Raw genomic sequence first — 111,205 nt, forward strand, 5'->3', positions numbered from 1 at the left:
AACCTCGGTGCGATCAGCGGCATGGTCCCGGCCGACGGCGTGTACGCGGGCTGGCTGCGTCGTCCCCAGCTCCTCGCGGCGGACCCGGGGAACGGCGACGGCGTGCTGCCCGCGGCCATCTCGATCGGCACCAACCCCACGTTCGACGGCGTCGAGCGCCGCGTCGAGGCCTACGTCCTGGACCGCACCGACCTCGACCTGTACGACGAGGAGGTCGTCCTGGAGTTCGTCGAGCACCTGCGCCCCACGTTGCGCTTCGACGGGATCGACGCGCTCGTGAGGACCATGCACGACGACGTCGCGCGAGCCCGCGTGATCCTCGCCTCGGGCGCGGGGACGCCTGCGGGTACGTCCGTTGGGCCCAGCGGGCCCGAAGCGTCCGCGACCGGGTCGGGGGAGTAGTCGTGTCGGTCAAGAAGCAACCCGTGCTCGAGACCCGGGCCCTGCGCGTCGGGTACGCCGAGGCGCCCGTGTGCGCGCCCGTCGACCTGGCCGTCCGGCCGGGCGAGCTGTGGGCGATCATCGGGCCCAACGGCAGCGGCAAGTCGACGCTCCTGCGTGCGCTCCTGGGGGTGCTCGCACCCCTGTCCGGCAAGGTGCTGGCGTTCGGGCGGGACGTCGACGAGCGCGAGCGCGACTTCCGCGCCAAGGTCGTCGGGATCCTCGACGACGACGCCTACTTCCCGGGGCTCACGGCGCGCGAGCACCTGGTGCTGACCGCGCGCGGTCACGGCGTGGCGGGTGCGGGGGAGGTCGTGGACCAGCTCCTCGACCGGTTCGGCCTCGCGGCGCAGTCCGGGGCGATGCCGACCGAGCTGTCCTCGGGGCAGCGGCGGCGCCTCCTGCTCGCGGCCGGGTTCGCCCGCCCCCGCGAGGTCGTCGTGCTCGACGAGCCCGAGCAGCGCCTCGACCCGGGCATGCGCGCCGACCTGGCCCGGATCCTGGTCGAGGAGGCCGGGCGCGGGGCTGCCGTCGTGTTCGCGACGCACGACCCCGAGCTGGTCGAACGGACCGGTGCGCGCGGACTCCTGGTCGGCGACGACGAGTGCCTGCGCCTGGGGCACCAGGCCGCGCTCGACGCGCTCGCCCGGGTCCGTTGAGGAGCGGGCGATGAACGCGGCCCAGGGCCGGGGCAAGAAGCGCCCGCACGGCCCGAGGAAGGGACCCCACGACGTGGCGGCTGTGGCGCCCGTGGCGGCCGCGGCCGCCGCCCCGGGGGGCCCAGCGGCGCCCGAGCCCGTGACGCCTGAGCCTGAGGTCGAGCGGGCTCCGTTGCCGCTGCTCGTCGCGGACCCGGACGAGGAGTTCTCGGGGCGGGAGATCCGGCGCCTGACCGCACGCGTCACGGCCTCGCGGGCCGACGCGGGTCCCGGTGAGCTGCTCGGGAACATCGCCTACGTCGTGGTGTCGATCGTGATCTCGATCGGCTTCGTGATCGGCGCGGCGAACGTGCTCCGCGAGACGATCTTCGTCGAGCCCGCGGGCGGCCGGGACGCGGTCCTGACGGCCGCCACGATCCAGGCGCTCGGCTCGGTCGCTCTCCTGGCGCTCATGACGGGCATGGCCGTGCGGCTCGGACCGCTGGGGACGGGCAGCGCGGGCGTGCGGTGGTGGGTGCCGATGCCCGTCGACCGGCGTGGTCTGCTCACCCCGTCGTACTGGCGCGGCGTCGCGGTGGCGCTCGTCGTGGGAGCTGGCGGGTTCGCGGTCGTGGCGCTGGCCTCGGGCGCGGACCCGGCCGTGGCAGGGCGCAGCGCGGCCCTGGGGGCAGCGGCGGGGCTGCTGCTCGTGGGGCTCGCAGGACTGATCCAGCCACGGACACCCGTCGCGGCCAGGGTCGCTCGCGTGAGCGACGTGGTGCTCGCGGCGGTCCCTGTCGCGGGTGTCGTGCTCGTCGCGGCCGGTTGGTCCGACCTGCGCGAGCTCACGATCCCCGCCTGGGTGATCGGTGCGCTCGGGCTGGGCGCGCTCGCCCTCGTGGTCGTGTGGTGGCGCCGGCTCGAGGTGCTCGGCGCCCAGGTGCTGCGTGCGCAGAGCGCGGTGGCCGACCAGGCGGGCGGCGCGATCCTCTCTCTCGACACCCGCGAGCTGGGGCGCGCCCTGAGCCGGGCCGGGTCGACGCGCGGCGGCAGGGTCCGCAGGCCCTCGCGCTTCGCGCTCGTCAGGGGGCCGGTCTCGGCGCTCGTCGCGGCCGACCTCACGCTCCTGCGCCGCAGCCCGTCGGCCCTCGCTCAGCTCGTCGGCCTCACGGCCCTGGTGATCGTCGCCCAGCAGGTGCCCGCGTTCACGGGCGGGTTCGGGCTGTTCGTGCTGCTGGTCGTCGCGGGCTTCCGCGCCGCGCAGCTCGGCGCGGAGGGCGCGCGCACCGCGGAGATGGTGCCCGTGCTCGACGCGATGATCCCGTTGTCCGCGCGCGACGCCCGGCTGGCACGGACCGTCGCGCCCTCCCTCACCGCGCTCGTGGCCCTCGTGGTCGGGACCGTACCGCTCGTGCTGACCACGCGTGAACCGCTCTGGTTCGCGCTCGTGGCCGTGGTCGCGGTCGGCATGGGCGCAGCCGCGATCCGCAGCGCCTACCGCAAGCCGCCCAACTGGTCCGGCCCGCTCATGGCCACCCCTGCCGGAGCGCTCCCGACGGGTGCGGCCTCGATGTTCGCGCAAGGACCCGACGCGGCCGTCCTCGGCGCGATCCCGCTCGGCATCTGCCTGCTCGTGGGCACGCCCACGCCGGCGCTCATCGCGTTCCAGGGGATCGCGGTGTGGATCGCCTTGGCCGTGGCGTCGCACGTGCGGGCGACGGGGGCCAAGCCGCTGCTCGGCTGACCGCGTCGGCCCGAGTCGGACGGGGTCTGACCGCGTCCCGAACCGGGTCCAAGGACCCCTGCCGTCCGGACCAAAGGTCCTGGCGGCGGTGGTGCTCCGCAGGCAGCCTGGAACTGACGACAGGAGTCGGAGCCATGGAAGCAGTCGTGATCTACGAGTCGATGTTCGGGAACACCGCCGAGATCGCGCGGGCGGTGGCGGGAGGCCTGTCCGAGCAGCTGGACGTGCGGACTGTCGAGGTCTCCTCGAGGACACCGGGCGACGACGTCCTGGGGGCTGACCTGATCGTCATCGGTGGTCCCACGCACGCGTTCGGCATGTCGCGGCTCGCCTCGCGCGAGGAGGCTGCCGGTCGACGGCCCGGGAACCCGACGGTCGAACGGGGAATCCGCGAGTGGCTCGACGCGCTCGCGGACGATACCTCCGGACGGTTCGGCGCGACGTTCGACACGCGTGTGAAGGCCGTCAAGCACCTACCGGGCAGCGCTGCCCGCGCGGCCGACCGGGTGGCCCGCCGACACGGTCTGTCGCCTGCCGACTCGCCGCACTCGTTCTACGTCGAGGGCATGGAGGGGCCGCTGTGCCCGGGCGAGGTCGAGCGCGCTCGCGAGTGGGGGCGCGAGCTCGGTCGGACGGCGTTGCTCGCGCGGCAGAGCACTTCCTGACACGCCTCTCCCGGGCGGCGGGACGCTGCGTCCCTCAGGCCCGCGCCACCGCAGCCTCGCCCGCCCCCACGAGCCGCCCGTCCGCCAGGTGCACGCGCGCGTCGACCGTGTCGAGCGTCGCCTCGTCGTGGGTCACGACGATGGTCGCGGCACCGGTCTCGCGGGTCAGCCGCGTGACGAGCTCGATGATCTGGACGCCGCGCGCGTGGTCGAGCGCCGACGTGGGCTCGTCGACCAGCAGGACCTCGGGGTGGTTCATGAGGGCGCGGGCGATCGCGACGCGCTGACGCTGACCACCCGAGAGCTGGCCGGGCCGCTTGGCGGCCACGTCGCGGAGCCCGACGGCGTCGAGCAGCTCGAGCGCCCGGTCGCGGTGCGCCGAGGGCCGCTCGCCGCGCAGGTGGCTCATGAGCTCGAGGTTCTCGAGCGCCGTGAGCGACGCGATGAGCTGCGGCTGCTGGAACACGATCCCGATCCGGTCGCGCCGCAGCCGCGCCGCGTCCGAGGACACGGCCGAACCGGCCGCGGCCCCGCCGGCGGGGGCGTTGACGACGTCGTCGCCGATGCGCACCTGGCCCGCGGTCGGGGTCGTGAGCGTCGCGGCCACGGCGAGCAGGCTCGACTTGCCCGAGCCCGACGGGCCGAGCACCGCGGTCGTGGTCCCGGCGGGGACGGTCAGGGAGACGTCGTCGACCGCGGTGACGGTCGACTCGCCGTCGGGGTAGACGAGCGTGACGTGGTCGAGGGTGAGGTCCATGGTGTGCCTTTCAGGAGCGAGCTTTCAGGAACGAGGCGCGGGGGGGAGTCGTCGCGAGCTGCCGCAGGAGCGGCCAGCGGGCAGGCGCCTCAGCGGGCCGCGAGCGCCGCGTGCGGGTCGATGCGCGTGATCCGGATGATCGCCGCGACGGCACCGACCGTCCCGAGGACCACGAGGATGAGCGCGGGCAGGAGCGTCGTGGCGGGGGAGACGACGACGGGCATGACCTGGGCGGCGAGCGCCCCTGCCCCGGCCGCGAGCGCGGTCCCGACACCGACGCCGAGCACGAGCAGGACGAGCGCCTGGCCGATCGCGTCGCGCAGCAGGTAGGAGGTCGAGGCGCCGAGCGCCTTGAGCACCGCGACGTCGCCGGCCCGGTTGATGGTCCAGACCGTGAAGAACGCGCCCACGACGAGGGCCGAGATCGCGAGCAGGAAGCCCTGCATCATGGTGAGCGACATGTTCTCGGCCGAGAACGAGCTGACCGCGGCGCGTGCGCCCATCGGGGTCAGGGTCGCGGTGCCGGTCTCGGTCTCGCCCGCGGTGAGCGCGGAGCCGCTCGGGTCCCCGGTGATCGCGACGACCGTCGCGACCTCGTCACCGGAGGCTCCGCCGCCGCGCGCCCCGACGGTCTGCCAGTCGGACAGGTCCATCCAGACGACGGGAGTGTGCGAGAAGTCGGCCTGGGTGTCGAGCACGCCCGCGACCGTCAGGGTCAGCGAGCCCAGGGCGAGCTGGTCGCCCTCCTGGGCTCCCAGGTCGTCTGCCGCGCCGCTCGACAGCAGCACGGTCCCGGGGGCGGCCTCGGCGTCGTCGGGCACGAGGCCCGAGCCCGCGCGCGAGCCGAACGCGGTGACGGCCGCGGTGGTGCCGGCCTCGCCGTCCGCGCCCGCGGTGACCGACGCGCGCGTCGTGGCGATGCCCAGGGGCTCGGCCGAGTCGACGCCGTCGACCGCGGCCCAGGCGTCCCACTGCGTGGCGTCGACCTGGGACTCGGTGAAGGACGGCTTCGCATCCCCGGTCACGGTGAACGCGAGCTGGTCGACCGGGAGGTCGGTGATGCCCGACGTGCTCGCGCGGGCCAGGCCCGCGGTCAGCGAGGCCAGGAAGCCCACGAGGAACGTGATGAGGACGATGACGGTGGACATGAGGACGAAGCGTCCCCGGGCGAAGCGCAGGTCGCGCAGCGCGACGAACATCAAGAGCCTCCGGTGGTCGGCGTGGATTCGATCTGCGTCCAGCCTCCCGCCGTCGGGCCCCGCGCGGATCGGGCCCGTGGACGGTCTCCGGTGGCCGCAGGGTGGGTCCGAGGATCAACCTTTCGATGGATCGCCCGCGGCACGTCGCACCCGCCACGTCGCTAGGGTGGCGATGTGAAGCCTCGCGCCGTGATCTCCGCAGCCCTCGGGCTCCAGATCGCGCTCGACGTGCTCCTCGTGGCCCTCGTGGGGCTCGCGGTCGGGTCCCGCTGGGCCGAGGCCCTGAGCACCGGGGGGCTGGACGCCGGGGCGTGGTGCGCGCTCGCGTGCGGTCTGGCGCTCCTGGCCGTGTACGGCGTCGGGCGCTCGCGGATCAACGTGCGCGATACCGCGGTCGACGCACCGCGCGGCGCCTGGTGGCCGACGGGAGCGTGGGTCGCGGCCCTGATCGTGGGGTGGGCCCTCCTGCTGCTCCTGACCCCGGTCGCGCTGTGGATCGCGTTCCCCCTCATGTTCCTCGAGATGCACGTGCTCGGTCCGCGTCGAGGGATCCTGGCCGTGGCCGCGACGACGGCGTGCGCGATCGGCGGTGCGATCCTGGGCGGGCAGCAGCTCGTGGGCTCGATCCTGGGCCCGACGTTCGGTGGCCTCGTCGCGATCGCCGTCGTGCTCGGCTTCGAGACGATCGTGCGCGAGTCGCAGGGACGCCAGGAGCTCATCGACGACCTGGTCCGCACGCGCGCGGACCTCGCGGCGTCCGAGCGCGAGGCCGCGGTCGCGACCGAGCGCGAACGCCTCGCGCGCGAGATCCACGACACGCTCGCGCAGGGCTTCTCGTCGATCGAGCTGCTGCTGCGCGCCGCGGACGCGTCGCTCGAGGAGGTCGTGGCGCCGGGGGCGTTCGTCCCAGGAGCCCCCGGCCCGACGGCGGCCCGCGCCGCCCGCGGGTACGTCACCCAGTCCCGGCTCGCCGCGCAGCAGAACCTGGCCGAGGCGAGGCGCTTCGTGCGTGACCTGGCGCCCGCCGACCTGGAGTCCGCGACGCTCGTGGGTGCGCTCGAGCGGGTCGCCGACCGCACGGCGCTCGCAGCCGGGGGAGGGCTGACCATCACGGTCGAGTCCTCGGGGCAGGCCCGCCCGCTGCCCGTGCCGGTCGAGACCGCGCTGCTGCGCATCGCGCAGTCCGCGCTCGCGAACGTCGTCCAGCACGCGGGGGCCTCGCGGGCCGCGGTCACGCTGAGCTTCCTCGGCGACGCCGTGGCGCTCGACGTGGTCGACGACGGTCACGGGTTCGACCCGCGCCGGGTCGCGGCCGCCCGACGGGCCACCGCCGCGCCGGACCCGACCCGGGACGCGCGCTCCGCCGTCGGGCAGGAGGGCAGCGAACCGGGCGCGGCTGCCGGAGGTGTCCCCGCGACCCGCTCGGGCTTCGGCCTGACGGCGATGCGCTCGCGCGTCGCCGAGCTCGGCGGGGCCTTCTCGCTCGAGACCTCGCCCGGCGAGGGGACCGCGCTCGCGGTCCACCTCCCGCTCGACCCCCAGGAGCCTCGGTGACGACCGGACCAGAAGGATCGGCGACCATCCGCGTCGTTCTGACCGACGACCACCCCGTGGTCCGGGCGGGCCTGCGGGCCGTCGTCGACGCCGAGGGCGACATGGAGGTCGTCGACGAGCTGGCCACGGCCGAGGAGCTCGTGCGCCGCGTGGGGGCGGGGCTCGAGGCCGACGTCGTGCTGCTCGACCTGCGGTTCGGCGACGGGCGCATGGGCGGCGCGCAGGCCGCGCGCGAGGTCGTCCGCCTGGGCGGTCCGCCCGTGCTGATCCTCACGACCTACGACTCCGACCAGGAGATCCTCGCCGCGATCGAGGCCGGGGCCACGGGCTACCTGCTCAAGGACGCCCCGACCGACGAGCTGACCGCCGCGATCCGCGCGGCCGCGGCTGGGCAGGTCGCGCTCGGGCCCAGCGTGCAGCGGCGTCTGCTCGGGCGCATGCGCGCCCCCGGCGTCTCGCTCTCGCTGCGCGAGCTCGAGGTGCTCGGGCTCGTGTCCCAGGGCCTGTCCAACGACGAGGTGGCGCGTGAGCTGTTCCTGTCGAAGGCGACCGTCAAGTCGCACCTGGTGCACGTGTACGAGAAGCTGGGCGTCGACTCGCGCACGGCTGCCGTGGCCGAGGCGCGGCGGCAAGGGCTGCTGCGCGACTGAGGTCGGGACCGTCCCCGAGCCAACCCTGCTAGACTATGGGCGCCGTCAGAACGGCCGCGGAGGCTGGTCAGCCTGCCGAAGAGCCCAGGGATCTAGCCCTGAGGCGCCGCGCAACGAACACTACAAGGAGAGCCGTGCCCCTCGACACTGCCACCAAGCAGCGCATCATGACCGAGTTCGCCACGAGCGAGGGCGACACCGGTTCGCCCGAGGTCCAGGTCGCGATGCTGACGCAGCGCATCAAGGACCTCACCGAGCACCTCAAGGAGCACAAGCACGACCACCACAGCCGTCGTGGCCTGCTTCTCCTCGTCGGCCAGCGTCGCCGTCTCCTCGGCTACCTGCAGAAGGTCGACATCAACCGCTACCGCAGCCTCATCGAGCGCCTCGGTCTGCGTCGCTGACACTCCCTGACTCAGCCCGGTCCCACCTGGGACCGGGCTGGTCCGGTGTGATGTACCCGTAAGAAACCCACGCCGCCAGCCTTTCGTTCGGTCCTCGGTAGTGGCCCCCGGAACCCGCCTCGAGTGGGAAGACCGTGAGCCTCGATCGAAGACCGCCGAGCGTCGAGTGGATGCACCCTCGACAGGCACCGAAGGCGGCACTTCGAGAGTGAGGAGGGCACCCGTGGAGGGTCCCGAGATCGAATTCACCGAAGCAACGATCGACAACGGTCGCTTCGGAACCCGTACCGTCCGGTTCGAGACCGGACGCCTCGCGCGTCAGGCCGGTGGCTCTGCAGCCGCCTACCTGGACGGCGAGACCATGCTGCTGTCGACCACGACGGCCGGCAAGCACCCCAAGGACCAGTTCGACTTCTTCCCCCTGACGGTGGACGTCGAGGAGCGGCAGTACGCCGCCGGCAAGATCCCCGGTTCGTTCTTCCGTCGTGAGGGTCGCCCCTCGACCGAGGCGATCCTGGCCTGCCGCCTGATCGATCGCCCGCTGCGCCCCCTGTTCGTCAAGGGCCTGCGCAACGAGGTCCAGGTCGTCATCACCGTGCTCGCGATCCACCCGGACGACGCGTACGACACCCTGGCCATCAACGCCGCGTCGATCTCGACGCAGCTGTCCGGCCTGCCGTTCTCCGGCCCGATCGGCGCCGTCCGCGTCGCCCTGATCGACGGCCAGTGGGTCGCGTTCCCCAAGTACTCCGACAAGGAGCGCGCCGTCTTCGACATGGTCGTCGCCGGCCGTGTCGTGGGTGACGACGTCGCGATCACCATGGTCGAGGCCGAGGCCACCGAGGGTTCCTGGAACCTCATCAAGAACGAGGGCGTCGGCGCCCCGACCGAAGAGGTCGTCGCCGAGGGCCTCGAGGCCGCCAAGCCCTTCATCCGCGTGCTCGTCGAGGCGCAGCAGGAGCTCGCGGCCAAGGCCGCCAAGCCCGTGCAGGACTTCCCGACGTTCCCGGACTACCAGGACGACACCTACGCCGCGGTCGAGGCCGCCGCGTCGGCGCGCCTGGGCGAGGCTCTGAGCATCGCCGACAAGCAGGACCGCGAGAACCGTCTCGACGAGATCAAGGCCGAGGTCCAGGCCGAGCTCGCCGGTGACTTCGCGGGCCGCGAGAAGGAGATCTCCGCCGCGTACCGCGCGGTGCAGAAGAAGCTCATCCGCGCGCGCATCCTCACGGACGGCTTCCGCATCGACGGCCGTGGGCTCGCGGACATCCGCACCCTGTCCGCCGAGGTCGAGGTCCTGCCCCGCGTCCACGGCTCGGCGATCTTCGAGCGCGGCGAGACCCAGATCCTGGGTGTCACCACGCTGAACATGCTCCGCATGGAGCAGCAGCTCGACACGCTCTCCCCGGAGACGCGCAAGCGCTACATGCACAACTACAACTTCCCGCCCTACTCGACCGGCGAGACCGGCCGCGTGGGCAGCCCGAAGCGTCGCGAGATCGGGCACGGCGCCCTCGCCGAGCGCGCGATCGTCCCGGTGCTCCCGAGCCGCGAGGAGTTCCCTTACGCGATCCGTCAGGTCTCCGAGGCCCTCGGGTCCAACGGCTCGACCTCGATGGGCTCCGTGTGCGCCTCGACCCTCTCGCTCCTCAACGCCGGTGTGCCGCTGCGCGCAGCGGTCGCGGGCATCGCGATGGGCCTCGTCTCCGACACCGTCGACGGTGAGACCCGCTACGCGGCGCTCACCGACATCCTCGGCGCCGAGGACGCGTTCGGCGACATGGACTTCAAGGTCGCCGGTACGCGTGAGTTCATCACGGCCATCCAGCTCGACACCAAGCTCGACGGCATCCCCGCCTCGGTCCTGGCCGGCGCGCTGACCCAGGCCCGCGACGCGCGCCTGACCATCCTCGAGGTCCTCAACGAGGCCATCGACGTGCCCGACGAGATGAGCCCCAACGCTCCTCGCGTCATCGCGGTCAAGGTCCCCGTGGACAAGATCGGCGAGGTCATCGGCCCCAAGGGCAAGATGATCAACCAGATCCAGGAGGAGACGGGCGCGGACATCTCCATCGAGGACGACGGCACCGTGTACATCGGTGCCACCGACGGCCCCTCTGCAGAGGCCGCCCGCGCGGCGATCAACGCGATCGCCAACCCGCACGTCCCCGAGATCGGCGAGCGCTTCGTCGGCACGGTCGTCAAGACCACGTCGTTCGGCGCCTTCATCTCGCTGTCCCCGGGCAAGGACGGTCTGCTGCACATCAGCCAGATCCGCAAGCTCGTCGGTGGCAAGCGCGTGGAGAACGTCGAGGACGTGCTGTCCATCGGCCAGAAGGTCCAGGTCGAGATCGGCGAGATCGACCCGCGCGGCAAGCTGTCGCTGCACGCGGTCGTCGAGGAGACCGACGCGCCCGCCGACGCCGAGGCACCTGCCGGGGACGACGCCTGACGTGCCCTGGAACCTTCCGCTCGTCCCCTCGGGCTCGCCCGAGGGTGAGCTGACCGCCGGGCAGGACGGGGCGACCATCCGTCGCTCCGTCCTGCCCGGCGGGGTTCGGGTCCTCACCGAGTCGATGCCGGGCCTGCGCTCGGCGACCGTCGGAGCATGGGTCGGCGTCGGCTCGCGCGACGAGACCGACGGTCACTTCGGCTCCACGCACTTCCTCGAGCACCTGCTCTTCAAGGGAACTGCACGCCGGTCCGCGATGGACATCGCCGAGGCGTTCGACGCCGTCGGCGGTGAGGCCAACGCCGCGACGGGCAAGGAGCACACCTGCTACTACGCTCGCGTGCTCGACTCCGACCTGCCGATGGCCGTGGACGTCATCACCGACATGGTGACCTCCGCACGCCTCGACGAGGACGAGCTCGAGACCGAGCGAGGCGTGATCCTCGAAGAGCTCGCGATGAACGACGACGACCCCTCGGACGTCGTGCACGAGGAGTTCGCGCAGGCCGTCCTGGCCGGGCACCCCCTGGGGCGCCCGATCGGCGGCACGCCGGACACCATCAACGCCGTGCCGCGCAGCGCCGTCTGGGAGCACTACCAGTGGCACTACCGCCCGGAGACGCTCGTCGTCGCCGCGGCCGGTGGCGTCGACCACGACACGCTGTGCGAGCAGGTCGCGACCGCGCTCACGACCGGTGGCTGGGACCTCGACCCTGCCGGCACCCCGCGCGCGCGCCGCGACAACGCGGACGTGCAGGGCGTGGGGACGGAGGCCGTCGAGCTCACGATCCGCCGGACCGTCGAGCAGGCCAACGTCATCATCGGTGGCACGGGCCTGTCCGCGACCGACGACCGCCGCTTCACGCTCTCGGTGCTCAGCGCCGTGCTCGGTGGCGGCATGAGCTCGCGGCTCTTCCAGGAGATCCGCGAGAAGCGTGGGCTCGCGTACTCGACGTACTCGTTCGCGTCGGGTCACGGCGGGATCGGCACGTTCGGCCTGTACGCAGGCTGCGCGCCCTCCAAGGTCGACCAGGTCACCGAGCTCATGACGAGCGAGCTCGAGAAGCTCGCCGAGTCGGGTATCACGGCGGCCGAGCTCGACCGGAGCATCGGTCAGCTCTCGGGCGGACTGGTGCTGGGGCTCGAGGACTCGGGCTCGCGCATGAGCCGCCTGGGCAAGTCGGAGCTCGTGTTCGGCGAGCTGCTGAGCGTGGCCGAGTCGCTCGAACGGATCCGTTCCGTGACGTCCGACGACGTGCGCAAGCTCGCGGAGGAGCTCGCCTCCCGCCCGCGCTCGACCGTGCGCGTGGGTCCCTTCGGAGACTGAGTCTCGACAGGTGACGTCAGGAGGGCCGGTGCGCATCACGCGCACCGGCCCTCCTCGCGTTGCGGCTAGGGTTGTCGGGTGACTTCGAACGACGTGACCCCAGGCCAGAGCGCTCCCCAGTCCACCCCGCAGCCCGCAGGCTCGACGCTCCTCAAGGTCGCCGTCCTGGGCGCGGCCGGGCGCATGGGGGCCACGGTGTGCGCGGCGGTCGAGGCCGCACCGGACATGGAGCTGGTCGCGCGCATCGACGCCGGGGACGACCTGGCACAGGTCGCGGCGGCCGGGGCCCAGGTCGCGGTCGACTTCACGGTTCCCTCAGTCACCGAGGACAACGTGCACGCGCTGATCGACCTCGGGGTCCACGCGGTCGTGGGCACCACTGGCTGGACCGACGAGAGCCGGGGTCGGCTCATCGCGCACCTGGGACGCCGGGCCGCCGAGGGCACGAGCGTGGGCGTGCTCATCGCCCCGAACTTCGGCCTGTCCGCGGTCCTGGCCATGACGTTCGCGGCCAAGGCCGCGCGCTACTTCGAGTCGGCCGAGGTCATCGAGCTGCACCACCCGAACAAGGTCGACGCACCCAGCGGTACGGCCACGCACACGGCCCACGCGATCGCCCGCTCGCGCGCGGCAGCGGGCCTGGGGGCGAGCCCCGACGCGACCGAGTCGGGCTGGGAGGCGCGCGGTGCCGACGTCGACGGGGTCCGGGTGCACGCGGTGCGCCTGCGCGGCCTGGTCGCGCACGAGGAGATCCTCTTCGGCAACGAGGGCGAGCAGCTGATCATCCGCCAGGACTCGTTCGACCGGGTGTCGTTCATGCCGGGCGTCCTGCTCGGCATCCGCGAGGTCGTCTCGCGCCCGGGCCTGACCGTCGGGCTCGAGAACGTCATGGACCTCTCGTGAGGAACCGCAAGGGCCTGATCGGTGCCGTGGTCGTCACGGCCCTGCTCGCGATCTACGTGTGGGCGATCCTGGGCCGTGCCCGGGGGCTCGTGAGCACAGGCGAGCCGGTGGGGATCGCGATCGGGATCGGCGTCCTGCTCATCCCGCTGCTCGTGATCGGCCTCATCGCGTGGGAGTTCTGGCTCGCCGTCACGGTCCAGAAGATGGCCGACGAGCTGGCGGCCGCGGACGAGCTGCCCGTCGACGACCTGCCGCGTTCGCCGGGCGGCCGCATCGACCGTGCCGCGGCGGACGCCGCGTTCGAGGAGCACCGCGCCCGCGCCGAGGAGCACCCCGACGACTGGCGCTCCTGGTACCACGTGGCCTTCGCGTACGACGCGTCGGGGGACCGCAAGCGGGCCCGCGCCATGCTGCGCAAGGCCGCGGGCATGTACCGCGCCGAGCGCAAGGCCCCGCGCTAGCGCGAGGCGCGCCTCAGATCGACGCGCTCCACCGGTGCTCGACGACGTCGCGCAGGCCCGTGGCCAGCGTGCGGGTGCGGCGGTCGGGTCCCAGGCCCGCTCCACCGAGGAACTGCTCGCGCGCGGAGTCGCCGTCGAGGATCCAGGCCACGACCTCTTCCGAGCCGTCCTGACGCAACCTGTCGACGGCCGCGGACAGGAGCCGCGACCCGTGCCCGGACCGCTGGTGGGACGGCTGTACCTCGAGCGCGACGAGCTGGCCGGGGGAGACGGCCGCGAAGCCGACGATCCGGTCCGCGGCGAGGGCGACGAGCACCGCGAAGCCCGGACCGGGCGGGGCTGAGACCGCCCCTGCCCACTGCTCCTGCATCCGGGGGACGTCGAGCGCGTCGATCACCGCCGCGCCCAGCACGTCGCCGTGCGCGGACCGCCAGGACTCGATCTGGATCGCGGTGACCGCGACCTCGTCACCGGGGACCGCCGGACGGACCGAGACGTCTGCCGCCTCGCTGAAGAGAGCCATTCGCCAGACCCTACCGGAGCGGGGCGCCCGGTCGCGGCGAGCGGCCCGGCGGGCTCGTCGACGCGCCTCGCCGTCAGGGGAACCCGAGCGCCCGCAGCCCAGCGGCGGTCGCGGCCGCGAGCACCACGACGAGCAGGAACGGGGCCCTCAGGGCGAGCGCGACGGCCGCGACGCCGAGCGCCGGCAGCCGGGCGTCGATCGCGATGCCCTGCCCGTCCCCGACGGTCTGGACCGCGACGAGCGCCGCGAGCAGGGACGCCGTGACCAGGGCCGCGGTGCGAGAGACGCGGTCGGACGCGAGCCAGTGCTCGGGGATGAGGTGCCCGGCGAGCTTGAGGCCCAGGCACACGAGCGAGGCGGCGACCACGGTGGCCCACAGGGCGGCGTCGGACATCAGGGCTCCTCGGTGCGGTCGGACGGGCCACCCGGGCGACCCACGTCACCCGGTTCATCTGGGTCGGACGAGCCGGGCGTCTGCTCGCCGCCGCCGTCCTGCGGGACGTTCGCTGCGCCGTCGGGCACGTACTCCGTGACGGTGACGGGCTGGCGGGGCTGACGCGCGACCTGGCCGATCACGATCGCCACGGCCCCCGCGGCCAGGACGGGGATGCCCGGCGGGACGAACGGGAGCAGCGCGACCGCGACGACCACGGCCAGTGCCGCGGTGAGCTGCATGACGCGGCTCGCGAGGCGGGGCCACAGGAGCGCGAGGAAGGCCGCCCCGGCCGCGGCGTCGAGCCCCCAGGCCTTGGGGTCGCCCATGGCGTCGCCCGCGAGCGCCCCGACCAGCGTGAGCAGGTTCCAGACGACGAAGATGCCGATCCCGGTCCACCAGAACCCCGCGCGCAACGCGGCGCGGCTCTTCTGGGCCGTGGCCACGGCGGTCGACTCGTCGATCGTGAGATGGGCCGCGAGCACCCGTCGCCAGCCGTGCAGCGCGAGCAGCGGCGAGAGCTGGGCGCCGTAGAGGGTGTTGCGCAGGCCGAGCAGCCCCGCCGTGGTGATCGCCGCGCCCGAGGTGCCGCCCGAGGCCACGACCCCGATGAGCGCGAACTGCGAGCCGCCCGAGAACAGGAGCAGGCTCAGCACCATGGTCTGCGCGAGGTCCAGTCCCGCGACGACCGAGAGGGCCCCGAACGAGATGCCGTAGAGCCCGGTGGCGATCGAGACGGACACGGCCTGCCGGACGGCGGCGCGTACCTCGAAGCGGTCCTCAGGGGTCACAGCGCGACGTACACGGTCTCGAGGTACTCCTCGAGGCCCGCCTCGCCGCCCTCGCGGCCCAGACCGGACTGCTTCATGCCGCCGAACGGCGCGCTCGCGTCGGACACGAGCCCCCTGTTGATCCCGATCATCCCGGCCTCGACCTCCTCGCCGACCCGCATCGCGCGCGCCAGGTCGCGCGTGTAGGCGTAGGCCGCGAGGCCGTACTCGGTGTCGTTGGCCAGCGCGATGCCCTCGTCGTCGTCGGCGAAAGCGACGATCGGCGCGACCGGACCGAAGATCTCCTCGGCGACCACGCGCGAGCCCGCGTCGACCCCGGTGAGGACCGTGGGGGAGTAGAAGTGGCCGGGCGAACGAGGCCGGTCCCCGCCCGTGAGCACCTGGGCACCCTCGTCGGACGCGACCGCCACCAACTCGTCCACGTGCTCGACCGCCTTGCGCTCGATGAGCGGCCCGACCTGGACGCCCTCCTCGCTGCCCGGCCCGACGCGCAGCTCCCCGAACGCCCGGGCGAGGCGCTGGCCGAAGTCGCGTGCGACGGCGTCGTGCACCAGGAAGCGGTTGGCCGCCACGCAGCTCTGGCCCGTGTTGCGGAGCTTGGCGACCAGGGCGCCCTCGACCGCGGCGTCGAGGTCGGCGTCCTCGAAGACGAGGAACGGTGCGTTGCCGCCGAGCTCCATCGAGGTCCGCAGGACCTGGTCGGCGGCGCCCTTCAGGAGGGTGCGGCCCACGCCCGTGGATCCCGTGAAGGAGAGCTTGCGCAGGCGGGGGTCCGCGAGCAGGGGCGTGGTCACCTCGGCGGCCGACGACGTCGGCACGACGTTGACCACGCCCGTCGGCAGTCCGCGGTCCTCCAAGTGCCCGCGGATGATCTCGGCGACCAGCGAGGTCGTGAGCGGGGTCAGGTGCGCGGGCTTGATCACGACCGTGCAGCCCGCGGCGAGCGCCGGGCCGATCTTGCGCGTGGCCATGGCGATGGGGAAGTTCCACGGCGTGATGAGCAGCGCGGGGCCCACCGGGCGCCGCGAAACGAGCTGCCGGTTGGCCCCGCTCGGGGCCGTGCGGACCAGGCCGTCGGTGCGCACGGCCTGCTCGGCGTACCAGCGCAGGAACTCGGCGCCGTACACGACCTCGGCCCGGGCCTCGGCGAGCGGCTTACCGCACTCGGCCGTGATGAGCGCCGCGATGTCGTCGGCGCGAGCCGTGAGCGTCGCGAAGACGGCCCGGAGCAGCTCGGAGCGCTCGCGCGGCGCGACGGCGCGCCAGGCCGGGGCCGCGGCGTGCGCGGCCTCCAGGGCGCGCAGGCCGTCGGCGGGGCTCGCGTCCGAGACGTCGAACAGGACCTCCTCGGTCGCCGGGTCCGCGACCTCGAACGTCCGTCCGGCCTCGGCCGGCCCCCACTGGCCACCGATCAGCAGCCCGGTCGGCAGGTGCGAGACCAGGGCGGGGGACAGGGCGTTCGTGGCGGGCGACATGCTTCGAGTATCACGCGACCGGCGCGGGTTCGCATCGACTCCTCACGACCGCGCGGTCGGGCACCCCCGCTCGGTCGGTCGGCCGGGCCGTGCAACGTCGAGGCGACCGACGCTCGGCGACGCGGCGCACCGAGTCCGCACGCGTGGACCGACACGCCGTTTCGGCCTCGCGCGCGGTAGTTTGTGCACATGGCACTTCCCCCCACGCAGGCGCGACCGTTCGGCGCCGTCCTGACCGCGATGGTCACCCCGATGACCCTCGCCGGAGAGATCGATCTCGACGCAGCGGTCAAGGTCGCCAAGCACCTCGTGGACAACGGGAACGACGGGATCGTCCTGAGCGGGACCACGGGGGAGTCTCCCACGACGCACGCACCGGAGAAGGCCGAGCTCATCCGCGCGGTCGTCGACGCGGTCGGGGACCGCGCGCACGTCGTGGCCGGGGCCGGCTCGAACGACACCCAGCACGCCGTCCGCATGGCCGAGCAGGCCGCGGAGGCCGGTGCGCACGGGCTCCTCGTCGTGAGCCCCTATTACTCCCGCCCCTCCCAGGAAGGGCTGTACCGCCACATCACGGCCGTCGCCGACGCGACGCCGCTGCCCGTCATGGTCTACGACGTCCCGGGCCGCTCGGGCGTTCGCATCGCCCCGGCCACGATCGAGCGCCTCGCGGCGCACGAGCGCATCGTCGCGAACAAGGACGCGACGGGCGACGTCTACACCGCGGCCAAGCTCATCGAGTCGACCGGCCTCGCCTGGTACTGCGGGGACGACGCCATGCTGCTGCCGTTCCTCGCGCACGGCGCGTCCGGCATCGTCTCCGTGGCGGCGCACGTGGTCGGCTCGCGCTTCGCCCAGGTCGTCGCGGCGTTCGACGCCGGTGACAACGCGGCGGCCCTCGCGGCCTTCCGTTCCGTCACCCCCACGATCGACGCCATCAACGGAGCGGGCTTCCAGGCCGTCATGGCCAAGGCTGCGCTCCAGCTCCTCGGAGTCACCGAGAACCGATACCTCAGGCTGCCGTACGTCGCAGCCACGGACGACGAGGTCGCCGTCGTCCGCGCCGGTCTGGAGGCCTCCGGCCTGCTGGACCCGGTGACCCCGCGGCCACGCTGAACAAGCTGAACAACAAGCCAGGAGGCCCCGTGAGCCACCCTCACCCCGAACTGTCCCTACCCCCCGCTCTGCAGACCGGCGCTCTGCGCATCGTCGCCCTCGGCGGACTGGGCGAGATCGGGCGCAACATGGCCGTCCTCGAGTACGACGGACGTCTGCTCGTCATCGACTGCGGCGTCCTCTTCCCTGAGGACAACCAGCCCGGCGTGGACCTCATCCTGCCGGACTTCGACTACATCAAGGACCGCCTCGACGACATCGAGGCGATCATCCTGACCCATGGGCACGAGGATCACATCGGTGCCGTGCCCTACCTGCTGCGCCTGCGCCGCGACATCCCCCTCGTGGGTTCGCAGCTCACGCTCGCGTTCATCTCGGCCAAGCTCAAGGAGCACCGCATCGCCCCCGTGACCCGCGTGGTCAAGGAGGACGAGACGGTCGCGTTCGGTCCGTTCAGCTGCGAGTTCGTCGCGGTCAACCACTCGATCCCGGACGCGCTCGCGGTCGCGGTCACCACGGGCGCGGGCACGGTCCTGCACACGGGTGACTTCAAGATGGACCAGCTCCCGCTCGACGGCCGCGTCACGGACCTGCGCGCGTTCGCGCGCCTGGGCGAGAAGGGCGTCGACCTGTTCATGGTCGACTCGACCAACGCCGAGGTCCCGGGCTTCGTGACCCCCGAGGTCGAGATCGGCCCCGTCCTGGACAGCGTGTTCGGTGCGTCCGACAAGCGGATCATCGTCGCGTCGTTCTCCTCGCACGTGCACCGCGTCCAGCAGGTCCTCAACGCTGCGCACAACCACGGTCGCCGCGTCGCGCTCGTCGGACGCTCGATGGTCCGCAACATGGGCATCGCGGCCGAGCTCGGCTACCTCAAGGTGCCGGACGGCGTCCTGATCGACCTCAAGAAGGTCGACTCGCTGCGGGACGACGAGGTCGTGCTCATGTGCACCGGCTCGCAGGGCGAGCCCATGGCCGCGCTGTCGCGCATGGCGAACGGCGACCACAAGGTCTCGGTCGGCCACGGCGACACCGTGATCCTCGCCTCGTCGCTCATCCCGGGCAACGAGAACGCTGTCTTCCGCATCATCAACGGCCTGACGCGCCTCGGTGCGCGCGTCGTGCACGGCGGCAACGCCAAGGTGCACGTCTCGGGCCACGCGAGCGCGGGCGAGCTCATCTACTGCTACAACATCCTGCGGCCCAAGAACGTCATGCCGGTGCACGGCGAGGTCCGTCACCTCGTGGCCAACGGTGCGCTCGCGGTCAAGACGGGCGTGCCCGCCGACCGCGTGATCCTCGCGGAGGACGGCGTGGTCGTCGACCTCGTCGACGGAAAGGCCTCGGTCGTGGGCGCCGTCCCGTGCGGCTACGTGTACGTCGACGGGTCGAGCGTCGGGGAGCTCACGGACGCCGAGCTCAAGGACCGTCAGATCCTCGGCGAGGAGGGCTTCATCTCCTTGTTCGCCGTGGTCGACTCCGCGACGGGCAAGGTCATCGCGGGCCCGCACATCCTGGCGCGCGGCTTCGCCGAGGACGACGCGGTGTTCGAGGACGTCCGTCCCCAGGTCGTGCAGGCCCTCGAGGACTCGATCGCGGGAGGTGCCACGGACGTGCACCAGCTCCAGCAGGTCATGCGCCGTGTGGTCGGGCGCTGGGTCTCCAACCGCCTGCGTCGCCGTCCGATGATCGTCCCGGTCGTCGTCGAGGCGTAGTCGCCTGATCGTCCGAGGGGCCCGTCCTCCCGCTCTGCGGGAGGGCGGGCCCCTCGTCGTCAGGGGGCAGAGAGGGAGGGAGCGGCCCGCAGCAACGGTGGCCCGACGGCGAGGATCGCCTGCTCGTAGCGCCTCGCCGACGTCTCGGGACCCCCGGGCAGCAGACCACCGAGCTCGAGGCTCACGAGTCCGTGGACGAGGCCCCACAGGACCAACGAGGCCTCCTCGACGGCAGCCTGCAGGGCCTGCCGGGGCGGCGGGGTGCTGCTGCCCTCCCGTGAGGCGGCCTCGAGCACCCGCGCCACCGCCTGCCGCAGGACGTCGAACGTCGGCTCGGCGACGGCTGGGATCGCGCCTCCGGCGGTTGCGGGGCCCTCGAACATCACGCGGTAGAAGTGGGGGTCGGCCAGCGCGCTGGTCCGGTAGGCGAGGCCCAGGGTCAGGAGGTCGTCGGTCGGCGAGCCGGTCGTCGGTGCGGAACCCAGGTGCACCGCGAAGCGCCGGAAGCCCTCGACGCTCACCGCGGCGACCAGCTCCTCGCGGCTGCCGAAGAGGGCGTAGACCGCGGACGCGCTGGTCCCCGCGGCCTGTGCGACCCCACGGACCGTGACCGCCGACTCGCCGTGCTCGGAGATCTGCTGCGAGGCGACGTCGAGCAGGGACGCGCGCAGGGAGTCGTCGTGAAGTCGGGGTCTGGCCACGGACAGGAGTCTAGAACTCTTGACGCGGGTTTGCGAACGGTGTTCTATAACAGTGTTCGTAAATTCCGCCGAGCCCGCTCGGCCGACCAGGGGAGGCCCTCGTGCTCGAGCTCACCGACGCCGTCCGCATCACTGCCGGGATCGTGCTCCTGACGATCGTCGGGATCGAGTCCGGCGGGTACTTCCTCGTCAAGGTCGTCACGGGCAAGGTTCCGGCCACGCCCTTCCAGACCTCGTTCTTCCGGGCGGGGCACGCGCACGCGGGGGTGCTCGTGATCCTGGGACTGCTCTGCCTGCTCCTCAGCCAGGCGACCGCGCTCACTGGTTTCTGGAACTGGGTCGCGGGGGTGGGTGTCCTCGTCGGGGCGATCCTGCTGCCCGGCGGGTTCTTCCTGTCCGCGACCGGTGCGGGGCGTCAGGCGCCCAACCGGTGGGTCGTGCTGCTGCCTGCCGGGGCGATCGCCGTCGCCGCAGGGGTCGTGACGCTCGGGGTGGGTCTGCTGGTCGCGTAGGTCCTCGGGTCGGTGCTCGTGTCGGTGCGGGTCGCTAGCATCGCGGCCATGGCAACCTCAGCAGACTTCTCCGGCCTCGCTCCCGTCCTCCTGGTGACCCACGACTCGAGCTCGAGCATCATCTACTCGCCCGGCGGTCCCGAGTACCTCCAGCACAAGGACGCGCTCGAGCGGCACGGCGTCGAGGGGTCGGGGTACGACTTCTCGGGGGCGCTCCAGGCCGTGCTCACGGACGAGTCTCCCGAGACCCTCGAGGCGGTCGGGTTCGACCCGGAGGGCGGCATGGTGAGCGTCTACGGCACCGACCTGGACGCGCTCCTGGTCGCGGCCCGGCACCTGTCGCGGATCATCGCCGACGACGCGGCGCTGGATGCGGCCCTCACCCGGTCGGTCGCGCTCGGCCTCGACGACTGACGGGCCGTCGTCGTGGCCGACCAGCTCTCCCTGACCGGGGTGCCGGCCCTCGGCGCGGTGTCGGTCGACCTGCTCGACGCGTACCGCTTCGAGGACGGCGAGGGGTTCCCGCCCTCCTACCGTCGGCTCGTGAGCCGTGCCGGGTTCTGCCGCCTGTTCGGCCTCTGGCTCGTGTACCCGCCGGCGCGTGACGGGTACGCCGACGGGTGGCAGCACCGCGCCGCGCACCTCACCGACCGCTTCCGTGCGACCTACCAGGACGGTCAGGCCGAGGGGTTCGACTGGATGGTCGAGCCCGACGGGGACTGGCCGGTCGCCCGGCGGCTCGTCGTCTTCGCGTTCAGCGAGAACGGCGACGCGCTGCTCTGGGACCCGTCGACGCGGACGGACGGCGAGCTCGCGGTCTGGTGCAGCACCGGTCTCGACGCGCTCACCCTCCTGGGGTCCTCGCTGACCGACGCGCTGCCGCGGGTGAGGGAGCTCAGCGGGCCGTTCGCCGAGCGGGCGCCGGCCGACCTCGAGTGCCTGACCCCGGCGCGGACGGACGGCTGACCGGCGTCGCGGGAGTCGCAGGCGTGGTGCCCGGCCGTGCTCGGGTGGGTCCTGGGAGCACTACGCCGACCGCGCCCGGCGCAGGTGGGCGAGCTGCCTGCGGTGCTCGCCCACGACCCACTCGCCCGTGACGCGGGGGTCGTCCGAGGCGCCGGCGTCGTCCGTGTCATCGGCGGCGGCCGCCTCCAGGTCGTCGAGGTAGGCCCGGTCCGCCCCGAACCGCTCCCAGATCGCGTCGCTGCCCGTGCACACGTGCCCGTGACCCGGGACGAGGGTGTGCACGCCGTGCTCGGAGATCGCGTGCTCGAGCGCATCGAGGCCCGCGCGGTAGTCGCCCACGGGGTCGGGCGACTCGAGGTCCAGGAGCGGGACCTCGAGGTCCGAGAGCATGTCACCCACGACGATCACGCCCGCGCCCGGCAGGACCAGGGCGCCGTGTCCGGGTGCGTGCGCCTGGTGCTCGACCACGAGCACGTCCGGCTCGCCCGCCCCCGGACCGCCGTGGGCAGTCGTCGTCGCGCCCGACGCCGTCACGCCCCGTGGCGCGGCGGGCCACGGCAGGCGGACCGTGCCGGACGAGGCGCCCACGGTCGAGGAGTCCGCTGCGGTCGAGGGGAGGGGCGTGAGCCGGCCGAACAGCGCGAGGTCGTGCCCGGGCGCATCCCGCTCGACCTTCGTCAGGTCCTCGGCGAGGCTGCGCTCCTGGGCGCGGACCGCCGTCGGGCAGGCCCACCGCGGGACGTCGCCCAGCGAGCGGGACCACAGCATGTGGTCCCAGTGCGGGTGCGTCGAGAAGCCTGCGGTGACCCGCCAGCCCCGGCGCGAGAGCGCGGTCGCGAGCGACTCGACCTCCTCGACCGTGATGCCCGGGTCCACGACGAGGGCGCGCCCGTCCTGGGACACGACGACCGTCGTGATGCTCGTCCAGATCTCGGCGGTCGCGACGTGGACGCCGTCGGCGATCTCGTGCAGCTCGCGGGGGGCCAGGGGAGTGGAGGTCATGCTCCGATCCTGCCCCCGGTGCGCGGCGGACGGCGAGCGCGGGGCGGGTGAGCCTGCCAGGGAACGTGCACGTCACATGACACGCACGCCCCAGGTGCGCGCTCGAACACCCGTGCGCAGGTACCGTGGTGCCTACTATGGCGACCCGGACGTCCACCTCGGCGAAACGGCCCGCGACCTCCCGCAAGAAGACCACGGCACGTGGTTCGACGGCCAGGAGATCGGGGGGCCCTACGAGCGCGTCACGCGCTCCGACGGGTTCGCAGGCGGGTCGTCGACCCGCCCCCTGGCCGGTCCGCGCGGTGCGCGGGCTGTGGCTGGGATGTGCGCACGCGGTCGGCGCGGTCGCACGCAGTATCGGTAAGGGAGCAAGAGAGCTGGACCCCTCACATCGGCGCGACGGCGTCGCGTTCCTCCTCCTGGCGCTCGCCGTGATCGTCGCGGCCCGTGAGTGGTGGGGGATCTCCGGCGCGTTCGGCACCGCGGTGCACGCGGTCGCCGCAGGAGTCTTCGGCGTGGCCGCGGTCGCCCTGCCGGTCCTCCTCGTGTGGCTCGCGGTCCGGATCATGCGTCATCCCGAGCGCTCCCAGGCGAACTCGCGCGTCGCGATCGGCCTGACCTTCATCGTGGTCTCGGTCTGCTCGCTCGTGCACATCGCCGAGGACCTGCCCGCCCCCCGTGACGGCTTCGCGGCCGTCCAGGACGCGGGCGGCGTGATCGGCTACCTCTTCGCGACGCCGGTGCAGACCGGGCTCACGCACTGGTTCGCGGTGCCGCTCTTCCTGCTCTTCGGGTTCTTCGGGATCCTCGTGGTCACCGCGACCCCGGTGCACGCGATCCCCAGCCGCCTGCGCGGCATCTACGACCGCCTGACGGGCAACCACCACGAGGGCGAGGACGGCACCGACCCGGACGGCCTCCAGCTGGCCGACGGCGTCTCGCGCCATGACGGGACCGACGAGACCGCGCCGCGCAAGAAGCGCACCGGGCGCACCCGCAAGACCAAGGCCGAGCGGGACGCGGACACCGCCGAGCGCGAGCGGCTCGACGGCGGCTACGTCGGCGACGAGGCGTTCGAGCGTGCGGCGATGCTCGAGGCCGAGGAGGAGGCCGCGCGCAAGACGGCCCGCTCCCGCCGGGCCGCGGCCGCGGCCGCCGCGCCCCCCGACGCTCACGAGGACTTCGGCGACCTGCCCACCCAGGTGATCCCCGCCGTCGGGCGGACCGCCGCGTCGCCCACCGCCCCGCCCCCGCCTCCTCCCAACAACCCGGTCCCGCGCGGGGTCCAGCCCATGCTCGACGGCGACACGGTCTACGTGCTGCCCTCCGAGGACGACCTGGTCAAGGGCGCGCCCCACAAGGTGCGCTCGGCCGCCAACGACCGCGTGGTCGAGTCCCTCACGCGCGTGTTCGACCAGTTCGAGATCGACGCCAAGGTCACCGGTTTCACGCGTGGCCCGACCGTGACCCGGTACGAGGTCGAGGTCGGGCCTGCGGTCAAGGTCGAGCGCATCACGAACCTCTCCAAGAACATCGCCTACGCGGTGGCCTCGGCCGACGTCCGCATCCTCTCGCCCATCCCGGGCAAGTCCGCGATCGGCATCGAGATCCCCAACACGGACCGCGAGACGGTCGTGCTGGGTGACGTGCTGCGCTCCTCGGTCGCGCGCCGCACCGAGCACCCCATGGTCATGGGCGTCGGCAAGGACGTCGAGGGCGGCTACGTCGTCGCGAACCTCGCGAAGATGCCGCACATCCTCGTCGCGGGCGCCACGGGCGCGGGCAAGTCGAGCTTCATCAACTCCATGATCGTCTCGATCCTCATGCGGGCCACGCCCGAGGAGGTGCGCATGGTCCTCGTGGACCCCAAGCGCGTCGAGCTCACGATCTACGAGGGCATCCCCCACCTCATCACGCCCATCATCACGAGCCCCAAGAAGGCCGCCGAGGCCCTCGAGTGGGTCGTGCGCGAGATGGACGCCCGGTACGACGACCTCGCGACGTTCGGCTACAAGCACGTCGACGACTTCAACACCGCGGTGCGCGCGGGCAAGGTCAAGCCGCTGCCGGGCTCGGAGCGCAAGATCGCGACCTACCCGTACCTGCTCGTGGTCGTCGACGAGCTCGCCGACCTCATGATGGTCGCCCCGCGCGACGTCGAGGCCTCGATCCAGCGCATCACCCAGCTCGCCCGGGCCGCCGGCATCCACCTGGTCCTGGCGACGCAGCGCCCGTCGGTCGACGTCGTCACGGGTCTCATCAAGGCCAACGTGCCCTCACGCCTCGCGTTCGCGACGTCCTCGCTCGCCGACTCCCGCGTCGTCCTGGACCAGCCGGGCGCCGAGAAGCTCATCGGGCAGGGCGACGCGCTCTTCCTGCCCATGGGGGCCGCCAAGCCCATCCGCGTCCAGGGCGCGTGGGTCGGCGAGAGCGAGGTCCACGCGGTCGTCGAGCACGTCAAGGCGCAGCTCAAGCCCTCCTACCGCACCGACGTCGCGGCCGCGGCGGCGACCAAGAAGCAGGTCGACGAGGACATCGGCGACGACCTCGACCTGCTCCTGCAGGCCGCCGAGCTCGTCATCACGACCCAGTTCGGCTCGACCTCGATGCTCCAGCGCAAGCTGCGCGTCGGGTTCGCCAAGGCAGGGCGGCTCATGGACCTGCTCGAGTCGCGAGAGATCGTCGGCCCCTCCGAGGGGTCCAAGGCACGCGAGGTCATGCTCACGGCCGAGGACCTGCCCGCGACGCTCGCCATGCTGCGTGGCGAGCCGGACCCGGGGGTCTACGACGGCCAGGGCGGCGGCGGCGGTGGCGCGCCGGCGGGCAACGGCCGCGACTACTCGGACGGCGCCGACGGGCACATGCCGCCCGTCGCGCAGGAGTACCACGACGACGCGGGCGACGAGGCGGACTGGCGCGAGCGCTGAGCCTGCGGCCCCCTGGTGTCAGCCTCGGTAGGTGGGCAGATCGTCCGGGGGGACGGCCTCGGCGGTTGCTCCTGCAAGGGCCTCGGTTCCCAGGCGCGGAGCCGCTCCCGTCGCGACCGGGGGCGTGAGCCGCTCGGCCGCGGCAGCGCCTGCGGCCGCCCTGACCCGGTCGTAGCGAGCACCGAGCTCGCCCGGCGCCAGGGTCGCGGTGCCCTGGGGGAGGATCTCCGGCAGGACGTGCACCGCGTGCTTGCCCAACCGGTCGACGGTCGTCGCGGTCCACTCGAACCCCGTGACGCGGGCGGCGCCATCAGCAGGCTGTGTCACGGTCGCCGTGACCAGGAGCCCCGACTCGGTCCCCGGGACGCAGCACGCGGAGTCCTGGTTGGACACGTAGTTGCCCAGGCCGTAGGCGACCCACATCCCCTGACCGTCCGGTCCGCCCGGGAGCAGCTCGACCGGCTGCGGGACGTGGGCGTGGTGGCCGAGCACCAGGTCGACCTGGCCCGACGCGGCGAGGGCCGTCGCGAGCTCGACCTGCTCCGTGGTCGGTGCCGTCGCGTACTCGACGCCTGCGTGCATGCTCACGACCACGAGGTCCGCGCCCGCCGCCCGAGCAGCCGTCGCACGGGCGACCATGTCGTCGGCGGCGAGCAGGGTCACCGACCAGGGGGCCGACGAGGGGACGGGCATGCCGTTGGTCCCGTAGGTCGCGGACAGGTGGGCGACGACGAGCTCTCGTCCTGCACGCTCGAGGACGTAGAGCGCGGGGCCGGCCGCCTCGGCGGCCGACCGGGCCGTCCCGACGTGCCCCAGGCCCGCGGCGTCCAGCGCATCGAGCGTGGCGACGACCCCGGGCAGCCCCTGGTCCACGGAGTGGTTCGACGCGGTCGAGCACCCGTCCCAGCCCTGCTCGCGAAGATCGGTCGCCAGGTGGGAGTCCGCGACGAACCTCGGATAGCCCGCGGGGTGCTCGCCCGGTGCCGTGAGCGGCACCTCGAGGTGGCACAGGGCCAGGTCTGCCCCCGAGACCCAGGCGTCGGTCCCTGCCAGGAGCGTGCTGAAGTCGTACCTGCCGGGCCCCGTACGGGCGGACGCGTGCACGGGGAGGTGGGGCAGCACGTCGCCTGCGGCGACGATCGTGAAGACGGCGTCCGGCTCGGGCGTGGGGCTCGGTTCGGCGGGAGCCGGCGCGGGGGTCGCCGACGCCTGAGCCGGGGGCACCGCACCGGGGTCGAGAAGGAGGGCTCCCGAGGCCGCGACGATGCCGGCGACGAGCCCGGCGGCAAGGAGCTGGCCGAGCCGACGGCGGCGTCGGACTGCGCGTACGTGACGTGTCACGCTGCGACCCTAGCCGTTCGGCGTGCGCAACTGAAGATTGCGTGATAACGGCGGCCCGTTGTGTGTGATCTTGTCCGAAGGGTCGGTTTCTGGGCGTGGTCGGTCGACCGCTCCCGGAGCGCCTAGGCTTGTCCCGTGGTCACAGCCGTCCCGTCTCCCTGGAACTCCGCGAACGCGGTCACTATCGCCCGGATCGCCGTGGTGCCGTTCTTCGCGTGGGCTCTGCTCGCCGACGGCGGGCACACGGTCACCTGGCGCCTGGTCGCGACGGGGTTGTTCGTCCTCGCGGCCGCGACGGACCGGGTGGACGGCTACCTGGCCAGGAAGTACAACCTGGTCACGGACCTCGGCAAGCTGCTCGACCCCATCGCGGACAAGCTCCTGATCGGGGCCGCGCTCGTCCTGCTGTCGGCCCTCGGGGACCTCCCGTGGTGGGTCACGATCGTCATCCTGGCCCGTGAGCTGGGCATCACGCTCATGCGGTTCGCGGTGCTCAAGTACACCGTCATGCCGGCGTCGCGTGGCGGCAAGCTCAAGACGGTCCTGCAGTCCGTGGCGATCTCGATCTTCCTGCTCCCTCTCGACCACCTGCCGTCGTGGATCTCCGTGATCGGCTGGATCGTCATGGTGGCGGCTCTGGTCGTCACGGTCGTCACGGGCGTCGAGTATGCGTTCCAGGGCTGGCGCCTGCGCCGGGACGCGCTGCGCGCGGCCCGCACGTCCGGGCAGGACTGAGCGGCTCGTCATGAGCACCCCGGGCGAGTCCGATCTCCGCGAAGCGGCAGACCTGCTCGAGGCCGCGACGGCACGGGGTTGGACCCTGGCGGTCGCGGAGTCGCTGACGGGCGGTCTCGTGAGCGCCCGCCTGGTCGCCGTGCCCGGAGCGTCCGCGGTGCTCCGCGGTGGGGTCGTCGCGTACGCGACGGACCTGAAGGAGAGCGTGCTGGGGGTCGACGGCGCACTGCTCGCCGAGCGGGGTGCGGTGGACCCCGCCGTCGCACGCCAGATGGCCCAGGGGGTCGCCCGGGTGCTGGGGGCCGACGTCGGCCTCGCCACGACCGGGGTGGCCGGTCCTGATCCCCAGGACGGCAAGGCCCCGGGACTCGTCTACGTGGCGGTCGCGACGCCCGAACGCACCGAGGTCCGCGAGCTCCGGCTCGAGGGCGACCGCGCGACGGTCCGCGACGCCGCGGGCCGGAACGTCCTCACCCTGGCACGGGTGACGATCAGCGGGTGAACTTGCCGTCCGGTGGGACGAGCAAGGCCGAGCGCGGGCGAACGCGTGGAGAGTTCGTGAACACCAGGCAACCGTGTGGACTTCGGCGTGGTGCGGGAACAACCTGGGTGGGAGCGACGTTGAACAGCACGTGATCGCCAAGAGGCCATTCAACAGATCAGCACATGAGACTGCCCCGGGTGCGGGGTACGGTAGGACGATCCCCACGCGAGGGGCGCGGGGAACGACAGGTCAGCGAACCACCACCGGAGCCAGGCAGGCTCCGACGGTCGCACGGGACACGGAAGGGGGCCGCCAGATGATTGTTCTTCGTCGAGAGATCGGGGACGTGCTGCGAGACGCTCGCCAGCGACAGGGCCGCACCCTGCGAGAGGTGTCCTCGGCCGCACGCGTCTCCCTGGGGTACCTCAGCGAGGTCGAGCGCGGTCAGAAGGAAGCGTCGTCCGAGCTCCTGGGCTCCATCTGCGAGGCCCTCGACATCCCCATGTCGCTGGTGCTGCGCGAGGTCAGCGACCGGGTCGCCGTGGCCGAGGGTCTGATGATCCCGGACACGATCCCCGCAGACTTCGCCGTCACGCTCATGGGTCGGGGAGCGGCTGCAGAGAGCGCGCGGCGCATGCGCGAGGACCTTCAGCCGGTCGGCTGACGGAGCCTCAGGGCTTCTGACAGCTCGGACAGTAGAAGATCGGTCGCTCGAACGGCGCTTCGTTCGCCCGGGCGACAGCGACGGGCGTGCCACATCGGTGGCACGCCCGTCGTGCTCTGCCGTGGACGTGCCGCCGGACCGTGCCCACCCCCTCCGCGACGCTGCGGAGCATCTGGCCGCGCGCGGTCCGCAGCAGCGCCTCCAGGTCGCGGTCGGAGACGTCGGACACCTGGGTCCACGGCCACAGGCCCTGGGCGAACAGGCTCTCGGCCGTGTAGATGGTGCCGAGCCCGGCGACCCCGCGCTGGTCGAGCAGGGCGTCGGCCAGGGGAAGCCCTCGGGACCCGGTGCCCGTCGGGCCTCCCGCGGTCGCCTGCGCCGGGAAGCCGCCTGCTGCTGCCGCGCCGCGCAGGCGTGCGAGCGCGAGCAGGACGCCGGAGTCCGGGGAGCTGAGGAAGTCGTCCGCGAGGACGTCGGGGCCCAGGTGCCCGAGCAGGACGTGCTCGTCGCGGGTGCGGACCACGTCGAGCATGCCGAGCCGTTCAGCGACGCAGGTCCACACCTCGTTCGCGAGGACCGCCCGGACGTCGGTGCCGCGCGCGCCGGCTCCGACCGTGCCCGTGCGGGCGACGCGCCACTGTCCCTCCATCCGCAGGTGCGTGTGCAGGGTCGTGCCGTCGTCGAACCGGGTCAGGAGGTGCTTGGCGTACGGCCGGACCTCGACGACGGTCCGGCCCGTGAGGTCGATGCTCGCCGCGCTTGGCCACCTCAGCTCGGCACGTTCCACGGCCCGTCCGCGCAGCGCCGCGTCGAGGCGCTGCGCCGTGATCTTGACGACGTCGCCCTCAGGCACCAGGAGCCCCTCGGCCGGTCATGCGCGCAGCCCCCGCGGGGTGGGACGGAAGCCCGCCTCCATGAGCGCAGCAGTCACGCCGAACGCGCGCGACGCGGTGCTGCCCGCTCCGGCGAGGGCGTCGATCCCGTCGATCCGCCCGATGACCATCTTGCCGAGCAGCCCGGCACGCGACGCGCGCGCGAGCTCGGCGCACGCCAGCGCGAGGCGGCGCGCCGAGGTCTCGGAGTCGTCGCCGAACGAGATCAAGGAGCGACCGCCACGCTCGACGTACAGGACCAGGTCGCCGCCCGCGAGCACGACGACGGAGCCCACCTTGCGTCCCGGCCGGTGGGTCGCGCGCGCTACGGCACGGGTGGGTTCGGTGCCCGGTGCGACGGCGAGGGCGGTCGCGGCCCCCACGGTCGCGGTCGCCGACGTGCGTGCCTCCGACAGGCCGCCCACCGCGGCCCCGCCCCGCGCCCCGAGGCCGACGGGCGCCCCGCCACCCGGCTCGTGAGGGACCCGGGGCTCGGGCCACGGCAGGGCCGCACCGTAGGGGTTGGCCGGGTCGGTCGCGGCGAGCAGCAGCGCCGAGAGCTCGCGACGGCCCGCCGACTCCGCGGCGTGCTCGCGGTCCTGGGCGTCGGTGCGGAGCTGGTCGACGGCCCCCGGCAGCGCGAACTGCGAGCCGCCCAGGTGCTCGACGAAGTAGCCGCGCCGGACGGTGCCCGTGGTCTCGAGCTCCGACAGGACGCGGTAGACGCCTCGGAAGTAGTTCGTCACGCCCTCGGAGGGCGCCGCGCCGCGGGTCAGCACACCGTGACGGTCGAGCAGGACCCGGGTCAGGGCGTGCGTGCGCCGCGTGGGGTCGGGCTCGCGCGCGGGGAGCGCCGACCACCGGCCCGAGCCACCGCGCAGGTCGGACTCACCGCGCGCTGCGCCCGGTGAGCCGGCCCCGAGCGAGGCGAACCGGCCGCGCGACAGGGGGCGGGCGCGGACGGGGGCGCGCGGTGCGCGGTGCGCGCCGCCTCCCGGGCCGAGGCGGCTGCGCAGGGCCCCGAGCCCGTCGTTGGTGACCCAGCCCGCCCACACGAGGTCCCACAGCACCTCCAGCGTCGCCGCCTGGGACGCGCCCGCGAGCTCGGCGATACGGGGCAGGAAGAATCCCCCCGAGCCGGTGAGCAGGTCGACGACCGCCCGGTGCAGGTCGCTGTCGAGCGGGCCGTCCTCCTCGAGGGGCGTCACCTCGGGAAGGGTGAGCGGTGCGGCGTCGGCGAGGTGCAGGCTCACGAGCCCGTCCTTGCCGCCGGGCAGCGACGAGTGCCCGCACCACAGGACCTCGCCCGTGGTGGTCAGCTCGTCGAGCAGAGCGGGCGAGTAGTCGATCACGCGTGCGGGCAGCACGAGGGTCTCGAGCGCCGAGGCGGGGACCGCGGCCCCCGAGAGCTGCTCGACGACCCGCAGCAGCCCGTCGGTGCCCCGCAGCGTGCCGATCCCGTGCCAGCGCGGGAGGAACACGCCCAGGGCCTCGGGGGCGACGGGCTCGACCTCGGCCCGCAGCGCGGCGAGCGACCGACGGCGCAGGGTGCGCAGGACCTCGGCGTCGCACCACTCCTCACCTGTCCCGCCGAGGGACTCGGGGCGCAGGCGGCCGCACACGAGCACCCGGGCGGCCTCGAGCCGCCGCAGGACCCCCGTGGCGACCGCGACGCCGATCCCGAAGCGCGACGCGACCTCGTGCGCCCCGAACGGTCCGTGCGTGCGGGCGTGGCGCCGCACGAGGTCGCCCAGCGGGTCGGGGACCGGCTCGGTGAAGACCTCGGGGATGCCGGTGGGCAGGGCGACCCCCAGCGCGTCCCGCAGCCGCCCGGCGTCCTCGACCACGGCCCACTGCTGCGCGACGGCGTCGGGCACGCCGGCCACACGCACCTGGATCACCCGGCGCGCCCCTTCGAGGCCCGTGAGCCAGGCGGGCACCTCCTCGCGCACCTCCTCGCGCGTGCGGCGCGCGACCTCCGCGGCCGGGAGCGGGCCGAGCCTGCGCAGCAGGTCCCACACGTCCTCCGCGTGCCGCGCCTGGCGGCTCGGCACCAGGGCGCCGAGCTCGGCCTCGGTCCGCTCGACCGACTCCGGGTCCAGCAGGTCCGCGAGCTGCGAGGCCCCGCCCTCGGTGCCGAGCAGCTCGGCCAGGAGCGTGGGGTCGAGCGAGAGCGCGGCCGCGCGGCGCTCGGCGAGGGGAGCGTCGCCGTCGTACAGGAACTGGGCCGTGTACCCGAACAGGAGCGACTGGGCGAAGGGGGACGGGGTCGGGGTCGTGACGTCGACCAGCCGGACCCTGCCCGCGGCCAGGTCCCGCATGAGCTCGGTCAGCGCGGCGACGTCGAAGTCGTCCTGGAGGCACTCGCGCGCGGCCTCCAGGACGATCGGGAACTCGGGGTACTCGCTCGCGACCGAGAGCAGCTGGGCCGAGCGCTGCCGCTGCTGCCACAGGGGCTGGCGCTTGTCAGGGCGGCGCCGGGGGAGCAGCAGGGCCCGGGCCGCCGCCTCGCGGAAGCGCGCGGCGAACATGATGGAGCCGCCGAGCTCGGCACGGACCTCGTCGAGGACCTCCTCGGGGGCGAGGAGCAGGTCCTCGGCCGTCACGACGGGCGAGCCCGCGCCCCCCGGTCCGGCCGTGCCGCCGGGCTCGTCGCCCCAGCCGCCGTCGCCCAGGTCCGGCAGCCGCAGCACGATCCCGTCGTCCGAGTGCATGGCCGCGGCGTCCAGGCCGTAGCGGTCGCGCAGCCGAGCGCCCAGGACGAGCGCCCACGGCGCGTGGACCTTGGCCCCGTAGGGCGAGTGGATGACGACGCGCCAGTCGCCCAGCTCGTCGCGGAAGCGTTCGACGACGACGGTCCGGTCGTCCGGCACGCGGCCCGTGGCCTCCCGCTGGTCCGCGAGGTAGGCGACGAGGTTGTCGGTCGCCCAGGCGTCGAGCCCGGCGTCGCGCAGGCGTTCGGAGAGCGGCCCGCCGGTCGCGGCCAGCGACTCGAGCTCGCGCACCCAGGAACCCACGGCCCGGCCGAGCTCGGCGGGCCGACCGGGCGAGTCGCCCTTCCAGAACGGCAGGCGCCCGGGCGCGCCCGGCGCGGGAGTCACCAGCACGCGGTCCGGGGTGATGTCCTCGATGCGCCACGTGCTCGACCCGAGCGTGAACGTGTCGCCCACGCGCGACTCGTAGACCATCTCCTCGTCGAGCTCGCCCACCCGCCGACCACCCCGCGCCCGCGCTCCGGTCGCGGCGCCGCCGGGCGCGTCGCCGAGCACCCCGGCGGTGTCCTCGGGGCCCGCGGTCGTGGAGGGGTCCGTCGCGAGGAACACGCCGTACAGACCCCGGTCAGGGATGGTCCCGCCGCTCGTGACGGCGAGCCGCAGCGCGCCGGGGCGCCCGCTGAGCAGGCCCGACGTCCGGTCCCACACGATCCGCGCGCGCAGCTCGCCGAAGTCCTCGCTGGGGTAGCGGCCCGCGAGCATGTCCAGCACGGCGTGCAGCGTCGCGTCGCCCAGGGCGCCGTACGGCGCGCTGCGCCGCACGAGGGCCGCGAGGTCCGCGACGGTCCAGTCGTCGAGCGCGACCATGGCCACGACCTGCTGCGCGAGGACGTCGAGCGGGTTCGAGAGCACGTGCAGGTGCTCGATCTGCCCGGTGCGCATGCGGTCCGCGATCACCGCCGAGGGCACCAGGTCGCCCCGGAAGGTCGGGAACACCACACCGTGGGACACCGCACCCACCTGGTGGCCCGCGCGCCCGATGCGCTGGAGCCCGCTCGCGACCGAGGGCGGCGCCCCGACCTGGACCACGAGGTCCACCGCGCCCATGTCGATGCCCAGCTCGAGCGAGGACGTCGCGACGACCGCGGGCAGGCGCCCGTCCTTGAGCTCGGTCTCGGTGCGGGTGCGCTCGGCCCGGCTCATGGAGCCGTGGTGGGCCCGGGCGATCACGGGCTCGGTGCCCGCGCTCGCGCCCGACTGGGCCAGGACCTGCGCGGGCTGGAGCGTCCCGACGTCCGGCACGTCCTCGCCCTGCCGCTCGGCCCAGACCTCGTTCATGCGGGCCGTGAGCCGCTCGGCCCCGCGCCGGGAGTTGGTGAAGACGAGCGTCGAGCGGTGCTCGGCCACGAGGTCCACGACGCGCTCCTCGACGTGCGGCCACACCGACGGACGCGGCGGGCGAGCCGTGGCCGGGCCCGAGAGGTCGGGTTCGCCGTCGGGTAGGGGCGCAAGGTCCTCGGCCCCGGTGGCCCTGCTGGGGCCTGGCGCGCTGCGCAGGTCGGAGAGGTCGGGGACCGGGACGACGATGTCGACCTCGATCTTCTTCTCCGAGGGAGGCTGCACGACGACGACCTCGCGTCCCTGGTCGTCCGGCCGGCGGTGCCCCGCGAGGAAGGTCGCGACCGCCTCGACCGGTCGGACCGTGGCCGAGAGGCCCACCCGCTGCGCGGGCACCGGGAGCAGGGCGTCGAGCCGCTCGAGCGAGACCGCGAGGTGCGCCCCACGCTTGGTCCCGGCCACGGCGTGGATCTCGTCGATGATGACGGTCTGCACGCCGGCCAGCCCCGCACGCGCCTGCGAGGTCAGGACGAGGAACAGCGACTCGGGGGTCGTGATGAGGATGTCCGGGGGAGCGACGCCGAAGCGCCGCCGCTCGCTCGCGGGCGTGTCGCCCGTGCGGGTGCCGACCACGACGTCCGGGACCGTGGTCCCGAGCCGCACGGCGGCCTGCCGGATGCCCGCGAGCGGCGAGCGCAGGTTGCGCTCGACGTCCGCGGCCAGCGCCTTGAGGGGCGAGACGTAGAGGACCTTGCAGCGCTGCGCACGGTCGTCGTCCGGCCCTGACGCGAGGCCACCCGGTGGCTGCTCGTCGGGACGCGTGAGCAGCCGGTCGAGCGACCACAGGAAGGCCGCGAGGGTCTTGCCCGAGCCGGTCGGTGCCACGACCAGCGCGTGCCGGTCGCTGCCGATCGCCTCCCAGGCGCCCGCCTGCGCTGCCGTGGGGCGCTCGAACGCACCCTCGAACCATGCGCGGGTCGGAGCGCTGAAGCCGGCGAGCGGGTCGGGGGACGTCACCTCGCCATTGTGGGCGCTGCCACCGACAACCGCTCCCTGCCGGTGGAGCCGCGTCGGACGTGCCCCCTGAGACGTGGCAGGCTGTCCCCGTGCGGTATCGAGAGTTCTGGCAGCTGGTGGACGAGGTCTTCGGATCGGCCTACGGTCGCGCCCTGACCCGGGACCAGGTGCTCAACGCCCTGGACGACCGCACCGCGGTCCAGGCCCTCGAGGACGGCGTCGAGCCGCGCTACGTGTGGCACGCGTTGTGCGACGCGTTGGAGGTGCCGGACGCGCAGCGGTGGGGCAAGGACGCGAACCGCCAGGCGCCGCCCGCGCGGTAGGCGCTCGTCGCCGGGCGGGCGGGTGTGCAGCCGCGAACCGCCAGGCGCCGCCCGCGCGGTAGGCGCTCGTCGCCGGGTGGGCGGGTGTGCAGCCGCGAACCGCCAGGCGCCGCCCGCGCGCGCTCGTCCGGGACGACAGGTCAGGGCGCGTGTCAGCGAGCCCGACGATTCCGGACGGTCGCGACGAGGTGGATCGTCGCGATGACGCCGAAGGTCCCGAGCGCGATCACCCAGAAGCCCGGTATCGGGACGTCGAGCAGCAGGAGGACCGCGAGGGTCGCCGCACCCCAGAGCGCCGGTACGACGAGCGAGGACCAGTAGCCCACGGTGGCCCCGCCGTCACCGCGGACGACATCGGGGTCGACGGGTGACAGCGGCTTCGGCGCCTCGTGGGTCATGTCTGGGCTCCTGGTGGGCGTCGCGTCGTCGGGCGGGGCTGGGCGGCATGCTCTGGCCTGCGGGCCCTGGCCGCCCAACGTACCGCGTCGACGTCGTGGCGCGTCGCCCCTTGTCGCGACATGCCGCCGGGACCACGGCCATGCCCGGTCTCGACCCAGGCGCCGCCCGCGCGCCCGCCCGTCGTGCGCGGCATCATGGCCGCATGAGGCATCGGCTCCCGTTCTCGCTGCACGACCTGACGGGAGCCCTCTGGTCCCTCGTGTCGACGACCGCCGGGCTGGGGCTCGCGATCTGGATCGTCCCGGGCGTGCGGATCACGTCGTGGTGGTCGGTCTTCCTCGCGGCGCTCGTCGTCGGGGTCGGTGACGCGGTCCTGCGGCCCCTGTGGCGTGTCGTCGCCGGGCGCGCGGGCGTCGTCGGGGCGCTGGTCTCGGGGCTCGCGGGCCAGGTGCTCGTGGCATGGCTCGCGCTCACGTACCTGCCGGGGTTCGAGACCGACGACTGGGGCAGCGTCGTGGCTGTGCTCGTCCTGGCGGCGTTCTTCATGGCGATCGGCCGCTGGGCGATCGGCGCGAGCGACAACGACTACGTGATCGACAACCTGCTGCGGCGTGCCCGCCGGGCGCAGCGCACGGCCGCCCGCCGGGCCGCGCGGGCGTCGTCGGGCGGGGGAGGGAGCAAGGCCGGCGGCCCGACCGGGCCGCCGGGCGCTGCCGACCTGTCGGACAGCCCGCCGGCCCCCGTCCCCGGCTCCCGTCCCGCGGGCCTCCTGGTCGTCCAGCTCGACGGCGTCGCGCGCTCGACGTTCGACCACGCCGTCCAGGCCGGACTGGCGCCGAACCTCGCACGCTGGATCAGCGCCGGGACGCACGACCTCGAGACGTGGTGGGCGCGCGTCCCGTCGACCACGCCCGCGAGCCAGGCCGGGCTCCTGCACGGCACGAGCGAGCACGTGCCCGCGTTCCGCTGGTGGGACCGCGAGCAGTGTCGGCTCGTGGTGACCAACCACCCGGCCGACGCGGCACGGGTCGAGGCCCTCATGAGCGACGGCCGCGGGCTGCTCGCGGGCGGCGGGGTCGCGGTCTCGACGATGTTCTCGGGGGATGCCGGGACGAACCTGCTCGTCATGAGCCGAGCCCGCGCGGGCCTGGGGCCGGGGCAGGTGTTCGTCCACTTCTTCTCGAGCCCGTTCGTGCTGGTCCGGGCGCTCGTGGGCACCGTGGGCGAGTTCTTCAAGGAGCTCTACCAGGGGTGGCAGCAGGCGGTACGGGACGTGGAGCCCCGCGTCTCGCGCCTGGGGGCCTACCCCGTGCTGCGTGCGGTCTCCAACGTGGTGCTGCGCGACCTCAACACCTCGCTCGTCGCCGAGCAGCTCGTGCGCGGGGCACCCGTGGTGTTCGTGGACCTCGTCGACTACGACGAGATCGCGCACCACGCGGGCCCGCTGCGGCCCGAGGCGATGCGGGCGCTCGAGGGGCTGGACCGGGTGGTCGGGCTGCTCGAGCAGGTCGCCGAGCTCGCGCCCCGCCGCTACGAGGTCGTGGTGCTGTCCGACCACGGGCAGTCGCTCGGCGCGACGTTCGAGCAGGTCGTGGGCCGCTCGTTCCTGGACGAGGTGCGTCGCCTCATGGCGGTCCGGACCGCACCGGGCGAGCGGCGCCGTCGGGCCTCCGGGGTGCGGTCCGCCGCGGGGGCCGACTCCGAGGCGTGGGGCGCGGTCAACACCGCGCTCAACGCGCTCGGCCGCGACCGGGGAGGGCGGGGCGGGGCGGGAGAGCACGACGAGCGGAGCGAGCGGGGCGGGCGCGTGCTGGTCGGTCCGGACCGGGACGCCGCGCCGGCGGACGCGGGCGAGCTGCCCGAGGTCGCCGTCGTCGGGTCGGGGAACCTCGGCCTCGTGTGGTTCCCGCGCTCCCCGGAGCGGCTCGTGGGCGACGAGATCCGGGCGCGCTGGCCCGCGCTCGTGCCAGGCCTGGTCGCGAACCAGGCCGTGGGGGCCGTGGTCGTGCAGGAGAGCAGGCCCCCGGAGGGCGAGGTGCCCGACGTCGTCGCGTACGGCCCGGCGGGCAGCCGACACCTGGTCTCGGGTCAGGTCCATGGCGAGGACCCGCTCGCGGCGTACGGGCCGCGCGCGGCGCCCGACCTCCTGCGGGCGGCCTCGCTCGAGCACGCGAGCGACCTGCTCCTGGTCTCGAGCGTCGACGACGCGGGTCTGGTCCACGCGTTCGAGGGGCTCGTGGGCTCGCACGGCGGGCTGGGCGGTGCCCAGAACGAGGCGATCCTGCTGCACCCCGCGAGCCTGCGGGTGTTTGACGGAGCGCGCGAGGACGTGGGCGGGACGCGCATGCTGGTGGGAGCCGAGGCGGTGCACCGCGAGCTCGTGCGCTGGCTCGAGGAGCTGGGGGTCCGGACATGACCGAGGAGCAGGTGGCCCCCGGGCTGAGGGTCACGTGGCTCGGCCACTCGAGCGCGGTGCTCGACGTCGCGACGCCCGACGGCCGCGTGCGGATCGTCACCGACCCCCTGCTGAAGCGGCACGCCGGGCTGCTGCGGCGACGCGGAGTGCGGCCCGCCGAGGTCTGGCGGGACGCCGACGCGGTCCTGCTCTCGCACCTGCACCACGACCACGCCGAGCTGGGGTCCCTGCGGCTGCTGGGGGACGTGCCGGTCCTGACCGCCCCCGCCAACGCGCGCTGGCTGCGTTCCAAGGGGCTCCGCGGGGTGGGGCTCGGTACCGGCCCCGAGCACGACGAGCACCCGCTCGCGGGTGCTGTGCCGGGGCGTCCCCGGGTCCCCGGGACGGCTGGGGAGCACGGCTCCTGGCACGACGTCGGAGCGCACGTCCGCGTCCACCTCACCCCGGCGGTGCACGGGCACCGGCCCATGCCGCACCGACCCAACGCCGCGGTGGGGCACCTCGTGCAGTCGGGCGGCTGGACCCTCTGGGCGCTCGGCGACACCGAGGCCTACCCCGGCATGGTGCACCTGCCGGCGCTCGCGGGCGGGCCGGTCGACGTCGCCCTGGTGCCCGTGGCGGGCTGGGGGCCGCGGTTGTCGGGCGGGCACCTGGGACCGGCCGAGGCGGCGCGCGTGTGCGCGGCGGTCGGGGTGCGGCTCGCGATCCCGGTCCACTGGGGGACGCTGCACGCGCCGGGCGGGCAGAACCTGCCGCGCGGCTGGATGGACCACGCGGGGGACGCGTTCGCGGCCGCGGTGCACCGCTGGGCCCCCGAGACCCGGGCGGTCGTGCTGCGGCCGGGGGAGTCGTGGGAGGGCTGAGGGCGTGGGTGGGGCCCGCGACGGGCGCGTGGCGGGCGCGCGGGGCGTGCTCGACGACACGCCGCGCAGGACGGCCTCTCGAACAGGTGTTCGGGTAGAGTTGTGCACAGCACTCGCCGACAGCCCGTCATCCACAGGCAGGGCACGGGGGGCGACGAGTGTCAGTGGCGGCACGTACCGTCGGGACACGACACAGGCTTCCTGAGGTCTTCGGCCTCGAACATACTTCGGCACGGTTCCGTGCCCCGCACGCAAAGGTGACCGACATGCCCGCACCCGCAGACCGCGAGAAGGCGCTCGAAGCCGCCCTCGCACAGATCGACCGCAACTTCGGCAAGGGATCGGTGATGCGCCTCGGCGACGAGGGTCGCGCGCCGGTCGAGGTCATCCCCACCGGGTCGATCGCCCTGGACATCGCGCTCGGCATCGGCGGCCTCCCGCGCGGCCGTGTCGTGGAGATCTACGGCCCCGAGTCCAGCGGCAAGACGACCGTCGCGCTCCACGCCGTGGCCAGCGCCCAGCGCGCGGGCGGCATCGCGGCGTTCATCGACGCCGAGCACGCGCTGGACCCCGAGTACGCGAAGAAGCTGGGCGTCGACACCGACGCGCTGCTCGTCTCGCAGCCGGACACGGGCGAGCAGGCCCTCGAGATCACGGACATGCTGATCCGCTCGGGCGCCATCGACATCATCGTCATCGACTCGGTCGCGGCGCTCGTGCCCAAGGCCGAGATCGAGGGCGAGATGGGTGACAGCCACGTCGGCCTCCAGGCCCGCCTCATGTCCCAGGCGCTGCGCAAGCTCACGGGTGCCCTGAGCCAGTCAGGCACCACCGCGATCTTCATCAACCAGCTCCGCGAGAAGATCGGCGTCTTCTTCGGGACCCCCGAGACCACGACCGGTGGCAAGGCCCTGAAGTTCTACGCCTCGATCCGCCTGGACATCCGCCGCATCGAGACCCTCAAGGAGGGCACGGACGCGGTCGGCAACCGCACGCGCGTCAAGGTCGTCAAGAACAAGATGGCCCCGCCCTTCAAGCAGGCCGAGTTCGACATCCTGTACGGCGTCGGCATCTCGCGCGAGGGCGGCCTGATCGACATGGGCGTCGAGCACGGCTTCGTGCGCAAGTCCGGGTCCTGGTTCACCTACGGCGGCGACCAGCTCGGACAGGGCAAGGAGAACGCACGCAGCTTCCTGCGCGACAACCCGGACCTCGCCAACGAGCTCGAGAAGCGCATCAAGGAGAAGCTCGGCGTCGGGGCCAAGGTCGACGCCCCCGCGGACGAGGTACCCGCGGTCGCTCCGGTCACCCCTGCGGCGGCCCCGGCCGGTAAGGGCAAGAAGGCCGTCCTCTGATCGTCGACGACCCGCTGGACCAGATGCCCGAGTGGGCGCGTCCCCTTCCCGGTGAGGAGGGGGACGCGCCCATCGGCGCCTCCGGCACGGCGGGCGACGTCTCCGGGGCAGCGGGCGGCACCCCGGACCGGAGGGGGTCCGTGGCCCGCAGCGGCAGCGCTCCGAGCCGAGGGAAGCCGACGCGGGGGGTGTCCGGGTTCGGCTCGTCCGGGCTCGGCGGTGGTAGGTCCAGCGGCAAGAGCAGCAGCTTCGGCAGCAGCGGGTTCGGTGAGCGGTCTGCGAGCCGAGGATCGAGCGCGACCCGGCGCCGCGACCACTCGGGGGAACGCAAGGAACGCAAGCCGCGTCCCACGATCGCCGACCGCGTGGAGTCGGGAGCCCTGGCCGGGGCCGAGCTCACCGAGCACGCCCGCGAAGCGATCCTCCGGACGCTCACGGCGGCCCCCAAGAGCCGCCGTCAGCTCATGGACGCCATGACCCGCAAGGGATACCCGTCCGAGGTCCTCGAACCGATCCTCGACCGTTTCGAGGAGGTCGGGCTGGTCGACGACGCCGAGTACGCCGGGATGATCGTCCGCACCCGCCACGGCGAGCGAGGCCTGTCCCGTCGGGCCATCGCACAGGAGCTGCGGCGCAAGGGCATCGACGACGAGACCGCGACGGGCGCCCTCGACCAGGTCGACGACGACGACGAGCACGACGCGGCTCGTGAGCTCGTCCAGCGGCGCCTGGCCAGGACCACCGGCCTCGACCGTGAGGTCCGCACCCGACGCGTCGTCGGGATGCTCGCCCGCAAGGGCTACAGCCCGGGGCTCGCGCTCACCCTGGTCCGCGAAGAGCTCGCCCGTGAGGGCGAGGAGGCGGACGACGAGCCCCACGGCGGGTTCGACGACCTCTGACGGCGAGCTCCGCCGTCGGGCCGCGGACCACTCCGCTCGCGCGGGACGTCGAGGTCGACGGACACGCAGCGGCCGTCCAGGGTCGTGGGACCCGGGACGGCCGCAGCGAGCCGATCACCTACGTGCCGGTCACTTCGGTGCAGGAGGTGCGGCCGGCGCAGTACCGACCGGAGCCGCCCCGCGCGCCCCGACCGCGAGACCGGGCGTCGCCGCCCGGACCGGGCCGGCGGTCCGACCTCGCAGGCGCCGCGCCAGGATCTCGGCGACCTTCGAGAGCACGTAGTTGATCGTGATGAACAGGATCGCCGCGATCAGCAGCGACTGCAGGATGTTGCCGTATGCGGATCCGAGACGACGCGACTCCTGGAGGAGCTCGGTGTACGTGATGATGTAGCCGAGCGCGGTGTCCTTGAGGACCACGACGAGCTGGGAAACCAGCGCCGGGAGCATCGCGATGAGCGCCTGCGGCACCTCGACCGACCGGAGCGACTGGCCCCGGGTGAGCCCGACCGCCAGAGCCGCCTCGCCCTGCCCCTTGGGCAGCCCGTAGACCCCCGAGCGGACCAGCTCGGCGACCACGGACCCGTTGTAGAGGATCAGGGCGATCACGACCGCCATGAACGGTGCGTCGGGCACCTTGAGCTGGGCCAGGAAGAGCCAGAAGAAGATCATCATGAGCAGGACCGGGACGGCCCGGAAGAACTCGACGACCAGGCCCGAGAGCCAGCGCACGGCCTTGACCGCCGACAGGCGCCCGATGCCGAAGAGCAGACCGAACACGATCGCCCCGACGATCGCGACGCCTGCCGCGCGCAGGGTGTCGAGCAGGCCCGGGAGGTAGAAGTTCTCCCAGGCGTCGGCCGTGAAGATCGGCTGCCACTTCTCCGCGGTGAGCTGGCCCTCGCGGCCCAGCAGCACCAGTGCGTAGGCCGCGATGCCCGCGACCACGATCGCCCCCACGACGTTGCCGATCAGGATGGTGCGCCGGCCCCGGGGCCCGGGGGCGTCGAACAGGACCGTCTGCTGCTGGGCGGTCATCGCTTCACCGCCAGACGGCGCGAGAGCGCGGTCGTCGCGAGCCCGACCGGGATCACGAGGATCACGTAGCCGATCGCGAACGTCAGGAAGATCGCGATGATGACGTCGGAGTCGAACTCGATCATGGTCTTCATGAGGCTGGAGGTCTCCGTCGCGACGCCGGCCGCGGCGGCGACGGTCGAATTCTTGATGAGGGCGATGAGCACGTTGCCGAGCGGGGCCACCGAGCCACGGAAGGCCTGGGGGAGGATCACGATCCGTGCCGCCGGCAGGAACGAGAGGCCTATTGCGCGGGCCGCCTCGGCCTGTCCGATCGGCACGGTGTTGACCCCGGAGCGGATCGCCTCGCACACGAACGCCGCGTGGTAGACCGCGAGGCCCAGCACCGCGAAGCGGAAGAAGTTGGACGGGAAGTCGTCGGCGAGCTGGATCTTGAGCTGGCCCCAGACCCCGAGCGTCAGGAACACCATGATGATCGTCAACGGCGTGTTGCGGAACAGCGTGACGTACGTGGCACCGGCCCACTGCAGGCTCGGGATCGGGGAGATCCGCATGAGCGCGAGCACCGTGCCGATGACGAGCGCCAGGATCGCCGCCCAGAACGTGAGCTGGATGTTGACCCAGAACGCGCCCAGGACGTCGTACGACTCGAAGAGCCGCAAGAACTGAGAGAGGTAGTCACCCACGACGGGTCACCCTTCACGAGGTGCGGCGCGGACGCCGCACGAGACCGGACCGGACGGGTGCTGCGCCGGGCGGGCGCGGCCCCAGGGGGCACGCGCTCACCCGGCGCAGCAGCGGACCTGTCAGGCGCAGGCGTCCGGCGTCGGCGGGTTCTCCGAGGCGTTCGGGGTGTACCCGGTGCCCTCGGTGTTGGTCGTGATGGCCTCCTCCCACGACCCGTCCTCGATCATCTCGGTGATCGCGGCGTTGATGTCCTCGCACTTGTCGCTGCTCTGCGGGATCCCGACGCCGTAGCGCTCGGTCGAGAACGGCGCCCCGACGACCTTGACCTTGCCCTTGTTCGCGGGCTGGGCCGCGAGGCCGGCCAGGATGATGTCGTCGGTGGTGACCGCGTCGACCTGACCCGAGAGCAGTGCCGTGACGCACTCGGCGTAGCCGGGCTGCTCGAGGAGCTGGACCCCGGCCGCGTACTCGTCCTTGATGCGCTGCGCGGAGGTGGACCCGGTGACCGAGCAGAGGTTCTTGCCCTCGAGGTCCTCGGGCCCCTTGATGTCGGTGTTGTCCTCGGCGACGAGCAGGTCCTGCCCGGCGACGAAGTACGGACCGGCGAACGCGACGGTCTCCTTGCGCTTGTCGGTGATCGAGTAGGTCGCGAAGATCATGTCGACCTGGTCGGTGCTCAGCAGCGTCTCGCGCTGGGCCGACGGAGCTTCCTTCCACTCGATCTGGTCCTCCGAGTAGCCGAGCTTCTCGGCGACGTAGCGGGCGACGTCCGTGTCGAACCCCGTGTACGTGTCGCCCTCCTTGAAGCCGAGACCCGGCTGGTCGAACTTGATGCCGATGGTGATCTTCTCGCCGCCGCCGTCGGACGTCGCGGCGTCGGTCTCGCCGCCCGAGTCGTCGGTGCCGCCGCTGCAGGCGCCGAGGATCAGGGCGGTGGCCGCGGTGAGGGCGAGGAGCCCTCCGGTTCGGGTACGTGCTCGCATGGTGTCTTCCCCTTCGTCGTGCCGAGCCGTCACGGGGGACCTGGTGGTCACCCGCTCCGTCCGGCTGGTTCGTGGCCGGTCGAGCTGTCGGTTCTTGCAGGTGGTCGCCGGACTCTTCGTCGAGGCCGGGATCCGTGGGGCGTGCTGTGCTGCGTGGGGAGGTGCTGGTCGGGGGCGGTGGGTCGGTGCTGGTGCTGTCGCTGCGGTGCGGTCAGTGGGTCAGGATCTTGGACAGGAAGTCCTGGGCGCGATGGCTCTGGGGGTTCGTGAAGAACTCCTCGGGCGGTGCCTCCTCGACGATCTGCCCGTCCGCCATGAAGACGACGCGGTGCGCCGCCTTGCGCGCGAAGCCCATCTCGTGGGTCACGACGATCATGGTCATGCCCTCCTTGGCCAGCGCGACCATGACGTCGAGGACCTCGTTGATCATCTCGGGGTCCAGCGCCGAGGTGGGCTCGTCGAAGAGCATGACCTTGGGGTGCATGGCCAGCGCCCGGGCGATCGCCACGCGCTGCTGCTGCCCGCCCGAGAGCTGGGCCGGCATCTTGTCGGCCTGGTTCCCGATCCCGACGCGGTCCAGCAGGGCCAGCGCCTCCTTCTTGGCGTCCGCGGACTTCATGCGACGGACCTTGAGCGGGCCGAGCGTCACGTTGTCGAGGATCGTCTTGTGGGCGAAGAGGTTGAACGACTGGAAGACCATCCCGACGTCCGACCGGAGACGGGCGAGCGCCTTGCCCTCCTCGGGGAGAGGCTCGCCGTCGATCACGATGGTGCCCGTGTCGATCGTCTCGAGCCGGTTGATGGCCCGGCACAGCGTCGACTTCCCCGAGCCCGAGGGGCCGATCACGACGAGCACCTCTCCGCGTCGCACCGTGAGGTCCACGTCCTTGAGGACGTGGAGGTCGCCGAAGTGCTTGTTCACCCCGCGGAGCTCGACGAGCGGTGCGCCGAGCTCGTCGTCACGGGACGCCCCGGCGGGCGCGGACAGGGGCGTGGTGGGCGACGCGTCGGCAGCGTCGCTCGGGGTGTTCGGTTGCGCGTCCATTTCATGAACCTAGGGGGGATTTGTTGCGCACGCCACTGTTTCCGGCAACAGTTCGGCAACAGAAGGGCAACAGATGCCCGGCGGCCGGAGAACCAGCGTTTCGGCCGGGTGCTCGCGGCGCCGTACCCTTGACGGTGATGTTCTCCACCGCCCTGCGCCCCGATGACAGCCCCGTAGCGGGTCCCTCCGACGCGCCCGAGGCGGCCGCGCCGCGGACCTACATGGTCCGCACCCTGGGTTGCCAGATGAACGTGCACGACTCCGAGCACATGGCCGGCATGCTCGAGCAGGCCGGCTACACCCGCGCGGAGGCCGCCGACGAGGCCGCGCACCGCGCGGACGTCGTCGTCATCAACACGTGCGCGGTCCGTGAGAACGCGGCCACGCGCCTGTACGGGAACCTCGGGCAGCTCGCGTCGATCAAGGCCAAGCGGCCCGGCATGCAGATCGCGGTCGGGGGCTGCCTCGCGCAGAAGGACCGGTCTGGCATCGTCGAGAAGGCCCCCTGGGTCGACGTCGTGTTCGGCACGCACAACCTCGACGCCCTGCCCGTCCTGCTCGAGCGTGCCCGGCACAACGAGGCCGCGCAGGTCGAGATCGCCGAGTCCCTCCAGGTCTTCCCCTCGACGCTGCCCACCAAGCGAGAGTCGGTCTACGCCGGCTGGGTGTCGATCAGCGTCGGGTGCAACAACACGTGCACGTTCTGCATCGTGCCGCACCTGCGCGGCAAGGAGCGCGACCGGCGCCCGGGGCAGGTCCTGGCCGAGGTCCAGGCGCTCGTCGACCAGGGTGCGATCGAGGTGACCCTGCTGGGCCAGAACGTCAACAGCTACGGCGTCGAGTTCGGCGACCGTGGGGCGTTCGCCAAGCTGCTGCGTGCGTGCGGGGAGATCGAGGGCCTCGAGCGCGTGCGCTTCACGTCCCCCCACCCCGCGGCCTTCACGGACGACGTGATCGCGGCCATGGCCGAGACCCCCAACGTCATGCCGCAGCTGCACATGCCCCTCCAGGCCGGGTCGGACCGCATCCTGCGGGCCATGCGCCGCTCCTACCGGTCGGAGAAGTTCCTGGGGATCCTCGACCGCGTGCGCGAGGCCATGCCCGACGCGTCGATCACGGCCGACCTCATCGTGGGCTTCCCGGGCGAGACCGAGGAGGACTTCGCCGAGACGCTGCGCGTCGTCGAGGCCTCCCGGTTCTCGTCGGCCTTCACGTTCCAGTACTCCCAGCGACCGGGGACCCCGGCCGCGACGTTGCCGGACCAGCTGCCCAAGGAGGTCGTCCAGGAGCGCTACGAACGGCTCCAGGCGCTCCAGGACCGGGTCAGCGCCGAGGAGTCCGCACGCCAGGTCGGGCGCACGGTCGAGGTGCTCGTGACCGAGGGGTCGGGCCGCAAGGACGGCGCGACGCACCGCCTGACGGGCCGTGCGGCGGACAACCGTCTGGTGCACCTGGCCGTGCCCGACGACGTCGTGACCCTCATGGCCGGTCGTGCGGACGGCGACGCCCTGGCCGACGACCCGCGCCTGGCCGACGACCTGGACCCGCGCCTGCCCCGACCCGGGGACATGGTGACCGTCGAGGTCACCCGGTCGGCTCCGTACCACCTGGTCGCCGACTCGGCCGTCGCCGGGGCCACGGGCATCGGTGGGACCGGCACGTACTCGGTGCGCCGCACGCGCTCGGGCGACGCCTGGGTCGCGCGCGAGAAGACGCGGCTGGGGGGCGGCGACGACCACGAGCACTCGCACGGGGCGCCTGCCGCCGGTGGCCCGGTCAGCCTGGGACTGCCGACCCTGCGACGTCCCTGAGCAGGTGTGCGGGCTCGTCGTCGGACGGGCCCGCACGCGAAGGTCCACGCCTCAGGACCCCGCGCCCCGCCGGAGATCGCCTCAGACCGGCGGAAGCTGGCCGCCGATCGTGTTGAACAGCTGGACCGCGGTCCCGAGCCCGCACGAGACGACCTGACCGAGCTGGTCGTCGGTCGCTCCTCGTTCGAGGTCGACCGAGACCTCGGCGTACAGCGCCAGCCCCTGGCTCTCCTCGCGGACGTAGACCTTGGGCCAGATGCGTTCGCGGTTCCAGTCGTTGACGGCCTGGAGAACGGCGAGGCGTGAGGTGACGGGCAGGGTCGTCGACCAGCGCCCGCGGACCTGGAGGATCTCCTGGTGCTCGCCGAGCAGCAGGAACCAGAACCGGTTGCCGTCCCAGGTCCCGGTGACGTCGCCGTCGTCGTCGATGCGGAAGTGGTAGCCGCGCCGCGAGAGGTAGTCGCCGATGCGTCGTGTCGACAGGGGGGTGGGGAGCTCGACGTCGATCGGCACGTCGTCCACCGGCTTGGGCCGGTGGTTGCCGAACAGGCGCGCGAGCCAGCTGGTGCGGGGGGTGGGGCTCATGGTGCCGACCTCGCAGGGTCCGGATAGAACTCGTCGAGCGCGTCGAAGAACATGGACCCGGTCGACAGGCCGCACTGGAGCAGCTGGTCGAGCTGGTCGTCGTTGACGCCGTGCTCGAGGTCCACCGTGACCTCGGTGAAGACGTGGACCATGCCGTTGTCGCGCACGCGCGTGTAGGCCTTGGGCCAGATGCGGTCGGCGTTCCACTCGTTGCAGAACTCGAGGATCTCCTCGAGCCGCTCGATCGTGATGTCCCTGTTCCACTGGCCGCGCACCTGCAGGATCTCCTGATGCGTGCCGAAGAGCAGGAAGTAGAAGAGCCGCCCGTGCCACAGCCCGCCGACGTCGTCCTCGGCGTCGATGAAGTAGCTGTACCCGGAGTCGGCGATCCACTCGAGCACGCGCCCGCGGCGCAGGGGCGTGGGGATCTGGTCGTGGTCGATGTCGGCGATCATGGTCCCACCGAGCTCACGGAGCAGGAGGCTCTCGACCGAGGCGTGGAGCGCCGCGTCGTCGAGCGACGGTGCGGCCGTGCCGTCAGGTCCTGCGGGGGCGCCCTCGTCCGGGCCGCTGTCGCCGCCCTGTCCGTCCGCGTCGCCCTGTCCCGACCGGTCGCCCGGCTCGGGACGGTCCCCTCGTTCGGAATGGTGTCCCCGTCTGCCGCCGAAGAACCTCATGGGCCCACCCTACCTGCGCCCGGCGCGGATCGTCCTGCCCGCGGGGTAGCGTGGCGCGCGTGATCGTCCGTGCCGTCGCCCTGCCTGGAACCCCCCTCCTCGTCCCCGGTGTCGCCGGGAGCGCCGTGGTGCTCGCGGACACGCGTGGCCACGTGCTCGGTGCGCTCCGGGACCTCGCCGCGCACGTGGACCGGGTGGTCGTGGTGGTCGTCGCGGCCCGCGGGACGGCAGGTCGTCGCGGCGTCCTGCGTCCGGCGCTCGAGGCGGTCGGCGTCGAGCCGCGCTGGTGGGGTTGGGCGCCCGCCCCGGGCACGCAGGGGCTGCCCGCCGCCGGGCTCGCCGGGTCGGTCGGGCTGCTGGCGCTCGCGGCTGCGGGATGTGACGGGCCGGTCGAGGTCGTCGAGCTCGATGCCGGCCGCCCTGCGGGCGAGGCCGGCCGCCTGGTGCGTGCGCTCGCGCAGGAGCCCGGTGCCGGCCTCGTGGTGGTGACGAGCACCTCGCCCGACGCCGCCGCTCGCGCGGGGGGACCGGCGGCGGACGCTCCCGGCACGGCCCGAGAGATCGAGCGCGAGGTGCTCGGCGCCCTGGGCGACGCGTTCGAGGAGGTCGTCGAGCGGTCGGTGGGGGAGTACGAGCACCGCACGTACGAGGTCGTGAGGTTCGTCGGCGCCCCGGCCGGTCGGTGAGTCGCCGACCGGCCGGGAGCGCTTGCTAGCGCTCGCTCAACGTCGCCGCGACCTGCGCGGCGGCGTCCTCGCGGCCCAGTCGGTGCAGGATCGCGACGAGCTCGTTGCCCACGCTCGCCCGCGACCGCTGGTCGCGCGCGAGCCGGAACCCGTCGACCGCCGACTCGAGCACGTCGACGGCGCCCTCCGGGTCGCCCGCCTCCGCGCGCGTGGTCCCGGCGAGCCAGAACGCGTGCGCGGCCCCCGGGAGGTCACCGGCCCGGGCGTACTCCTCGGCGACGGCCTCGGCTGCTGCCGACGCCTGCTCGTGCTCGCCCGTCGAGGCGAGCAGCCGGGCCCGGGTGTCCGAGAGCTCACGGCGCTCGCGGGACCTGGCGTCCGCGCGAGACGACGGCTCGTCGCCCGTTCCGTCGAGGCCACCGGGCTCGTGGCCGGCCGCACCCGCACCTCCGGCCGCGGCGCCGAAGGGGCCGCCCAGGTCCCCGAGCTCCTTCTCGACCGCGACCAGACCCGCGAGCGGGTCTCCCGCGCGGGCCGACGACCGGGCGAAGGCCCGCGCGACCTGGCCCCTGAACTCCGGCCCGACCCCGCCCGCGCGCAGCAGGGCCACGGCGCGCGGGAACGCGGTCAGCGCCCCGTCGAGGTCCTGCTCGAGAGCGGCGATCTGCGCGGCCTCCGCCAGGGCGAAGCCGGCGTCGGCCAGCAGCCCCTGGGCCTCGAACGTCGCCGCTGCCTGCTGGTACAGCAGCGCCGCAGACGCCGGGTCCGTCGCTGCTGCCTCGCTCGCGCGGGCGACGAGCTCGGGGCCCGTGGCGCCTCCGCCCGTGCGCGCCGTAGCGGCCGAGGCGGTGCTCGCGGTCGGTGCGCCGCCCGGCCCGGGCTCCCCGACGCCCACGGGCGCGGCGTCGTCGGGCACTGCCCGGCCCGTCACGGGGGCCGGTGATGCCGCGCCCGAAGGAGCAGTCAGCACGCTCAGGCTCACGGGCAGGACGGTCGGGATGCTCGCCCACACCGTCTCGGTCCGCCGCGTCGCGGTGTCCGTGCCGTTGCGCGCGTCGAAGGCCGCCGCGAGCTCGAGCGCCTGCGAACGGATCCAGGCGTCGAGCCCCGCGACCGTCGATGCCGGGACCTCGCGCAGCGCGAGGCTCCGGTCCCCGTGCTCGCGCGCCAGCAGCGCGGTCGCGGTCCCGACGCTGAGCAGGAACGACCACCGGTCCCGCGGGGAGTCGGCGGACAGCAGGTTGTCCTGCTGCTCCACGAGGCGACCGATCGCCCGCTCGGCGTTGCCCGTCCGCGCCAGGAACTCGATGTGCCGTCCCTGGGGGCCGGTCATCGCCACGCCGTTGTCGAGGTGCCGCAGACCTCGGCGGTGGGTGGTCGCGGCCTTGTCCGCTCGCCCCTGCTCGAGGTAGGCGAGCTGGAGGTGGGAGAGCATGTCGCCCGGCTCGGTGGCGCACTCGGGCGACCCGGCCAGCACGGTCTCGAGGAGGCGGACCCCCTCGTCGGTGCGACCGACGTCGAACAGGTAGGCGGCACGGTCCCCGGGCTCGCAGGCCTCGCACTGGGAGAAGTCGTCGCGCGGCGTGGCGACCCACGCCTCGTACGCGGCCGCGACGGCCTGCGTCCCGCGCGAACGCTCCCACTGGAAGCGGGACATGGTCACGGCGTTCATGCCGTTGCCCGCGACCGCGTACCGGCGCTCCATGTCGTCGAGCGTGCGGTCGATCTGCGCGGCCGGGACGGCCGGGAAGTCCATGAGGTTGCCGACCATCCACTTGAACGACCAGAACAGCGAGTGCGCGTCCTGCTCGTCGAAGTGCTCGGGGTGCTCGTCCCACCACCGCAGGAGCTGGGTGAACGGCAGGTAGGCCTTGGTGACCTCGTTGCCCCACACGTAGGACTCGACGAGGACGAACAGCGCGTAGGCACGAGCCTCGACCGGGCCGTTCGCCGTGATCTCGTCGAGCTCGCCGGCCGCCGCGGTGCTCCGGGCGATCCCGTAGGGCAGTTCGCGGATGCGGGACAGGGCTGCGTTGGCCTCGTGGACCGAGCGGGTCATCGGTTCTCCTCCAGGGGGGTGGTGCCGGGGCGCAGCGCGCGGTCGAGCAGGACCGCGAGCGAACCGTTCATGAGGGTCGCCTCGGAGGACCGCAGGGGTCGTCCGGACAGGAGCAGGGCCGTGACGTAGAGCGACTGGGCCCCCGCCTCACGGACCTGCGGGTCCGTGGTCGCGAGGAGGGAACGGACCGTGTCGTTGGTGTCGTTGAGCACGAGCTGGCGCGAGCGCGCAGGCCCCGAGAGCTCGGCGAGCACCTGGCCCCAGAGGTCGTCGGCGGCCTCGACCGTCGCCCGGGCCTCGCGCTCGTGGTCGCCGTCGCGGTCGTGCAGGAGCATCGCGGGCAGCACCGAGGGCTCGTAGGCCCGGACGATCACCTCGCAGTCCTGGGGCGCGAGCGCGGCGTCGATCGCCTGCACCGTGCCGGCGATCTCGAGCTCGCGCAGCGGGTCGACCTCCAGCAGCGCCTGGGACACGTCGCTCGAGGTCACGGGCGACAGTCGCCACCGGGGGAAGCGGTTCGAGATGCGCTCGAGCAGGTCCGCGTCGTAGACGTACCCGCCGTTGACGAGCCCGAGCCCCTGGGCCGCGGCGACCGGCGCGACCCGCCGGAACTCCTCGACGCTGGGGGTCCACAGCAGGCGCGCGCCCTCGGGGAGCGCCGCCTGCAGGTCCGTGAGCGTGCCCGTGCCCTCGGTCGTCTCGAACGGGAGCACCCGGGCCGCGAGGTCCAGCATGTCGTCGTCCTGGAGCGCGAGGGCGCGGACCGCGAGGTGGTGCACCCGCAGGAACGCGCGGCCCGCGGGGGAGTCCTCGGCGAGCGTGGCCAGCGCCCACGCCCGGACCTGGGCTCCGAGGGCCTCTCGCGTCGCGAGCAGGACCTCGTCCTCGTAGAGCCCCTCGCGCGACGCGGTGGGGCGCAGCGCCGAGGCGTCGAGCACGCAGCGCACGAAGAACGCCCAGGGCGGCAGCAGGTCGTCGACCTTGGTGCCCAGGAGCATGCGCTTGAGATACACGCGATGGCTCGAGGGGGTAGTCGGTGACACCGCGGCGGGCAGGACGTACGCGACCCCGCTCAGACCCGCGACGGGGATGTCGAGGTCGATCCGGGCGAGAGGGGTGAACCCGAGCGTCTGCTCGGCGTAGCGCGTGAGGGCCGCGTCGCGCTCGGCAGGGGTGGCGTGCCGCTCCTTCCATGGCAGCTCGCGGCCGCTGAGGCGCCGCCAGACCGTGCGCGCGTCCCCGTCGACGGCTGACGGGCCCCGCGGACCCGGCGTGCCGTCGTCGAGGTCGAGGCGGACCTCGACCTGGAGGTCCACGGGCAGCAGCGACCCGAAGTCCTGGGCGAGGGCCGTGACGGTCGCCGGGGCGAGCCAGTGCTCCATGTCGCGGCGTGGGCGCAGGCGGACGATGCTCCCGGGCTCGGCAGGGACCGTGGGGTCGTCCGCCGCGACCTCGGTCAGCTCGTAGCTGCCGTCCGCGAACCCGCGCCAGCGCACCGGGGCCGGAGCCTCGCCGTCGGGCAGGGAGCGCGCCGAGCGCGACGTGAGCTCGATCTCGTCGGCGACCATGAACGCGGACAGGAGTCCGATCCCGAACTGGCCCAGGAACTCCTCGCGGCCCGTGCCGAGCTCGACGTCGCGCTTGGAGCTGCGACCGATCGTGGCCAGCAGCTCACCGGCCTCGGCGAGCGTCAGCCCCACCCCGGAGTCGGCGACCTCGAGCCCGCCGTCGGGCAGCGGCCGGAGCCGGATCGTCGCGGGCGCGTCCTCGCCCGCGAGCCCGCGCCGCGCGGTGATGGCGTCCACGCCGTTCTGCAGGAGCTCGCGGAGGTAGACGCGGGGGCTCGAGTACAGGTGACGTGCCAGGAGGTCGACGACCCCGTGCAGGTCGACCTGGAACGTGCTCGTCAAAGCGGGCGGTCCTCGACGTAGACGTTCGCGTCCGCGGGCCCGGCGTCCGGGGCAGGGAAGCGCTCGTCGAGCTGCTCGAAGAACTGGAGGCCGGAGAACAGACCGCACTCGACGAGCTGCCCGAGCTGGTCGTCCGCGACACCGAACTCGAGGTCCGTCGAGACCTCGGCGTAGACGCCGAGCTGGTCCCCCTCGACGCGCGAGTAGACCTTGGGCCAGATCTTGCTCTGGTTGACCTCGTTGGCGAGCAGCGCCACCTGCGCCTGGTCGGCGGCCGAGAGCGTGCGGCTCCACCGGCCGCGGACCTGCAGGATCTCGTCCTTGGTCCCCATCACGAAGAAGTAGAAGACGTTGCCGTCCCAGCTGCCGCCCAGGTCGCCGTCGTCGTCGATGCCGTAGTTCCAGCCCTTGCTCGTGAGGATCGCCTCGATGCGGTCCCGCGAGAGCGGTGCGTTCGCGGGCGGAAGGGTCTCGTCCGGCTTGGAGAAGAAGCTCATGTCTCGATTCCTCGTCGTCTCGTGGGGCGCGCAGGGCAGCGCGGGGCGGAGCGTGACGTACCGGTCTGCCGGTGGCCACCCGAGGAGCCTACGCAGGTCCACCCACACAGGGACAGGGGCGACACAAGGGGCAGCCCGCCTGCGCGGAGCCCTGCCCCGAGCCGGGGCGGGGCACCGGGGCTCGCCCGCCGGGTACGGTTCTCAGATGCTCATCGTCGCCGTCGTCGGCCCCACCGCGACCGGGAAGTCGGACCTCGCCCTCGACCTCGCCCAGGCCCTCACCCCTGCCGAGGTCGTCAACGCCGACGCCTACCAGCTCTACCGCGGCATGGACGTGGGGACCGCGAAGGTCCCGGTCGCCGAGCGTCGCGGGATCGTCCACCACCAGCTCGACGTGCTGGACCCCCGCGAGGACGCCTCGGTCGCCGACTACCAGGCCTCGGCCCGCGCGGACCTCGACGCGATCGACGCCCGGGGCGCTCGCGCGGTCGTCGTCGGCGGCTCGGGCCTCTACGTACGGGCACTGCTCGACGAGATGAACTTCCCGGGCACCGACCCGGACGTCCGCGCGCGCCTCGAGGAGCGCGCCGAGCGCGAGGGAGCACGGGCCCTGCACGCCGAGCTCGCGCGGCTCGACCCCGGCGCCGCGACGTCGATCGGCCCTGCGAACACGCGCCGCATCGTGCGGGCGCTCGAGGTCATCGAGATCACGGGCGAACCGTTCACCGCGAACCTCCCGCGCCAGGAGTACGTGCGCCCCGCGGTCCAGATCGGTCTCGACTGCGACCGCGAGACGCTCGACGCCCGCGTGGCCGGTCGGGTCGAGCGCATGTGGGAGCAGGGACTGCTCGACGAGGTCCGTGCGCTCGCGCCGCACCTGGGCCGCACCGCAGAGCGCGCGGTCGGCTACGCCGAGGTCCTGGCTCACCTGCGCGGGGAGTTCACGGCCGACGAGGCCCGCGAGCAGATCACCGCGAACACGCGCCGGCTGGCCCGCAAGCAGATGGGCTGGTTCGGTCGTGACCCGCGCGTGCACTGGCTCGACGCGCAGTCGCCCACGCTCCTGGCCGACGCCCTGGAGATCGTCCGCGCGGGCGACGACGGCACCCTGGACACGCGCACGGACGAGCGTCCGACGCGCCGTAGTCTGGGCTCATGAGCCTGCCGCCGCCCCGTCCGACGACCCGCTTCGCCAAGGGCCACGGGACCCGCAACGACTTCGTCCTGCTCGCAGACCTCGAGGGGAGCCGAGACCTCGATGCCGAGCAGGTCCGGGCGCTCGCGGACCGCCGCGCGGGCATCGGCGGTGACGGGGTGATCCGGCTGGTCCCCACGGCCTACGTGCCGGAGTCCGCGGCGGTCCTCGCCGAGGACCCCGAGGCGATCTGGTTCATGGACTACCGCAACGCGGACGGCTCGATCGCCGAGATGTGCGGCAACGGGGTGCGCGTCTTCGCGGCCTTCGCCGAGCGCCTGGGGCTCGTGGACCTCACGCCCGCGCCGACCGCGACCGACGACGCGGGGTCCACCGACGGCTCGGCGACCTCCACGGCTCCGCGGGTGCTCGCCGTGGGCACGCGCGCCGGGGTCAAGTACGTGCGCAAGGAGGCCGGCGGGTGGTACGCGGTCGACATGGGCCCCTGGTTCCTGCCGGGCGGGCGCACGGCCCTCGACGAGGGCTTCGACGCCGAGGTCGCGGTCAAGGGCTGGGAGGTCGCCCGGCCCGCGCTGAGCGTCGACCTGGGCAACCCGCAAACGGTGCTCGCGCTGCCGCACGAGGCCGAGCTCGAGGCCGCCGACCTGTCCGAGGTCCCCGTGGTCTCGCCGCTGCCCCCGCACGGTACGAACGTCGAGCTCGTCGTGCCCCTCGGCGAGGAGGTCTCGGTCGACGGGACCGTCGTCGGGCGCCTGCGCATGCGCGTGCACGAGCGCGGCGTGGGCGAGACCGAGTCCTGCGGCACGGGCGCGTGCGCCGCGGCGCTCGCGGTCCGGGCATGGGGAGGCCCGCAGTCTCCCGACGTGTGGCTGGTCGACGTGCCGGGGGGCACGGTGCGCGTGACGGCCCTCGAGGGCGGCCGCGTCGAGCTGGCCGGTCCTGCGGAGATCGTGTTCGGGGGAGAGATCGACCTGGCGGCGTTCGGGCGCTGACCGCACCCAGGGGCCCGACGGCGGAGCGCCCCCGCGCGCTCGGCGCGCGTCGGGCGCGGGACCCGTCGGCAGGGCGGACGGCGGCGTGCAGGCTCAGCCCGCGCGCGTGACCTCGAGGACGCGGAACCCCTTGGCGCTCGCGAGCTTGCTCACCGACAGGTCGTCGTCGAGGTGCTCGTCCAGCCACGCCATGAGGGAGTCGGCGCCCAGGTTGCGCTGCACCACGAGGTAGGCCTCGGTGCCGGGCTCGAGGCGCGGCAGCCAGTGCAGCAGCATGTCGTGCAGCACCTCCTTGCCGACCCGGATGGGCGGGTTGGACCAGATCGCGGCGAACCGGACGTCCTCGGGGACGTCCTCGGGGCGGACCGCGCGCACGTTCTCCAGGCCCAGGCGGGCGGCGTTGCGCCGCACCAGGTCGAGCGCCCGCTCGTTGACGTCGACCGCCCACACGGTCGCGCCGGGCGACTCGATCGCCATGCTCAGGGCGACCGGGCCCCAGCCGCAGCCCAGGTCGAGGAGGTGCGCGGCGCCGTCGGGCCCGGACGCAGCGGGCGGGAGGTCCGGGACGGACCGCAGGAGGACCTGGGTCCCCAGGTCCAGGCGGCCCGGGGAGAAGATGCCCGACGCGACCTCGACCGTGACCTCGCGTCCCGCGAGCCGGACCGTGAGCTCCCGACGTTCCTCGGCGGACGCGGGCTGCGCCGTGAAGTAGTGGTCCGGGGAGGGCTCGGGCGTCGCGTCAGGGGTGGTCGTCACGAGGGTCGATCCTATCGGGAGACCCGCCCGGGACCGTCCCGTGCGGACGGTTCACCCCGCTGCGCAGGGCGTGAGAGGCTGCGCTCGCGGCGAATAGGTTCGCGTCGGGACGATCCGACGTGCCACGCTTGTTGTACGACATGCCGACCGGAACGTCTTCCGGACGACGTCGACCGGCCCAGGTCACACGGACCCGGGGCCCGGACCCTCAGCTGAAAGGCGGCCCATGACCCAGACCCCTGCGAACCCCACCCCCGAGACCTCACCGGAGACCGTGGAGCGCCCCGTGCGCGACATCGCCGGAGACGTCGTGGCACGGGTGCTCGCTCGGGCGGGGACCGCGCGCGCCGAGGGGGGCACCCAGCACTCCGTCTACGACGGCGAGCAGCTCGAGCTCGCCGAGCGCACCGCGCTGCGACGGGTCGCGAACCTCTCGACCGAGCTCGAGGACGTCACCGAGGTCGAGTACCGCCAGCTGCGCCTCGAGAAGGTCGTGCTCGTGGGCCTCTACACGGGCAGCGGCGACGCCGCGGCGGCCGAGGCCGAGGTCTCGCTGCGCGAGCTCGCGGCGCTCGCCGAGACGGCGGGCTCCCAGGTGCTCGACGGCGTGCTCCAGCGTCGCCAGAAGCCGGACCCCGGGACGTACCTGGGCTCGGGCAAGGCCGCCGAGCTGGCCGCGGTCGTCGCGGCCACGGGAGCGGACACGGTCGTGATCGACGGCGAGCTCGCCCCCTCGCAGCGGCGTGCGCTCGAGGACATCGTCAAGGTCAAGGTCGTCGACCGGACCGCGCTGATCCTCGACATCTTCGCCCAGCACGCCAAGTCCCGAGAGGGCAAGGCGCAGGTCGAGCTCGCCCAGCTCGAGTACCTGCTCCCGCGCCTGCGCGGCTGGGGCGAGTCGATGTCCCGCCAGGCCGGTGGCCAGGTCGGTGGCGCGGGAGCCGGCATGGGCTCGCGCGGACCCGGTGAGACCAAGATCGAGCTCGACCGCCGTCGTATCCGCGACCGCATGACCAAGCTGCGGCGCGAGATCGCGGCGATGGCCCCCGCGCGCGAGACCAAGCGGTCCTCGCGCAAGCGCCACGCCATCCCGTCGGTCGCGATCGCCGGGTACACCAACGCCGGCAAGTCGAGCCTGCTCAACGCGCTGACCGGCGCCGGCGTGCTCGTCGAGAACGCGCTGTTCGCGACGCTCGACCCCACGGTGCGTCGCGCGCAGACCGAGGACGGGCGCGTCTACACGCTCGCGGACACGGTCGGGTTCGTCCGCGCGCTGCCGCACCAGCTCGTCGAGGCGTTCCGCTCGACGCTCGAGGAGGTCGGCCAGGCCGACCTGCTGCTGCACGTGGTCGACGCGTCGCACCCCGACCCCGAGGGACAGATCGCCGCGGTCCGGCACGTCCTCGCGGACATCCCCGGCATCGACCAGGTGCTCGAGGTCGTCGTGCTCAACAAGGTCGACATCGCCGACCCCGACGTCGTGGCGCGCATCCGCGGCCGCGAACGGCGCACGATCGTGGTCTCGGCGCACACCGGGCAGGGGATCGACGACCTGCTCCAGCTCATCTCCGACGAGCTGCCGCGGCCCGACGTCTCGGTCGACCTCGTGGTGCCCTACCACCGCGGCGACCTGGTCAACCGCGTGCACCTCACGGGCGAGATCGACCTCGAGGAGCACGTCGAGACGGGCACGCGCCTGCTCGCCCGGGTCGACGAGGGGCTCGCGCTCGAGCTCCACGCCGTCGCAGTCCGCGCCTGAGCGCGCAGGGGCCCGGGCTCAGAGGAGCCGGGCCCCAGCGCGTGCCAGGGGGCTGCGGTCCGGCGCTCTTCCGGGCGCCTCGCGGGCGGCTCGTGCGGCCCGCCCCTCGCCGGTCGCGGGCCCGTCGTGTCGGAGGGTCGCCGTAGACTTCCGGGGTGCCCGAGGAGACCACCACCACCCTGACCACGGGCTCTGCGACCCCTGACGTCGAGGAGCTGCTCGACCTCGCGGTCGGTGCCCTCGGTGGCGGGCGACGCGCGGGCCAGCACCAGATGGCCGTGAGCGTCGCGACCGCGATCGACGGCTCGGGCGGACCCGACCACCTGCTGGTCCAGGCGGGCACCGGCACCGGGAAGTCGCTCGGCTACCTCGTGCCCGCGGTGCGCCACGCGGTGTGCGAGGACGAGCGGGTCATCGTCTCGACCGCGACCCTCGCGCTCCAGCGCCAGATCATCACGCGCGACCTCCCGCTGGTCGCCCAGGCCGTCGCGGACAGGCTCCCGCGCGAGCCCCGGATCGCTCTCCTCAAGGGCTGGCACAACTACCTGTGCCAGCACAAGATCGAGGGGGGCTACCCGGCCGACGAGCCCACGCTGTTCGACCTGCCCACGGGGGGTGAGCGCGCGGGCGTCGCGGAGCACCCGGCCCCGGGTGCGGCCTCGGGGGCCGCTGCGCTGGGCGAGCAGGTCGTGCGGTTGCGCGAATGGGCCCAGGAGACCACGACGGGGGACCGCGACGACCTGGTGCCCGGTGTCTCGGACAAGGCGTGGCGGCAGGTCTCGGTCACGGCCCTCGAGTGCCTGGGGGCCAAGTGCCCGCTCATCGACGACTGCTTCCCCGACCAGGCCCGCACGAGCGCGCGCGAGGCAGACGTCGTGGTGACCAACCACGCGATGCTCGGTATCGCCGCGTCGGGCTCGCCCGGCGTCCTGCCCGAGCACGGGGTGGTCGTCGTCGACGAGGCCCACGAGCTGAGCGACCGCGTCACGGCCGCTGCGACCGCGGACCTCTCGGTGCCCATCATCGAGCACGCCGCGCGGCTCGCACGTCGCCACGGGGGAGTGCAGACGACCGACCTGGACCTCGCGATCGGCGCGTTCGGGACCGTGGTCGCCGCGCTGCCCGCGGAGCGCTTCCCGGACGGCCTGCCCGACGACGCGCGCTCGGCCGTCGCGGCGGTCCGCGACGCGGCGCGCACGGTGCTCAGCGCGCTCAAGCCGGACACCTCGGGCGGGCCTCAGGCGCAGCCGGACACCGGGATGAAGATGGCCCAGGCCACCATGCTCCAGGTCTTCGAGATCGCCGAGCGCATGGCGCAGGACCCCACGGGGCACGACGTCCTGTGGTGCTCGCGCGCCGGCGAGGACGGTCGCTGGAGCGGGGACGGCGTGAGCAAGCTGCACGCCGCGCCGCTCGCGGTGGCCGGGCTCATCCGGACCAACCTCCTGACCGAGCGCACGGGCGTCTTCACGTCGGCGACGCTCGCGCTCGGGGGGACGTTCGATCCCGTTGCCCGCTCGCTCGGGCTCGACGACGACGGGGCCACCTGGAGCGGCCTGGACGTCGGCAGCCCGTTCGACTACCCCCAGCAGGGCATCCTCTACATCGCCAAGCACCTGCCCCAGCCCGGCCGCGAGGCGGCCACCGACGGGCAGCTCGACGAGATCGCCGACCTCATCACCGCGGCGGGCGGGCGGACGCTGGGCCTGTTCTCGTCGCGGCGCGCGGCGCTCGCGGTCGCCGAGGCCATGCGCGAACGGCTCGACGTCCCGGTCCTGTGCCAGGGCGACGACCAGCTGCCCACGCTCGTCAAGGAGTTCGCCGCAGACCCGCAGACGTGCCTGTTCGGCACGCTCTCGTTGTGGCAGGGCGTGGACGTGCCGGGCCCCAGCTGTCAGCTCGTGCTCATCGACCGGATCCCGTTCCCCCGGCCCGACGACCCGGTGAAGTCGGCCCGCGCCCGCGCAGTGGAGGCCGCGGGGGGCAACGGCTTCATGCAGGTCTCGGCCAACCATGCGGCGCTGCTGCTCGCCCAGGGTGCGGGGCGGCTCATCCGGTCGACCGCGGACCGCGGTGTCGTCGCCGTCCTCGACCCGCGCCTCGCGACGGCTCGCTACGGTTCCTACCTGACCAAGTCGATGCCGGACTTCTGGACCACGACCGACCGACGTGTCGTCCTCTCTGCGCTCGAGCGCCTCTCCGCCCTAGGCTGAGACCCGGCAGTCCACGCGGTGGACGCGGTCTCCGTCCGGCGGAGGCTCGAGGTCCGTCGCACAACGTCCAGGAGGCACAGTGCCCGCCCGTACCACCAAGCTCGCGATCGTCGGCGCAGGTTCCGTCGGATCGACCCTCGCCTACGCGGCGCTCATGCGAGGGGCCGCTCACACCGTGAGCCTCCTCGACATCAACAAGACCAAGGTGGAGGCCGAGGTCCTCGACCTCCAGCACGGCATCCAGTTCATGCCCATGGCCAAGGTCGAGGGCTCCGACGACGTCGCGGTGTGCGCCGACGCCGACGTCGTCGTCTTCACCGCGGGCGCCAAGCAGAAGCCCGGGCAGACGCGCCTGGACCTCGCGGGGGCGACCATCTCCCTGGTCCGCAACATCCTGCCGGGGCTCGTCGAGGTCGCGCCCAACGCGATCTACATCATGGTGACCAACCCGGTCGACGTCGTGACGTACGCGGCGCTCAAGTACTCGGGACTGCCGTCGAACCAGCTCTTCGGCAGCGGGACGGTCCTGGACTCCTCCCGCCTGCGCTTCCTGGTCGCGCAGCACTGCGGTGTCGCGGTGCAGAACGTCCACGCCTACATCGCGGGCGAGCACGGCGACAGCGAGATCCCGCTCTGGAGCTCGGCGACCATCAGCGGTGTGCCGCTGCTCGACTGGCAGGGGCTCACGGGCCGCGGGCCGCTCACCGCCGAGGTGCGCGAGGACATCGCGCACGAGGTCGTGCAGTCGGCCTACCGCATCATCGAGGGCAAGGGCGCGACCAACTACGCGGTCGCGCTCGCCGCCACCCGTATCATCGAGGCGATCCTCGACGACGAGCACCGCGTCCTGCCCGTCTCCTCGCTCCTCGACGACTTCCACGGGATCAGCGACGTGTGCCTGTCCGTGCCGTCGCTGCTGGAGCGGCGAGGGTGCGGGGAGCGGATCGAGGTCCCGCTGTCCGACATCGAGCTCGCCGGGCTGCGCTCGTCCGCGGACTCGGTGCGCGCGGTCGCGAAGAGCTTCGGGCTGTGACTCGCCAGGGCTGACTCCCGCGAGGGGGCCGAGGACCGCCGACAGGCGGTGCCCGGGGCACGACGAAGGGGACGGCCGGTGCGGCCGTCCCCTTCGTCGTGCGGGAACAGGAACGTCTCGAGGCGAGCGGGTCAGAGGCTGCGCAGGACCGAGACGACGCGGCCGAGGACCTGCGCGTCGTCGCCGGACAGCGGGCGGTACGCCTCGTTGTGCGGCATGAGCCACACGTGCCCGTCGATGCGCTTGAAGGTCTTGACGGTCGCCTCGCCGTCGATCATCGCGGCCACGATCTCACCGTTCTCCGCGACGGGCTGGCGACGGACGACGACCCAGTCGCCGTCGCAGATCGCTGCGTCGATCATGGAGTCTCCCGACACGCGCAGCAGGAAGAGCTCACCGTCGCCCACGAGCTGGCGGGGCAGCGGGAACACGTCCTCGACGACCTGCTCCGCGAGGATGGGGCCACCGGCCGCGATGCGCCCCACGACGGGGACGTACGACGGGGTGGGGCGCTCGGGGGACTCCTCGGCGGGATCCACGCCCTCCACGCGCGGGAAGCCGCTGCCTGGCAGAGCCCTGATCCCGCGCGAGTCGTCGGTCTGGACGACCTCGATGGCCCGAGGACGGTTCGGGTCGCGGCGCAGGTAGCCCTTGCGCTCGAGCGTCGTCAGCTGGTGCTTGACGCTCGACGGGCTGGTCAGGCCGACGGCCTCGCCGATCTCGCGCATGCTCGGCGGGTAGCCGCGCTGCTCGACCGACGACCGGATCGTCTCGAGGACCAGGCGCTGACGCGCCGTGAGCCCGTCCCCGCCCGTCGCAGGGTCGGGGAGCTCGTGCACCTTCGCGAGCCTGCCCGTGGTGTCGGCCACCCGTCCCGCCATCGTCGTCTCCGCCCTGCTCGGCCGTTCCGGTCCTTGTCCTGCGGAGTGTGCGCCGAGAGCGGCGCCGCCTCCTGGTAGAGCTCCCGGCCGCCTGCGCGCGCCCCGAAGGGGCCCGACATATCGGACGACCGGTACAGGTCCAGGGTAGGTCACCACGCGACACGAATCAAACACATGTTCGAGCATGTCTCGACAACGCGTGCAGTCGGTGATAGAAATCGTACAGATGTTCGACGTACAGGTGTTCGAACCGACCGGGGAAGGCGGTTCGGGCACCCCTGGCGAAGGAGTGGACATGAGCGCAGTGGTGTCGATGGACGAGTGGCGCACGGCGAGGCGTCGGGCGTCCGTGCCGGTGCCGGCGTCGGAGGGCCCCCTCCGTCTCACGCGTCGCGGTCGGGTCGTCCTGACGGTGCTCGCCCTCGGGCTTGTGGTGCTCGCCGTGCTGTGGGGCGGCAAGGCCTTCGCCTCGGGCGCCGGCGAGCCGCGCGAGGTCACGGTGCACGCGGTCCAGGCCGGCGAGACGCTCTGGCAGCACGCCGCAGCGCTGGCCGGGGGTGACCGGGACGTGCGTGACGTCGTCGACGAGCTGATGGCCCTCAACGGGCTCTCGTCGGCCAGTCTCGACGTCGGACAGCAGCTGTTGCTCCCGGTGGGCGAGGGGTGACGGGCCGCTCCGGCGGTTCGTGCTGGCGCTCGCCGGGGCTCTGGTGCCGCGTCTCGGCAGGTTGCGTGTGAGACAGGGGTTGCGCACTGCCCTTAGGTTCCCCTAAGTTAGTACTGCCTCACCAACCCGGCTGGGGGGTCGGTCGGTGGGGAGGAGACGCGCACTGCCGCGTCTCCGCAGTTGCGTCGACGTCTGCGAGGCGAGTCGCGGACGTGAGATGGGGACGGGGGCGTCCCGACGGAGGTGGCCGGTTCACGGCCACCTCCGTTCTCCGTTTGTGACCGATGCCCGGGGCGGGGCGCCTTGCATGTCGCCGAGCGGGCGACGTACGTTCGGGGCGCACCTCCGGAGCGGCCGCTCCGGAGCCAGGCCGACCAGCACAGGAGACCTTTCCCATGCACTGTCCGTTCTGCCGGCACGCGGACTCTCGGGTCGTCGACTCACGGACCTCCGACGACGGCGCATCGATCCGCCGTCGCCGCCAGTGCCCTGCGTGCAACCGGCGCTTCACCACGATCGAGACCGCGAGCCTGTCCGTGGTCAAGCGTTCGGGGGTGACCGAGCCGTTCAGCCGGGAGAAGATCGTGACCGGCGTGCGCAAGGCCTGCCAGGGGCGACCGGTCAACGAGGACGACCTCGCGGTGCTGGCCCAGCGCGTCGAGGAGTCGCTGCGGGCCGGCGGCAGCGCCGAGCTCGACGCCTACGAGATCGGCCTGGCTATCCTCGGCCCGCTGCGCGAGCTCGACGAGGTCGCCTACCTGCGGTTCGCGAGCGTCTACCAGGCCTTCGACTCGCTGGAGGACTTCGAGACCGCGATCAACTCCCTGCGCGCCGAGCGCGAGGCTCGGGAAGACGCGGTGCGCGGACTCGACGGCTCCGAGGGGATCGACGTCGGGCAGGACCCCGCGCCCGCGGGGGAGGCCCCGCACCTGGCCTGAGCCGGGCGTGGCGCCGTGCTCGCGCGCCACGCGTGCCGCGCTCGGTCGGCGCGGGCGATGCGTCCCATGCTCCGTCGGCGCGGACCGGGACGGGACGGAGTGTGCTCAGAGCCTGCTCGACCGGTCGGCCCAGATGTTGATGCCGGTGTCGAGCGGACGCGACGTGCCGTCCGGGGCCGTCTCGAGCGACACCGCGTCGATCGCCGCGAGCTCCGCGGGGGAGAACGGGGCCGCGTCGAGCGCTCGCAGGTTCTCGTCGAGCTGGGCGGTCGTGCGCGCCCCCACGAGGACCGAGGTCACTCGCGGGTCCCGGAGCGTCCAGGCGAGCGCCATCCGTGGCAGCGACTCTCCGCGGCCCGACGCGATCTCCCGCAGCGTGCGGACCCGGGCGAGGTTCTCCGGCGAGAGGAGCTCGGTGCGCAGCGACACTCCGCGCGCGGCGCGAGACCCCTCCGGCACGCCGTCGAGGTAGCGGTCGGTCAGCATGCCCTGGGCCAGTGGCGAGAAGACGATGAGGCCGGTTCCCGCGTCGCCGGCGACGTCGAGCAGCGTCCGTCCGTCGGGCCCTGGCTCCTCGATCCAGCGGTTGAGGATCGAGTAGGACGGCTGGTGCAGGACCAGGGGCAGGCCCAGGTCCCCGGCGATCTCGAGGGCCTGCGCGGTGCGACGGGCCGAGTAGGACGAGATCGCGGCGTACCGGGCGCGTCCCGAGGCCACGGCAGTGGCGAGGGCGCCGACCGTCTCGCGCAGCGGTGTCGTGGGGTCGAACCGGTGGGAGTAGAAGACGTCCACGTGGTCGAGTCCCAGTCGACGCAGCGAGGCGTCGAGCGAGGACAGCAGGTACTTGCGCGAGCCGCCCTCGCCGTAGGGGCCAGGGCCCATGCGGTAGCCGGCCTTGGTCGAGAGGAGGAGCTCGTCACGGTGTCCCCGCAGGTCCGTCGCGAGCAGGCGGCCGAACCCGGCCTCGGCCGACCCGGGTGGCGGGCCGTAGTTGTTCGCGAGGTCGAAGTGGACGACACCCCGCTCGTAGGCGTGCAGCACGAGCTCGCGCTGAGCGGCGAACGGCGTGGAGTCCCCGAAGTTCTGCCACAGACCCAGAGACAGGGCGGGCAGGGTCAGGCCGGAGCTCCCGGCGCGCCGGTACGTCATGTCGGCGGTGCTCGCTGGTGTTTTGTGCGACATGTCTCGACCGTACCCGGTCGTATTCGCTGGCGTTACCGATCGGCGTACGCCAGGCTGGGGGCAGGGGAGCGCCCCCAGGCGTACCCGTTCCACCGAGAGCAAGGAGGCCCGCCGATGACGACGTCGAAGGACGAGACACCAGCGACCACGCCCAGCGAGGACGCGAAGGCGAAGTTCCGCGAGGCGCTGGACCGCAAGAACGCCGCGAGCCACCGCACCGCGGACGGGGGCTCGAACACGGGCACCGTGCACGGTTCGGAGACCGTCGGACCTGTGCAGCGCACGTTCCGCCGCAAGTCCGGCTGAGCGGCTGCCGGGCACTGCCCGGCCCGCCCGTGACGACGAAGGGACCGCACCCACGGGTGCGGTCCCTTCGTCGTCACGGTTCGAGCTAGCGGGTCAGGACAGCACCCGCAGCTTGACGGTCGCGTCCATCGCGCGCAGCGCCTCGATCGCGGCCGGCTCGAGCTCCGAGCCGACGTCGGTCACCACGTAGCCGAGCTCGCCGCGGGTCGCGAGCATCTGACCCTCGATGTTGGTGCCGTGCTCCGCGAGCACGGCGTTGACGGCTGCCAGCACACCCGGGGTGTTGCGGTGGAGGTGCGCGATCCGGCTCACGCCCGTGCTCTGCTCGAGGGCCAGACCGGGCATGTTGACGCTGAGCGTGGTCGAGCCCGTGGCGAGGTAGTCACGGAGCTTGCCGGCGACGAACTGGCCGATCGACTCCTGCGCCTCTTCCGTGGACCCGCCGATGTGCGGGGTCAGGATCACGTTCGGCAGGCCACGGAGGTCCGACTCGAAGTGGTCGCCGCGCTTCTTGGGCTCCTCGGGGAAGACGTCGATCGCCGCGCCGGACAGGTGCCCGGACAGGATGGCCTCCCGCAGAGCCCCCGTGTCGACGACGAAGCCGCGCGAGAGGTTGAGCAGGATCGAGCCCGGGCGCATGCGCGAGAGCTGCTTCTCGCCGAACAGGCCGGCGTTGCCGCCGCGCCCGTCCACGTGCAGGGTCACGACGTCGGCGGTCTCCAGGAGCTCGTCGAGGGTGTCCATGCGACGGGCGTTGCCCAGCGCGAGCTTCTCGGCCGTGTCGTAGAAGATGACCGACATGCCGAGTGCCTCGGCCACGACCGAGAGCTGGGTCCCGATGTTGCCGTAGCCGATGATGCCCAGGGTGCGGCCGCGGACCTCGTGCGCACCCTCGGCCGACTTGTCCCAGATGCCGTCGTGGAGCGCGCGGTCGCGCTCGGTCAGGCGCCGGGTCAGCGCGATGATCTCGGCCAGGGCGATCTCCACGACCGACCGGGTGTTCGAGAACGGGGCGTTGAACGTCGCGACACCGTGCGAGGCGGCGGCCTTGAGGTCGATCTGGTTGGTGCCGATGCAGAACGCGCCGATCGCGACGAGGTCCGGTGCGGACTCGATGACGCGGGCGGTCACGTTGGTCTTGGACCGGATGCCGAGGATGTTGACGCCCTGGAGCGCCTCGATCAGCTCGGCCTCGTCCATGGCCCCGGATCGCACGGTCACGTCGATGCCGGCGGACTCGAAGATCGAGGTGGCGAGTGGGTGCAGGTTTTCGAGGAAGAGGGCGCGTAGCACCTCCCTATGGTGCTCCGAGTTGCCATGAGCACCAAACGAGTCTTGTCCTTCGGACGCCCGGCACGGCTGGCCGGACGCCGTCCGGGCGCACCCCGCGACAGGTCCGGCGCCGCCGGCCGGGCACCGCGCCCGGCCGGCGCCGCGCGCGCCCCCTCAGTCGGCGAACCCTCCGGGCAGGGGCTGGGCGTGCACGACGACGAGCCGCTGGGTGGGTCGCGTCATGGCCACGTACAGGTCCGAGGCGCCCGAGGGACCGGCGAGGATCTCGGCCGGTTCGACCAGGACGACGGCGTCGAACTCGAGGCCCTTGCTCTGCGTGGGGCTCAGGACCGTCAGCGCCGCGGCGAGCGCGCCGGGGAGGGCCGCGGCCGGACCGGCGAGCAGCGGCGTCGAGCCGTGCGCCTCGACCAGCTGCTCGCGCACCTCGCCCACGCGCCCGGCCGGGACGACCACGGCGACCCGGCCTGCGCCGTCGGGCCCGACGAACTCCGCCAGCGCCGCGCGGACCCGTGCGACGACCTCCGGTCCCACGGCCCCGGCAACGGGGACCGGGGCCAGCACGAGGGCTCCCGGGACGTCGCGCGCCGAGGTGAGCGACGACGTCGGGAGGCCCGACGCGGCCGCGAACCGCTGCGCGGTGTCCGCGATCTGGGTGGGCGTGCGGTAGTTGACGGTCAGGGTCGCCTGCCGCCACGCGTCGCGCAGCAGCGGGTCGAGCATGCTCGCCCACGACCGCGCACCCGCGAGCGAGGACGTCTGGGCGACGTCGCCGACGATCGTCATGGACCGTGTGGGGCAGCGGCGCACCAGGGCGCGCCACGCCATCGCGGAGAGCTCCTGGGCCTCGTCGACCACGACGTGCGCGTACGTCCACGTGCGGTCCTGGGCAGCGCGCTCGGCCGTGGTCAGGCGCGAGCCGCCGCCGCCGAAGCGGTCCGCGAGGATCTCCGCCCCCACGATCCCGCCGCCTGCTCCCGAGGACTCGAGCACCTGGCGCGCGTACTCGAGGTTCGCCGCGCGGTCCGCGGCCTCGGCCTTGGCCTGGGCGCGGGCAGCCTGGTCGTCCTCGCCCAGGAGCTCGGCGGCCTCGTCGAGGAGCGGCACGTCCGCGGGCGTCCAGGGTGAGCCCTGGGGGCGTGCGAGGGACGCACGGTCCGCGCGTGACATGTCGGGTGCCGCCTCGGCGAGGCGGTGCGGCTTGATGAACAGGTCCTCGATCAGGCGCTCGGGCGTGAGCGGCATCCAGGCGAGGTTGAGCGCGATACGGATCTCGCGCTGCCGACGCAGGTCGTCGATCACCTCGGCCCGCTCCTCGGGAGCGACCGGCCCGCCGAGCTCGGCGAGGTACTGGTCGGCGAGCCGGCCCAGCATCTCGCGCACGAACGGCACGCGGGCGAGGTTGTGCGGCTTGTGGGTGCGGTGGGCCTTGGCGATCGCGTCGCGCACGTCGGAGCGGCGGACCACCAGGTCGTGCCCGTCGATGCGCAGGTGCTGGTCCGCGGCGGGCACGCGCTGGCGCGCGCGGACGGCCCGCTGGACGATCCTGGCCCAGGACGCGCGGCCCTTGATGCGGGCCACCTCGGGGGACTCCTCACCGTCGGCGACGAGTCCCGGGAGCAGCTCGGCGATCGTGGTGCTCACGACGCCGGTCTCGCCGAGCGAGGGCAGGACCTGGTCGATGTAGTGCAGGAAGGACAGGCTGGGACCGACCAGCAGGACGCCCGAGCGCTCGAGCAGGCGCCGGTGGGCGTACAGGAGGTAGGCCGCGCGGTGCAGCGCGACGGCCGTCTTGCCGGTGCCCGGCCCGCCCTGGACCACCAGGGCGCCCGCGAGCTCCGAGCGGATGATCGCGTCCTGCTCGGCCTGGATCGTCGCGACGATGTCGCCCATGCGGCTCGTCCGGCCGGCCGCCATGGCGGCGAGCAGAGCCCCCTCGCCCGAGAGCGAGGACTGCGAGGCGGCGTCCGAGGACAGGTCGAGGACCTCGTCCTCGAGCCCGGTCACGCTGCGTCCCCTGGTCACGAGGTGCCGACGGCGCCGCACCCCGTCGGGGTGGGCCGCGGTCGCCCGGTAGAACGCCTGGGCGGCGGGAGCCCGCCAGTCGGTGAGGATCGAGGCGTGGTCCTCGTCGGACAGGCCGATCCGGCCGACGTAGCGCGTGGTGTCGTCGTCGAGGTCGAGCCGCCCGAAGGTCAGGCGCTCCTCGACGGACTCGAGCTGCGCGAGCCGGTCCTCGTAGAGGGTCGCGAACGCGTCGCGCTCGCTGCGGTTCTGGGGGGACCCGGACGGACCGCCACGGCGGACGCCCGCCAGGCGGGCCCGGGTCGCGGCGCGCAGCTCGTCGAGGCGAGCGTAGAGCGTGTCGACGACGAGCTGTTCCTTGCCGATCTCCTCCTGTCGTCCGGAGGGCTGGTGGTCCGGCGTGGCCGTGACCTGTCCGTCCGGAGCCCGTGTCCCGCTCGTCCGGTCGCTCGTCTCGCGCACCCTGATCCGTCCTGTCCTCTGGTCCCACGTGGCCCGCTCGCGCACCCCCGCGATGCAGCCGTCCATTATTGCCGATCCGGGCGGTCCCGGGGGCCATCCGACCGAGGCGCGGACCGGGGACAGGCGGCAGGTCGGACAGGGGGGAGTACGGGGCAGGTCCGGGGCCACCGGTCCGCTCGTCCGGGCGTGCCCACCCCCGGGGCGGCGCAGGAGGCGCGCCCGCATCCCACCGCGAGGCTCCGCTGTCCTCTACGATCGGGAACCATGGCGAGAGTCGGGAGTGCACGTCGTGGTGACTGACCCCGTGCCGCCCCGTGCTCAGGACGGTGCCCCCGCGGTCCTCTCGCCCGAGGACCTGCTGCGGGTCCTGCTCGTCGAGGACGACGACGGGGACGCGATCCTCGTCGAGGAGCTGCTCGAGGACGCGAGCGTCAACGTCGAGCTGCACCGGGCGACCGCGCTCGACGAGGCGCTGGAGAAGCTCGGCCAGCACGACGTGCACTGCATCCTGCTGGACCTCGGTCTGCCCGACGCCGTGGGTCTGTCCGCGGTCGAACGGCTGCAGTCTCGACCCAACCCGCCGGCCCTCGTGGTCCTGACCGGGCACACCGGGATCGACCTCGGGGTCCAGGCCGTGGCGGCAGGCGCCGACGACTACCTGGTCAAGGGAGAGGTCGACGGTGATCTCCTCGGTCGATCGGTCCGGTACGCGGTGCAGCGCCGTCGCTCCAAGGAGCAGCAGCGTGCGCTGTACCGCAGCGAGGTCCGGGCCGCGGAGACCGCTCGCCTCGAGCGCGCGCTCCTGCCCAAGGCGCTCGTGTCGGACGAGCGGATCGCCGTGATGGTCGGCTACATCCCCGGAGGCAACGGGCTGCTCGGTGGCGACTTCTACGACGCGGTCGAGCGCAGCGACGGGAGCGTCCTGTGCCTGATCGGTGACGTCGCGGGGCACGGACCCGACGAGGCGGCCCTCGGTGCGACGCTGCGCACGGCGTGGCGCACGCTCGTCCTGTCGGACGTCGCCCCCGACCAGATCCTGCCGCTGGTCGAGCGGGTCCTGGTGCCCGAGCGTGCCCGCCCCGAGGTGTTCGTCACGCTGTGCCAGGTCGTCATCTCCGCCGACCGGTCCGGGGTCGACCTCTATCTCGCGGGGCACATGCCACCGCTGCTCCTGCAGGACTCCTGCTCGGAGCTCCCGACGACGTCGCGCGGGCGGGCGCTCGGCATCCCCGTGGGCGGGGGCTGGCGCGCCGAGCACGTGGAGCTCGAGGCACCCTGGGCGCTCATGCTCTACACCGACGGACTCATCGAGGCGACGCTGGCGGAGGATCCGGCGGTCCCCGGGACGGGGTTCGTCGCCGGTGCTCCGGGACGCAGGGAGCGGCTGGGGGTCGCGGGGCTCCTCGCTGCGGTCGACACGGAGATCACGCACGGGGGCGAGGGGCTCGTCGAGCGGGTCTTCCGCCGTGTCCGCGACCTGCACGGCGGTCCTCTGGCCGACGACGCGGCGGTCCTCGTGGTCGGCTGGGGCGGGCCCGACCAGGCGGCCCGCGGCGAGCGGACCGCGACCCTCGCGGACTCCGACGAGTGGTCGCAGTGACGGCAGGGCAGCCGACGGCAAGGAGCACGGACACCGAGGAGGAGCCCGAGATCCTCGCGGGGACGGCGCCGCAGGGCGCGTCCTTGCGGCGCCGCCTCGGTGTCCTCCTGGTGGTCGCCGCGGCGATCCTGCTCGCGGTCCTCGTGACCTCGGTCGTCGCTCTCCTCAACGTCGTGCGCATCCAGGACGAGGTGACCAACCCCTACTTCACGGCCATCACCCAGGCGGACACGGCGTACATCTCGCTCGTGGACGCTGAGTCGTCCGTGCGGGCCTTCCTCGCGACGGGTGTCGAGGTCAACCTCGAGCCGTTCGAGCGATCGGTCGGCTCGGACGGGTCGGTGTCCCTCCACGACGAGGCGACGTCGGAGGTGCTCGCGGTCTCACCTCCGGTGGCGGCCGCCCTCGACAGGGCGTCGACGGCGATCCACGAGTGGGCTCTCGGGTACGCCGTGCCGTCCGTCCAGAAGGTGCAGGACGGCGGCCCGGAGGCCGTGACGACCGACGACAAGCTCGAGGGCGCTCGTCTGTTCGACGACGCCCGGGTCGCGACGGGCGACTACATCACGGTCCTGCGGTCCGTCCGGGCGGAGAAGGTCGAGGAGCTCGAGAGCTGGACGCAGGTGCTCTTCGGGTCGGTCCTCGTCCTCGTCCTGGCCGCGCTGCTGGTGGGCGCGGTCCTGTGGAGCGTGCTCAAGCGGTGGATCACCGAGCCCGTGACCTCGCTCGCGCACCAGGTGCGCGTCGTCAGCGGCGGTCGGCTGCGGCAGCCGGTCGCGGTCAGCGCGCCGGGCGAGATCGGGGCGCTCGCGATCGACATCGAGCACATGCGCCAGGAGCTCGTGAGCCAGGTGGCCGAGATTCGTGCGTCGCACGAGGAGGTCGAGCTCTCCCACGAGCTGCTCGCTGCTCAGGCCCAGGAGCTCGAACGCTCGAACCGCGACCTGGAGCAGTTCGCCTACGTCGCCTCGCACGACCTCCAGGAGCCGTTGCGCAAGGTCGCGTCGTTCACCCAGCTGCTGCAGAAGCGGTACGGCGGACAGCTCGACGACCGTGCGGACCAGTACATCGAGTTCGCGGTCGACGGGGCCAAGCGGATGCAGCGGCTCATCCAGGACCTGCTCGGGTTCTCGCGCGTCGGACGGACCGGGACCGAACGGGTCCAGGTCGACCTCGAGAAGTCGCTCGCGGTGGCCCTGTCCGACCTCGAGGACAAGATCGCCACGACGGGCGCGGTCGTGACGCACGACCCGCTCCCCACGGTCCGCGGCGAGAAGGCCCTGCTCGAACAGCTCTTCGTCAACCTCGTGGGCAACGCGATCAAGTTCCGCGACCCGGAGCGTCCGCCGGTCGTCCACGTCGGGGTCCGGGCGAGCGAGCGCGCGTGGGAGCTCAGCGTGGTCGACAACGGGATCGGGATCGACGCGCAGTACGCCGAACGGGTCTTCGTCATCTTCCAGCGGCTGCACCCCAAGGACGTCTACGAGGGGACGGGGATCGGCCTCGCGCTGTGCAAGCGCATCGTGGAGTACCACGGCGGACGCATCTGGCTCGAGCCCACCGAGGGCGGCGGGACGACGGTCCGGTTCACGATCGCGCACGCCTACGACCCCTCCGCCGCGGCCCCCAGACCTTCGCACGACGCGCCGTAGCCGACGGAGCCCTGCGACGTGCCGCCACGTGCTGCGACGTGTGCGGCAGCGCGTCGACTAGGCTCGCGGCGTGGCCCCGGAGGACCGGGGCGACCTGGGGACGACGGACTGCGGGGCACACGGCATGAGCAACGGGCACAAGGTGATCGACGTCCTGCTGGTCGAGGACGACCCGGGGGACGTCCTGATGACGCGCGAGGCGTTCGAGGACCACAAGCTCACGAACCGGCTCTCGGTCGTCAGCGACGGCGTCAGCGCGATGGCCTTCCTGCGCAAGGAGGGGGAGTACGCGGACGCGCCGACCCCGGACCTGATCCTGCTGGACCTGAACCTTCCGCGCATGGACGGTCGTGAGGTCCTGGGCGAGCTCAAGTCGGACCCGGCCCTCCGCCAGATCCCCGTCGTCGTGCTCACGACGTCGGAGGCCGAGGAGGACGTCGTGCGTTCCTACTCGCTGCACGCGAACGCCTACGTGACCAAGCCGGTCGACTTCGACCGCTTCATCGACGTGGTCCGTCAGATCGACGACTTCTTCGTCACCGTGGTGCGTCTCCCCGGGCGTTGACCGACCCGGGGCCCGGCCCCGGCCGGTACGGCCTCGGTGTGCCTGTGCCCCGTGCCGGCACGGCTCGCCCGCCGTCGGGACCGAGGTCCCGGCCCGGGAAGGTTCCGACGGTGCGTGGTGTTGTCCTGATCGAACCGCCGACGAGCGGGCTGCGTGGACCGGGACGGTCCTCGTGGCTCCTCGCCCGGGGCGGGCGGTACGGATCGCACGACGACGGAGGAGCAGCTGGTGTTGGACCCACGAGGGATCTACGAGGTGGACGAGGCCGCGGTGGCGCGCGTCCTGCCCGCGGCGACGCATGCACAGGAGGGGGCCTCGCTCCGCGCGGTCGGCCCGGTCCTGCTGCACTCGGTGCGCGGGTTCGTGGACGCCGGCACGGCCGGTGACCTCGCGGTCGAGCACCTGCTCGAGGAGTTCGAGGTCACGCGCCTGGTCACGTTCGACGTGGACCAGCTCCTCGACTACCGCTCCAAGCGCGTGACGATGGTCTTCGACGCGGACCGGTGGGCCTCGTACGACGAGCCGTTCCTCGCGATCGACCACGTGCGCGACGCCGAGGGGACGGGCTTCCTGCTCCTGCACGGTATCGAGCCGGACCTGCAGTGGGAGCGCGTGGTCGCCGCGCTGCGCGAGCTCGTGGACAGGTTCGACGTCTCGCTCGTCGTGGGCTTCCACGGCATCCCCATGGGCATCCCGCACACGCGTCCGCTCTCGGTGACCGCGCACGCGACCCGGCGCGAGCTGATCGAGGACCACACGTCGTGGTTCGGGACGGTCAAGGTCCCGGGCTCGTTGGCCGCGCTGCTCGAGCTGCGCCTCGGGGAGTCGGGGCACGACGCCCTGGGCTTCACGGTGCACGTCCCGCACTACCTCGCGCAGTCGCCGTTCCCGCCGGCGGCGGTCGTCGCCCTCGAGAACGTCCAGCGGTCGACGGGTCTCGACCTGCGCGTCGCGGCGCTCGCGGACGCCTCCCAGGAGGCCGTCCAGGAGGTCGAGCGGCAGATGGCCGAGTCCGAGGAGGTCACGGCCGTGGTGCGTGCGCTCGAGGAGCAGTACGACGCGTTCGCCCGGTCGGTGGGCCGCACGAGCCTGCTCGCGGACTCCGCCCCCATCCCGACGGCGGACGAGCTCGGGGCCGAGTTCGAGCGCTTCCTCGCCCAGCAGGGTGGCGAGTGACCGGGGCCCTCGCGGAGGTTCTGCGGAGGTTGTGGGGACGAATCACGGTATTTCCCGGCGTTTGACGTGGCGAACCTCACCTTGACCGTGCAAAACTAGGTCTCGTTGCAGTGACGTGCTCGAGACATGCCTTCGCGTGAACCGGTGTCGACGCAGCAGGATCCCGGTCCGCCCGGGGTCGTGCCTGTCCAGCCGGCGGTCGCCACGACCGGAACCACGCGGAGCGGGTCGCGGGTCCGGCTGCGACGGCTCGATGAACGGGCGAAGGGTCCGTTCGCGGATGTCCCCGGTTGGACAGAAGGTACGAGGAACAGCATGGCGCAGGGTTCTGTGAAGTGGTTCAACGCTGAGAAGGGCTATGGGTTCATCGCCCAGGACGACGGCGGAGCCGACGTCTTCGTCCACTACTCGGCGATCGAGGCCCAGGGCTACCGGTCGCTCGAGGAGGCTCAGCGAGTCGAGTTCGAGATCACCCAGGGGCCCAAGGGCCCGCAGGCGGAGAACGTCCGCCCGCTCTGATCTCCCTGATCTTCTCCCGGTTCTCGCGAACCGGAGCCGGAGGCCGCACCCTGCAGGGTGCGGCCTCCGGTGTCATGTGGTCCCCGGCCCGACGGCGTCGCGCGGGACCGCAGCGGGCGCACCCGGGTGGGTGGCGTCGTCGGGCGCGGGCAGCGGGACGGCGTCCTCGAGCGGCACCGCCGTGCCCGTGAAGCGTCGCACCTCGTCCCCGGTGAGCAGCGTGGCGGGGACCGGCAGGCTGCGCAGCGCGCGCGCCAGGCCCGGGTCGTCCAGTCCGAACGGTGCGGCCTCGTCGAGCGCGTCGGCGGGGTCGTCGTGGTCCACCCGGTCCTCGCCGGCGGAGGCCGTGTCGTCGACGGGTCGCACGACGACGAGGACGAGGTTCCCGTAGCGGCGCCCCTTGAGCTGACCGGGTTCGGCGATCAGGCCGACCTGGTCCGTCGCACGGGCGCCCGCCGAGGGCTGGCCGAGCGCCGCGACCGCCGTCGCGAGCTCCCTGCGCACCAGCGCGAGCGGCGGACGGTCCGCGCAGTTGGCGAGGTAGACCCCGCCAGGGCGCAGGACGCGCAGCGCCTCGCGGACGAAGCCGACGGTCGTGACGTGCGCCGGGGTGGTGTCGCCCGCGAAGACGTCGCGCACGACGACGTCGACGCTCGCGTCCGGCAGCGTCGCGAGCTCTGCCCGGGCGTCTCCGGCGCGCAGGCGGAGCCGGGGTGCGCGGGGAAGGGCGAACCACTCGCGGACGCGGGCGACGAGGTCGGCGTCGAGGTCCACCGCGATCTGGCGCGAGTCCGGTCGTTCGTGCTCGACGTAGCGCGCGAGCGTGCACCCTGCGGCGCCCAGGTGCACGACGCGCAGCGGCCCGGCCGGCAGGGCACCCAGGACCGCGGCCATCTGCTGCATGTACTCGAACGTCAGGAGGCCGGGGTCGGCGAGGTCCAGGTGGGAGCTGGGTACGCCGTTGACCATGAGCGTCACTCCCGTGCTGCCGTCCGGGTCGGGCACCAGCTCGGCCGTCCCGGTCGAGGTCGGGATCTCGCCTGCAGGCAGCTCGTGGACGCTCTCGGCGCCGCGCAGTCGGGTGCCTCCTCGAGTCCGCCGAGGGGCCGTGGACGGCTCTGTGGGTGCCGAGGTGGATGCTGAGGAGCGACGGGACGTCCGTCGGGAGGACTTGCGAGGCATGGGTCCACCGTAGGGGCATCGCGCAGTCGGGTCGGCGCCCGACGACAGGCGACGCCCACCCGGACGGATTGACTTTCGTCGAACAGGTGTTCGATAGTTGACTTCGGAGGTGTTGAGATGACTACGCAGCACAGGGTCTCGCCGGGTGCGGTCGCCCCTGACGTCGCTCGGCTCCTCGCGCGCGCTGATGCGGAGATCATCGCAGCGAACCTCGCAGCGGACCCCGCAGAGCGGTTCGTCCACGCCCACCTCGGTGCGCTGCGCGCTGCCGCGGCGGTCGTCGCGCTGCGCGGCAAGCCGTCCTCGCGCTCTCGAGCCCGCTCGGTCTGGGACCTCCTGGCCGTCGTCGAGCCCGGTCTCGCGGCATGGTCGGTCTACTTCGCGGGCGGGGCGCGCATCCGGGCCGCGGTCGACGCCGGGAGGTTCGACGCGGTCGACCCTCGGCGTGCCGAGGAGATCATGGTCTGCGCCGAGGACTTCCGCGACGAGGTCGCGATGATCATCGACCCGGACGCCGGGTTCGTCCGGCACCCCACGCTCCGGGTCGTGGCCTCGTGACGAGCCGGCGTGCTCTCGACCGGGCGGGCGTCCTGTGAGCCGCGGCCCGCGTTCTGCCCAGGCGCACCGGGACTGGGGGACGGACGAGACCGGGTGCTCCGTCCTGCACGTCGACATGGACGCCTTCTTCGCCTCGGTCGAGCTTCGCCGCCGTCCCGAGCTGGTCGGGCGACCCGTCGTCGTCGGCGGGTCGGAGCGCAGCGTGGTCCTCGCAGCGACATACGAGGCGCGTGCCTTCGGCGTCCACTCGGCCATGCCCATGGCTCTCGCCCGCAGGCTGTGCCCACAGGCCGTCGTGCTCCCCCCTGACCATCTGGCGTACCAGGAGGCCTCGCGTGCGGTGATGGAGATCGTCCACGAGGTCACGGCGCTCGTCGAGCAGATCAGCATCGACGAGGCATTCCTCGACGTCAGCGGGGCCCGGCGTCGGCTCGGGGCGCCCACCGCGATCGCGAGGGATCTTCGGGAGCGCGTGCACGCAGAGGTGGGCATCACGTGCTCGGTGGGGATCGCCACGACCAAGTTCGTCGCGAAGCTCGCCTCGACGCACGCCAAGCCCGACGGCATGATGCTCGTCCCCGCCGCCGCGACCGTGCCGTTCCTGCGGACCCTTCCGGTCGGCGCACTGTGGGGCGTGGGGGAACGGACCGAGAAGCTGCTCGCCGACTGGGGCATCACCACCGTCGCGCAGCTCGCGGACACCGAGGTCTCGGCCGTGCAGGCGGCCGTGGGCAAGGCTGCGGGCGCGCACCTCCACGACCTCGCGTGGGGCAGGGACCCGCGTCCCGTCGAGCCCGGGCGTGCAGAACGGAGCATCGGCGCGGAGACGACCTTCGAGCACGACCTGTACGACTCCGCGGTGATCGGCTCGGCGTTGCTGGGGCTCGCCGACCGCTGCGCCGCGCGGCTACGGCACCAGGGCTTCGTGGCGCGGACAGTCAGCGTCAAGGTCCGCACGTCCGACTTCCGGACCCTCACGCGCTCGAGGACGCTGCGCGCCCCGACGGACGTCGCGCAGGAGATTCACCAGGTGGCCCGCGAGCTCGTGGAGTCGGTCGACCGGCGGGGGCTCCCGGTGCGGCTCGTCGGGGTGCGGGCGGAGAACCTCGAGCCCCGGAGCACGTCGGTGCTCCAGCCCACGCTCGAGGAGGCGGTCCAGGAGGAAGCGGGGTCGCGGCGTGCTGCCGAGGAGACGCTCGACCGGATCCGTGACCGTTTCGGGGTGAATTCCATCGGTCCGGCGTCCACCCGTCGACGCTCGACTACCACCAGGGCAGATGTCGATCTATCCTGAGAGGGACACACTTCAACTGCCGACACCCGGGGGTGCCCATGCCTCTGTCTGAGTACGAGCAGCGCGTACTGGAACAGATGGAAAGAGCGCTGACCTCGGATGATCCGCGGTTGGCGACGACGCTTCAGTCCACGCCCCGCAAGTCCGGCCTGCGCTACGTCGCAGCCGGGATCGGCGTGGTCGGCGGACTCCTTCTCCTGGTCGTGGGTGCGGCGACAGCCAACCCCTGGCTCGGTGTCGCCGGGTTCGTCGTGATGTTCGCGGGCGTGGCCTTCGCCTTCTCGGCACCGCGCAAGCGCGCGAGCGGCCCGGTGGGCGTCGTCGACGGAGACGGGAAGGTCACCCCGCCCCGCGGAACGACCAAGACCTCACCTCCCAGTCAGGGCTTCCTCACCCGACTGGAAGAGCGCTGGGACCGTCGACGTGAGCAGGGCGGTCGCTGAGTCCCTCGCGGACGCCGGAGACCACCTGCTCGAGCAGCGAGGCGAGGGTCTCCGGAGCGGGGGGCTGCCAGGTCCGGGCGTAGCGCTGGGCCTCGACGGCTGACGTGAGCGTCACCAGGGCGTCGGTCGTCGCGACGGGGAGCTGCTTTCCCGTGCGAGAGACCACCTGAGCGACCACGAGCGTCGGTACGTTGCGCAGCGTCGCCGAGGCAGGCCAGCGGATGTCCAGGTCTGCGAGCTGTTCGGTGAGCTCTGCCCAGGTGCTCTCGACGTCCGGTGTGGGGTCGGGGGCGGTACGACGGCGCGCGATCAACCACGCGAGCGCCGACAGCACCAGGAGCACGACCAGCACGCTCCCACCGATGATCCAGGTCCGCTGCCCGCCGTCCTGCGCAGTACCGGTCCCACCGCTGACGTCGGGAACAGGCCCGGTCGTCGGCGCCGTGGTGCCGAGCGCGTTCGGGCTCGCGGCGTTCGTCGGGACATCGCCGGGGTCCGCCGGTGCCGGCGCGTTGTTGGAGGCGAGGAGAGGGTCGGCCCACGAGGGGACCGGGCCCGCCTGGACGGCTGGGGTCGGCTCGAAGCGCACCCATCCCTGACCAGGGAAGTAGAGCTCGGGCCATGCGTGCGAGTCCTTGCCGGTGACCTCGAAGAGGTTGTCGGTCGTCCGCTCGCCGGGCAGGAAGCCGACGGCCATGCGCGCGGGGATCCCGATGGATCGGGCCATCATCGTCATCGAGGTCGCGAACTGCACGCAATAGCCCTGACGGTCCTGCAGGAAGTTCCACACCGTGTCGTCGGTCTGGCCGTCCGGGACCTCTGTCGAGTAGGTGAACCGGCTCCCGTCACGGAAGTAGGACTGCAGCGCGACGGCCGCGTCGTAGCGGTTGCTCGTGTCCGCGGTGATCTCGGTGGCGAGGGAGCGGATGTCCTCCTGGTGAGAGGAGGCCGGGACCTCGAGCAGGTTCGGGTCGTCGAGGTCACCACCTTCGCTGGTGCGCAGCGCCTGGGCGGTCAGGTCGCGCGGGTGGACGACGAAGGAGTACTCCATCCCCGGCTCGGTCGCCTCGTTACCCGTCACCTCGTCGCGGGCGTCGTCGTAGAACCACTCGCCCGGGGCGGTGATCGTTCGAGGTTCGGTCGGCAGGGCGAGCCGTTCGTCGCGCAGGGTCCGGAGCGTGACGTCGACCTGGCGGGGCTCAGCGCCGCCGCCGATCCCCGCGTCGTCGGGCCACAGGACGTTCGACTCCTCGACCTGGGGGCCCTGGCGGGCGTCACCACGTCGCCAGTTGCGCCCGTCGAACCCGGTCAGGGTGAACATCCTCAGCGGGCCGACGTCCGTGCTGCCGGTGCCGTTGGCCCGGTCCTCGGGGAACTCGTAGGTGAGGGCGACCTCTTCCGAGCGGGCCTTGAGGTTGCTCTCCATGTCGAGGTCGCTGGCCAGACGCACGGTGGGGCCCGCGCTCGTGAAGAAGGCGGTCCATGGTGACCGGACGATCTGGGGGAGCGCGCCCGCAGCGGATCCCGCGACGAGGGCGACGAGGGCGATCGCGAGCGTTGCGGCGAGCGTGGTGCTCGCGCGCAGCGCGCGGGTGGCGCGGTCGGGGGGACGGACGCTCGAGGCGGAGGTCGTGGTCCGGCGGACGGCCCGGTGCGGGTTGTCGACGGCGACGAGCAGGAGCAGGGCCGTGACCGTGACGACGAAGACGACGGGCGGGACCGAGCCCTCGATGACCAGCGGAGGGATCCACAGGGCCAGCAGTGGCAGGCCGGCGGCGGCGGGCAGCCGCAGACCACCCGCTATCAGGTCGGTCAGGAGGAAGACGAGCGCGGCACCGCCGACCGCGATGAGGACGAGGGGGAACGACGGTTCGATCGGTGAGGTCTCGGTGGCGATGAGCTGTCGACCGGCCGCGAACCGAGCGAGCACCCTGTCGAGGCTCGCGCTGCTGATCGCCAGGTCGATCCCTCGGGACGTGACCCCTCCGAAGAGGGCCAGCAGGCCCCAGACGCCGACGAGCAGGCCTGCGAGAGTGGGGACGAGCGAGCGTGCGCGTGCCACCGACGCGGAGGGCCGTGTCTCGAGGAGAGCGCGGGTCGCCCAGGTGACCAGTCCGAGGACCAGCAGGAAGGCGGTGCCGGTGCGGGTCCACGGCCCGGGCCCGATCAGCACGGTCAGGGCGTGGAAGGACGCGACGGTCGCGACGAGGACCAGGACGGTGGTGGCCGCGGTCCGCGACAGGTCGGCGCGCCGGGTGCTGACGGTCGGGGTGGTCACCGGTGCTCCTCCATGAGCCTGTCCCAGGCCTGGTCGATCGATGTGAGCTGCGGGTCGACGTGCACGGCGTGCCAGCCCGTCGCGCGCAGCGCGGCCAGGGACTCGTCGAGCTCTGGCGAGGCGGGGGGCCCGACGACGAACGCCCAGTGGTTGCCGTCGCCCGCCATCGCGGCGACCGCCTGCCGGGCGAGCGGCCCGAGGGGCGCGAGGATCGCGACCGTCAGCTCCGCGGGTCGTCTGGTGCTGCGCAGCGCGTCGGCGGTCGCGGTGAGCCCGGCCTCGGCGTCGCGCCGGCTCGTGTGGCCCTGGAGGTCGACGGTCTGGTCGAGGAGCTGGGCCGTGCCCTCGGAGCGGCGCCCGGGCGAGTAGGGGATCGCCTCGACCGCGGGAGCGCCCGTCGAGGCGACGAGGCGGACGGGGTGACCGGCGGCCAGCAACGAGATCCCGACGGACGCGGCGGCCTCGACGGCCCACTCCCCGTCCTCGGCAGCGGACGTGGAGCGCGCAGTCCCCGGCGGGGGAAGGGTCGAGCGGTCGAGGAGGACGGTCACGGGCGGCATCCCGGCGCTCTCGTCGGTGCGCACCATGAGCTGTCCGCGGCGGGCGGCGGTCGCCCAGTGCACCCGGCGGGGGTCGTCACCGGCCACGTAGTCGCGCAGCACGCTGTCGTCGCTCGACGACGTCCGCGCGCCGTGGGCCGATCGCGCGAACTCACCGAAGGCGCGCGCACCGCGCACCGAGAGCTCGGTCGTGCGGGGCCACACGGTGACGGTGCTCGGAGCGCCCAGGGGCTGGGCCGCCCGCACGAGGCCGAACACGTCGACACGGCTCGTCAGCACGGGGCCGAGAGCCCAGCGCCCGCGGTGCTGGGGGCGCAGGCGGTAGCGCACCGCGATCCGGTCCGGATGCGTCACGACCTGTGCGCGCAGCGCGTCCTGCTCGCAGAGCTCCCCGGCGGCCTGCTCGCTGATCTGCAGGCGGGCGAGCCGCCCGAGCGCGGTCGCCGTCGGCTGGACGGGGGCGACGACGAGCCGGGTGGTGACCTGGCTCCCACGGACCGCCGGGTCGGGCTCGACCTTGCGGCCGACCCGGAGGGCACCGCGGCCGCGGTCGATGCGACGCACGGCCATCCACACCCAGGACGAGAGGACCGCGAGCCCCCCGGCGGCCCCGAGCCCCACGACGTCGCGCAGCCCCAGGGCAGATCCGACGGCGATCAGCACGACGCTCGCGCCGAGGACGGCGTTGCCCCGGACGGTGGGCCGGACCCGGGCGAGGCCTCGCAGGCGCCGTGGGGACGTGCGGGCGCCCGGCATGTCAGCGGCTGTCCGTGGACGTGTAGGCGGGGATCGGCGTCCGCTCGACGATCGACGCCACGACGTGGGCGGCGGTGTGGCCGGCCAGGCGGGACTCGGTGGACAGGATCAGCCGGTGCGCGAGCACGGGCTGGGCGAGCAGCTGGACGTCGTCCGGCAGGACGTGGTCACGGCCCGCCATGGCTGCGACCGCCTTGGCAGCGCGGAGCAGCTGGAGCGACGTGCGGGGCGAGGCGCCGAGCTTGAGCCCGGGGTGCTCGCGCGTCTGGGTGACCAGGGCGAGCACGTACCTCTTGACGGCGGGCGACGCGTAGACCGAGCGGGCGACCTGCGCGAAACGCAGGATCGTCGGTCCGTCCACGACGGGGTCGATGTGCTCGAGCGGGGTGTCCGACTCCTGGCGGTCGAGCATCTCGAGCTCGGCCTCGACGTCCGGGTAGCCAACGGTGAGGCGCGCCATGAAGCGGTCACGCTGCGCCTCGGGCAGGGGATAGGTCCCCTCCATCTCGACCGGGTTCTGCGTCGCGACGACGAGGAAGGGTCGGGGGAGGGGGTGGGTCGTGCCGTCGACCGTCGTCTGCCCCTCCTCCATGCACTCCAGGAGGGCCGACTGCGTCTTGGGCGACGCACGGTTGATCTCGTCGCCGATCACGATGTTGGAGAAGACGGGTCCGGGGCGGAACTCGAAGTCGTGCGTCTGCGTCCGGTAGATGTTGACGCCCGTGAGGTCGCTCGGGAGCAGGTCGGGCGTGAACTGGATCCGGCCGACGTGGCAGTCGATGGTGCGTGCGAGCGCCTTGGCGAGCGTCGTCTTGCCGACTCCGGGCACGTCCTCGAGCAGGAGGTGGCCCTCCGCGAGGAGCACCGCGACCGTGAGGTGGACGAGCTCCGGTCGTCCGGAGATCACCGACTCGATCCGGGAGCGGATCCGACCGGTCGCCTCGACGAGCTCGCCGAGAGGATCGAGGCCGTCACGAGACGGGGGAGAGGTGTAGTCGGTGAGCACGAGAAACCTCCGTTGGCCACGCTCGGTGTGCGGACTCGCAAGCCTAGTTGACCATTGTCCCCACTCTCCTCCCCGTCCGGATCGCGAAATGCTCGAGGACGCCTCGAGCGGGGCGGACGAGCCGGGCGAACGTGAGGAAACGACGCGGGTGCCGGTGGCGCCGGGGCCAGGCGCCCCACTGTGTCCTCCACCGTCTGACCTGCGGAGATTGTGCGAAGAGGGGTGAAGTGGCGGTGATATCCCGGGCTTCGTGGAGGCATGTGGAGTACTGTGGAGGAAGTGGGAGCAGGAGGGGAGGGCGCGGCGGATGAGCGAGCTGTTCAGCGGTTCCCCGAGCCTGCTTCTCGGCACCTACACACCCCGGCTGGACGACAAGGGGCGCCTCATCCTCCCCGCGAAGTTCCGCAGCCAGCTCGCGCCCGGGCTGGTGATGACCAGGGGGCAGGAGCACTGCCTCTTCCTCCTGCCCATGGACGAGTTCCGACGCATGTACGACCAGATCCGTCAGGCCCCCGTCACGAGCAAGCAGGCGCGGGACTATCTCCGGGTCTTCCTCTCGGGGGCGAGCGACGAGATCCCGGACAAGCAGGGACGGATCTCCATCCCGGCCCCGCTGCGGGCGTACGCAGGACTCGACCGGGACGTCGCCGTGATCGGCGCCGGCACCCGCGTGGAGATCTGGGACGCCACGGCGTGGTCGACCTACCTCGCCGAGCAGGAGGCCGGGTACGCCACCACGGCGGAGGAGGTGCTTCCCGCCCTCCGCTTCTGACGGACCGCACGACCAGCACGAGCTGTGTACCGCACGACGACATCAAGAGCTGGACGACGAGGACCTGACGCTCCCGCAGGACGAGGCCTCCTCCCGCCCGGTCTGGCGCACTTCCCCGGTGCCAGAACGGACGCGGTGGGAGACCTGGTCCGGCGGCGCGGAACGGTCTCACCGGCACGACGCACGACAGGCAGACACCGAAGACCATGCATCACCCCACGAGCAGCACGACGAGCACCGACCAGGAAGGAGGCGTCATGTCCACACCTCGCAGCACGTCAGGAGCGGGAGCAGAGGACCGGCACGTCCCGGTGCTCCTCCAACGGTGCGTCGACCTCCTCGCCCCCGCCCTCGTGGCGCCGGGATCGGTCCTGGTCGACTGCACGCTCGGCATGGGCGGGCACACGGAGGCCGTCCTGGAGCAGATCCCGACGGCACGGGTGATCGGCATCGACCGTGACACGCAGGCCATCGCGCTGGCCTCCGGGCGGCTCGCGCGGTTCGGTGACCGGTTCCAGGCCGTGCACGCCGTCTACGACGAGATCGGCGACGTGATCGCAGACCTCGGCCTGCCTGCGGTCCAGGGCGTGCTGATGGACCTGGGGGTCTCGTCCCTGCAGATCGATGAGTCGGAGCGCGGCTTCTCCTACGCCCACGACGCGCCGCTCGACATGCGCATGGACGCGACCACGGGCCTCACGGCGGCGGACGTCCTCAACACCTACGACGAGCGCGACCTGGTCCGGATCCTGCGGGAGTACGGCGAGGAGCGGTTCGCGCAGCGCATCGCCCGCGCAGTGATCCGCCGGCGCGAGGTCGAGCCGTGGACCCGGAGTGCGGCCCTCGTGGACCTCGTGCGCGCCAACATCCCGGCCGCGACCCGCAAGACGGGCGGCAACCCGGCCAAGCGCACGTTCCAGGCGCTGCGGATCGAGGTCAACGGTGAGCTCGAGGTGCTCGAGCGCGCGGTTCCGGCGGCCGTCGAGGCCCTCGCCGTGGGTGGGCGGATCGTCGTCGAGTCGTACCAGTCGCTCGAGGACCGCATCGTCAAGCGCGAGCTCGCGCGAGGTGCGACGTCGAGCGCACCGGCGGGCCTGCCCGTCGAGCCCGAGACCCACAAGCCGTACCTGAAGCTGCTCGTCCGTGGCGCCGAGGAGGCCCCGGCCGACGAGCTCGAGCACAACCCGCGCTCCGCGTCCGTGCGCCTGCGGGCCGCGGAGCGGCTGCGTCCCACACCTGACCACCTGCGACACCGCAACCGAGGGGAGAAGCACTCATGAGCTCACGACAGGCTGCTGCCCGTCCTCTGTCGACGCCGGCCCCCGCTCCCGCCCGCCGTGCGTCGCTCACGGCTCTCCCGGGCGGTGCTGCCGGACGCTCCTCGCGGCCTCGGCTCGAGGCGGTCCGTGCGCCGCTCCAGGTACGTTCCCGGATTCCCTTCCTCGTCCTGTGCATGTCGATCCTCGCTGCAGCGCTCCTGGGTGCTTTGCTGTTGAACACGACGATGGCGAACGGCTCGTACCAGATGTCGAAGCTCCGGACGGAGGCGGGTGTGCTCGAGCAGGACACGCAGGCCCTCGACGCCCAGCTCCGGGCTGCCGAGACGTCGCTGCCGGACCGCGCGGTCGGGCTCGGGATGGTCGAGTCGGACGCACCCACGATGCTGCGGCTCTCCGACGGTGCGGTCATCGGTGCCCCGGAGGCGGGAAGCACGCCGTGACCGGTGGGACGGGGCGCAGGACCGGCGAGAGCTCGCCGCGTCCCTCCGCGTCGTCCCGGCCGGGCACACAGCCTGCCGGCTCGACCCGCTCGGGAACGGGCCGCAGCCCCTCGGCCACGTCGCGCGCGGGCGCGTCCCGGAGCTCGACGGGTACGGCGGTGCCTCGCAGCACGACCGCTCCTCGGACGGGTCGCGGCTCGGGGTCGACGTCGAGCCCGAGCGGCCGGGGTGGCGGGACCTCCGCGACCAACCCGACGAGCAAGGCTCGCACGACCAGCAGGGCGGGCGCCGGCAAGGTGCCGACGACGGACAAGTCGCCCGCGACGGGCAAGACCCGCGCGACCGGCAAGGTCGCCAGGACGACGTCCAGGAGTGCCAAGCCCCCCGCCCGGACGGCTGCTCTCACGCCGCGCGCCGGGGGCGGAAGCGGCCTGGGTCGACCTGCGACCGCGACGGCGCCCAGCCCCGCGCGCCCCGAGAAGCGGCAGCGCTGGGTCATGGCCGTCGCGCTCCTGGTCCTGCTGTTCTTCGCCGGGCGTCTCGTGTACGTGCAGGTCGTCATCGGTCCCACGCTCGCGGCCAGCGCGGAGGCGACGCGTACCCAGTCCCACGTGACCCTCGCGCACCGTGGGGACATCACGGACGCCGACGGCGTGGTCCTCGCCACGTCGATCGACCGGTACACGGTCTCGGCGGACCAGGAGACGATCCCGAACTTCGTCCCGTCGAAGCGGCACACGATCGACGGCAAGGCGGTCGAGGAGACGGGGGCCGTCGGCCTGGCCAAGCTGCTCGCACCGATCCTGGACCGTTCGGCGCCCGAGCTTGCGGCCGAGCTCAGCGGCACCAACGGTCGAGTCAACCGGAACGTGATCCTGGCGAAGGGCGTGGTGCCCGAGGTCCAGCGGCAGATCGCCGAGCTGGGTGTCTCGGCCTACATCAGCACGCGGCTCACCACGACCCGGACCTATCCCGCGGGGACCACCGCGGGCAACATCGTCGGGTACGTGGGCGAGGACGAGACGACCGAGAACGTGATCGGTCGTGGAGGGATCGAGGCAGCCTACGACGACCTCCTCACGGGCACACCGGGCAGCGAGAGCTTTCAGCGCGCGGGCGGAGCGGGCGGGGTCCGGATCCCCGGCAGCACGCAGGAGACCGTCGAGGCCGTCCCGGGATCCTCGGTCGCCCTGACCCTGGTGCGGGACATCGGCTGGAAGGCGCAGGACGCGGTCGACAAGGCCGTGGCCGAGACCGGTGCCGACTACGCGATCGCGGTGGTGCAGGACGTGAAGACCCAAGAGGTCCTCGCGCTCGCCGACTCGGGGGCGATCGACCCGAACGACCGCTCCGACGCGCGCGTCGCTGACGGCAGCCGTGCGGTCAAGGACGTGTTCGCGCCCGGCTCGACGGGCAAGGTCATCACGATGGCTGCGGCGATCGAGGAGGGCCTCGCGACCCCGGCGAGCCAGTACGAGGTGAACGACCGCTACACGACCGCCAACGGGGAGACCTTCAGGGACTCGCACCCGCACGCCATGGAGCGCATGACGCTGGCCGGCATCCTCGCGCAGTCCTCGAACACGGGGACGGTCATGGTCGGGCAGGACATCCCCAGGCAGCAGCGCGAGGACTATCTGCGCAAGTTCGGCTTCGGGTCCAAGACGGGCCTCGGCCTCCCGGGCGAGTCCGCGGGGATCCTCGACTCGGCGAAGAACTGGGACGGCCGCACGGAGTACGCGGTCCTGTTCGGCCAGGGGCTGGCCGTCAACGCCGTCCAGGCCACGAGCGTGTTCTCCACGATCGCGAACGGCGGCGTGCGGGTCGCGCCCACGCTGCTCAAGGGCACGACGGGCCCCGACGGCGTGTTCGTCCCGGCCCCCGAGCGGGAGACCACGCAGGTCGTCTCGGAGTCGACCGCGGACCAGGTCCTGCACATGATGGAGGCCGTCGTCGAGGAGGGGTCGGGCACCGAGGCCGCGATCGGGGGCTACCGGATCGCGGGCAAGACGGGTACGGCCGAGGAGGTCGGGGCGGGGGGCGGACTGACCGACATCATGGCGTCGTTCATCGGCGTCGCCCCCGCGGACGACCCGCAGTACACGGTCGCGGTCTTCCTCAAGAACCCTCGGACCAACATCTTCGGCGGCATGGTCGCGGCGCCGGTGTTCAAGGACCTGATGAGCTTCACGCTCCAGAACCGGAACGTGCCCCCGAGCTCGGTCGTCGAGGAGCCGTACCCGACGACCTGGTGACCGTTCGGCCCCCAGGCACGTCTCGCCGTCGGGCCTGCGCGCGCGCCCCGCACGAGGCCTCGGGGCCGTGCGGGCCCGCGGGCTGCACCCATGGCGGGTCCCGGCCCTCGTGCGGTGCAGCGGGAGTTCGGCGTACCCTGCCGCGGCCACGCGTGAAGGTCCCGTGAAGTACCGGGTCCGGGCCTACCAGCCGACCGGTCGGGACCGTGATGCACGGTAAGTTCTACTCGTGACATCCCCGATCGACCGTCTTCGCCCCACCACGTCCGCACACCACTCCGCTCAGGATCTCGCGACCACCTTCGAGCTCACGGTCGGCACCGGACGAACGGCCCCCGACGCCGATCCCGGCGCGCTCGCGGGCGTCGAGATCTGGTCGGTCGCCTCGGACAACCGCGTGGCTGCCGACGGTGACCTCTTCGTCGCGCTGCCCGGTGCGAGCACGCACGGCGCGAGCTTCGCGAGCGGTGCGATCGACCGCGGTGCCCGGGCCGTCCTGACGGACCCGCACGGCGCCCTCCTCCTCGACGAGGCGGGCGAGCACCGGGTACCGGTCCTCGTGACCGACGACCCCCGCAACCTCCTGGGGCGGGTCGCCGCCTGGGTCTACGGGGCTCCGGCCGAGCACCTGACGACGTTCGCCGTGACGGGCACCAACGGCAAGACCACGACGACGTACCTGATCGACCACGTCCTGCGTGCGCTGGGCTGGAAGGGCGGGCTGATCGGCACGGTCGAGATGCGCTCGGGCGACCGCGTGCTCCCGAGCCGGCTCACCACACCCGAGGCCGCCGACCTGCAGGCGCTCCTGGCCACCATGCGCGAGGACGGCGTGAGCACGCTCGCGATGGAGGTCTCCTCGCACGCCCTGGCGATGCACCGGGTCGACGGCTTCGTGTTCGACGTGGCGGGCTTCACGAACCTGAGCCAGGACCACCTCGACTTCCACGGCGATCTCCAGGAGTACTTCGACGCCAAGGCGGCGCTGTTCACCCCCGAGCACGCGCGTCGTGGTGTGGTCGTCGTGGACGACGCCTGGGGCCGGCGCATGACCGAGGCCGCGACGATCCCCGTCGCGACGCTCTCGGTCGCGGACGGTGGCGCGGGCACGGACTGGACGGTCGTCGACGTGGTCGCCGAGGGGTCGGCCGGCAGCGCGTTCACGCTGCGGCACCGCGACGGGCGGGAGATCCGCACGACGACGGCGCTTCCCGGGGGCTTCAACGTCGCCAACGCGGCGCTCGCGCTCGCCATGGTCCTCGAGGCAGGAGCCGACCTCCGCGACGTGCGCGCCGCGCTCGAGTCCGCGGGCGGCGTCAGCGCGGCCGTCCCGGGCCGCATGGAGGTCGTGGGCACGTCCCCGCGCGTCGTGGTCGACTTCGCGCACAACACCGACGCGCTCTCGCTCGCGCTGGCCGCGCTGCGTCCCACCACGACGGGCCGCCTGCACGTGGTGTTCGGTGCCACGGGCGACCGGGACAAGGGCAAGCGCCCGCGCATGGGCGCCGTAGCGGTCGAGGGCGCCGACGTCGTCGTGGTCACCGACGACGACCCGCACGGCGAGGACCCGGCCGCGATCCGCGGCGAGGTGCTCGCCGGGGCGCTCGCCGCCCTGGACGCGGCCCACGGCGCGACGGGCACCGCGGGCACGGCCGGGACGCCCGCGCGGACCGTGACCGAGGTCGCGCCCCGGGCCGCCGCGATCCGTGACACGATCCGGGAGGCCGGTCCGCAGGACACGGTGCTGATCGCCGGCAGGGGCCACGAGGTCTGGCAGGAGATCGCCGGGGTGGACCATGCCCTGGACGACAGGGTGGAGGCGCGGGCCGCACTGGCCGAGCGCGACGAGACGACGAAGGAGCACGGAGCATGATCGAGCTGACTGCGGCGGAGGTCGCCGCAGCGACCGGAGGACGGCTCGCCGCCGACCCGGACGTGAGGGTGACCGGCTCGGTCGTCATCGACTCCCGGCTCGCCGGACCCGGCGCGCTCTTCGTGGCGCTGCCCGGCGAGCACGTCGACGGGCACGACTACGTCCCCGTCGCCGTCGGCAACGGCGCGTCGCTCGTCCTGGCGGCCCGTGACGTCGACGCGCCCGCGGTCGTGGTGGAGGACGTGCAGACCGCGCTCGGGGCGCTCGCACGCGAGGTCCTGCGCCGGCTGCGCGCGGCCGGGGACCTCAAGGTCGTCGGCATCACGGGCTCGGTCGGCAAGACCACCACGAAGGACCTCCTGGGGCAGCTCCTGACGCCCCACGGGCAGACCGTGGTGCCGCGCGGCTCGTTCAACAACGAGATCGGCCTGCCGCTCACCGTGCTCGAGGCCGACGCCTCGACCCGCTTCCTCGTCCTCGAGATGGGGGCCAGCGGCATCGGTCACCTGACCTACCTGACGCAGATCGCGCCGCCGGACGTCTCGGTCGTCCTCGCGGTGGGCAGCGCCCACCTGGGCGAGTTCGGGGGGATCGAGGCCGTGGCCACGGCCAAGGCCGAGATCGTCGCGGGCCTCGTCCCGGGCGGTACCGCGGTCCTCAACGCCGACGACCTGCGGGTCGTCGCGATGGCCGAGGCCGCGCCCGGCCCGGTCGTGACGTTCGGGACCATCCCCACGGCGGACGTGCGCGCCGAGAACATCGGCATGGACCGTTCGGGCTGCGCGTCGTTCGACCTGCGCGTGCGCGGCGCCGAGCCGGTCACCCACCCGGTCCAGGTCCGCCTCGTGGGCGAGCACCACATCTCCAACGCGCTCGCGGCGGCCGCCGCGGCGATCCAGGTGGGGCTCGACGCGGCGACGGTCGCGGCCGGCCTGGCCGGGGCCACCGCGATCAGCCCGCACCGCATGGCCGTCACGCAGCGTCCCGACGGCATCACGGTGATCGACGACTCCTACAACGCGAACCCCGACTCGATGCGTGCTGCCCTCAAGGCGCTCGCGGTCATGGCCGGGCGCGAGCGGCGGTCGGTCGCGGTCCTGGGCGAGATGCTGGAACTCGGGCCCGACTCGCGCGCCGCTCACGACGAGATCGGCCGTCTCGTGGTCCGATTGAACATCAAGCTGCTCGTCGTGGTCGGTGACGGTGCCGGCGGCATCCACGACGGCGCCACCCAAGAGGGGTCCTGGGGCGATGAGACTCGGTTCGTACCTGACGTCGAGGCGGCCTCCGCGCTGCTGCGCGACGAGCTCCTGCCCGGCGACGTGGTCCTGGTGAAGTCCTCGAACGGCTCGGGCCTGTGGCGCCTGGGCGACGAGCTCGCGGGCGAGGTGCGCGCATGATCGCGATCCTCGTCTCCGCGTGCGTCTCGCTGCTCGTGGCGCTCCTGGGCACCCCGCTGTTCATCAAGTTCCTGATCCGTCGCAACTACGGCCAGTTCGTCCGCCAGGACGGCCCGACGGCGCACTTCACCAAGCGCGGGACGCCCACCATGGGCGGGGTCGTCATCATCGGGGCGACCCTGATCGGCTGGGCGATGTCCTACGTCGTGTCCTCGATCGTGTCGGAGACGCCACGGACCCCGAGCATCTCGGCGATCCTGGTGCTCTTCCTCATGACCGGTCTGGGGCTCGTCGGGTTCTTCGACGACTTCACCAAGATCCGCAAGCAGCGCAGCCTGGGGCTCTCGCCGCGCGCCAAGATCATCGGTCAGGGCATCGTGGGCATCACGTTCGCGGTGCTGGCGCTGCAGTTCCCCAACGAGAACTTCCGCACACCGGCGTCGACGCACATCTCGTTCCTGCGGGACACCAACCTGGACCTGGCCTTCGCGGGAGCGACGATCGGCCTGATCCTCTTCGTGCTCTGGGCCAACTTCCTCATCACGGCGTGGTCGAACGCGGTCAACCTGACGGACGGGCTCGACGGCCTGGCCACGGGTGTCTCGATCATCGTGTTCGGCTCGTACATCCTCGTGAGCATCTGGCAGCTCAACCAGAGCTGCCAGGTCATCGAGGCGGCCGGGCCGCGCTGCTACGAGGTCCGCGACCCGCAGGACCTCGCGATCGTCGCGGCCGCGATCATGGGCGCGTGCGTCGGGTTCCTGTGGTGGAACGCGAGCCCCGCGAGGATCTTCATGGGTGACACGGGGTCCCTCGCCCTCGGTGGCGCCCTGGCCGGTCTGACGATCCTGTCCCGCACCGAGATCCTCGCGGTCATCATCGGCGGGCTGTTCGTCCTCATCGTGCTCTCCGACGTGATCCAGATCGGCTACTTCAAGATGACGGGCAAACGCGTCTTCAAGATGGCCCCACTCCACCACCACTTCGAGCTCTCGGGGTGGGGCGAGGTCACGATCGTCATCAGGTTCTGGCTGATCGCCGGGCTGTTCGCGGGGCTGGGCCTCGGGATCTTCTACGCCGAATGGGTGGTCAGCTAGTGCCGGAGGACTCCGTCCCCTCTGCTGCACCGCTCGACCTGGCCGTCCCGTGGGCGCAGGCCCGGGTCCTGGTCGCGGGCCTCGGGGTCTCCGGCCGCGCGGCCGTCCAGGCGCTGCGCGACGCGGCGAAGGTGGCCTCGGTCGTCACGGTGGACCGTTCGGCCCCGGACGCCGACGCGCAGGACGAGTCAGGTGTGGACCTGAGCCAGGTCGACCTGGTCGTGGCCTCCCCGGGGTGGGCGCCGTCGTCGGCCCTGCTGGTCGCCGCGCGCGCCGCCGGCGTGCCCGTGTGGAGCGAGGTCGAGCTGGCCTGGGCGCTGCGCGTGCCGCGCGCGGACGGCTCGTTCGCCCCCTGGCTCGCGGTCACCGGGACGAACGGCAAGACGACCACGGTCGAGATGCTGGCCTCGATCCTGTCCGCGGCCGGTCTGCGGACCGCGGCCGTGGGCAACGTCGGCACGCCCGTGGTCGTCGCAGCGCTCGACCCTGGGCTCGACGTCCTGGCGGTCGAGCTCTCGAGCTTCCAGCTGCACTTCACGCACTCCATGTCGGTCCAGGCCGGGGCCGTCCTCAACATCGCCGCGGACCACCTCGACTGGCACGGCTCGCTCGAGGCGTACGCCGCGGACAAGGGGCGCGTCTACGAGCGCGCTCAGGTCGCGTGCGTCTACAACGTCGCCGACCCGCGCACGGAGCACCTCGTGCGCGAGGCCGACGTCCTGGAGGGGGCGCGTGCGATCGGGTTCACGGTCGGCGCACCTGCTCGTGCCCAGCTCGGGGTCATCGAGGACGTCCTCGTGGACCGCGCGTTCCACGCCGCGCCCGACGACCCCGCGCGCCACCGCAGCGCCCAGGAGCTCGCGACGTTCGCGGACCTGGCCCACCTCGCCGGCCCCGGGGGCACCGTTCCCGTCCACGTGGTCGCCGACGCCCTCGCGGCGGCCGCCCTCGCGCGCGCCCACGGCGTGAGCGCGCAGGCGGTCCGCGAGGGCCTGCGTGCGTTCCGTCCGGGGGCGCACCGCATCCAGCGCGTCGCGACGGCCGACGGCGTGACGTACGTCGACGACTCGAAGGCGACCAACCCGCACGCGGCCTCGGCCTCGCTCGGCGCCTACGAGCCGGGGTCCGTGGTCTGGATCGCGGGCGGCCTCGCGAAGGGGGCGACCTACGACGAGCTCGTGCGTGCGCGCCTGTCCCGGCTGCGTGCCGTGGTCCTGATCGGTGCCGACCCGGCGCCGATCGAGGGTGCACTGGCCCGACACGCACCCGACGTCCCCGTGGTCCGCGTCGATCCCGGTGACACTGGGACGGTGATGCAGCGCGCAGTCGAACGAGCCCGGGACCTGGCGGTCCCCGGGGACACCGTCCTGCTCGCCCCCGCCAGCGCGTCGATGGACCAGTTCACGTCGTACGCCGCACGCGGCGAGGCGTTCGCGCAGGCCGCACGGTCGTTGGTGGGCGCCGAGACCACGCTGGGAGGGTAGTCCGGTGGCCCAGACGACGAGCGGGCGCGGGCCTGCGCAGCGCTCGGCGGCGGGCTCCTCCCGGGCGAGCACCGCGGGCACGCCACGCGCCACGAGCCCGACCCCTCGGACGACGACCGGCTCGACGCCCTCCGGGTCGCGTCCCGCGACCGGTGCGCGGTCGACCACGACCGCGGCGACCGGCCTCCCCACGAAGGGCGGGACCACCCGGCAGACCCGCACGCCGCGTCCTCGGCCGCGTCCGGCCAGGGCTGCGTCGAGCGAGCGCGCGTGGCTCGGCCAGTGGGACAGCGCCGTGACGAGCTACTACCTGCTCGTCGGTGCGACCACCCTGCTCGCGATCATCGGCCTCGTCATGGTGCTCTCGAGCTCGGCGATCACGGAGATCGCGGCGGGAAAGTCGCCCTACGGCGCGTTCCTGACCCAGGCGCAGTACGCGCTCATCGGTCTGCCCGTGCTGCTCGTCGCGAGCAGGCTCCCCACGCGCGTGTACCGGCACGGCGCGTGGCCGCTGATCATCTTCTCCCTGTGCCTCCAGCTCATGATCTTCAGCCCGCTCGGCCACGAGGTCAACGGCAACCTGAACTGGATCAACTTCGGGTCGTTCTTCGTGCAGCCCTCCGAGCCCGCCAAGCTCGCCCTCGCGATCTGGCTCGGCGTCGTGCTCGGGCGCAAGCAGCACCTGCTGGGCTCGTGGAAGCACGCGATCGTGCCTGCGGTCCCCGGTGCGCTCCTGGTCATGGGGCTCGTGCTCGCGGGGCACGACCTGGGCACCATGCTCGTCATCCTCATCCTCGTCGCGGGCGCGTTCTTCGTCGCGGGAGTCGACTGGCGGCTCCTCGCCCTGGCGGGGGCCGGCGCGGCCGTCGTGGTCGTGGTCGGGTTCGTCGCGATGCAGCAGAACGCGAACCGCATGAACCGGCTCCTCGCGACGTACACGAACGTGTGCGACACCTCGGACGCGAACGCGGGCTCGAGCGTCTGCTACCAGACGGTCCACGGCCTGTGGGCGCTGGGCACGGGCGGGTTCGGCGGGGTCGGGCTCGGCGCGAGCCGCGAGAAGTGGAGCTACCTGCCCGAGGCCCACAACGACTTCATCTTCTCGGTCATCGGCGAGGAGCTCGGACTGCTCGGAACGCTCCTGGTCCTCGCGCTGTTCGCGGTGCTCGGGCTGGCCATGAGCCGGGTGATCCGCCGTCACCCCGACCCGTTCGTCAAGATCACGACCGCGGGCATCGCGTGCTGGATCGTTGGTCAGGCGTTCATCAACATCGGCGTGGTCATCGGGGTGATCCCGGTCATCGGGGTGCCGCTCCCGCTCGTCTCCTCGGGCGGGTCGGCGCTGATCACGACCATGGCGGCCCTCGGCGTCGTGATCTCGTTCGCGCGCAACGAGCCAGGCGCCAAGGAGGCGTTCGCCGCCCGAGGGAGCGTCGTGCGCAAGTCGCTCGCCGTCGTCGGGCAGGCAGGGCGTCGCGCCCTGCCGGGGCGTCGGCGCGCCCAGGCCCGATGACCCGGCCCTGCCGTGAGCCCGCGGGCGCGCGGCGGCCCCAGAACTTCTCGGCCCCCGGGTCCTCCGGGGACGACAGCAACAGCAAGGACAGGTGACGAGGTACGTGGTGAGTTCTTCTCTCGGTTCGGTGGTGCTCGCAGGCGGCGGGACGGCGGGTCACGTGAACCCGCTGCTCGCGGTGGCGGACGAGCTGCGCGAGCGCAACCCCGGGGCGGTCGTCACGGTGCTCGGGACGGAGAGCGGCCTCGAGGCCGACCTGGTCCCGGCGCGCGGGTACCCCTTGCGCTTCGTGCCCAAGGTGCCGCTGCCGCGGCGCCCGAGCGGTGAGTGGGTCGCCCTGCCGGGCAAGCTCAAGTCGGCCGTGGAGGCCGCCGGGGCCGTGATCGACGAGACCCGGGCAGAGGTCGTCGTGGGCTTCGGGGGATACGTCTCGACGCCCGCCTACCTCGCGGCGCACCGCCGCGGGGTGCCGATCGTGATCCACGAGCAGAACGCCCGACCGGGCCTGGCCAACCGTGCCGGCGCGCGGTGGGCCGAGTACGTGGCCGTCACGTTCGACGGCACGCCGCTCAAGGGCGGCATCGTCACGGGCCTGCCGCTGCGCTGGGAGATCGCGGACCTGATCCGAGACCGCTCGGTCGACGCGGCGACGGTCCGGACCAACGCCGCGGCCGCGCTCGGGCTCGACCCGGCGCGCCCGACCGTGGTCGTCACCGGTGGTTCGCTGGGCGCGCAGAGCGTCAACGAGGCGTTCGCCGGCGCGGCGCGCGCCGTCCTCGCGACGGGTGCGCAGGTCCTGCACCTGACGGGCAAGGGCAAGGCCGACGCGGTGCGCGAGGTCGTGGGCGGCCTGCCCGGCTACGACGTGCGCGAGTACCTGTCGGCGATGCACCTGGCGTACGCGGTCGCCGACCTGGTCGTGTGCCGCTCGGGCGCGGGGACGGTCAGCGAGCTCGCGGCCCTGGGCATCCCCGCGGTGTACGTGCCGCTGCCGATCGGCAACGGTGAGCAGCGCCTGAACGCCGCGCCACTCGTGCGCGCGGGTGGCGGGATCCTGGTCGACGACGACGCGTTCACCTCGGCCTGGGTGACCACGAACCTCCCCGGCCTCGTGGGCGACGCCGAGCGTCTGCGGACCATGGCGGCGCTCGCCTCGCGCGCGGGCATGCAGGACGCGACGGCACGCGTCGCGGACCTCGTCGAGAAGGCTGCGGGGGTGTCCCGATGACGGGCGCCGGGTCGTCGGAGCCGACGGCCCCGTCGGTGCCTCCGGTGCTCGCGGAGCTCGGGACGGTCCACCTGATCGGTATCGGTGGCGCGGGCATGTCGGTCGTGGCCCGTCTGCTCACGGCCCGCGGGGTACGCGTGCAGGGGTCGGACGCCAAGGGCAGCGCGGTGGTCGAGGCCCTGCGTGCGGACGGGGTCCCGGTGCACGTCGGGCACGCGGCCGCGAACGTCGAGGGCGCGGACACGCTCGTCCTGTCGAGCGCGGTCCGTCCCGACAACCCGGAGCTGGTCGCGGCGCGTGCCGCGGGACTGCGCGTGCTGCACCGCTCGGAGGCGCTCGCCGCGCTCATGGCGCAGGGGCGCTCGGTCGCGGTCGCCGGCGCGCACGGCAAGACCACGACGTCGGCCATGATCGCGACGACCCTGCGGTCCGCGGGGCTCGACCCGTCGTTCGCGATCGGCGGCTCGGTCATCACGAGCGACGGTGCGGTCCCGGGCGGTCGGCTGGGCGCGGGCGACGTGCTGGTCGCCGAGGCCGACGAGTCCGACGGCTCGTTCCTCAACTACGCGCCGACCATCGCGGTCGTGCTGAACGTCGAGCCCGACCACCTGGACCACTACGGGTCCCGCGAGGCGTTCGAGCAGGCCTTCGTGGACTTCGCGGCCCGCATCGTGCCCGGCGGCCACCTGGTCGCGTGCGCCGACGACCCGGGCGCGCTCGCGCTCGCGCAGGCGCACCGGTCGGCGGGTGGCAGGGTCGTCACGTACGGGACGTCGCCGGGCAGCGACGTGCTGCTCACGGACGTCCGGCCCGACGGCGCCGCGGGGGTCGCCGCTCGGCTCACCGTCGCCGGGGCTGCGTCGGGCGTGGCCCCGGCCGGTACGACCACCGGGCCGTTCGAGCTGCGCCTGCAGGTCCCGGGTGCGCACAACGCCCTGAACGCCGCGGCGGCCGTCGCGGCGGCCCTCCTCCTGGGCGTCACCGCGGAGCAGGCCGTCACGGGGGTCGGCGAGTTCCTGGGTACCGGCCGACGGTTCGAGGCGCAGGGCGAGGCCCGCGGGGTGCGGGTCGTGGACGACTACGCCCACCACCCGACCGAGGTCGCCGCGCTCCTGACGGCTGCTCGACCGGTGGCTGCCGGGGGACGTGTCCTGGTCCTGTTCCAGCCGCACCTGTTCTCCCGGACGCGGCTGTTCGCGCAGGAGTTCGCCGACGCTCTCGCGCTCGCGGACGACGTCGTGGTGACGGGCGTCTATGCGGCGCGCGAGGACCTCGACCCGGAGACGGGCTCGTGGACGATCGTGGACCGGATGCCCGCCGGCGCCGCGCGCGGCATCGAGGACCGCGTCGAGGCCGCGCGTGCCGTCGCGTCGGCCGCGCGGCCCGGTGACCTGGTCCTCACGGTCGGGGCGGGCGACGTGACCGAGCTCGGGGCCGTGATCCTCGATGCTCTCCTGGCGCCCGCCGGGGAAGGCGACGGGACGGCCCCGGAGGCCGAGGGCTGATGAGACCGCCGTCCCGGCCGCGTCCTGCGACTCCCCGACCGGCGGCCCGGGGGGCGCGGGACCCGCAGGCGCGCCCCGGTGCGGAGCGGGTCGAGGCTCCCGTCGAGGAGTCCGCCACGGACGAGGCGGCGCGTGACCGCGGTGCCCGCCATGACCCCCGACGGGGAACCCGCCCGTCCCGCGCCGGGCAGGACGAGACCCTCACGCAGCCCCTCGAGCTCCGGGGGCAGGAGCTCGTCCCGGTCAGGTCGTCGCGCCCTGCGCCCCGGACCTCGGGTGCCCGTCCTGCGACGGGCCAGGTGCCGGTGAGTCCGTCGGCCACCAGGTCGACGGCGCGACCGACAGACCGGGTCGTCTCGACGGGCATGGCCGACCGGCTCGCGGAGAAGGCGGCCATGCGTCGCCACCGCGTGCGGCGCACGATCCTGATCTGGGTCGCCTCGGTGCTCGCGGTCGCGGCCGTCCTCTGGGTCGCCCTGTTCTCCCCGGTCCTCGGCACGGACCCCGCGAAGGTCGAGATCACGGGGGAGGGGACCGTGATCGACGTCGCCCAGGTGCAGCAGATCGTGTCAGGGGTCGCGGGCGTGCCCCTGCCCCGTGTCGACACGATCGGGTTGCGCGAGCAGATCCTGTCCCTCAACGGTGTGCGCGACGCCACGATCCTGCGCGAGTGGCCCGACGGGTTGAGCGTGACCCTCGAGTCGAGGGAGCCCGTCGCGGCGGTGCCGCACGAGGGGGCCTACGTCCTGCTCGACCGCGACGGCGTCCAGGTGCTGACGGTCGAGGAGGTGCCCGAGGGGATCCCCGAGATCGGGGTGAGCCTCGACGAGAAGGGGGCCAGGTCGTTGCGTGCCGCGCGCATCGTGCTCAACGCGCTCCCGCCCGAGCTGCGGGCCGAGGTCGCCGAGGTCACGGCGGAGACGCAGGACGCGGTCGAGATGACGCTGCGTGACGGGGCGGTCGTGGAGTGGGGCAACGGCGAGGACGCAGCCCTCAAGGTCAAGGTGCTGCAGACGTTGAGGTCGCTGCCGGAGAACCAGGGCGCGACGCTCTACGACGTGTCCGCGCCCACGATGCCGATCACCCGATGACCGTGGCGACCGGCGCCGGGGCCCGGTCGCCGGGCCACGGGCTCGACGGACGTGAGTCGAAGAACTCATGCAGTACGGCAGGGGTGAGACATGGCCCACCCAGCAGGTTTTCGCCGACACGCGCGGGCGGGTCGTTGATAGGACCAGGACGGGCACCTACCGTCGACACAGCACAACCTGACATAACTATAACCCTCTAGTTGAGGGTGAAGGTTGAGGGCTACAGGATCGAGAGGCATTGACGTGGCAACTCCGCAGAACTACCTAGCAGTGATCAAGGTGGTCGGCATCGGCGGTGGTGGCGTGAACGCCGTCAACCGGATGATCGAGGTCGGTCTCAAGGGCGTCGAGTTCATCGCCATCAACACCGACGCGCAGGCGCTGCTGATGTCCGACGCGGACGTCAAGCTCGACGTCGGGCGCGAGCTCACGCGTGGGCTGGGTGCCGGTGCCGATCCCGAGGTCGGCAAGAAGGCCGCCGAGGACCACGCCGAGGAGATCGAGGACGTCCTGCGCGGCGCCGACATGGTCTTCGTCACGGCGGGCGAGGGCGGCGGGACGGGCACGGGTGGCGCGCCGGTCGTCGCGCGCATCGCGCGGTCGCTGGGAGCCCTGACCGTGGGTGTCGTCACGCGGCCCTTCACGTTCGAGGGCCGGCGCCGCTCGGTCCAGGCGGACCAGGGGATCGAGGCCCTGCGCAACGAGGTCGACACCCTCATCGTCATCCCGAACGACCGGCTCCTGTCGATGTCGGACCGCAGCGTCTCGGCGCTCGACGCGTTCCACTCGGCGGACCAGGTCCTGCTCTCGGGCGTCCAGGGCATCACCGACCTCATCACGACCCCGGGTCTGATCAACCTCGACTTCGCCGACGTCAAGTCGGTCATGCAGGGAGCGGGCAGCGCCCTCATGGGGATCGGCTCGGCACGGGGCGAGGACCGCGCGGTCCAGGCCGCGGAGCTCGCGATCTCCTCGCCGCTGCTCGAGGCCAGCATCGACGGCGCCCACGGCGTCCTGCTGTCGATCCAGGGCGGCTCGGACCTCGGCCTCTTCGAGATCAACGAGGCCGCGCGACTGGTCCACGAGGCTGCGCACACCGAGGCGAACATCATCTTCGGTGCCGTGATCGACGACGCCCTCGGCGACGAGGTCCGCGTGACCGTCATCGCCGCAGGGTTCGACGGCGGCACGCCCCAGGTCCGCAAGGACTCGCGTGCTCCTGGGCAGCTCGCCGGGGCGCCCGCGGCGCAGCCTGCGCAGCCCGTCCAGGCGCAGCGCCCCGTCGCGGTGCCGACCACCACGGGCAGCCACACGCTGCCCCGCCCGGTCGTCCCCATCGCTTCGGAGCCCGACGACGTGCCGGTCACCTTCGGAGGTGGAGCGGCCCAGGTCTCGGCAGGCTACCCGGCGGCGATCCCGACGTTCAGCGTCGTCCCCGCCGAGGACAACCAGAACGCGGAGCAGCCCGCGGCGGAGCGGTCGGCGCAGGTCGAGGTACCTCGTCTCTACGACGAGGAGCCCGTCCGTCGCAAGGTCGAGGAGCTCGACGTCCCCGACTTCCTCAAGTAGCACCGTGCTCGATCCTGCACTGCCCGCACCCCCGGTTCTCGAGGTCGACCTCGGTCCGGGGGTGCGTGCTGCGTTCACGACCCGTGCCGGGGGGACCTCGCCCGCGCCGTGGGACGGCCTCAACCTCGGGCTGGGGGTCCAGGACGACGCCGAGCGGGTCCTGGTCCACCGCGAGGCGGTCGGCCGGTGGCTCGGGGCACCGCTCGTCTTCGGGACGCAGGTGCACGGGACCAGGGTGCGCGTGCTCTCGGGCGAGGACCGGGCTGCGCGGAGCAAGCGGGGCGCGGGGGCCGAGACCTGCGGTGAGTACGACGCGCTCGTCACGGCCGCGCCCGGTCTGGGGCTCGGGGTGCTCGTGGCCGACTGCGTCCCGGTGCTCCTCGCGGACGCCGGGGCCGGAGTGGTCGGGGTCGCGCACGCCGGCCGTCAAGGGCTGGCCGGAGGGGTCGTCGGGACCGTGCTCGAGGCGCTCGTCGCCCAGGGCGCGCGGCCCGAGACGCTGCGCGCCGTCGTCGGCCCCTCTGCGTGCGGGCGCTGCTACGAGGTGCCCGCGGACCTGCGCGACGAGGTCGCGTCCCGACGTCCGGCCACCGCGTCCACGACCAGCTGGGGCACGCCCGCGCTCGACCTGCCTGCCGGGGTCGTCGCCGACCTGCGCGTGGCCGGGGTCACGGAGGTCTTCTCGACCGGGATCTGCACGCTCGAGGACCACCGGTTCTACTCGCACCGACTCGCGACCCGCGACGGAGTCACGACGGGCCGGTTCGCCGGGGTCGTGGCCCTCGGATGACCCTGCGCGCGGTGCGGACGTGCGGTTTCTCACCCTCGAGCCTGTTGACCTTTCCCGGGCGTGTCGCATCCTGCCCGTCTCCGGGGCTGGGCTAGCGTGCAAAGCACGGAACCAGCAGTCGACATGAGGACGGAGAGAGGGCGATGGCCGGAGCGCTTCGCAAGACCATGCTTTACCTGGGCCTCGCTGATGATCGAGGCGAGGACGAGCAGGAAGAGTTCATCGACGAGTACGACGACTTGGGGGCCGACGTGCCGCACGACTACCAGGCTCAGGTGACCCCACTGCACCGCACGGTCGCCCCACGAGAGGTACCCCAGACGAGCATGTCAGCCGCAGAGCTGCGCCGGATCACGACCGTGCACCCGCGCTCCTACAACGACGCCCGCGTCATCGGGGAAGCCTTCCGCGGTGGCACGCCGGTCATCATGAACCTCTCCGACATGGACGACGCCGACGCCAAGCGCCTGGTCGACTTCTCCGCCGGGCTCATCTTCGGTCTGCACGGTGCCATCGAGCGGGTGACCAACAAGGTCTTCCTGCTCTCGCCCGAGCACGTCGAGATCACCGGCGAGGAGCAGACCCCGGAGCCTCCCGTGACCCGGGCCGGCTTCTACAACCAGAGCTGACCGCAGGATCTGGCACAGTTGACCCCGTGACATTCGTCTTCGATCTGCTGGCATTCGTCCTCGGTCTCTATCTCATCGTGCTGATCGGCCGCGTGGTCTTCGACTGGGTGCAGGTCTTCGCCCGGGACTGGCGTCCGCGCGGCGTCATGCTCGTCCTGGCCGAGGCCATCTACACGCTGACGGACCCGCCGCTGCGTGCCCTGCGCAAGGTCATCCCGCCGCTGACCCTGGGTCAGGTGCGCTTGGACCTCGCCTTCATCGTGCTGTTCCTCGCGGTGTCGTTCCTGGCACAGTTCCTGAGGTTCCTCGGTTCCTGAGGGCTCCTCCAAACACGTAGAAAACTGACAACACGGCGATCTTGACGCCGGTACCCGTTGCACGGGCGCCGGGCGAGGCCGCCTCCTCTGACAATCTCCGCTACTTTGGACTGTGGCGATCTCGAGATCGCTCGGACTGACGGCGCAAACGCATTGAGGTGAGACGATGGCACTGCTGACAGCAGAGGACATCCTGAACAAGAAGTTCTCCGCGACGAAGTTCCGCGAAGGATACGACGTCGAAGAGGTCGATGACTTCCTGGACGAGGTGGTGAGGACGCTCAACTCCGTGCAGGAGGAGAACGACGACCTCAAGACCAAGCTGGCTGCAGCAGAGCGACGCGTCGCAGAGCTCAGCCGTGCGGACGCCTCGGGTCCGGCACAGCCGGTCGTGGCGGATGCCCCCGTGGTACCCGAGCCCGCTCCGGTCGCGCCGATCTCGGCCGCGGTCACCGGCAAGCTGAACGGCGAGCCCGAGTCCGCGACCGGCATGCTCCAGCTCGCTCAGAAGCTGCACGACGACTACGTGCGCTCGGGCCAGCAGGAGGGCGACCGCCTCATCGCGGAAGCCAAGGAAGAGGGCACCCGGATCGTGCAGGAGGCGGAGGAGACCTCGCACCGCACGCTCTCCCAGCTCGAGCAGGAGCGTTCGCTCCTCGAGCGCAAGATCGACGAGCTGCGGCTCTTCGAGCGCGACTACCGCACGCGTCTCAAGAGCTACCTCCAGAACCTCATGGGGGACCTCGACAACCGAGGCAGTGCACTCCCGCCGCGCAGCGGCTCCGGCGCAGGTCGCTCGAGCGACCTGAGCGCGGGCATCTAGTCCGCCTGCCACCTGGCAGACGATCACACCAGGCGTGCGGACCTCGAGGTCACGCCGCTGGTCGGTCCGTCACGACGCACCACCCGGGTCCTCCGGCGTGGTGCGTTGTGCGTACCGGCAGGCGGCGTCTACTCTCACCGCAACTCGAACCGGAGGGGCGACATGACCAAGCTCAGTACCGCGACGCGCGCGGCAGTACGTCAGCAGTTCCCGCACCTAGCTCGCGACGTCAAGTCCTTCCCCGTGCGTGACGGCGAGGAGCCGTGGACGCTCAAGGAGGCCGAGGAGCAGGCAGCGACCCTGCTCGAGGAGCGCGACCGTCTCGAGCGCGAGCTCGCCGAGGCGGACCAGGAGCTCTCGGAGCTCCTGCGGAACTCGGGGGACGGTGCCGGCGACGACCAGGCCGACTCCGGGTCCAGCGCGCTCGAGCGCGAGCAGGAGCTCACGCTCGTGAACAACACGCGCGACCTGCTCGAGCAGACCAAGCACGCTCTGGACCGGCTCGCAGCCGGGACCTACGCGACGTGCGAGGCGACCGGGCTCCCGATCGGCAAGGCGCGCCTGCAGGCCTACCCGCGGGCGAACCTCTCGGTCGAGGCCAAGCAACGCGAGGAGCGCCGCTGACGGTCCCACCTGCAGCACACGACGGCCGCCGTCCCGAGGGGACGGCGGCCGTCGTCGTCACCGGATCGTGGGGAGCCGGCCGGACATGGCAGACTTGCCGCCGATGCCATCGACTCCCTCTCCCCAGCAGCCCGTGCCCGCCGACCCGTCCGAGGGCGGCGCCGACGGCACCTCAGCAGCCCCCTCCGCGGCGGTCCCGGAACGCGCGACCGTCTCCTCGAAGCGTCTCGTCCTGTGGGTCGCGGTGCTCGCGGTCCTCGTGATCCTGGTCGACCAGGCCACCAAGATCTGGGCCGTCGCGAAGCTCGAGGGTGAGCCGACCATCGAGCTCCTCGGGAGGTGGCTCCACCTCACGTTCATCCGCAACGAAGGGGCGGCGCTCGGGATCGGCTCGGGGTACACCTGGATCCTGACGATCGTCGTCACGGTCGTTGTCGTGTTCATCCTGCGGAGCATGCGCAAGATCGGCTCGCGGGGCTGGGCGGTCGCGCTCGGGTTGCTGCTGGGTGGCGCGCTGGGCAACCTCATCGACCGGATCTTCCGTGCGCCCGGCGTCGCGCAGGGGCACGTGGTCGACTTCATCGGGTACGGCGACCTGTTCATCGGGAACGTCGCCGACATCGCGGTCGTGGGGGCCGCGGTGATGATCGCGATCCTGTCGATCCAGGGCATCGGCATCGACGGGCAGCGCCACTCGGGCGAGGGCGAGGCGGCGCCCGCTGCGGCGGACCCGACCGAGGCCGCGCCCGAGAAGAGCGACGCGGCCGACGGCCCGGACGCTCCCAGCACGAGGACGGTGTCCTGATGGCGCAGGTCCGTGCCCTCCCGGTGCCCGACGGGCTGGCGGGCGAGCGCGTCGACGCTGCCCTGGCTCGCCTGCTGGGCCTCTCGCGCACGCGCGCGGCCGAGATCGCGGCCGACGGCGGCGTCCGTGTCGACGGACGGGAGGTCGGCAAGTCCGACCGCCTGGTCGCCGGGGCCTGGCTCGAGGTCGAGATCCCCGACGAGCCCGACACGTCGGTCGTGCAGATCGTCGCCGAGCCCGTCCCGGGCATGAAGATCGTGTACGACGACGACGACGTCGTGGTCATCGACAAGCCCGTGGGCGTCGCGGCCCACCCGTCGCCGGGCTGGACGGGACCGACGGTCGTCGGCGCCCTGATCGCCGCGGGCTACCGGATCTCGACGTCGGGGGCGGCCGAGCGCCAGGGGATCGTGCACCGGCTCGACGTCGGCACCTCGGGGCTCATGGTCGTCGCCAAGAGCGAGCTCGCGTACTCGGTCCTCAAGCGTGCCTTCAAGGAGCGCACGGTCGAGAAGGTCTACCACGCGCTGGTCCAGGGACACCCCGAGCCCACCACGGGCACCATCGACGCGCCCATCGGGCGCCACCCCTCTGCCGACTACAAGTTCGCGGTCGTGGCGGAGGGCAAGCCCTCGGTGACCCACTACGAGGTCCTCGAGATGCTCCCGGCGGCCTCGCTCGTCGAGGTGCACCTCGAGACCGGCCGGACCCACCAGATCCGCGTGCACTTCTCGGCGCTGCGCCACCCCTGCGTGGGCGACGTGACGTACGGGGCGGACCCGGTGCTGGCCAAGAAGGTCGGGCTCTCGCGGCAGTGGCTGCACGCGGTCCAGCTCGGGTTCGAGCACCCGTCGACGGGGCAGTGGACGCAGGTCACGAGCGAGTACCCGCAGGACCTGGCGCACGCGCTCGAGGTCGTCCGCGGGGCGTACTCCTGATCATCGCGACGGCCCGGTCCGCCCGGGGCCACCAGGACATCGAGGGGAGCACACCGTGCTGACGACCGAGCGGGTCACGACGCCCGCGCAGCTCGAGGAGGCGCACGCGCTGCGCCTCGAGGTCTTCGTGGGCGAGCAGGAGGTACCGCTCGCCGAGGAGATCGACGACGCCGACTTCGCCCCCACGACCACGCACGTCCTCGTCCGCGCGGGCCGGGCCCCCGGGGAGGGGGCCGTCGTCGGGACGGGACGCCTGCTCACGGACCCCGCGCACCCCGGCGAGGTGCACATCGGGCGCGTGGCCGTCGCGCGCCGCGCCCGGGGGACCGGCGCGGGAGCCGCTGTGATGCGTGCGCTCGAGGAGGTCGCGCTCGCCGAGCACGCCTCGGACGGGGCCGTGCGGATCGAGCTCAGTGCCCAGACGCAGGCCACGGGGTTCTACGAGCGCCTCGGCTACGAGGTGTACGGGCCCGTGTACCTCGACGCGGGGATCGACCACCGGGACGCCGCGAAGACGCTCCGCTCGCACGGCTGAGGCCGGCGCCGGACCAGGACCGGGCGCCAGCCACTCGACGTGCCCGCCCCTCGCCGGCCGGTCCGCGCCCTGGAGCGCCGACCGCGCGAGGCCCGCGGCGCCGTCGGGCCCTCCTGAGAGAAGGCACACGCGGCCACCGGCACGCGACACGCCGAGAGGCGTGGGTGGCTCGATCTAGACTCGTCGCATGCCGTCTGCCGCCACCCCTGGAAGCACCCAGAAGTCCGACGACTTCGTCCACCTCCACGTCCACACCGAGTACTCGATGCTGGACGGCGCCGCGCGACTCGGAGACCTCTTCGAGGAGACCGCGCGACTGGGGCAGAAGGCCATCGCGACCACGGACCACGGGTACATCTTCGGGGCGTTCGACTTCTGGTCCAAGGCGACCCAGGCGGGCATCAAGCCCATCATCGGCGTCGAGGCGTACGTCACGCCCGGCACCAGCCGGTTCGACCAGACGCGCGTCCGGTTCGGCGAGAAGGGCCAGGAGTCCGACGACGTCTCGGCCCGCGGCGCGTACACGCACCTGACGATGTGGGCCCGCAACAACGAAGGGCTGCACAACCTCTTCCGGGCCAGCTCGCTCGCGTCGCTCGACGGCCAGATGGGCAAGTGGCCCCGCATGGACCGTGACCTGCTCGAGCGTTACGGCAAGGGCATGATCGCGTCCTCGGGCTGCCCGTCGGGCGAGATCCAGACCAAGCTGCGGCTCGGCCAGTGGGACGCGGCCGTGCAGGCCGCCGGCGAGCTCCAGGACGTGTTCGGCAAGGAGAACTTCTACATCGAGCTCATGGACCACGGGCTCGACATCGAACGCCGGGTCATCAAGGACCTGCTGCGGCTCTCGGAGACCATCGGGGCCCCGCTGGTCGCGACCAACGACCTGCACTACGTGAAGAAGGAGGACAGCCACTCCCAGGAGGCGCTGCTGTGCATCAACTCCGGCTCCACGCTCGCCGACCCCGACCGCTTCAAGTTCGACGGCGACGGCTACTACGTGAAGTCCGCAGCCGAGATGCGGCACATCTGGAAAGAGCTGCCCGAGGCCTGCGACAACACCCTGCTCATCGCCGAGCAGTGCGAGGTCAGCTTCGACACCTCGGCCAACTACATGCCCAACTACCCCTGCCCCCCGGGCGAGGACGAGACCTCCTGGTTCATCAAGGAGGTCGAGAAGGGCCTGCACTACCGCTACCCGGACGGCATCTCGGACGCCGTGCGCAAGCAGGCCGAGTACGAGACCCAGGTCATCGTCCAGATGGGCTTCCCGGGGTACTTCCTCGTCGTCGCCGACTTCATCAACTGGGCCAAGGACAACGGCATCCGCGTGGGGCCCGGCCGTGGCTCGGGAGCGGGGTCCATGGCGGCCTACGCGATGCGCATCACGGACCTCGACCCGCTGCAGCACGGCCTGATCTTCGAGCGCTTCCTCAACCCGGACCGCGTGTCCATGCCCGACTTCGACGTCGACTTCGACGAGCGCCGGCGCGGCGAGGTCATCCGCTACGTCACCGAGAAGTACGGCGAGGACCGCGTCGCGCAGATCGTCACGTACGGCACCATCAAGGCCAAGCAAGCGCTCAAGGACTCCTCGCGCCTCCTCGGGTTCCCCTTCGCCATGGGGGAGAAGCTCACCAAGGCGATGCCGCCCGCGATCATGGGCAAGGACATCTCGCTCACGGGGATCTTCAACCCGGACGACAAGCGCTACAACGAGGCCGACGAGTTCCGCCAGATCCACTCCGCGGACCCCGACGCGCAGCGCGTCGTCGAGCTCGCCAAGGGCATCGAGGGGCTGAAGCGCCAGTGGGGCGTGCACGCGGCCGGCGTCATCATGTCGAGCGAGCCGCTCATCGACATCATCCCGATCATGCGCCGCCTCCAGGACGGCGCGGTCATCACGCAGTTCGACTACCCCACGTGCGAGGGCCTCGGCCTGATCAAGATGGACTTCCTGGGGCTGCGCAACCTCACGATCCTCGACGACGCGCTCGAGAACATCGTGATGAACGGCAAGGACCCGGTCGAGCTCGAGGCGCTCACGCTCGACGACCCCAAGACGTACGACCTCCTGGGGCGAGGCGACACCCTGGGCGTGTTCCAGCTCGACGGCGGCGGCATGCGGACGCTGCTCAAGCTCATGCGTCCCGACAACTTCGAGGACATCTCGGCCGTGGGCGCGCTCTACCGCCCCGGCCCCATGGGAGCCAACTCCCACACCAACTACGCGCTGCGCAAGAACGGGATGCAGGAGGTCACTCCCATCCACCCCGAGCTCGAGGAAGCCCTCGAGGACATCCTGGGGACCACGTACGGCCTGATCGTGTACCAGGAGCAGGTCATGGCCATCGCGCAGAAGGTCGCCGGGTACTCGCTCGGCCAGGCCGACATCCTGCGCCGCGCCATGGGCAAGAAGAAGAAGTCCGAGCTGGACAAGCAGTTCGAGGGCTTCTCGAACGGCATGAAGGAGCGCGGCTACTCGATGGCCGCGGTCAAGACGCTGTGGGACATCCTGCTGCCGTTCTCGGACTACGCGTTCAACAAGGCGCACTCCGCGGCGTACGGCGTCGTCTCGTACTGGACCGCGTACCTCAAGGCCAACTACCCGACCGAGTACATGGCTGCGCTGCTCACGAGCGTGCGCGACGACAAGGACAAGTCGGCCCTGTACCTCAACGAGTGCCGTCGCATGGGGATCACGGTCCTCCCGCCGGACGTCAACTCGTCGTCGGCCAACTTCACGGCCGTCGGCAAGGACATCCGCTTCGGCCTGACGGCGGTGCGCAACGTGGGCGCCAACGTCGTCGACGCGGTCGTCGCGACGCGCGAGGACAAGGGGAGGTTCGGCTCCTTCACCGACTTCCTCGACAAGGTGCCCGCGGTGGTCTGCAACAAGCGGACCATCGAGTCGCTCATCAAGGCGGGGGCGTTCGACTCGCTCGACCACGCACGACGTGCGCTGCTCGTGGTGCACGAGCAGGCCGTGGACTCGGTCATCAGCGTCAAGCGCGAGGAGGCCAAGGGGCAGTTCGACCTCTTCGCGGACCTGGGTGCGGAGGACCCCGCCATGTCGTTCAGCGTGGACGTTCCTGACATCCCGGACTGGGACAAGAAGCAGCGCCTCGCGTTCGAGCGCGAGATGCTGGGCCTGTACGTCTCGGACCACCCGTTGTCCGGGCTCGAGCACGTCCTGACGCGCGCGGCCGACACCTCGATCGCAGCGCTCATGGCCGACGAGGCGCGCCCCGACGGGTCGACCGTCGTGATCGCCGGGCTGATCACCTCGCTCCAGCGCAAGATGAGCAAGAACGGCAACCCGTGGGCCGCGGTCACGATCGAGGACCTCGAGGGCGGGGTCGAGGTCATGTTCTTCGGCGAGACGTACCTCGCGTACTCGACGATCCTCGCGGAGGACCAGGTCGTGGTGCTCCGCGGCCGCGTGCGTCGCCGGGACGAGACCATGCAGCTCCAGGCCATGGAGGTCTCGCTCCCGGACATCTCGACGGTCGCCGAGACCCCGGTGCTCGTGAGCCTGCCCGAGTCCCGCTGCACCCAGCCCGTGGTCGAGCGGCTGCGCGAGATCCTCTCGACGCACCCCGGCGTGACCGAGGTCCACCTCAAGCTCACGAGCCCCGGACGCACCAAGGTCATGCGCCTCGAGGACACCCTGCGGGTCGAGAAGAGCCCCGCGCTGTACGGAGACCTCAAGGCCCTGCTCGGCCCGAGCTGCCTCACGGTGTGACCGGCGGCTGACAGGGGACGGCCTGGCCCGCGGGCTGGGCCGTCCCGCGTGCCGTCCGGCCGGTCGTCCGCCCGGGGCCACGTCGCGTGCCCGGTGTGTCCGAGGAGTCGTCCCGGCAGGCGGGGCCCTCCGCCGAGCCGACGTAGACTCGCCGTCGTGATCCACCTGACCCCTGAGCAGCGCGTGTTCGTGACCGAGCGCCACCTGGCGACCCTGACCACCCTCCGCGAGGACGGCAGCCCGCACGTCGTCCCCGTGGGCTTCACGTGGGATCCCGAGGCGGGGGTCGTGCGCATCACCACGAACGACACGTCGGTCAAGGCGCTCAACGCCGAGCGGCTCACGCCCGACGGCGCGCACCCGCGCGCAGCGGTCTGCCAGGTCGAGGGTGGCCGGTGGATCACGCTCGAGGGCACCGTCTCGGTCTCGCGCGACCCGGACGAGGTCGCCGAGGCCGTGCGCCGGTACACCAAGCGCTACAAGGAGCCGCGGGTCAACCCGCGTCGTGTGGTCCTGCGGATCGTCGCCGACAAGGTCATGAGCTCGAGCTACATGGCGTTCTGAGACGCCTGGGGTGCGGGACACGTCCTGAGCGGGTGCCCGGCGGGGGGTCGGCTCGTGCGCCGACCGGGATCACCCCGGCCAGGGCGCGGCCGGGGCCCCACGCGCGCCCGGCCCGGTCCGCCGGACGGGACGCGCGGGTCCGTCAGCCGACGATCGCGCCGATCTCGCCGGTCGGGACGTCGACCGTCACGACGTCTCCCTTGCGGAGCTGGCGGCCACGGCGGGTGTCGACCTCTCCGTTGACCTTGACCTCTCCCTCGGAGATAAGGTCGCGGGCGTGGGCGCCGGACTCGACGAGGCTCGCGAGCTTGAGGAACTGGCCGAGTCGGATGACGTCGTCGGTGATCTCCACCGTGGGTGTCGTGGTCATGCACCCATTCTCTCGCGTCCGGGACCCGTCGGAGAACTGACCACCTGCTGATTGGCCTGGAGGTGGGCTCGCGGCCCGGCCTACGATGGGTCGGTGATCAATCGCATCGACCTGCGCGGTCGTTCCCTGTCTCCCCGTGAGCTCACGGAGATCCTGCCTCGTCCGGAGATCGGCGTCGAGGACGCCGCGGAGAAGGTCGCCCCGATCCTGCACGAGGTCCGCCTGCACGGCGCCTCGGCGCTGCGTGACCTCTCCGAGCGGTTCGACGGCGTGCGTCCGGTCCACCTGCGGGTCCCGGCAGAGCGCATGGCCCAGGCGCTCGAGACGCTCGACCCGCTCGTGCGCGACGGCCTCGAGGAGGCGATCCGTCGTGTCCGCACGGTGCACGCCGCCCAGCGCCCCCAGCCGTTCGCGGTCGACCTGGCCCCGGGCGCGCAGGTCCGTCAGCGCTGGATCCCGGTGCGTCGCGTGGGCCTCTACGTGCCCGGCGGGATCGCGGTCTACCCGTCGTCGGTCATCATGAGCGTCGTCGCGGCGCAGGAGGCCGGCGTGCGCGAGCTCGCGGTCGCCTCCCCGCCGCAGCGCGACAACGACGGCCTGCCGCACCCCACGATCCTCGCGGCGTGCGCGCTGCTGGGGGTCCAGGAGGTCTACGCGGTCGGCGGGGCGCAGGCGATCGGCATGTTCGCCTACGGTGCCGCGGGCAGCGAGCCGCAGGACGGCGACTACCTGTGCGAGCCGGTCGACGTCATCACGGGCCCGGGGAACATCTACGTCGCGGCCGCCAAGAGGCTCGTGCGCGGTGTCGTCGGGATCGACTCCGAGGCAGGCCCCACCGAGATCGCGATCCTCGCGGACGGCGGCGCGGACCCGACGCACGTCGCGCTCGACCTCATCAGCCAGGGCGAGCACACCCCCGACGCCGCGGCGGTCCTCGTGACGCCCTCGGTCGAGCTCGCGGCCGCCGTGGACGCCCGGCTCGTGGACCTCGTCCCCGAGACCAAGCACGCGGCGCGCGTGGCCCAGGCGCTGTCCGGGCCGCAGTCGGCGATCATCGTGGTCGACGACCTGGAGCAGGGCCTGGACGTCGTGGACTCCTACGGTGCCGAGCACCTCGAGATCCAGACGGCCGACGCCGCGGCCGTGGCCGAGCGCGTGCAGAGCGCGGGCGCGATCTTCGTCGGTCCCTACTCGCCGGTGCCTCTGGGCGACTACATGGCGGGCTCGAACCACGTCCTGCCGACCGGCGGGTGCGCGCACTACTCGAGCGGCCTCGGGGTGCACAGCTTCCTGCGCGCGGTCCAGGTCGTGGAGTACTCGGCCGACGCGCTCCAGGAGCTGGCCGACCGCATCGTGGCCGTGGCCAACGACGAGGACCTGCCCGCGCACGGTGAGGCCATCAAGGCACGCTTCCAGTAGACGCAGCACCTCGACGACGAGAGCGGGGCGCGGACCGGGGAACATGTCTCCGGGGCGCGCCCCCCCCGCGGCGGGCGGCGGGCGGCCGCCGCCCCCCCCCCCGCCCGGGGCGACCCCCGCCGCGGCCGCCGGGCGC

General features: G+C 72.8%; 98 protein-coding genes (1 of these 98 only partly in view). 67 read left to right on the plus strand and 31 right to left on the minus strand.

Features of this window, described 5'->3' with window-relative positions; all coding sequences use genetic code 11:
• The 4 genes from ACIPWA_RS04100 to ACIPWA_RS04115 all read left to right on the plus strand — a co-directional run.
• On the plus strand, nt 1–402 hold the end of the coding sequence (locus ACIPWA_RS04100) for a bifunctional riboflavin kinase/FAD synthetase (protein ID WP_068707109.1). The gene continues 693 nt to the left of window position 1, outside the view; only the last 402 of its 1,095 coding nucleotides appear in the window; the start codon falls outside the window, past its left edge; the stop codon is at nt 400–402.
• 23 nt (nt 403–425) lie between these two features.
• A complete protein-coding gene (locus tag ACIPWA_RS04105) occupies nt 426–1,100 on the plus strand; it encodes an ABC transporter ATP-binding protein (RefSeq protein ID WP_400288271.1) in 675 nt (224 codons plus the stop codon).
• A gap of 10 nt (nt 1,101–1,110) precedes the next feature.
• Entirely contained in the window at nt 1,111–2,823 is a 1,713-nt protein-coding gene (locus tag ACIPWA_RS04110) for a DUF6297 family protein (protein ID WP_068627433.1), read from the plus strand.
• Nucleotides 2,824–2,957: 134 nt separating this feature from the next.
• The gene (locus ACIPWA_RS04115; protein ID WP_068627432.1) at nt 2,958–3,488 is read left to right on the plus strand and encodes a flavodoxin family protein; all 531 of its coding nucleotides are present in this window, start codon (nt 2,958–2,960) and stop codon (nt 3,486–3,488) included.
• Between the two features lie 34 nt (nt 3,489–3,522).
• Here ACIPWA_RS04115 and ACIPWA_RS04120 read toward each other — a convergent pair whose 3' ends face one another.
• Together ACIPWA_RS04120 and ACIPWA_RS04125 are read right to left on the minus strand one after the other, a co-directional pair.
• Nucleotides 3,523–4,245 carry an ABC transporter ATP-binding protein gene (locus ACIPWA_RS04120; RefSeq protein ID WP_068627431.1) on the minus strand — a complete coding sequence of 241 codons (723 nt, stop codon included), beginning with the start codon at nt 4,243–4,245 and terminating at the stop codon, nt 3,523–3,525.
• A gap of 89 nt (nt 4,246–4,334) precedes the next feature.
• Complete coding sequence (locus ACIPWA_RS04125) at nt 4,335–5,444, minus strand: ABC transporter permease (protein ID WP_068627430.1); 1,110 nt, start codon at nt 5,442–5,444, stop codon at nt 4,335–4,337.
• Between the two features lie 189 nt (nt 5,445–5,633).
• On the opposite strand from ACIPWA_RS04125, the gene ACIPWA_RS04130 reads away from it, so the two are divergent.
• From ACIPWA_RS04130 to ACIPWA_RS04160, 7 genes are all read left to right on the plus strand, one after another.
• Entirely contained in the window at nt 5,634–6,998 is a 1,365-nt protein-coding gene (locus ACIPWA_RS04130; RefSeq protein ID WP_400288275.1) for a sensor histidine kinase, read from the plus strand.
• Complete coding sequence (locus ACIPWA_RS04135; protein ID WP_068627428.1) at nt 6,995–7,648, plus strand: response regulator transcription factor; 654 nt, start codon at nt 6,995–6,997, stop codon at nt 7,646–7,648. Before ACIPWA_RS04130 ends, ACIPWA_RS04135 begins: the two co-directional genes overlap by 4 nt.
• A 134-nt stretch (nt 7,649–7,782) precedes the next feature.
• Nucleotides 7,783–8,052 carry a 30S ribosomal protein S15 gene (gene rpsO, locus ACIPWA_RS04140; RefSeq protein ID WP_056648736.1) on the plus strand — a complete coding sequence of 90 codons (270 nt, stop codon included), beginning with the start codon at nt 7,783–7,785 and terminating at the stop codon, nt 8,050–8,052.
• A gap of 223 nt (nt 8,053–8,275) precedes the next feature.
• A complete protein-coding gene (locus tag ACIPWA_RS04145) occupies nt 8,276–10,504 on the plus strand; it encodes a polyribonucleotide nucleotidyltransferase (RefSeq protein ID WP_068627427.1) in 2,229 nt (742 codons plus the stop codon).
• Nucleotide 10,505: 1 nt separating this feature from the next.
• Nucleotides 10,506–11,831, plus strand: a complete 1,326-nt coding sequence (locus ACIPWA_RS04150) for a M16 family metallopeptidase (RefSeq protein WP_056648740.1) — start codon at nt 10,506–10,508, stop codon at nt 11,829–11,831.
• Nucleotides 11,832–11,924: 93 nt separating this feature from the next.
• A complete protein-coding gene (gene dapB, locus ACIPWA_RS04155; RefSeq protein ID WP_082618231.1) occupies nt 11,925–12,734 on the plus strand; it encodes a 4-hydroxy-tetrahydrodipicolinate reductase in 810 nt (269 codons plus the stop codon).
• Complete coding sequence (locus tag ACIPWA_RS04160; protein ID WP_056762055.1) at nt 12,731–13,195, plus strand: hypothetical protein; 465 nt, start codon at nt 12,731–12,733, stop codon at nt 13,193–13,195. Before dapB ends, ACIPWA_RS04160 begins: the two co-directional genes overlap by 4 nt.
• 13 nt (nt 13,196–13,208) lie before the next feature.
• On the opposite strand, the gene ACIPWA_RS04165 is transcribed toward ACIPWA_RS04160, so the two are convergent.
• From ACIPWA_RS04165 to ACIPWA_RS04180, 4 genes are all read right to left on the minus strand, one after another.
• Entirely contained in the window at nt 13,209–13,718 is a 510-nt protein-coding gene (locus ACIPWA_RS04165; protein ID WP_400288278.1) for a GNAT family N-acetyltransferase, read from the minus strand.
• A 73-nt stretch (nt 13,719–13,791) separates the two neighbouring features.
• Complete coding sequence (locus ACIPWA_RS04170; protein WP_056648748.1) at nt 13,792–14,112, minus strand: AzlD domain-containing protein; 321 nt, start codon at nt 14,110–14,112, stop codon at nt 13,792–13,794.
• Complete coding sequence (locus ACIPWA_RS04175) at nt 14,112–14,942, minus strand: AzlC family ABC transporter permease (protein ID WP_082848693.1); 831 nt, start codon at nt 14,940–14,942, stop codon at nt 14,112–14,114. The genes ACIPWA_RS04170 and ACIPWA_RS04175 overlap by 1 nt, the downstream gene beginning before the upstream one ends.
• On the minus strand, nt 14,939–16,417 hold the full coding sequence (locus tag ACIPWA_RS04180) for an NAD-dependent succinate-semialdehyde dehydrogenase (RefSeq protein WP_068627426.1): 1,479 nt from the start codon (nt 16,415–16,417) through the stop codon (nt 14,939–14,941). The genes ACIPWA_RS04175 and ACIPWA_RS04180 overlap by 4 nt, the downstream gene beginning before the upstream one ends.
• Before the next feature lie 189 nt (nt 16,418–16,606).
• Between ACIPWA_RS04180 and dapA the strand changes: the two genes are divergently transcribed.
• Both dapA and ACIPWA_RS04190 read left to right on the plus strand, forming a co-directional pair.
• Nucleotides 16,607–17,533 carry a 4-hydroxy-tetrahydrodipicolinate synthase gene (dapA, locus tag ACIPWA_RS04185; protein WP_068627438.1) on the plus strand — a complete coding sequence of 309 codons (927 nt, stop codon included), beginning with the start codon at nt 16,607–16,609 and terminating at the stop codon, nt 17,531–17,533.
• Nucleotides 17,534–17,562: 29 nt separating this feature from the next.
• Nucleotides 17,563–19,248, plus strand: coding sequence for a ribonuclease J (locus ACIPWA_RS04190; protein ID WP_056762045.1), 1,686 nt, complete (start codon nt 17,563–17,565; stop codon nt 19,246–19,248).
• 59 nt (nt 19,249–19,307) lie between these two features.
• On the opposite strand, the gene ACIPWA_RS04195 is transcribed toward ACIPWA_RS04190, so the two are convergent.
• The gene (locus ACIPWA_RS04195; protein ID WP_056648754.1) at nt 19,308–19,949 is read right to left on the minus strand and encodes a TetR/AcrR family transcriptional regulator; all 642 of its coding nucleotides are present in this window, start codon (nt 19,947–19,949) and stop codon (nt 19,308–19,310) included.
• A 101-nt stretch (nt 19,950–20,050) separates the two neighbouring features.
• Here ACIPWA_RS04195 and ACIPWA_RS04200 point away from each other — a divergent pair, with 101 nt between their 5' ends.
• The 3 genes from ACIPWA_RS04200 to ACIPWA_RS04210 are packed head-to-tail and all read left to right on the plus strand — an operon-like array spanning nt 20,051 to nt 21,427.
• On the plus strand, nt 20,051–20,461 hold the full coding sequence (locus ACIPWA_RS04200; RefSeq protein ID WP_068627425.1) for a hypothetical protein: 411 nt from the start codon (nt 20,051–20,053) through the stop codon (nt 20,459–20,461).
• Between the two features lie 48 nt (nt 20,462–20,509).
• Nucleotides 20,510–20,875, plus strand: a complete 366-nt coding sequence (locus tag ACIPWA_RS04205; protein ID WP_139107927.1) for an Imm51 family immunity protein — start codon at nt 20,510–20,512, stop codon at nt 20,873–20,875.
• Nucleotides 20,876–20,887: 12 nt separating this feature from the next.
• The gene (locus ACIPWA_RS04210; protein ID WP_139107926.1) at nt 20,888–21,427 is read left to right on the plus strand and encodes a hypothetical protein; all 540 of its coding nucleotides are present in this window, start codon (nt 20,888–20,890) and stop codon (nt 21,425–21,427) included.
• Nucleotides 21,428–21,487: 60 nt separating this feature from the next.
• Here the strand turns inward: ACIPWA_RS04210 and ACIPWA_RS04215 are convergent, their stop codons facing one another.
• Complete coding sequence (locus ACIPWA_RS04215; protein WP_400288282.1) at nt 21,488–22,429, minus strand: MBL fold metallo-hydrolase; 942 nt, start codon at nt 22,427–22,429, stop codon at nt 21,488–21,490.
• Between the two features lie 137 nt (nt 22,430–22,566).
• On the opposite strand from ACIPWA_RS04215, the gene ACIPWA_RS04220 reads away from it, so the two are divergent.
• Nucleotides 22,567–25,356 carry an FtsK/SpoIIIE family DNA translocase gene (locus tag ACIPWA_RS04220; RefSeq protein ID WP_400288284.1) on the plus strand — a complete coding sequence of 930 codons (2,790 nt, stop codon included), beginning with the start codon at nt 22,567–22,569 and terminating at the stop codon, nt 25,354–25,356.
• An 18-nt stretch (nt 25,357–25,374) separates the two neighbouring features.
• On the opposite strand, the gene ACIPWA_RS04225 is transcribed toward ACIPWA_RS04220, so the two are convergent.
• Nucleotides 25,375–26,697, minus strand: coding sequence for a CapA family protein (locus tag ACIPWA_RS04225; protein WP_400288286.1), 1,323 nt, complete (start codon nt 26,695–26,697; stop codon nt 25,375–25,377).
• Nucleotides 26,698–26,832: 135 nt separating this feature from the next.
• On the opposite strand from ACIPWA_RS04225, the gene pgsA reads away from it, so the two are divergent.
• From pgsA to ACIPWA_RS04240, 3 genes are all read left to right on the plus strand, one after another.
• Entirely contained in the window at nt 26,833–27,432 is a 600-nt protein-coding gene (pgsA, locus tag ACIPWA_RS04230) for a CDP-diacylglycerol--glycerol-3-phosphate 3-phosphatidyltransferase (protein ID WP_068627753.1), read from the plus strand.
• A 10-nt stretch (nt 27,433–27,442) separates the two neighbouring features.
• Nucleotides 27,443–27,934 (plus strand): CinA family protein, encoded by a 492-nt coding sequence (locus tag ACIPWA_RS04235; RefSeq protein ID WP_068627752.1) that lies wholly within the window; start codon nt 27,443–27,445, stop codon nt 27,932–27,934.
• A 298-nt stretch (nt 27,935–28,232) separates the two neighbouring features.
• Entirely contained in the window at nt 28,233–28,580 is a 348-nt protein-coding gene (locus ACIPWA_RS04240) for a helix-turn-helix domain-containing protein (RefSeq protein WP_056648772.1), read from the plus strand.
• 7 nt (nt 28,581–28,587) lie between these two features.
• On the opposite strand, the gene ACIPWA_RS04245 is transcribed toward ACIPWA_RS04240, so the two are convergent.
• Both ACIPWA_RS04245 and ACIPWA_RS04250 read right to left on the minus strand, forming a co-directional pair.
• A complete protein-coding gene (locus tag ACIPWA_RS04245; protein WP_400288289.1) occupies nt 28,588–29,433 on the minus strand; it encodes a DNA-formamidopyrimidine glycosylase family protein in 846 nt (281 codons plus the stop codon).
• Between the two features lie 18 nt (nt 29,434–29,451).
• On the minus strand, nt 29,452–34,521 hold the full coding sequence (locus ACIPWA_RS04250; protein WP_400288291.1) for an Lhr family helicase: 5,070 nt from the start codon (nt 34,519–34,521) through the stop codon (nt 29,452–29,454).
• Nucleotides 34,522–34,610: 89 nt separating this feature from the next.
• Between ACIPWA_RS04250 and ACIPWA_RS04255 the strand changes: the two genes are divergently transcribed.
• Complete coding sequence (locus ACIPWA_RS04255; RefSeq protein ID WP_056649031.1) at nt 34,611–34,844, plus strand: DUF3046 domain-containing protein; 234 nt, start codon at nt 34,611–34,613, stop codon at nt 34,842–34,844.
• Nucleotides 34,845–34,996: 152 nt separating this feature from the next.
• On the opposite strand, the gene ACIPWA_RS04260 is transcribed toward ACIPWA_RS04255, so the two are convergent.
• Nucleotides 34,997–35,242, minus strand: coding sequence for a hypothetical protein (locus tag ACIPWA_RS04260; RefSeq protein WP_400288293.1), 246 nt, complete (start codon nt 35,240–35,242; stop codon nt 34,997–34,999).
• A gap of 203 nt (nt 35,243–35,445) precedes the next feature.
• Between ACIPWA_RS04260 and ACIPWA_RS04265 the strand changes: the two genes are divergently transcribed.
• From ACIPWA_RS04265 to ACIPWA_RS04280, 4 genes are all read left to right on the plus strand, one after another.
• The gene (locus ACIPWA_RS04265; protein WP_400288295.1) at nt 35,446–37,659 is read left to right on the plus strand and encodes a phage holin family protein; all 2,214 of its coding nucleotides are present in this window, start codon (nt 35,446–35,448) and stop codon (nt 37,657–37,659) included.
• Nucleotides 37,656–38,522, plus strand: a complete 867-nt coding sequence (locus ACIPWA_RS04270; protein WP_400288296.1) for an MBL fold metallo-hydrolase — start codon at nt 37,656–37,658, stop codon at nt 38,520–38,522. The genes ACIPWA_RS04265 and ACIPWA_RS04270 overlap by 4 nt, the downstream gene beginning before the upstream one ends.
• Nucleotides 38,523–38,788: 266 nt before the next feature.
• Nucleotides 38,789–39,877, plus strand: coding sequence for a recombinase RecA (recA, locus tag ACIPWA_RS04275; RefSeq protein ID WP_056648782.1), 1,089 nt, complete (start codon nt 38,789–38,791; stop codon nt 39,875–39,877).
• Between the two features lie 188 nt (nt 39,878–40,065).
• Nucleotides 40,066–40,776, plus strand: a complete 711-nt coding sequence (locus ACIPWA_RS04280; RefSeq protein WP_400288299.1) for a regulatory protein RecX — start codon at nt 40,066–40,068, stop codon at nt 40,774–40,776.
• 129 nt (nt 40,777–40,905) lie between these two features.
• Here the strand turns inward: ACIPWA_RS04280 and ACIPWA_RS04285 are convergent, their stop codons facing one another.
• The 4 genes from ACIPWA_RS04285 to ACIPWA_RS04300 form a co-directional block, all read right to left on the minus strand.
• Nucleotides 40,906–41,814 (minus strand): amino acid ABC transporter permease, encoded by a 909-nt coding sequence (locus tag ACIPWA_RS04285; protein ID WP_056648784.1) that lies wholly within the window; start codon nt 41,812–41,814, stop codon nt 40,906–40,908.
• On the minus strand, nt 41,811–42,500 hold the full coding sequence (locus ACIPWA_RS04290) for an amino acid ABC transporter permease (protein WP_030150550.1): 690 nt from the start codon (nt 42,498–42,500) through the stop codon (nt 41,811–41,813). The genes ACIPWA_RS04285 and ACIPWA_RS04290 overlap by 4 nt, the downstream gene beginning before the upstream one ends.
• Nucleotides 42,501–42,620: 120 nt before the next feature.
• Nucleotides 42,621–43,484, minus strand: coding sequence for a glutamate ABC transporter substrate-binding protein (locus ACIPWA_RS04295; RefSeq protein ID WP_056648785.1), 864 nt, complete (start codon nt 43,482–43,484; stop codon nt 42,621–42,623).
• A 211-nt stretch (nt 43,485–43,695) separates the two neighbouring features.
• Entirely contained in the window at nt 43,696–44,529 is an 834-nt protein-coding gene (locus tag ACIPWA_RS04300; protein ID WP_082618227.1) for an amino acid ABC transporter ATP-binding protein, read from the minus strand.
• Nucleotides 44,530–44,666: 137 nt separating this feature from the next.
• Between ACIPWA_RS04300 and miaB the strand changes: the two genes are divergently transcribed.
• Nucleotides 44,667–46,340 (plus strand): tRNA (N6-isopentenyl adenosine(37)-C2)-methylthiotransferase MiaB, encoded by a 1,674-nt coding sequence (miaB, locus tag ACIPWA_RS04305; protein WP_400288301.1) that lies wholly within the window; start codon nt 44,667–44,669, stop codon nt 46,338–46,340.
• 81 nt (nt 46,341–46,421) lie between these two features.
• Here the strand turns inward: miaB and ACIPWA_RS04310 are convergent, their stop codons facing one another.
• On the minus strand, nt 46,422–46,925 hold the full coding sequence (locus ACIPWA_RS04310; protein ID WP_082608722.1) for a type III secretion system chaperone family protein: 504 nt from the start codon (nt 46,923–46,925) through the stop codon (nt 46,422–46,424).
• Nucleotides 46,922–47,602 carry a type III secretion system chaperone family protein gene (locus ACIPWA_RS04315; protein ID WP_400288303.1) on the minus strand — a complete coding sequence of 227 codons (681 nt, stop codon included), beginning with the start codon at nt 47,600–47,602 and terminating at the stop codon, nt 46,922–46,924. Before ACIPWA_RS04315 ends, ACIPWA_RS04310 begins: the two co-directional genes overlap by 4 nt.
• 59 nt (nt 47,603–47,661) lie before the next feature.
• On the opposite strand from ACIPWA_RS04315, the gene ACIPWA_RS04320 reads away from it, so the two are divergent.
• Nucleotides 47,662–48,288 (plus strand): hypothetical protein, encoded by a 627-nt coding sequence (locus tag ACIPWA_RS04320; RefSeq protein WP_400288305.1) that lies wholly within the window; start codon nt 47,662–47,664, stop codon nt 48,286–48,288.
• Nucleotides 48,289–48,313: 25 nt separating this feature from the next.
• Here the strand turns inward: ACIPWA_RS04320 and ACIPWA_RS04325 are convergent, their stop codons facing one another.
• The 3 genes from ACIPWA_RS04325 to ACIPWA_RS04335 are packed head-to-tail and all read right to left on the minus strand — an operon-like array spanning nt 48,314 to nt 52,754.
• Entirely contained in the window at nt 48,314–50,347 is a 2,034-nt protein-coding gene (locus tag ACIPWA_RS04325) for a hypothetical protein (protein ID WP_400288307.1), read from the minus strand.
• Complete coding sequence (locus ACIPWA_RS04330) at nt 50,344–52,257, minus strand: HSP90 family protein (RefSeq protein ID WP_400288309.1); 1,914 nt, start codon at nt 52,255–52,257, stop codon at nt 50,344–50,346. Before ACIPWA_RS04330 ends, ACIPWA_RS04325 begins: the two co-directional genes overlap by 4 nt.
• Nucleotides 52,254–52,754, minus strand: a complete 501-nt coding sequence (locus ACIPWA_RS04335; RefSeq protein WP_056648794.1) for a type III secretion system chaperone family protein — start codon at nt 52,752–52,754, stop codon at nt 52,254–52,256. Before ACIPWA_RS04335 ends, ACIPWA_RS04330 begins: the two co-directional genes overlap by 4 nt.
• 205 nt (nt 52,755–52,959) lie before the next feature.
• Here ACIPWA_RS04335 and miaA point away from each other — a divergent pair, with 205 nt between their 5' ends.
• Both miaA and ACIPWA_RS04345 read left to right on the plus strand, forming a co-directional pair.
• On the plus strand, nt 52,960–53,913 hold the full coding sequence (gene miaA / locus ACIPWA_RS04340) for a tRNA (adenosine(37)-N6)-dimethylallyltransferase MiaA (RefSeq protein WP_400288310.1): 954 nt from the start codon (nt 52,960–52,962) through the stop codon (nt 53,911–53,913).
• Nucleotides 53,910–54,902 carry a diaminopimelate epimerase gene (locus ACIPWA_RS04345; RefSeq protein ID WP_400288312.1) on the plus strand — a complete coding sequence of 331 codons (993 nt, stop codon included), beginning with the start codon at nt 53,910–53,912 and terminating at the stop codon, nt 54,900–54,902. Before miaA ends, ACIPWA_RS04345 begins: the two co-directional genes overlap by 4 nt.
• Before the next feature lie 93 nt (nt 54,903–54,995).
• On the opposite strand, the gene ACIPWA_RS04350 is transcribed toward ACIPWA_RS04345, so the two are convergent.
• The gene (locus ACIPWA_RS04350) at nt 54,996–55,658 is read right to left on the minus strand and encodes a class I SAM-dependent methyltransferase (protein WP_056762011.1); all 663 of its coding nucleotides are present in this window, start codon (nt 55,656–55,658) and stop codon (nt 54,996–54,998) included.
• A 226-nt stretch (nt 55,659–55,884) separates the two neighbouring features.
• Between ACIPWA_RS04350 and hflX the strand changes: the two genes are divergently transcribed.
• From hflX to ACIPWA_RS04365, 3 genes are all read left to right on the plus strand, one after another.
• Nucleotides 55,885–57,417, plus strand: coding sequence for a GTPase HflX (hflX, locus tag ACIPWA_RS04355; RefSeq protein ID WP_400288314.1), 1,533 nt, complete (start codon nt 55,885–55,887; stop codon nt 57,415–57,417).
• 155 nt (nt 57,418–57,572) lie between these two features.
• A complete protein-coding gene (locus tag ACIPWA_RS04360) occupies nt 57,573–59,630 on the plus strand; it encodes an ATP-dependent DNA helicase (protein ID WP_056648804.1) in 2,058 nt (685 codons plus the stop codon).
• 79 nt (nt 59,631–59,709) lie between these two features.
• Nucleotides 59,710–60,663: an L-lactate dehydrogenase gene (locus ACIPWA_RS04365; protein ID WP_056648806.1), complete on the plus strand. Its 954-nt coding sequence runs from the start codon at nt 59,710–59,712 to the stop codon at nt 60,661–60,663.
• 131 nt (nt 60,664–60,794) lie between these two features.
• On the opposite strand, the gene lexA is transcribed toward ACIPWA_RS04365, so the two are convergent.
• On the minus strand, nt 60,795–61,544 hold the full coding sequence (gene lexA, locus ACIPWA_RS04370) for a transcriptional repressor LexA (RefSeq protein WP_056648808.1): 750 nt from the start codon (nt 61,542–61,544) through the stop codon (nt 60,795–60,797).
• Between the two features lie 295 nt (nt 61,545–61,839).
• On the opposite strand from lexA, the gene ACIPWA_RS04375 reads away from it, so the two are divergent.
• Together ACIPWA_RS04375 and nrdR are read left to right on the plus strand one after the other, a co-directional pair.
• Nucleotides 61,840–62,211 carry a LysM peptidoglycan-binding domain-containing protein gene (locus tag ACIPWA_RS04375; protein ID WP_400288316.1) on the plus strand — a complete coding sequence of 124 codons (372 nt, stop codon included), beginning with the start codon at nt 61,840–61,842 and terminating at the stop codon, nt 62,209–62,211.
• A gap of 395 nt (nt 62,212–62,606) precedes the next feature.
• Nucleotides 62,607–63,149 carry a transcriptional regulator NrdR gene (gene nrdR, locus ACIPWA_RS04380; protein WP_400288318.1) on the plus strand — a complete coding sequence of 181 codons (543 nt, stop codon included), beginning with the start codon at nt 62,607–62,609 and terminating at the stop codon, nt 63,147–63,149.
• 105 nt (nt 63,150–63,254) lie between these two features.
• Here the strand turns inward: nrdR and ACIPWA_RS04385 are convergent, their stop codons facing one another.
• Nucleotides 63,255–64,331 carry an aldo/keto reductase gene (locus ACIPWA_RS04385; protein ID WP_400288320.1) on the minus strand — a complete coding sequence of 359 codons (1,077 nt, stop codon included), beginning with the start codon at nt 64,329–64,331 and terminating at the stop codon, nt 63,255–63,257.
• Between the two features lie 114 nt (nt 64,332–64,445).
• Between ACIPWA_RS04385 and ACIPWA_RS04390 the strand changes: the two genes are divergently transcribed.
• Nucleotides 64,446–64,637, plus strand: a complete 192-nt coding sequence (locus tag ACIPWA_RS04390) for a DUF5302 domain-containing protein (RefSeq protein ID WP_056648816.1) — start codon at nt 64,446–64,448, stop codon at nt 64,635–64,637.
• A 93-nt stretch (nt 64,638–64,730) separates the two neighbouring features.
• On the opposite strand, the gene serA is transcribed toward ACIPWA_RS04390, so the two are convergent.
• Both serA and ACIPWA_RS04400 read right to left on the minus strand, forming a co-directional pair.
• Nucleotides 64,731–65,930 carry a phosphoglycerate dehydrogenase gene (gene serA, locus ACIPWA_RS04395; RefSeq protein WP_056648818.1) on the minus strand — a complete coding sequence of 400 codons (1,200 nt, stop codon included), beginning with the start codon at nt 65,928–65,930 and terminating at the stop codon, nt 64,731–64,733.
• A 153-nt stretch (nt 65,931–66,083) separates the two neighbouring features.
• On the minus strand, nt 66,084–68,318 hold the full coding sequence (locus tag ACIPWA_RS04400) for a HelD family protein (protein WP_449870388.1): 2,235 nt from the start codon (nt 68,316–68,318) through the stop codon (nt 66,084–66,086).
• Nucleotides 68,319–68,703: 385 nt separating this feature from the next.
• Here ACIPWA_RS04400 and ACIPWA_RS04405 point away from each other — a divergent pair, with 385 nt between their 5' ends.
• The 5 genes from ACIPWA_RS04405 (at nt 68,704) to ACIPWA_RS04425 (ending at nt 73,926) form a co-directional block, all read left to right on the plus strand.
• On the plus strand, nt 68,704–70,014 hold the full coding sequence (locus tag ACIPWA_RS04405) for a PP2C family protein-serine/threonine phosphatase (protein WP_400288325.1): 1,311 nt from the start codon (nt 68,704–68,706) through the stop codon (nt 70,012–70,014).
• Nucleotides 70,011–71,666: a sensor histidine kinase gene (locus tag ACIPWA_RS04410; RefSeq protein ID WP_400288326.1), complete on the plus strand. Its 1,656-nt coding sequence runs from the start codon at nt 70,011–70,013 to the stop codon at nt 71,664–71,666. Before ACIPWA_RS04405 ends, ACIPWA_RS04410 begins: the two co-directional genes overlap by 4 nt.
• 124 nt (nt 71,667–71,790) lie before the next feature.
• On the plus strand, nt 71,791–72,231 hold the full coding sequence (locus tag ACIPWA_RS04415) for a response regulator (protein WP_056649045.1): 441 nt from the start codon (nt 71,791–71,793) through the stop codon (nt 72,229–72,231).
• A gap of 228 nt (nt 72,232–72,459) precedes the next feature.
• Nucleotides 72,460–73,407 carry a proteasome assembly chaperone family protein gene (locus tag ACIPWA_RS04420; RefSeq protein WP_068625452.1) on the plus strand — a complete coding sequence of 316 codons (948 nt, stop codon included), beginning with the start codon at nt 72,460–72,462 and terminating at the stop codon, nt 73,405–73,407.
• A gap of 315 nt (nt 73,408–73,722) precedes the next feature.
• Nucleotides 73,723–73,926, plus strand: coding sequence for a cold-shock protein (locus ACIPWA_RS04425; protein WP_056648823.1), 204 nt, complete (start codon nt 73,723–73,725; stop codon nt 73,924–73,926).
• 72 nt (nt 73,927–73,998) lie between these two features.
• Here ACIPWA_RS04425 and ACIPWA_RS04430 read toward each other — a convergent pair whose 3' ends face one another.
• The gene (locus ACIPWA_RS04430) at nt 73,999–75,108 is read right to left on the minus strand and encodes a spermidine synthase (RefSeq protein WP_400288328.1); all 1,110 of its coding nucleotides are present in this window, start codon (nt 75,106–75,108) and stop codon (nt 73,999–74,001) included.
• Between the two features lie 117 nt (nt 75,109–75,225).
• Here ACIPWA_RS04430 and ACIPWA_RS04435 point away from each other — a divergent pair, with 117 nt between their 5' ends.
• Genes ACIPWA_RS04435 through ACIPWA_RS04445 form a run of 3 tightly spaced genes read left to right on the plus strand, consistent with a single transcriptional unit; the run spans nt 75,226 to nt 77,403 of the window.
• The gene (locus ACIPWA_RS04435; protein ID WP_400288330.1) at nt 75,226–75,666 is read left to right on the plus strand and encodes an SAV_6107 family HEPN domain-containing protein; all 441 of its coding nucleotides are present in this window, start codon (nt 75,226–75,228) and stop codon (nt 75,664–75,666) included.
• A gap of 34 nt (nt 75,667–75,700) precedes the next feature.
• Complete coding sequence (locus ACIPWA_RS04440; protein WP_400288332.1) at nt 75,701–76,960, plus strand: DNA polymerase IV; 1,260 nt, start codon at nt 75,701–75,703, stop codon at nt 76,958–76,960.
• 38 nt (nt 76,961–76,998) lie between these two features.
• Complete coding sequence (locus ACIPWA_RS04445) at nt 76,999–77,403, plus strand: DUF3040 domain-containing protein (RefSeq protein ID WP_056762009.1); 405 nt, start codon at nt 76,999–77,001, stop codon at nt 77,401–77,403.
• Here ACIPWA_RS04445 and ACIPWA_RS04450 read toward each other — a convergent pair.
• The 3 genes from ACIPWA_RS04450 to ACIPWA_RS04460 are packed head-to-tail and all read right to left on the minus strand — an operon-like array spanning nt 77,351 to nt 82,003.
• Nucleotides 77,351–79,681 (minus strand): transglutaminase TgpA family protein, encoded by a 2,331-nt coding sequence (locus ACIPWA_RS04450; protein ID WP_400288334.1) that lies wholly within the window; start codon nt 79,679–79,681, stop codon nt 77,351–77,353. The two genes, ACIPWA_RS04445 and ACIPWA_RS04450, sit on opposite strands and share 53 nt — an antisense overlap.
• Nucleotides 79,678–80,997, minus strand: coding sequence for a DUF58 domain-containing protein (locus ACIPWA_RS04455; RefSeq protein WP_400288336.1), 1,320 nt, complete (start codon nt 80,995–80,997; stop codon nt 79,678–79,680). The genes ACIPWA_RS04450 and ACIPWA_RS04455 overlap by 4 nt, the downstream gene beginning before the upstream one ends.
• A gap of 1 nt (nt 80,998) precedes the next feature.
• Entirely contained in the window at nt 80,999–82,003 is a 1,005-nt protein-coding gene (locus ACIPWA_RS04460; protein WP_068625434.1) for an AAA family ATPase, read from the minus strand.
• A 337-nt stretch (nt 82,004–82,340) separates the two neighbouring features.
• On the opposite strand from ACIPWA_RS04460, the gene mraZ reads away from it, so the two are divergent.
• From mraZ to ACIPWA_RS04575, 23 genes are all read left to right on the plus strand, one after another.
• A complete protein-coding gene (mraZ, locus tag ACIPWA_RS04465) occupies nt 82,341–82,775 on the plus strand; it encodes a division/cell wall cluster transcriptional repressor MraZ (RefSeq protein WP_056649048.1) in 435 nt (144 codons plus the stop codon).
• 257 nt (nt 82,776–83,032) lie between these two features.
• Nucleotides 83,033–84,055 (plus strand): 16S rRNA (cytosine(1402)-N(4))-methyltransferase RsmH, encoded by a 1,023-nt coding sequence (gene rsmH, locus ACIPWA_RS04470; protein ID WP_056648834.1) that lies wholly within the window; start codon nt 83,033–83,035, stop codon nt 84,053–84,055.
• Nucleotides 84,052–84,495 carry a cell division protein FtsL gene (locus tag ACIPWA_RS04475; RefSeq protein ID WP_068625436.1) on the plus strand — a complete coding sequence of 148 codons (444 nt, stop codon included), beginning with the start codon at nt 84,052–84,054 and terminating at the stop codon, nt 84,493–84,495. The genes rsmH and ACIPWA_RS04475 overlap by 4 nt, the downstream gene beginning before the upstream one ends.
• 158 nt (nt 84,496–84,653) lie before the next feature.
• On the plus strand, nt 84,654–86,750 hold the full coding sequence (locus tag ACIPWA_RS04480) for a peptidoglycan D,D-transpeptidase FtsI family protein (protein ID WP_400288338.1): 2,097 nt from the start codon (nt 84,654–84,656) through the stop codon (nt 86,748–86,750).
• A 229-nt stretch (nt 86,751–86,979) separates the two neighbouring features.
• Nucleotides 86,980–88,623, plus strand: a complete 1,644-nt coding sequence (locus ACIPWA_RS04485; protein WP_400288340.1) for a UDP-N-acetylmuramoyl-L-alanyl-D-glutamate--2,6-diaminopimelate ligase — start codon at nt 86,980–86,982, stop codon at nt 88,621–88,623.
• Nucleotides 88,620–90,023, plus strand: a complete 1,404-nt coding sequence (locus tag ACIPWA_RS04490; protein WP_400288342.1) for a UDP-N-acetylmuramoyl-tripeptide--D-alanyl-D-alanine ligase — start codon at nt 88,620–88,622, stop codon at nt 90,021–90,023. The genes ACIPWA_RS04485 and ACIPWA_RS04490 overlap by 4 nt, the downstream gene beginning before the upstream one ends.
• The gene (gene mraY, locus ACIPWA_RS04495) at nt 90,020–91,120 is read left to right on the plus strand and encodes a phospho-N-acetylmuramoyl-pentapeptide-transferase (protein WP_056648845.1); all 1,101 of its coding nucleotides are present in this window, start codon (nt 90,020–90,022) and stop codon (nt 91,118–91,120) included. Before ACIPWA_RS04490 ends, mraY begins: the two co-directional genes overlap by 4 nt.
• The gene (gene murD, locus ACIPWA_RS04500) at nt 91,105–92,604 is read left to right on the plus strand and encodes a UDP-N-acetylmuramoyl-L-alanine--D-glutamate ligase (protein ID WP_400288344.1); all 1,500 of its coding nucleotides are present in this window, start codon (nt 91,105–91,107) and stop codon (nt 92,602–92,604) included. Before mraY ends, murD begins: the two co-directional genes overlap by 16 nt.
• A 4-nt stretch (nt 92,605–92,608) precedes the next feature.
• The gene (locus ACIPWA_RS04505; RefSeq protein ID WP_400288346.1) at nt 92,609–94,117 is read left to right on the plus strand and encodes a peptidoglycan glycosyltransferase FtsW; all 1,509 of its coding nucleotides are present in this window, start codon (nt 92,609–92,611) and stop codon (nt 94,115–94,117) included.
• Nucleotides 94,118–94,223: 106 nt separating this feature from the next.
• Nucleotides 94,224–95,345 (plus strand): undecaprenyldiphospho-muramoylpentapeptide beta-N-acetylglucosaminyltransferase, encoded by a 1,122-nt coding sequence (murG, locus tag ACIPWA_RS04510; RefSeq protein ID WP_400288348.1) that lies wholly within the window; start codon nt 94,224–94,226, stop codon nt 95,343–95,345.
• On the plus strand, nt 95,342–96,850 hold the full coding sequence (gene murC / locus ACIPWA_RS04515; protein ID WP_400288350.1) for a UDP-N-acetylmuramate--L-alanine ligase: 1,509 nt from the start codon (nt 95,342–95,344) through the stop codon (nt 96,848–96,850). The genes murG and murC overlap by 4 nt, the downstream gene beginning before the upstream one ends.
• Before the next feature lie 395 nt (nt 96,851–97,245).
• Nucleotides 97,246–97,941 carry a cell division protein FtsQ/DivIB gene (locus tag ACIPWA_RS04520; RefSeq protein WP_400288352.1) on the plus strand — a complete coding sequence of 232 codons (696 nt, stop codon included), beginning with the start codon at nt 97,246–97,248 and terminating at the stop codon, nt 97,939–97,941.
• 243 nt (nt 97,942–98,184) lie between these two features.
• Entirely contained in the window at nt 98,185–99,510 is a 1,326-nt protein-coding gene (gene ftsZ / locus ACIPWA_RS04525; protein ID WP_400288354.1) for a cell division protein FtsZ, read from the plus strand.
• A 4-nt stretch (nt 99,511–99,514) separates the two neighbouring features.
• Nucleotides 99,515–100,300 carry a purine nucleoside phosphorylase YfiH/LACC1 family protein gene (locus ACIPWA_RS04530; RefSeq protein WP_400288355.1) on the plus strand — a complete coding sequence of 262 codons (786 nt, stop codon included), beginning with the start codon at nt 99,515–99,517 and terminating at the stop codon, nt 100,298–100,300.
• A 143-nt stretch (nt 100,301–100,443) separates the two neighbouring features.
• Nucleotides 100,444–100,929, plus strand: coding sequence for a cell division protein SepF (locus tag ACIPWA_RS04535; RefSeq protein ID WP_056648854.1), 486 nt, complete (start codon nt 100,444–100,446; stop codon nt 100,927–100,929).
• Between the two features lie 26 nt (nt 100,930–100,955).
• Nucleotides 100,956–101,246 carry a YggT family protein gene (locus tag ACIPWA_RS04540; RefSeq protein WP_400288357.1) on the plus strand — a complete coding sequence of 97 codons (291 nt, stop codon included), beginning with the start codon at nt 100,956–100,958 and terminating at the stop codon, nt 101,244–101,246.
• 166 nt (nt 101,247–101,412) lie between these two features.
• Nucleotides 101,413–102,069 (plus strand): DivIVA domain-containing protein, encoded by a 657-nt coding sequence (locus ACIPWA_RS04545; protein WP_400288359.1) that lies wholly within the window; start codon nt 101,413–101,415, stop codon nt 102,067–102,069.
• Between the two features lie 162 nt (nt 102,070–102,231).
• Nucleotides 102,232–102,693 carry a TraR/DksA family transcriptional regulator gene (locus ACIPWA_RS04550; RefSeq protein ID WP_056648860.1) on the plus strand — a complete coding sequence of 154 codons (462 nt, stop codon included), beginning with the start codon at nt 102,232–102,234 and terminating at the stop codon, nt 102,691–102,693.
• Between the two features lie 103 nt (nt 102,694–102,796).
• Entirely contained in the window at nt 102,797–103,498 is a 702-nt protein-coding gene (locus ACIPWA_RS04555) for a signal peptidase II (RefSeq protein ID WP_400288360.1), read from the plus strand.
• Nucleotides 103,498–104,436 (plus strand): RluA family pseudouridine synthase, encoded by a 939-nt coding sequence (locus tag ACIPWA_RS04560; RefSeq protein ID WP_056648864.1) that lies wholly within the window; start codon nt 103,498–103,500, stop codon nt 104,434–104,436. The genes ACIPWA_RS04555 and ACIPWA_RS04560 overlap by 1 nt, the downstream gene beginning before the upstream one ends.
• A gap of 55 nt (nt 104,437–104,491) precedes the next feature.
• Nucleotides 104,492–104,971 carry a GNAT family N-acetyltransferase gene (locus ACIPWA_RS04565; protein WP_068625443.1) on the plus strand — a complete coding sequence of 160 codons (480 nt, stop codon included), beginning with the start codon at nt 104,492–104,494 and terminating at the stop codon, nt 104,969–104,971.
• A 187-nt stretch (nt 104,972–105,158) separates the two neighbouring features.
• On the plus strand, nt 105,159–108,716 hold the full coding sequence (gene dnaE, locus ACIPWA_RS04570) for a DNA polymerase III subunit alpha (RefSeq protein WP_068625444.1): 3,558 nt from the start codon (nt 105,159–105,161) through the stop codon (nt 108,714–108,716).
• Between the two features lie 156 nt (nt 108,717–108,872).
• On the plus strand, nt 108,873–109,280 hold the full coding sequence (locus tag ACIPWA_RS04575; protein WP_056761982.1) for a pyridoxamine 5'-phosphate oxidase family protein: 408 nt from the start codon (nt 108,873–108,875) through the stop codon (nt 109,278–109,280).
• 142 nt (nt 109,281–109,422) lie between these two features.
• On the opposite strand, the gene ACIPWA_RS04580 is transcribed toward ACIPWA_RS04575, so the two are convergent.
• Nucleotides 109,423–109,650 carry an RNA-binding S4 domain-containing protein gene (locus tag ACIPWA_RS04580; RefSeq protein WP_056648870.1) on the minus strand — a complete coding sequence of 76 codons (228 nt, stop codon included), beginning with the start codon at nt 109,648–109,650 and terminating at the stop codon, nt 109,423–109,425.
• A gap of 93 nt (nt 109,651–109,743) precedes the next feature.
• On the opposite strand from ACIPWA_RS04580, the gene hisD reads away from it, so the two are divergent.
• The gene (gene hisD / locus ACIPWA_RS04585) at nt 109,744–111,069 is read left to right on the plus strand and encodes a histidinol dehydrogenase (protein WP_068707856.1); all 1,326 of its coding nucleotides are present in this window, start codon (nt 109,744–109,746) and stop codon (nt 111,067–111,069) included.
• Nucleotides 111,070–111,205: the final 136 nt, after the last annotated feature.

It is taken from the genome of Oerskovia enterophila (assembly GCF_044748475.1).
Classification (GTDB): domain Bacteria; phylum Actinomycetota; class Actinomycetes; order Actinomycetales; family Cellulomonadaceae; genus Oerskovia; species Oerskovia enterophila.

Excerpts from the sequence above, each read along its gene's own strand:
- ACIPWA_RS04110 (WP_068627433.1), top strand. The coding sequence starts at position 1,111 with ATGAACGCGGCCCAGGGCCGGGGCAAGAAGCGCCCGCACGGCCCGAGG.
- ACIPWA_RS04115 (WP_068627432.1), top strand. The coding sequence starts at position 2,958 with ATGGAAGCAGTCGTGATCTACGAGTCGATGTTCGGGAACACCGCCGAG.
- ACIPWA_RS04120 (WP_068627431.1), bottom strand. The coding sequence starts at position 4,245 with ATGGACCTCACCCTCGACCACGTCACGCTCGTCTACCCCGACGGCGAG.
- ACIPWA_RS04125 (WP_068627430.1), bottom strand. The coding sequence starts at position 5,444 with ATGTTCGTCGCGCTGCGCGACCTGCGCTTCGCCCGGGGACGCTTCGTC.
- ACIPWA_RS04165 (WP_400288278.1), bottom strand. The coding sequence starts at position 13,718 with ATGGCTCTCTTCAGCGAGGCGGCAGACGTCTCGGTCCGTCCGGCGGTC.
- ACIPWA_RS04170 (WP_056648748.1), bottom strand. The coding sequence starts at position 14,112 with ATGTCCGACGCCGCCCTGTGGGCCACCGTGGTCGCCGCCTCGCTCGTG.
- ACIPWA_RS04180 (WP_068627426.1), bottom strand. The coding sequence starts at position 16,417 with ATGTCGCCCGCCACGAACGCCCTGTCCCCCGCCCTGGTCTCGCACCTG.
- dapA (WP_068627438.1), top strand. The coding sequence starts at position 16,607 with ATGGCACTTCCCCCCACGCAGGCGCGACCGTTCGGCGCCGTCCTGACC.
- ACIPWA_RS04205 (WP_139107927.1), top strand. The coding sequence starts at position 20,510 with ATGGCAACCTCAGCAGACTTCTCCGGCCTCGCTCCCGTCCTCCTGGTG.
- ACIPWA_RS04215 (WP_400288282.1), bottom strand. The coding sequence starts at position 22,429 with ATGACCTCCACTCCCCTGGCCCCCCGCGAGCTGCACGAGATCGCCGAC.
- ACIPWA_RS04220 (WP_400288284.1), top strand. The coding sequence starts at position 22,567 with ATGGCGACCCGGACGTCCACCTCGGCGAAACGGCCCGCGACCTCCCGC.
- ACIPWA_RS04235 (WP_068627752.1), top strand. The coding sequence starts at position 27,443 with ATGAGCACCCCGGGCGAGTCCGATCTCCGCGAAGCGGCAGACCTGCTC.
- ACIPWA_RS04240 (WP_056648772.1), top strand. The coding sequence starts at position 28,233 with ATGATTGTTCTTCGTCGAGAGATCGGGGACGTGCTGCGAGACGCTCGC.
- ACIPWA_RS04260 (WP_400288293.1), bottom strand. The coding sequence starts at position 35,242 with ATGACCCACGAGGCGCCGAAGCCGCTGTCACCCGTCGACCCCGATGTC.
- ACIPWA_RS04265 (WP_400288295.1), top strand. The coding sequence starts at position 35,446 with ATGAGGCATCGGCTCCCGTTCTCGCTGCACGACCTGACGGGAGCCCTC.
- ACIPWA_RS04270 (WP_400288296.1), top strand. The coding sequence starts at position 37,656 with ATGACCGAGGAGCAGGTGGCCCCCGGGCTGAGGGTCACGTGGCTCGGC.
- recA (WP_056648782.1), top strand. The coding sequence starts at position 38,789 with ATGCCCGCACCCGCAGACCGCGAGAAGGCGCTCGAAGCCGCCCTCGCA.
- ACIPWA_RS04285 (WP_056648784.1), bottom strand. The coding sequence starts at position 41,814 with ATGACCGCCCAGCAGCAGACGGTCCTGTTCGACGCCCCCGGGCCCCGG.
- ACIPWA_RS04295 (WP_056648785.1), bottom strand. The coding sequence starts at position 43,484 with ATGCGAGCACGTACCCGAACCGGAGGGCTCCTCGCCCTCACCGCGGCC.
- ACIPWA_RS04300 (WP_082618227.1), bottom strand. The coding sequence starts at position 44,529 with ATGGACGCGCAACCGAACACCCCGAGCGACGCTGCCGACGCGTCGCCC.
- miaB (WP_400288301.1), top strand. The coding sequence starts at position 44,667 with ATGTTCTCCACCGCCCTGCGCCCCGATGACAGCCCCGTAGCGGGTCCC.
- ACIPWA_RS04310 (WP_082608722.1), bottom strand. The coding sequence starts at position 46,925 with ATGAGCCCCACCCCCCGCACCAGCTGGCTCGCGCGCCTGTTCGGCAAC.
- ACIPWA_RS04315 (WP_400288303.1), bottom strand. The coding sequence starts at position 47,602 with ATGAGGTTCTTCGGCGGCAGACGGGGACACCATTCCGAACGAGGGGAC.
- ACIPWA_RS04325 (WP_400288307.1), bottom strand. The coding sequence starts at position 50,347 with ATGACCCGCTCGGTCCACGAGGCCAACGCAGCCCTGTCCCGCATCCGC.
- ACIPWA_RS04335 (WP_056648794.1), bottom strand. The coding sequence starts at position 52,754 with ATGAGCTTCTTCTCCAAGCCGGACGAGACCCTTCCGCCCGCGAACGCA.
- miaA (WP_400288310.1), top strand. The coding sequence starts at position 52,960 with ATGCTCATCGTCGCCGTCGTCGGCCCCACCGCGACCGGGAAGTCGGAC.
- ACIPWA_RS04345 (WP_400288312.1), top strand. The coding sequence starts at position 53,910 with ATGAGCCTGCCGCCGCCCCGTCCGACGACCCGCTTCGCCAAGGGCCAC.
- hflX (WP_400288314.1), top strand. The coding sequence starts at position 55,885 with ATGACCCAGACCCCTGCGAACCCCACCCCCGAGACCTCACCGGAGACC.
- lexA (WP_056648808.1), bottom strand. The coding sequence starts at position 61,544 with ATGGCGGGACGGGTGGCCGACACCACGGGCAGGCTCGCGAAGGTGCAC.
- ACIPWA_RS04375 (WP_400288316.1), top strand. The coding sequence starts at position 61,840 with ATGAGCGCAGTGGTGTCGATGGACGAGTGGCGCACGGCGAGGCGTCGG.
- nrdR (WP_400288318.1), top strand. The coding sequence starts at position 62,607 with ATGCACTGTCCGTTCTGCCGGCACGCGGACTCTCGGGTCGTCGACTCA.
- ACIPWA_RS04385 (WP_400288320.1), bottom strand. The coding sequence starts at position 64,331 with ATGTCGCACAAAACACCAGCGAGCACCGCCGACATGACGTACCGGCGC.
- ACIPWA_RS04390 (WP_056648816.1), top strand. The coding sequence starts at position 64,446 with ATGACGACGTCGAAGGACGAGACACCAGCGACCACGCCCAGCGAGGAC.
- ACIPWA_RS04415 (WP_056649045.1), top strand. The coding sequence starts at position 71,791 with ATGAGCAACGGGCACAAGGTGATCGACGTCCTGCTGGTCGAGGACGAC.
- ACIPWA_RS04425 (WP_056648823.1), top strand. The coding sequence starts at position 73,723 with ATGGCGCAGGGTTCTGTGAAGTGGTTCAACGCTGAGAAGGGCTATGGG.
- ACIPWA_RS04430 (WP_400288328.1), bottom strand. The coding sequence starts at position 75,108 with ATGCCTCGCAAGTCCTCCCGACGGACGTCCCGTCGCTCCTCAGCATCC.
- ACIPWA_RS04435 (WP_400288330.1), top strand. The coding sequence starts at position 75,226 with ATGACTACGCAGCACAGGGTCTCGCCGGGTGCGGTCGCCCCTGACGTC.
- ACIPWA_RS04445 (WP_056762009.1), top strand. The coding sequence starts at position 76,999 with ATGCCTCTGTCTGAGTACGAGCAGCGCGTACTGGAACAGATGGAAAGA.
- ACIPWA_RS04455 (WP_400288336.1), bottom strand. The coding sequence starts at position 80,997 with ATGCCGGGCGCCCGCACGTCCCCACGGCGCCTGCGAGGCCTCGCCCGG.
- rsmH (WP_056648834.1), top strand. The coding sequence starts at position 83,033 with ATGTCCACACCTCGCAGCACGTCAGGAGCGGGAGCAGAGGACCGGCAC.
- ACIPWA_RS04475 (WP_068625436.1), top strand. The coding sequence starts at position 84,052 with ATGAGCTCACGACAGGCTGCTGCCCGTCCTCTGTCGACGCCGGCCCCC.
- ACIPWA_RS04490 (WP_400288342.1), top strand. The coding sequence starts at position 88,620 with ATGATCGAGCTGACTGCGGCGGAGGTCGCCGCAGCGACCGGAGGACGG.
- mraY (WP_056648845.1), top strand. The coding sequence starts at position 90,020 with ATGATCGCGATCCTCGTCTCCGCGTGCGTCTCGCTGCTCGTGGCGCTC.
- murD (WP_400288344.1), top strand. The coding sequence starts at position 91,105 with ATGGGTGGTCAGCTAGTGCCGGAGGACTCCGTCCCCTCTGCTGCACCG.
- murC (WP_400288350.1), top strand. The coding sequence starts at position 95,342 with ATGACGGGCGCCGGGTCGTCGGAGCCGACGGCCCCGTCGGTGCCTCCG.
- ACIPWA_RS04520 (WP_400288352.1), top strand. The coding sequence starts at position 97,246 with ATGCGTCGCCACCGCGTGCGGCGCACGATCCTGATCTGGGTCGCCTCG.
- ACIPWA_RS04535 (WP_056648854.1), top strand. The coding sequence starts at position 100,444 with ATGGCCGGAGCGCTTCGCAAGACCATGCTTTACCTGGGCCTCGCTGAT.
- ACIPWA_RS04545 (WP_400288359.1), top strand. The coding sequence starts at position 101,413 with ATGGCACTGCTGACAGCAGAGGACATCCTGAACAAGAAGTTCTCCGCG.
- ACIPWA_RS04550 (WP_056648860.1), top strand. The coding sequence starts at position 102,232 with ATGACCAAGCTCAGTACCGCGACGCGCGCGGCAGTACGTCAGCAGTTC.
- ACIPWA_RS04555 (WP_400288360.1), top strand. The coding sequence starts at position 102,797 with ATGCCATCGACTCCCTCTCCCCAGCAGCCCGTGCCCGCCGACCCGTCC.
- ACIPWA_RS04560 (WP_056648864.1), top strand. The coding sequence starts at position 103,498 with ATGGCGCAGGTCCGTGCCCTCCCGGTGCCCGACGGGCTGGCGGGCGAG.
- dnaE (WP_068625444.1), top strand. The coding sequence starts at position 105,159 with ATGCCGTCTGCCGCCACCCCTGGAAGCACCCAGAAGTCCGACGACTTC.
- ACIPWA_RS04580 (WP_056648870.1), bottom strand. The coding sequence starts at position 109,650 with ATGACCACGACACCCACGGTGGAGATCACCGACGACGTCATCCGACTC.